Origin of the sequence: Arthrobacter sp. H-02-3 (assembly GCF_003097355.1) — a bacterium.
Taxonomy (GTDB): Bacteria; Actinomycetota; Actinomycetes; order Actinomycetales; family Micrococcaceae; genus Arthrobacter; species Arthrobacter humicola.
This window is the reverse complement of the sequence record NZ_PYUI01000009.1, coordinates 57,672-171,569: the sequence shown is the minus strand read 5'-3', so window position 1 is coordinate 171,569 and position 113,898 is coordinate 57,672. Positions and strand designations below refer to the sequence as shown.

The 113,898-nt window shown below is 66.4% G+C and carries 107 protein-coding genes, 1 tRNA gene, 1 other RNA gene, 1 pseudogene and 1 riboswitch (1 of these 111 cut by a window edge); of the genes and pseudogenes, 41 read left to right on the top strand and 69 right to left on the bottom strand.

Translation table 11 applies throughout. The annotated features are described in order from the left end of the window. The 13 genes from C9424_RS11210 to C9424_RS11150 form a co-directional block, all read right to left on the bottom strand. The coding region (locus C9424_RS11210; protein ID WP_237563407.1) for a bifunctional lysylphosphatidylglycerol flippase/synthetase MprF at positions 1-2,327 on the bottom strand (2,327 nt) is incomplete at its 3' end. A gap of 5 nt (positions 2,328-2,332) precedes the next feature. Then, a complete protein-coding gene (locus tag C9424_RS11205; protein ID WP_091253406.1) occupies positions 2,333-2,764 on the bottom strand; it encodes a DUF2550 domain-containing protein in 432 nt (143 codons plus the stop codon). Positions 2,765-2,774: 10 nt separating this feature from the next. Next, positions 2,775-3,059: a F0F1 ATP synthase subunit epsilon gene (locus C9424_RS11200; protein WP_091253404.1), complete on the bottom strand. Its 285-nt coding sequence runs from the start codon at positions 3,057-3,059 to the stop codon at positions 2,775-2,777. 1 nt (position 3,060) lies between these two features. Continuing rightward, positions 3,061-4,515: a F0F1 ATP synthase subunit beta gene (gene atpD / locus C9424_RS11195; RefSeq protein ID WP_091253402.1), complete on the bottom strand. Its 1,455-nt coding sequence runs from the start codon at positions 4,513-4,515 to the stop codon at positions 3,061-3,063. A gap of 81 nt (positions 4,516-4,596) precedes the next feature. Continuing rightward, positions 4,597-5,490 (bottom strand): F0F1 ATP synthase subunit gamma, encoded by an 894-nt coding sequence (locus C9424_RS11190; protein WP_091253400.1) that lies wholly within the window; start codon positions 5,488-5,490, stop codon positions 4,597-4,599. A 76-nt stretch (positions 5,491-5,566) separates the two neighbouring features. Beyond that, positions 5,567-7,204 (bottom strand): F0F1 ATP synthase subunit alpha, encoded by a 1,638-nt coding sequence (gene atpA / locus C9424_RS11185; RefSeq protein ID WP_091253590.1) that lies wholly within the window; start codon positions 7,202-7,204, stop codon positions 5,567-5,569. A gap of 87 nt (positions 7,205-7,291) precedes the next feature. Continuing rightward, positions 7,292-8,116, bottom strand: a complete 825-nt coding sequence (locus C9424_RS11180; protein WP_116766912.1) for a F0F1 ATP synthase subunit delta — start codon at positions 8,114-8,116, stop codon at positions 7,292-7,294. Further along, positions 8,116-8,667 carry a F0F1 ATP synthase subunit B gene (locus C9424_RS11175; protein WP_116766911.1) on the bottom strand — a complete coding sequence of 184 codons (552 nt, stop codon included), beginning with the start codon at positions 8,665-8,667 and terminating at the stop codon, positions 8,116-8,118. Before C9424_RS11175 ends, C9424_RS11180 begins: the two co-directional genes overlap by 1 nt. 49 nt (positions 8,668-8,716) lie before the next feature. After that, on the bottom strand, positions 8,717-8,935 hold the full coding sequence (atpE, locus tag C9424_RS11170; RefSeq protein WP_003804776.1) for an ATP synthase F0 subunit C: 219 nt from the start codon (positions 8,933-8,935) through the stop codon (positions 8,717-8,719). 122 nt (positions 8,936-9,057) lie between these two features. Continuing rightward, a complete protein-coding gene (atpB, locus tag C9424_RS11165; protein WP_116766910.1) occupies positions 9,058-9,858 on the bottom strand; it encodes a F0F1 ATP synthase subunit A in 801 nt (266 codons plus the stop codon). Positions 9,859-9,949: 91 nt separating this feature from the next. Beyond that, complete coding sequence (locus C9424_RS11160) at positions 9,950-10,300, bottom strand: hypothetical protein (protein WP_116766909.1); 351 nt, start codon at positions 10,298-10,300, stop codon at positions 9,950-9,952. After that, positions 10,293-10,778, bottom strand: a complete 486-nt coding sequence (locus C9424_RS11155) for a hypothetical protein (RefSeq protein WP_116766908.1) — start codon at positions 10,776-10,778, stop codon at positions 10,293-10,295. Before C9424_RS11155 ends, C9424_RS11160 begins: the two co-directional genes overlap by 8 nt. Positions 10,779-10,895: 117 nt before the next feature. Continuing rightward, positions 10,896-12,020 carry an MraY family glycosyltransferase gene (locus C9424_RS11150; protein ID WP_116766907.1) on the bottom strand — a complete coding sequence of 375 codons (1,125 nt, stop codon included), beginning with the start codon at positions 12,018-12,020 and terminating at the stop codon, positions 10,896-10,898. A 308-nt stretch (positions 12,021-12,328) separates the two neighbouring features. Between C9424_RS11150 and C9424_RS11145 the strand changes: the two genes are divergently transcribed. Continuing rightward, entirely contained in the window at positions 12,329-13,225 is an 897-nt protein-coding gene (locus C9424_RS11145) for a glycosyltransferase (RefSeq protein ID WP_116766906.1), read from the top strand. Between the two features lie 52 nt (positions 13,226-13,277). On the opposite strand, the gene C9424_RS11140 is transcribed toward C9424_RS11145, so the two are convergent. The 10 genes from C9424_RS11140 to argS all read right to left on the bottom strand — a co-directional run bounded on the left by C9424_RS11140 (position 13,278) and on the right by argS (position 26,137). After that, entirely contained in the window at positions 13,278-14,045 is a 768-nt protein-coding gene (locus tag C9424_RS11140) for a WecB/TagA/CpsF family glycosyltransferase (RefSeq protein ID WP_116766905.1), read from the bottom strand. After that, complete coding sequence (locus C9424_RS11135; RefSeq protein ID WP_116766904.1) at positions 14,042-14,833, bottom strand: L-threonylcarbamoyladenylate synthase; 792 nt, start codon at positions 14,831-14,833, stop codon at positions 14,042-14,044. The genes C9424_RS11140 and C9424_RS11135 overlap by 4 nt, the downstream gene beginning before the upstream one ends. 22 nt (positions 14,834-14,855) lie before the next feature. Beyond that, positions 14,856-15,752 carry a peptide chain release factor N(5)-glutamine methyltransferase gene (prmC, locus tag C9424_RS11130; RefSeq protein ID WP_116766903.1) on the bottom strand — a complete coding sequence of 299 codons (897 nt, stop codon included), beginning with the start codon at positions 15,750-15,752 and terminating at the stop codon, positions 14,856-14,858. Between the two features lie 18 nt (positions 15,753-15,770). Next, positions 15,771-16,844: a peptide chain release factor 1 gene (gene prfA / locus C9424_RS11125; protein WP_091256683.1), complete on the bottom strand. Its 1,074-nt coding sequence runs from the start codon at positions 16,842-16,844 to the stop codon at positions 15,771-15,773. 262 nt (positions 16,845-17,106) lie between these two features. After that, a complete protein-coding gene (gene rho / locus C9424_RS11120) occupies positions 17,107-19,266 on the bottom strand; it encodes a transcription termination factor Rho (protein WP_116766902.1) in 2,160 nt (719 codons plus the stop codon). A 321-nt stretch (positions 19,267-19,587) separates the two neighbouring features. Further along, positions 19,588-20,574: a homoserine kinase gene (thrB, locus tag C9424_RS11115; RefSeq protein WP_116766901.1), complete on the bottom strand. Its 987-nt coding sequence runs from the start codon at positions 20,572-20,574 to the stop codon at positions 19,588-19,590. Between the two features lie 2 nt (positions 20,575-20,576). Continuing rightward, positions 20,577-21,683: a threonine synthase gene (thrC, locus tag C9424_RS11110; protein ID WP_091256688.1), complete on the bottom strand. Its 1,107-nt coding sequence runs from the start codon at positions 21,681-21,683 to the stop codon at positions 20,577-20,579. Beyond that, positions 21,684-23,000, bottom strand: a complete 1,317-nt coding sequence (locus C9424_RS11105; protein ID WP_116766900.1) for a homoserine dehydrogenase — start codon at positions 22,998-23,000, stop codon at positions 21,684-21,686. Beyond that, positions 23,001-24,467 carry a diaminopimelate decarboxylase gene (lysA, locus tag C9424_RS11100; protein WP_116766899.1) on the bottom strand — a complete coding sequence of 489 codons (1,467 nt, stop codon included), beginning with the start codon at positions 24,465-24,467 and terminating at the stop codon, positions 23,001-23,003. It lies immediately after the preceding gene. Positions 24,468-24,472: 5 nt separating this feature from the next. Next, entirely contained in the window at positions 24,473-26,137 is a 1,665-nt protein-coding gene (argS, locus tag C9424_RS11095) for an arginine--tRNA ligase (protein WP_116766898.1), read from the bottom strand. Between the two features lie 239 nt (positions 26,138-26,376). Between argS and C9424_RS11090 the strand changes: the two genes are divergently transcribed. The 3 genes from C9424_RS11090 (at position 26,377) to C9424_RS11080 (ending at position 28,117) form a co-directional block, all read left to right on the top strand. Continuing rightward, a tRNA-Arg gene (locus C9424_RS11090) sits at positions 26,377-26,449 on the top strand. 218 nt (positions 26,450-26,667) lie between these two features. Beyond that, complete coding sequence (locus C9424_RS11085; protein ID WP_116766897.1) at positions 26,668-27,756, top strand: M4 family metallopeptidase; 1,089 nt, start codon at positions 26,668-26,670, stop codon at positions 27,754-27,756. A 64-nt stretch (positions 27,757-27,820) separates the two neighbouring features. After that, positions 27,821-28,117, top strand: coding sequence for a protealysin inhibitor emfourin (locus C9424_RS11080; RefSeq protein WP_116766896.1), 297 nt, complete (start codon positions 27,821-27,823; stop codon positions 28,115-28,117). Between the two features lie 47 nt (positions 28,118-28,164). Here the strand turns inward: C9424_RS11080 and C9424_RS11075 are convergent, their stop codons facing one another. Continuing rightward, complete coding sequence (locus C9424_RS11075; RefSeq protein ID WP_116766895.1) at positions 28,165-29,130, bottom strand: GlxA family transcriptional regulator; 966 nt, start codon at positions 29,128-29,130, stop codon at positions 28,165-28,167. Positions 29,131-29,211: 81 nt separating this feature from the next. On the opposite strand from C9424_RS11075, the gene C9424_RS21660 reads away from it, so the two are divergent. Both C9424_RS21660 and hrpA read left to right on the top strand, forming a co-directional pair. Next, positions 29,212-29,379: a hypothetical protein gene (locus C9424_RS21660; RefSeq protein ID WP_202615833.1), complete on the top strand. Its 168-nt coding sequence runs from the start codon at positions 29,212-29,214 to the stop codon at positions 29,377-29,379. 95 nt (positions 29,380-29,474) lie between these two features. Continuing rightward, a complete protein-coding gene (hrpA, locus tag C9424_RS11070) occupies positions 29,475-33,554 on the top strand; it encodes an ATP-dependent RNA helicase HrpA (RefSeq protein ID WP_116766894.1) in 4,080 nt (1,359 codons plus the stop codon). 76 nt (positions 33,555-33,630) lie between these two features. On the opposite strand, the gene C9424_RS11065 is transcribed toward hrpA, so the two are convergent. Together C9424_RS11065 and C9424_RS11060 are read right to left on the bottom strand one after the other, a co-directional pair. Then, a complete protein-coding gene (locus C9424_RS11065) occupies positions 33,631-34,059 on the bottom strand; it encodes an HIT family protein (protein WP_116766893.1) in 429 nt (142 codons plus the stop codon). Further along, on the bottom strand, positions 34,056-35,231 hold the full coding sequence (locus C9424_RS11060; protein WP_116766892.1) for an NAD(P)-dependent alcohol dehydrogenase: 1,176 nt from the start codon (positions 35,229-35,231) through the stop codon (positions 34,056-34,058). Before C9424_RS11060 ends, C9424_RS11065 begins: the two co-directional genes overlap by 4 nt. 271 nt (positions 35,232-35,502) lie before the next feature. Between C9424_RS11060 and C9424_RS11055 the strand changes: the two genes are divergently transcribed. Beyond that, positions 35,503-36,924, top strand: coding sequence for an HNH endonuclease (locus tag C9424_RS11055; RefSeq protein ID WP_116766891.1), 1,422 nt, complete (start codon positions 35,503-35,505; stop codon positions 36,922-36,924). Positions 36,925-36,941: 17 nt separating this feature from the next. On the opposite strand, the gene C9424_RS11050 is transcribed toward C9424_RS11055, so the two are convergent. After that, on the bottom strand, positions 36,942-37,814 hold the full coding sequence (locus C9424_RS11050; RefSeq protein ID WP_116766890.1) for a sulfurtransferase: 873 nt from the start codon (positions 37,812-37,814) through the stop codon (positions 36,942-36,944). Positions 37,815-37,862: 48 nt separating this feature from the next. On the opposite strand from C9424_RS11050, the gene C9424_RS11045 reads away from it, so the two are divergent. Further along, positions 37,863-38,984 (top strand): PLP-dependent cysteine synthase family protein, encoded by a 1,122-nt coding sequence (locus C9424_RS11045; RefSeq protein ID WP_116766889.1) that lies wholly within the window; start codon positions 37,863-37,865, stop codon positions 38,982-38,984. A 38-nt stretch (positions 38,985-39,022) separates the two neighbouring features. Here the strand turns inward: C9424_RS11045 and C9424_RS11040 are convergent, their stop codons facing one another. Continuing rightward, positions 39,023-39,679 carry an MBL fold metallo-hydrolase gene (locus C9424_RS11040; RefSeq protein WP_116766888.1) on the bottom strand — a complete coding sequence of 219 codons (657 nt, stop codon included), beginning with the start codon at positions 39,677-39,679 and terminating at the stop codon, positions 39,023-39,025. 135 nt (positions 39,680-39,814) lie between these two features. Here C9424_RS11040 and C9424_RS11035 point away from each other — a divergent pair, with 135 nt between their 5' ends. Beyond that, positions 39,815-40,306, top strand: coding sequence for a Fur family transcriptional regulator (locus tag C9424_RS11035; RefSeq protein WP_237563406.1), 492 nt, complete (start codon positions 39,815-39,817; stop codon positions 40,304-40,306). 145 nt (positions 40,307-40,451) lie between these two features. Here C9424_RS11035 and C9424_RS11030 read toward each other — a convergent pair whose 3' ends face one another. The 6 genes from C9424_RS11030 to C9424_RS11005 form a co-directional block, all read right to left on the bottom strand. Then, positions 40,452-41,351 (bottom strand): metal ABC transporter permease, encoded by a 900-nt coding sequence (locus C9424_RS11030; RefSeq protein WP_116766887.1) that lies wholly within the window; start codon positions 41,349-41,351, stop codon positions 40,452-40,454. Continuing rightward, entirely contained in the window at positions 41,352-42,167 is an 816-nt protein-coding gene (locus tag C9424_RS11025; RefSeq protein ID WP_116766886.1) for a metal ABC transporter ATP-binding protein, read from the bottom strand. 50 nt (positions 42,168-42,217) lie between these two features. Next, positions 42,218-43,177, bottom strand: coding sequence for a metal ABC transporter solute-binding protein, Zn/Mn family (locus tag C9424_RS11020; protein ID WP_202615832.1), 960 nt, complete (start codon positions 43,175-43,177; stop codon positions 42,218-42,220). A 131-nt stretch (positions 43,178-43,308) separates the two neighbouring features. Then, positions 43,309-44,373: a hemolysin family protein gene (locus tag C9424_RS11015; RefSeq protein WP_116766884.1), complete on the bottom strand. Its 1,065-nt coding sequence runs from the start codon at positions 44,371-44,373 to the stop codon at positions 43,309-43,311. Further along, a complete protein-coding gene (locus tag C9424_RS11010) occupies positions 44,370-45,707 on the bottom strand; it encodes a hemolysin family protein (protein ID WP_116766883.1) in 1,338 nt (445 codons plus the stop codon). The genes C9424_RS11015 and C9424_RS11010 overlap by 4 nt, the downstream gene beginning before the upstream one ends. A 302-nt stretch (positions 45,708-46,009) precedes the next feature. After that, positions 46,010-47,497 (bottom strand): GuaB1 family IMP dehydrogenase-related protein, encoded by a 1,488-nt coding sequence (locus C9424_RS11005; protein ID WP_116766882.1) that lies wholly within the window; start codon positions 47,495-47,497, stop codon positions 46,010-46,012. A 292-nt stretch (positions 47,498-47,789) separates the two neighbouring features. Between C9424_RS11005 and C9424_RS11000 the strand changes: the two genes are divergently transcribed. The 5 genes from C9424_RS11000 to C9424_RS22215 all read left to right on the top strand — a co-directional run bounded on the left by C9424_RS11000 (position 47,790) and on the right by C9424_RS22215 (position 54,087). After that, positions 47,790-51,590 carry a multifunctional oxoglutarate decarboxylase/oxoglutarate dehydrogenase thiamine pyrophosphate-binding subunit/dihydrolipoyllysine-residue succinyltransferase subunit gene (locus C9424_RS11000; RefSeq protein WP_116766881.1) on the top strand — a complete coding sequence of 1,267 codons (3,801 nt, stop codon included), beginning with the start codon at positions 47,790-47,792 and terminating at the stop codon, positions 51,588-51,590. Positions 51,591-51,701: 111 nt separating this feature from the next. Then, on the top strand, positions 51,702-52,301 hold the full coding sequence (locus C9424_RS10995; protein ID WP_091249367.1) for a GDSL-type esterase/lipase family protein: 600 nt from the start codon (positions 51,702-51,704) through the stop codon (positions 52,299-52,301). A 141-nt stretch (positions 52,302-52,442) separates the two neighbouring features. Next, a complete protein-coding gene (locus C9424_RS10990; RefSeq protein ID WP_116766880.1) occupies positions 52,443-53,270 on the top strand; it encodes a DUF4097 family beta strand repeat-containing protein in 828 nt (275 codons plus the stop codon). Next, positions 53,270-53,905, top strand: a complete 636-nt coding sequence (locus C9424_RS10985) for a PadR family transcriptional regulator (RefSeq protein WP_116766879.1) — start codon at positions 53,270-53,272, stop codon at positions 53,903-53,905. The genes C9424_RS10990 and C9424_RS10985 overlap by 1 nt, the downstream gene beginning before the upstream one ends. Positions 53,906-54,012: 107 nt before the next feature. Beyond that, positions 54,013-54,087 (top strand): 50S ribosomal protein bL37, encoded by a 75-nt coding sequence (locus tag C9424_RS22215; protein WP_369299106.1) that lies wholly within the window; start codon positions 54,013-54,015, stop codon positions 54,085-54,087. A gap of 90 nt (positions 54,088-54,177) precedes the next feature. On the opposite strand, the gene rsrA is transcribed toward C9424_RS22215, so the two are convergent. Beyond that, positions 54,178-54,438 (bottom strand): mycothiol system anti-sigma-R factor, encoded by a 261-nt coding sequence (rsrA, locus tag C9424_RS10980; protein WP_116766878.1) that lies wholly within the window; start codon positions 54,436-54,438, stop codon positions 54,178-54,180. Next, complete coding sequence (locus C9424_RS10975) at positions 54,435-55,187, bottom strand: sigma-70 family RNA polymerase sigma factor (protein ID WP_116766922.1); 753 nt, start codon at positions 55,185-55,187, stop codon at positions 54,435-54,437. Before C9424_RS10975 ends, rsrA begins: the two co-directional genes overlap by 4 nt. A 249-nt stretch (positions 55,188-55,436) precedes the next feature. Here C9424_RS10975 and C9424_RS10970 point away from each other — a divergent pair, with 249 nt between their 5' ends. The 8 genes from C9424_RS10970 (at position 55,437) to C9424_RS10935 (ending at position 64,256) form a co-directional block, all read left to right on the top strand. Further along, positions 55,437-55,985 carry a DoxX family protein gene (locus C9424_RS10970; protein ID WP_116766877.1) on the top strand — a complete coding sequence of 183 codons (549 nt, stop codon included), beginning with the start codon at positions 55,437-55,439 and terminating at the stop codon, positions 55,983-55,985. Between the two features lie 7 nt (positions 55,986-55,992). Next, the gene (gene aroA / locus C9424_RS10965) at positions 55,993-57,411 is read left to right on the top strand and encodes a 3-phosphoshikimate 1-carboxyvinyltransferase (protein WP_116766876.1); all 1,419 of its coding nucleotides are present in this window, start codon (positions 55,993-55,995) and stop codon (positions 57,409-57,411) included. Continuing rightward, the gene (gene rsgA, locus C9424_RS10960) at positions 57,395-58,510 is read left to right on the top strand and encodes a ribosome small subunit-dependent GTPase A (protein ID WP_116766875.1); all 1,116 of its coding nucleotides are present in this window, start codon (positions 57,395-57,397) and stop codon (positions 58,508-58,510) included. The genes aroA and rsgA overlap by 17 nt, the downstream gene beginning before the upstream one ends. A gap of 76 nt (positions 58,511-58,586) precedes the next feature. Then, positions 58,587-59,399 (top strand): histidinol-phosphatase, encoded by an 813-nt coding sequence (gene hisN, locus C9424_RS10955; RefSeq protein WP_091249348.1) that lies wholly within the window; start codon positions 58,587-58,589, stop codon positions 59,397-59,399. A 172-nt stretch (positions 59,400-59,571) separates the two neighbouring features. Further along, positions 59,572-59,685, top strand: a riboswitch (SAM riboswitch). A gap of 34 nt (positions 59,686-59,719) precedes the next feature. Beyond that, positions 59,720-61,165 (top strand): aminotransferase class V-fold PLP-dependent enzyme, encoded by a 1,446-nt coding sequence (locus C9424_RS10950; RefSeq protein WP_116766874.1) that lies wholly within the window; start codon positions 59,720-59,722, stop codon positions 61,163-61,165. Between the two features lie 146 nt (positions 61,166-61,311). After that, positions 61,312-62,085: a class I SAM-dependent methyltransferase gene (locus C9424_RS10945; protein WP_116766873.1), complete on the top strand. Its 774-nt coding sequence runs from the start codon at positions 61,312-61,314 to the stop codon at positions 62,083-62,085. A 154-nt stretch (positions 62,086-62,239) separates the two neighbouring features. Next, positions 62,240-63,526, top strand: coding sequence for an Nramp family divalent metal transporter (locus C9424_RS10940; protein ID WP_116766872.1), 1,287 nt, complete (start codon positions 62,240-62,242; stop codon positions 63,524-63,526). A gap of 16 nt (positions 63,527-63,542) precedes the next feature. Beyond that, positions 63,543-64,256: a metal-dependent transcriptional regulator gene (locus tag C9424_RS10935; protein WP_116766871.1), complete on the top strand. Its 714-nt coding sequence runs from the start codon at positions 63,543-63,545 to the stop codon at positions 64,254-64,256. Here C9424_RS10935 and C9424_RS10930 read toward each other — a convergent pair. Further along, a complete protein-coding gene (locus C9424_RS10930; RefSeq protein WP_116766921.1) occupies positions 64,253-65,569 on the bottom strand; it encodes an MFS transporter in 1,317 nt (438 codons plus the stop codon). The genes C9424_RS10935 and C9424_RS10930 overlap by 4 nt on opposite strands. A 162-nt stretch (positions 65,570-65,731) precedes the next feature. On the opposite strand from C9424_RS10930, the gene C9424_RS10925 reads away from it, so the two are divergent. The 4 genes from C9424_RS10925 (at position 65,732) to C9424_RS10915 (ending at position 67,275) form a co-directional block, all read left to right on the top strand. Continuing rightward, the gene (locus C9424_RS10925; RefSeq protein ID WP_116766870.1) at positions 65,732-66,103 is read left to right on the top strand and encodes a hypothetical protein; all 372 of its coding nucleotides are present in this window, start codon (positions 65,732-65,734) and stop codon (positions 66,101-66,103) included. 47 nt (positions 66,104-66,150) lie between these two features. Beyond that, positions 66,151-66,285, top strand: coding sequence for a hypothetical protein (locus C9424_RS22070; protein ID WP_018775274.1), 135 nt, complete (start codon positions 66,151-66,153; stop codon positions 66,283-66,285). 138 nt (positions 66,286-66,423) lie between these two features. Then, positions 66,424-66,894, top strand: coding sequence for a DUF6325 family protein (locus tag C9424_RS10920; RefSeq protein WP_116766869.1), 471 nt, complete (start codon positions 66,424-66,426; stop codon positions 66,892-66,894). 36 nt (positions 66,895-66,930) lie between these two features. After that, entirely contained in the window at positions 66,931-67,275 is a 345-nt protein-coding gene (locus C9424_RS10915) for an SHOCT domain-containing protein (RefSeq protein ID WP_237563405.1), read from the top strand. 99 nt (positions 67,276-67,374) lie between these two features. Here the strand turns inward: C9424_RS10915 and ssrA are convergent. The 13 genes and pseudogenes from ssrA to C9424_RS10850 all read right to left on the bottom strand — a co-directional run. After that, positions 67,375-67,743: a transfer-messenger RNA gene (gene ssrA, locus C9424_RS10910) on the bottom strand. 151 nt (positions 67,744-67,894) lie between these two features. After that, complete coding sequence (gene smpB / locus C9424_RS10905) at positions 67,895-68,365, bottom strand: SsrA-binding protein SmpB (protein ID WP_091249322.1); 471 nt, start codon at positions 68,363-68,365, stop codon at positions 67,895-67,897. 103 nt (positions 68,366-68,468) lie between these two features. Beyond that, positions 68,469-69,869 carry a peptidoglycan DD-metalloendopeptidase family protein gene (locus C9424_RS10900; protein WP_116766867.1) on the bottom strand — a complete coding sequence of 467 codons (1,401 nt, stop codon included), beginning with the start codon at positions 69,867-69,869 and terminating at the stop codon, positions 68,469-68,471. Positions 69,870-69,895: 26 nt separating this feature from the next. Next, the gene (gene ftsX, locus C9424_RS10895; RefSeq protein ID WP_091249317.1) at positions 69,896-70,810 is read right to left on the bottom strand and encodes a permease-like cell division protein FtsX; all 915 of its coding nucleotides are present in this window, start codon (positions 70,808-70,810) and stop codon (positions 69,896-69,898) included. After that, positions 70,807-71,622 (bottom strand): cell division ATP-binding protein FtsE, encoded by an 816-nt coding sequence (gene ftsE, locus C9424_RS10890; protein WP_116766866.1) that lies wholly within the window; start codon positions 71,620-71,622, stop codon positions 70,807-70,809. Before ftsE ends, ftsX begins: the two co-directional genes overlap by 4 nt. 194 nt (positions 71,623-71,816) lie before the next feature. Next, entirely contained in the window at positions 71,817-72,932 is a 1,116-nt protein-coding gene (gene prfB, locus C9424_RS10885; protein WP_091249311.1) for a peptide chain release factor 2, read from the bottom strand. Positions 72,933-73,103: 171 nt separating this feature from the next. Beyond that, the gene (locus C9424_RS10880) at positions 73,104-73,583 is read right to left on the bottom strand and encodes a pilus assembly protein TadG-related protein (protein WP_337189820.1); all 480 of its coding nucleotides are present in this window, start codon (positions 73,581-73,583) and stop codon (positions 73,104-73,106) included. After that, positions 73,580-74,080 (bottom strand): hypothetical protein, encoded by a 501-nt coding sequence (locus C9424_RS10875; RefSeq protein ID WP_237563404.1) that lies wholly within the window; start codon positions 74,078-74,080, stop codon positions 73,580-73,582. Before C9424_RS10875 ends, C9424_RS10880 begins: the two co-directional genes overlap by 4 nt. After that, positions 74,061-74,477 carry a TadE family protein gene (locus tag C9424_RS10870; RefSeq protein ID WP_116766864.1) on the bottom strand — a complete coding sequence of 139 codons (417 nt, stop codon included), beginning with the start codon at positions 74,475-74,477 and terminating at the stop codon, positions 74,061-74,063. The genes C9424_RS10875 and C9424_RS10870 overlap by 20 nt, the downstream gene beginning before the upstream one ends. 3 nt (positions 74,478-74,480) lie before the next feature. After that, entirely contained in the window at positions 74,481-74,726 is a 246-nt protein-coding gene (locus C9424_RS10865) for a hypothetical protein (RefSeq protein WP_116766863.1), read from the bottom strand. 317 nt (positions 74,727-75,043) lie between these two features. Next, positions 75,044-75,985, bottom strand: a complete 942-nt coding sequence (locus tag C9424_RS10860) for a type II secretion system F family protein (RefSeq protein ID WP_116766862.1) — start codon at positions 75,983-75,985, stop codon at positions 75,044-75,046. Further along, entirely contained in the window at positions 75,982-76,836 is an 855-nt protein-coding gene (locus tag C9424_RS10855; protein WP_116766861.1) for a type II secretion system F family protein, read from the bottom strand. The genes C9424_RS10860 and C9424_RS10855 overlap by 4 nt, the downstream gene beginning before the upstream one ends. Further along, positions 76,836-77,090 (bottom strand): annotated as a pseudogene (locus tag C9424_RS10850) (CpaF family protein); the annotation flags it as partial. The gene C9424_RS10855 and the pseudogene C9424_RS10850, both read right to left, overlap by 1 nt. Positions 77,091-77,140: 50 nt before the next feature. Between C9424_RS10850 and C9424_RS10845 the strand changes: the two are divergent. Both C9424_RS10845 and C9424_RS10840 read left to right on the top strand, forming a co-directional pair. Next, positions 77,141-77,380 (top strand): hypothetical protein, encoded by a 240-nt coding sequence (locus C9424_RS10845; protein WP_116766860.1) that lies wholly within the window; start codon positions 77,141-77,143, stop codon positions 77,378-77,380. Positions 77,381-77,462: 82 nt separating this feature from the next. Next, positions 77,463-79,259 carry an ATP-dependent nuclease gene (locus tag C9424_RS10840; RefSeq protein ID WP_116766859.1) on the top strand — a complete coding sequence of 599 codons (1,797 nt, stop codon included), beginning with the start codon at positions 77,463-77,465 and terminating at the stop codon, positions 79,257-79,259. Between the two features lie 1,043 nt (positions 79,260-80,302). Here the strand turns inward: C9424_RS10840 and C9424_RS10835 are convergent. The 9 genes from C9424_RS10835 to C9424_RS10800 form a co-directional block, all read right to left on the bottom strand. Beyond that, positions 80,303-80,695: a hypothetical protein gene (locus tag C9424_RS10835; RefSeq protein ID WP_133247513.1), complete on the bottom strand. Its 393-nt coding sequence runs from the start codon at positions 80,693-80,695 to the stop codon at positions 80,303-80,305. Continuing rightward, positions 80,692-81,987 (bottom strand): phage major capsid protein, encoded by a 1,296-nt coding sequence (locus tag C9424_RS10830; RefSeq protein ID WP_161958222.1) that lies wholly within the window; start codon positions 81,985-81,987, stop codon positions 80,692-80,694. The genes C9424_RS10835 and C9424_RS10830 overlap by 4 nt, the downstream gene beginning before the upstream one ends. 309 nt (positions 81,988-82,296) lie before the next feature. Then, on the bottom strand, positions 82,297-82,776 hold the full coding sequence (locus tag C9424_RS10825) for a hypothetical protein (RefSeq protein WP_116766856.1): 480 nt from the start codon (positions 82,774-82,776) through the stop codon (positions 82,297-82,299). Between the two features lie 555 nt (positions 82,777-83,331). Continuing rightward, on the bottom strand, positions 83,332-83,583 hold the full coding sequence (locus C9424_RS10820) for a hypothetical protein (RefSeq protein WP_133247512.1): 252 nt from the start codon (positions 83,581-83,583) through the stop codon (positions 83,332-83,334). Between the two features lie 147 nt (positions 83,584-83,730). Continuing rightward, entirely contained in the window at positions 83,731-84,468 is a 738-nt protein-coding gene (locus C9424_RS10815) for a hypothetical protein (RefSeq protein ID WP_116766854.1), read from the bottom strand. A gap of 120 nt (positions 84,469-84,588) precedes the next feature. Then, a complete protein-coding gene (locus C9424_RS22065; RefSeq protein WP_272914145.1) occupies positions 84,589-84,720 on the bottom strand; it encodes a hypothetical protein in 132 nt (43 codons plus the stop codon). 5 nt (positions 84,721-84,725) lie between these two features. Beyond that, complete coding sequence (locus C9424_RS10810) at positions 84,726-84,941, bottom strand: hypothetical protein (RefSeq protein ID WP_116766853.1); 216 nt, start codon at positions 84,939-84,941, stop codon at positions 84,726-84,728. Between the two features lie 208 nt (positions 84,942-85,149). Next, positions 85,150-86,484: a recombinase family protein gene (locus C9424_RS10805; protein WP_237563403.1), complete on the bottom strand. Its 1,335-nt coding sequence runs from the start codon at positions 86,482-86,484 to the stop codon at positions 85,150-85,152. Beyond that, on the bottom strand, positions 86,411-87,574 hold the full coding sequence (locus C9424_RS10800; protein ID WP_237563402.1) for a CpaF family protein: 1,164 nt from the start codon (positions 87,572-87,574) through the stop codon (positions 86,411-86,413). The genes C9424_RS10805 and C9424_RS10800 overlap by 74 nt, the downstream gene beginning before the upstream one ends. A gap of 366 nt (positions 87,575-87,940) precedes the next feature. On the opposite strand from C9424_RS10800, the gene C9424_RS10795 reads away from it, so the two are divergent. After that, complete coding sequence (locus C9424_RS10795) at positions 87,941-89,515, top strand: DUF2142 domain-containing protein (protein WP_116766851.1); 1,575 nt, start codon at positions 87,941-87,943, stop codon at positions 89,513-89,515. Here the strand turns inward: C9424_RS10795 and C9424_RS10790 are convergent. Beyond that, the gene (locus C9424_RS10790; protein WP_116766850.1) at positions 89,512-89,970 is read right to left on the bottom strand and encodes a GtrA family protein; all 459 of its coding nucleotides are present in this window, start codon (positions 89,968-89,970) and stop codon (positions 89,512-89,514) included. The two genes, C9424_RS10795 and C9424_RS10790, sit on opposite strands and share 4 nt — an antisense overlap. A gap of 283 nt (positions 89,971-90,253) precedes the next feature. On the opposite strand from C9424_RS10790, the gene C9424_RS10785 reads away from it, so the two are divergent. Both C9424_RS10785 and C9424_RS10780 read left to right on the top strand, forming a co-directional pair. After that, positions 90,254-91,258 (top strand): substrate-binding domain-containing protein, encoded by a 1,005-nt coding sequence (locus C9424_RS10785; protein WP_161958221.1) that lies wholly within the window; start codon positions 90,254-90,256, stop codon positions 91,256-91,258. Further along, a complete protein-coding gene (locus C9424_RS10780; RefSeq protein ID WP_133247511.1) occupies positions 91,255-92,925 on the top strand; it encodes a DUF2142 domain-containing protein in 1,671 nt (556 codons plus the stop codon). The genes C9424_RS10785 and C9424_RS10780 overlap by 4 nt, the downstream gene beginning before the upstream one ends. A 115-nt stretch (positions 92,926-93,040) precedes the next feature. Here C9424_RS10780 and C9424_RS10775 read toward each other — a convergent pair whose 3' ends face one another. Together C9424_RS10775 and rfbB are read right to left on the bottom strand one after the other, a co-directional pair. After that, positions 93,041-94,465, bottom strand: a complete 1,425-nt coding sequence (locus C9424_RS10775) for a sugar nucleotide-binding protein (RefSeq protein WP_116766847.1) — start codon at positions 94,463-94,465, stop codon at positions 93,041-93,043. A 3-nt stretch (positions 94,466-94,468) separates the two neighbouring features. Then, complete coding sequence (gene rfbB, locus C9424_RS10770; protein ID WP_116766846.1) at positions 94,469-95,467, bottom strand: dTDP-glucose 4,6-dehydratase; 999 nt, start codon at positions 95,465-95,467, stop codon at positions 94,469-94,471. 151 nt (positions 95,468-95,618) lie between these two features. Here rfbB and C9424_RS10765 point away from each other — a divergent pair, with 151 nt between their 5' ends. Beyond that, positions 95,619-97,391 (top strand): GH25 family lysozyme, encoded by a 1,773-nt coding sequence (locus C9424_RS10765; RefSeq protein WP_116766845.1) that lies wholly within the window; start codon positions 95,619-95,621, stop codon positions 97,389-97,391. Between the two features lie 107 nt (positions 97,392-97,498). On the opposite strand, the gene C9424_RS10760 is transcribed toward C9424_RS10765, so the two are convergent. Beyond that, positions 97,499-98,263 carry a glycosyltransferase gene (locus C9424_RS10760; RefSeq protein WP_116766844.1) on the bottom strand — a complete coding sequence of 255 codons (765 nt, stop codon included), beginning with the start codon at positions 98,261-98,263 and terminating at the stop codon, positions 97,499-97,501. Between the two features lie 87 nt (positions 98,264-98,350). Here C9424_RS10760 and C9424_RS10755 point away from each other — a divergent pair, with 87 nt between their 5' ends. From C9424_RS10755 to C9424_RS10725, 7 genes are all read left to right on the top strand, one after another. Continuing rightward, complete coding sequence (locus C9424_RS10755; RefSeq protein WP_116766843.1) at positions 98,351-99,586, top strand: polysaccharide biosynthesis protein; 1,236 nt, start codon at positions 98,351-98,353, stop codon at positions 99,584-99,586. Then, entirely contained in the window at positions 99,573-100,499 is a 927-nt protein-coding gene (locus tag C9424_RS10750) for a glycosyltransferase (RefSeq protein ID WP_116766842.1), read from the top strand. Before C9424_RS10755 ends, C9424_RS10750 begins: the two co-directional genes overlap by 14 nt. A gap of 77 nt (positions 100,500-100,576) precedes the next feature. Next, positions 100,577-101,326, top strand: a complete 750-nt coding sequence (locus tag C9424_RS10745) for a glycosyltransferase family 2 protein (RefSeq protein ID WP_116766841.1) — start codon at positions 100,577-100,579, stop codon at positions 101,324-101,326. Between the two features lie 3 nt (positions 101,327-101,329). Then, entirely contained in the window at positions 101,330-101,833 is a 504-nt protein-coding gene (locus C9424_RS21905; RefSeq protein ID WP_237563401.1) for a DUF2304 domain-containing protein, read from the top strand. 1 nt (position 101,834) lies between these two features. Continuing rightward, on the top strand, positions 101,835-102,722 hold the full coding sequence (locus tag C9424_RS10735; RefSeq protein ID WP_116766840.1) for a glycosyltransferase family 2 protein: 888 nt from the start codon (positions 101,835-101,837) through the stop codon (positions 102,720-102,722). Positions 102,723-102,746: 24 nt separating this feature from the next. After that, a complete protein-coding gene (locus tag C9424_RS10730; protein WP_116766839.1) occupies positions 102,747-103,841 on the top strand; it encodes an NAD-dependent epimerase/dehydratase family protein in 1,095 nt (364 codons plus the stop codon). A 17-nt stretch (positions 103,842-103,858) separates the two neighbouring features. Next, complete coding sequence (locus C9424_RS10725; protein ID WP_116766838.1) at positions 103,859-104,752, top strand: glycosyltransferase; 894 nt, start codon at positions 103,859-103,861, stop codon at positions 104,750-104,752. 62 nt (positions 104,753-104,814) lie between these two features. Here C9424_RS10725 and C9424_RS10720 read toward each other — a convergent pair whose 3' ends face one another. After that, positions 104,815-105,897 (bottom strand): acyltransferase family protein, encoded by a 1,083-nt coding sequence (locus tag C9424_RS10720; protein WP_161958220.1) that lies wholly within the window; start codon positions 105,895-105,897, stop codon positions 104,815-104,817. 163 nt (positions 105,898-106,060) lie between these two features. Between C9424_RS10720 and rfbA the strand changes: the two genes are divergently transcribed. Next, a complete protein-coding gene (gene rfbA, locus C9424_RS10715) occupies positions 106,061-106,930 on the top strand; it encodes a glucose-1-phosphate thymidylyltransferase RfbA (RefSeq protein ID WP_116766836.1) in 870 nt (289 codons plus the stop codon). 78 nt (positions 106,931-107,008) lie between these two features. Further along, entirely contained in the window at positions 107,009-109,120 is a 2,112-nt protein-coding gene (locus tag C9424_RS10710; protein WP_116766835.1) for a DUF6541 family protein, read from the top strand. A 61-nt stretch (positions 109,121-109,181) separates the two neighbouring features. On the opposite strand, the gene C9424_RS10705 is transcribed toward C9424_RS10710, so the two are convergent. The 5 genes from C9424_RS10705 to C9424_RS10685 form a co-directional block, all read right to left on the bottom strand. Then, positions 109,182-109,910 carry a hypothetical protein gene (locus C9424_RS10705; protein WP_116766834.1) on the bottom strand — a complete coding sequence of 243 codons (729 nt, stop codon included), beginning with the start codon at positions 109,908-109,910 and terminating at the stop codon, positions 109,182-109,184. Further along, entirely contained in the window at positions 109,894-111,684 is a 1,791-nt protein-coding gene (locus C9424_RS10700; protein WP_133247510.1) for a L,D-transpeptidase family protein, read from the bottom strand. The genes C9424_RS10705 and C9424_RS10700 overlap by 17 nt, the downstream gene beginning before the upstream one ends. 180 nt (positions 111,685-111,864) lie before the next feature. Next, the gene (locus tag C9424_RS10695; RefSeq protein WP_116766832.1) at positions 111,865-112,617 is read right to left on the bottom strand and encodes an ABC transporter ATP-binding protein; all 753 of its coding nucleotides are present in this window, start codon (positions 112,615-112,617) and stop codon (positions 111,865-111,867) included. 1 nt (position 112,618) lies between these two features. After that, positions 112,619-113,488 carry an ABC transporter permease gene (locus C9424_RS10690; RefSeq protein ID WP_116766831.1) on the bottom strand — a complete coding sequence of 290 codons (870 nt, stop codon included), beginning with the start codon at positions 113,486-113,488 and terminating at the stop codon, positions 112,619-112,621. Then, positions 113,489-113,898, bottom strand: partial view of a glycosyltransferase gene (locus C9424_RS10685; RefSeq protein ID WP_116766830.1) — the end only. Its footprint extends 1,582 nt past the window's final position; the window shows 410 of its 1,992 coding nt (coding positions 1,583-1,992); its start codon lies beyond the right edge, outside the window — the gene reads right to left on this strand; its stop codon occupies positions 113,489-113,491. It abuts the gene before it with no gap.

The window sequence follows — 113,898 nt, the reverse complement described above, 5'->3', positions numbered from 1 at the left end:
GGGCCACCGCCCAAGGCACCCCCGCCGTCGTCGCCTTCGCGCTCCCCCGCATCGTCTCCGGAGCGGTCCTTGGCCAGCGGTGAGCCGGACAGGGAGATGACCTCCACGGTGCGCTTGAGCTCCTGGACGGCGGAGGCGATGAGGAACTCCATGACGCCGGGGAAAGCGTCACCGCGCCGGCGCATGAAGTCCAGGGTCCAGCTCACGATCCGCCCGTCCTCGAACACCGGCAGCCAGCTGGTGACGCCGTGCACCCGTCCCGCGGCGTCCACGGCCAGGCAGCAGAGCACCTCGTCGTCGTCGAGCTCGTCCATGCTGCCGAGCGTGAAACCCATTTCGGGGACGTGCTTTTGAGCCGCCCATTCTTCGGAGACCTCGCTGAGCTGGGCGCGCAGCGGGGTCGGAAACCCGTTGTAGCGGCCCCAGACGGCCCGGACGCCGGTCTTCGCGGCACGGTTCAGGGCTGTGCGGACGTTTTGCCATTGCTTGCCCTTGAACTCGAGTTCGCGCACCGCAAGCCTGGTTTCCTGGGCCACGGCCACCCTGCGGAAGCCCCGCGCACTCAGCATCGGCCAGAGTCCGTCGGTGCAGGAGTAGAAGCACGGGATCAGGGCGTTCTCGGCGCAGTAACGCATGAAGCCGGCCGCGGTCTCCTGATGGAGCGCCGCGGGTCCGAACGGTCCGGCCAGCGTCAGGGCAACGTTGCCGTGCTGCTGATAGGCGATCCCGCCGCGACGGTCCGGCGTGAACCAGTATTTGTTCGGTTCCCAGAGCGCCATCCAGGACAGCGAGTCGCCGCCCTGGCGGATGAGCTCACGGGCCGTGTCCCGGTCCCAGGAACCGACGTCGGTACTGTTCATCCCGGTACCGTGAAGCCGCCGCCGCAGGACCAGCCAGACCGCGGCCAGGGCGACGCCCCAGAAGATGATGCCGGCATAGGCAAACAAGAAGGCCTCGACGGCATTGCGGTTCTGGAACAGCCGGCTGTAGGCGCCGGGAATGGGCAGCGGCAGGTACTGCCGGGCCAGTTCCGCCACCAGGCCCAGCGGTCCGCCGTCGCGGTCCATCCCGCCGGCCACCAGCCACGCCCCCGTGTAGGCGCCGGTGAGCGCCAGCCACGTGCCGCCGACCACAAGGGCCAGGGTCCGCCGCGCCTGCGGAGCCGTCTCCACCCTGAATTGCCGCCGGTTGAACCAGAGCAGCACCACGACCAGCAGCGGAACGGCCACGAGCGGGAGGACGTGGACGAAGCCTGAGCCCATCACGGCCGGGCGGGGCCGGTTGGGATAGTGCGGAATGCGGGCGAACAGGGCGAGGTACACGGCGGCCAGGGCCGTCACCCCCAGCTGGACAATGATGGCGATCCGCAGGGCAAGCCGGCGGCCCTGCCGCATGCCGTCCGCGCAGATCAGCAGGAGGACCACCGGGACAACCGCCAGCGCGAGCCCGAGCGGACCGGCGAAACCGGCACGGCCGGCCTCCAGGCAGTTGACGTCAACGGTACCGCCGCAGTTTTCCTCCAGCTGGCTCAGCGTGGGCAAAGGGTTCCGCACGACGTCGCGCAACAAGGCAAGGGGCCCGGTGGGACTGCTGACAACGGCAGTAAGGATCGGTCCCACCGCGAAGATGGTCACCGTGAGGGCCAGCAGGTTCCGCGTTTCCCGTCCCGTTGATCGGTGGCGGTGCAGGGTGCCCCGGTCGCCCTGGATCCACCAGCCCGCGGCCAGGCCGGCGAGTGCCCCGCAGAGCCCCACCACAGTCTCCGCATGGCCCACGTAAAGCACCAGTAGTAGGGAGACGGACACGACGGCGGTCCGCAGGCGTCGTTGCCATAGCGTCGGCAGAAGCGCGCTGGCCGCCAGGACGACGGCAAGGACGGCCGCGTAGGGGCCGATCAGCCGGGCGCTGACCATGAGGCCCAGCCAGCCGTCGCCGAGGTACCGGGCAAGCTGCGTGATCAGCAGGAACAGGGTCACAGCCGCGAACTGGCCCACGAAGAAGAACACGGCCGTCCGGAGCGTGCCCAGATGCCGCTCGGCGAGGCCCAGCAGCAGCAGGATCATGAGCGACGCAGCGAGGTAGGCCAGCAGATTGGTGGCGAAGAACAGGGAGGTGAACAGCGACCACCAGTGCCCTGCTTTCAGGCCCGGGGCGCTGACGGAAGCAATGGGCAGCAACGCGTGCGGCGGCCCGGACAGGAAACTGCCCGTGAACGCCCCGATGGCAAGGAAGGCCGTGAGGACTGTCAGAGTGAACGGTACAGCCCGGAAATGCGCCAGCGTCCGGCGCACGCCCTGCTTCCAGACGCCCAGCCATGATGCGTCCACAGGCGCTAGCGCCAGGTGCCGACGCCGATGACCGGTCCGGCCTCAAGCCAGGAAGACAATCCCGTGTAGGCGTCGAACCGCATCGCAAGAAGGACCTCCTGGCCTTCGTAGCGAAGCTCCACGATCACGGCGTCAGGCTGGACCTTGAGGAGCTCTGATTCGGTGGGCTTGCGCCGGCCCAGCAGCTCCAGGGAGCTGCGCCGGAAGGTGTGCTTGGGACGGACACTCAGTGAGACCAGCCGGAACCACTCGAGCTCGTTGTCCTGATAACGACAAACCCCCATCTGCCAGCTTTTTCCAGCCGTGCAGATGGAGGCGTCCACCGTGCCGAGGGCACGCCGCAGATTGAAGCGGCGCACCCCCGAAAGACACAGTGCAAAGACCAGCAACGCAAACGCAGTTGCCAGGACGATGAACGGCAAACCAATATCGTTCATCAAGGTCGTGCTAGCGGATCCCCGCAGTAGCCGCTTCGCCCATTTGGGCGTTGTCAGCAACAATGACCACCCTGTTGTTGTCGACGGAGAAGAACCCGCCGTCAACAACTACAGAGATGCGGTCACCGGACACCGGCTCGATTGCCAGCTCACCTTCGGCCAGAATCGCCAGCAGGGGCGAGTGGCCGGGCAGGATTCCGATTTCACCATCGCTGGTGCGGGCCTTGACCATCTTGGCCGCTCCGGACCACACGAAGTGGTCCGCTGCGACAATCTCAACCTCAAGCTCAGCCATATTACTTGGTCTGTTCCTGGATCTTGGCCCACTGGCGCTCGACGTCGTCCAGGCCGCCGACGTTGAAGAACGCCTGCTCTGCTACGTGGTCGAGGTCGCCGTCGCAGATTGCGGTGAAGCCTTCAACGGTGTCCTTGATGGACACGGTGGAGCCTTCGACGCCGGTGAACTGCTTGGCGGTGTAGGTGTTCTGTGAGAGGAACTGCTGGATGCGGCGTGCACGCGAGACAACAATCTTGTCTTCTTCAGAGAGTTCGTCAACGCCGAGGATGGCGATGATGTCCTGAAGTTCCTTGTTCTTCTGAAGGATCTGCTTGACGCGGACGGCCGTGTTGTAGTGGTCGTGGCCGATGTACTGCGGATCCAGGATGCGGGAGGTCGACGTCAGCGGGTCAACGGCCGGGTACAGACCACGGGAGGCGATTTCACGGGAAAGTTCCGTGGTCGCGTCGAGGTGTGCGAAGGTCGTGGCCGGAGCCGGGTCGGTGTAGTCATCTGCGGGAACGTAGATGGCCTGCATCGAGGTGATGGAGTGGCCCTTGGTGGACGTGATGCGCTCCTGGAGGAGACCCATCTCGTCAGCCAGGTTGGGCTGGTAGCCCACGGCCGAGGGCATGCGGCCGAGGAGGGTGGAGACCTCGGAACCTGCCTGGGTGAAGCGGAAGATGTTGTCGATGAAGAGCAGCACGTCCTGGTTCTGCACATCGCGGAAGTACTCCGCCATGGTCAGGGCGGACAGTGCCACGCGCAGACGCGTTCCCGGCGGCTCGTCCATCTGGCCGAATACAAGGGCGGTGTCCTTGAGGACGCCTGCCTCTTCCATTTCGACCCAGAGGTCGTTACCTTCACGGGTACGCTCGCCGACACCGGCGAACACCGAGGTGCCACCGAAGTTGCGGGCAACACGGGTGATCATTTCCTGGATCAGCACGGTCTTGCCGACGCCGGCGCCACCGAACAGACCGATCTTGCCACCCTTGATGTACGGGGTGAGGAGGTCGATCACCTTGATGCCGGTTTCCAGCATCTCCGTGGAGCCTTCCAGGGTCGCGAAGGCGGGAGCCTTGCGGTGGATCGGCCAACGTTCGGTGATCTGGAGTTCGGACTCGGCAACGTCGAGGGGCTGGCCCAGCACGTTGAAGATGTGTCCCTTGACGCCGTCGCCCACGGGCACGGAGATCGGGGCACCGGTGTCCACCACGCTGGTACCGCGGACAAGTCCGTCGGTGGCCTGGAGGGAGATGGCACGGATGAGGTTGTCGCCCAGGTGCAGGGCAACCTCAAAGGTGATGGTCTTGGTCTCACCGTTGAGAGTGATCTCGGTGGTGAGTGCGTGGTAAATCGAGGGGATTGCGTCAGCCGGGAATTCGACGTCGACAACCGGGCCAATAACACGTGCAATACGGCCGGTAGCACCGGACGTTGCGGCTACGTGTTCGGTAGCAGTGGCAGTCATCTCTCTCACTTCACTCAGTAGATGGCGTGGGGTTAAGTTTATCTTTTGGTGCAGGTACAGCTGGATCCGGACCCGGGCTGGCTAGGACGCGTTCAACGCGTCGGCACCGGCCACGATTTCGGAAAGCTCCTGCGTAATTTCAGCCTGGCGGGCAGTGTTGCGCAGACGCGTGTACTTCTTGATGAGGTCCGTCGCATTGTCGCCGGCAGACTTCATCGCCCGCTGGCGGGCTGCGAGCTCGGAAGCTGCTGCCTGCAACATGGCGGCGAAGATACGTGATTCGATGTAGCGCGGCAGCAGGGCATCGAGAACCTGCTCCGTTTCCGGCTCGAACTCGTAGAGGGGCAGCAGGTCCGATTCGGACGCGGCCGTCTCTTCGACAACTTCGAGCGGCAGCAGACGGACGACCGTCGGCTCCTGGGTCACCATCGACTTGAAGCGGGTGTAGACGACGTGGATTTCGTCGACGCCGCCCTCTTCGTAGGCGGCGGCGAAGTCAGCCAGCAGTGCTTCGCTGACTTCCCGAGCGGTCGCGAACTCCGGTGCATCCGTGTTGCCGGTCCATACGCGGTGGTACGGACGGTTCCGGAAGTCGAAGTACGCCTGCCCCTTGCGGCCGACCAGGAATGTCTTGACTTCCTTGCCTTCCTCGTGGAGCAGCTCGTTGAGGCCTTCGGCCTGCTTGAGGACGCTCGCCGAGTATGATCCTGCGAGGCCACGGTCCGAGGTAATAACCAGGACGGCGGCCCGGCGGATCTGCGCCGGCTCGGTGACCAGCGGGTGGTCAATTTCGCTCTGGCTTGCGACAGCAGAAACGGCACGCGTGATCGCGTTTGCGTAAGGCAGTGAAGCTGCTACGCGTGCGCGGGCCTTGCCGATGCGCGAGGTAGCGATCAGTTCCATCGCCTTGAAGATCTTGCGCATCGACGTCGTCGAGCTGATCTTCTGGCGGTAGACCCGGATCTGGGCTCCCATACTTATCCTTTCCTAAGATCCCGATGGCCGGGACTGCCGGAACCCGTGCGGGTCCCGGCAGTCCCTGCCAGCGAAACTAGCGCTTCTGCTTGACGATTTTTTCCTGGTCGACCTGATCCTCGCCGATGGGGGCGTGCTCCTCGTGCCCCGCACCGACCAGGAGGTTGTCTCCCTCGCCGAAGAAGCCCTTCTTGAAGTCCACGATCGCGGTCTTCAGTGCTTCTGCGGTGTCATCGTCCATGACGTTGGTCTGAGCCAGGGTCGTCAGGATGGAGGACTTGTGCTTGAGGTGCTCCAGGAACTCGGTCTCGAAGCGGTTGATGTCTTCAACCGGAACGTCGTCGAGGTAGCCGTTGGTGCCGGCCCAGATGGAGACGACCTGGTTCTCGACCGGGAACGGCGAGTACTGGCCCTGCTTGAGCAGTTCCATCAGGCGTGCACCGCGGGTCAGCTGCTGGCGCGATGCTGCGTCGAGGTCCGAGGCAAACATGGCGAAGGCCTGCATGTCGCGGTACTGGGCCAGTTCCAGCTTCAAGGTACCGGAGACCTTCTTCATGGACTTGACCTGGGCGGCGCCACCGACGCGGGAGACGGACACACCGACGTCGACAGCGGGGCGCTGGTTGGCGTTGAAGAGGTCCGACTGCAGGAAGATCTGGCCATCGGTGATGGAGATTACGTTGGTCGGGATGTAGGCGGAAACGTCGTTCGCCTTGGTCTCGATCAGCGGCAGGCCGGTCATCGAGCCTGCACCGAGCTCGTCGGAGAGCTTGGCACAACGCTCCAGCAGACGGGAGTGCAAGTAGAAGACGTCGCCCGGGTAGGCTTCGCGTCCCGGCGGGCGGCGCAGCAGCAGTGACACTGCACGGTAGGCCTCGGCCTGCTTGGACAGGTCATCGAACACGATGAGGACGTGCTTGCCGCCGTACATCCAGTGCTGGCCGATTGCCGAGCCGGCGTACGGTGCCAGGTACTTGAAGCCTGCGGGGTCGGACGCGGGGGAAGCCACGATCGTGGTGTATTCCAGGGCGCCGTTGTCCTCAAGGGTCTGACGGACGGCCGCGATCGTGGACGCCTTCTGACCGATGGCGACGTAGATGCAGCGGACCTGCTTGGTGACATCGCCGGAAGCCCAGTTGGCCTTCTGGTTGATGATCGTGTCGATCGCGATTGCCGACTTGCCGGTCTGGCGGTCACCGATGATGAGCTGACGCTGGCCGCGGCCAATCGGGATCATCGCGTCGATGGCCTTCAGGCCGGTCTGCATCGGCTCGTGAACCGACTTACGCTGGGTCACGCCGGGCGCCTGGAGTTCCAGGGCACGGGTGGTCTCGGCCTTGATCTCGCCGAGGTCATCGATGGGCTGGCCCAGCGGGTCAACCACGCGGCCGAGGAAGGCGTCGCCGACCGGCACAGACAGAACCTGTCCGGTGCGGTGCACTTCCTGGCCTTCTTCGATTCCGGTGAAGTCACCGAGGACGATGACGCCGATCTCGCGGACGTCGAGGTTCTGGGCCAGGCCCAGGGTGCCGTCTTCGAAGCGAAGCAGCTCGTTCGCCATGACCGAGGGAAGGCCCTCAACACGGGCGATGCCGTCACCTGCGGTTGTTACACGGCCGACCTCTACGCGCTCTGCGTTTCCGGGTTCGTAGGACGCCGCGAACTCGTTCAACGCAATACGGACGTCGTCGGCGTTGATGGTCAATTCGGCCATCTGCAGTCCCTGCTCTCCTGTTTTCGTGATCATCGTTGCTCACGATGACCGGGGTTTCTTGTCGTTAGGTTGTGCTTGTCCGGCTAGCTAAGCAAGCTGACGCTGGAGTTCACCCAATCGGCCGAGGACGGAAGCGTCAACCACTTCATCCCCCACCTGGATCCGGATCCCGCCGATGAGTGCCGGGTCAACGTTCATGTTGATCTTGAGCTCGCGCCCGTAGAGGGCGTTCAGCCCCACCTGCAGGCGACTGGTCTGGGTCTCCGTCAGCGGACGGGTGACGCTGACCGTTGCAATCCAGCGCTGCTGGCGCTTGGCGGCAAGCTCGGCGAAGCGGCCAACGAGCCTGGTGACCTTGAGACCACGCGGAGCCGTGACGGCCTGTCCGATCAGGACCTTCGCTTCCTTGCTCGCACCAGGTACGAGCTTCTCGGCGAGGGACACCTTGGCGGCCGGGCTGGCCTGCGGCTCGGACAGAGCGCGCTGGACCTCGTGGCTGGACTCGACGGATTGGTTGAAGGCGAACAGATCGTTCTCCAGCGATTCCAGTCCGGTGAGTCCGGAGGCAGAGACTGCCGACTTGTTCTCGGCAACAGCGATGACCACCGAAGCGGCAAGAGTCTCGAGTGCATCGCCGATATCCCGTGCCGATGCCCAGCGGGAGCTGGCCAGTCCGCCCGCGATCTCAACAGCGTCGGCGGAAACTTTCCCGCCGAAGAGCTGCTTGACCAGCGCCGACTTTTCGTCACCGCTGCGGGACGGGTCAGTCAGGGCGCGGCGCAAGCCAGCCGAGCTGTCCACCGTGCCCAGGATGCCGAAGAGTTCCTCTGCCAACTGCAGCGACGCGGAGGGAAGCTTGGCTTCCAGGGCCGCCAGCGCAGCGGCCAGCGATTCGCTCGATACACCTGCCATTACTTAGCTACACCCGCGTTCTGGTTCTCCAGATCTGCCAGGAAGCGGTCCACCACTCGGGCCGACCGTGCGTCGTCGCTCAGGGCCTCGCCGACGATGCGGCTCGCCAGCGTCGTGGCCAGCGTGCCGACCTCCGCGCGGAGGGACACAACGGCCGCCTGGCGCTCGGATTCGATCTGCGTGTGAGCCTGTGCGGTGATGCGGGCAGACTCGGCTGCCGCCTTCTCCTTCAGCTCGGCCAGGATCTGGGCACCCTCGGCGCGTGCTTCCTCACGGATGCGGTTGGCTTCGGTGCGGGCATCCGTGAGCTGCTGCTTGTACTCTTCGAGTGCTGCGGAGGCCTCGGCCTGGGCCTTTTCGGCCTTGGCGATGCCACCCTCGATGGCCTCGGCCCGCTCTGCAAAGGTCTTCTCGAACATCGGGACAACGTACTTGACCACGATGTACATGAGGACAGCAAAGCCGGCGAAGACGACAAGCATCTCCCAAGGATTGGGAACGAGGGGGTTCGTACCGCCTTCGGTGGCGGCTGAGATGATCGCTTGATGCATATTTCACCCGTCCTTATCTACTCGGTTCTGGATGTTCGGTTTGTTCTGTTTACTTGAGAACGAACGCGAAGACCAGGCCAAGGATGGCGAGGGCTTCAGTCAGCGCGAGGCCGAGGAACGCGATCGGCTGCAGGACGCGCTGGGCTTCCGGCTGACGTGCCACACCGTTGATGTAGGCGGCGAACACGAGACCCACACCGATACCACCGCCGATGGCGGAGAGGCCGTAGCCGATGAGGTTGAGGGAGCCGTTGATGGAGCCTTCCATTTTTCTTCCTTTCAAGATGCCACCCATGTGGCAGGTTGTTTGGGTTGCTTCATCCCCGTGAGGGGAAGTCTTTTTGTGCCGCTGGCGCTGCGCCTTTCGGCGTTTGCCCTGCGGCGCTGTGCCTAGTGGCTGTCGGCGTGCAGCGCGCCTTCGATGTAGATCGCGGTCAGCAGCGTGAAGACGTAGGCCTGCAGCACCATGATCAGCGCTTCGAGCATGTACATGGCGATGGCACCGCCAAGGACGAGTACGGACGCGCCCTTGAGGAGGACATTTTCCTGCATTACCAGGAACTCAATGCCCGCACCGGAGATCATCATGATCAAGTGGCCGGCCAGCATGGTGGCGAACAGACGGAGGCTGTGCGTGACCGGGCGGACCAGGAAGTTGGAGATGATCTCGATCGGGACGACGATCGGGAGGATGTACCACGGGACGCCGGACGGAACCGTGGCCAGCTTGAAGTACTTCAGGCCGCTCTTCTTGATGCCGACGGCGATCCAGGTGATGTACACGATCGCTGCCAGCACGTAGGCGCCGCCGACGTGCGAGAAGGTCGGAAGCTGGATCACGGGGATTGCGCCGTAGATGTTGTTGACGAGGATGAAGAAGAACAAGCTGAACAGCAGCGGGACATACTTCATGAAGTCCCTGCCGCCGATGATGTCCTTGGCGATGCCGTTGCGGACGAAGCTGTAGGCGGCCTCGCCTGCGAACTGCAGCTTGCCGGGAACGAGCTGCTGCTTCCGCGCAGCGATCACAAAGAATGTAGCGATAATGACAACCGACAGGATTACCAGCAGCATCTGCTTGGAAAATCCTTCGGCAGCACCCCACGGGATGATAGCCGGCAGGTGAAGTTCTTCAATTCCAGGAGGCGTGAAGGTTCCAGAATCTTGGGCCGGGAGCGCAAGCGCGATCAACGCGTTTCCTCTCTGCAGTGTCCATCATTGGGCGTTGGGCGGGGACCGGCGACATTGCTGCCCGCCTCTCCCCCTGTGAAATTATTTGGCATTACTGTTCCTCGTCCTGGGACGGGCCACGTGCAGCATTGCCGTCATCAGCTGAAGTTCTGTTACTGGTGAGGCCGTGCATATGAGAAAGATAGAACCCTCCCGCAGCTCCAAGCAGAGCGCCTGCGAGCACAATCCAGCGGGTTCCCCACAGATTATCCAGTCCCCACCCTATCAAACTCCAGACGATGATTCCGCCAACAATGTAGCTAAAGACGGCGATTCCGGCGTTGTATCCGCCGTCGCTGCCGTCCGTGGATACACCGGGGGCACCGGCCGTGGTTTTGGGTGTTTTGGCGACCTTATGAGAGGGTCCGGCAAGCGGCTTGCGGCCGGTTTTGCGGCTAAACATCGGTGCCGCCTTTTCGGGGTTCGGGATCGTTGTAAATCTGGAGCCTGGCCCTGCTGAAACCGTAGATCTCGGCCGCCTGCCAGAACACCACGGTCACGACGGCGCCGATCAGGAACCAGCGGCCGTGCAGCCAGGCCGGAGCTCCGATGACGAAGAGGACCACGGCAAAGCCGACGACCTTGACGAAATACGTCGCGACGAACAGTCCGATCGCTCCGGAGGGGTTGTTGCGGCCGACGAAGTGGCCTACCGCGAGGCTGATGGCGAAGAACGCCATCACCAGGGCTCCCCCGAAGAGGGAGGACCAGAATCCCACGGCGCCGTTGAAGAAGAAGGCGGTGACGCCGGTCAGCAGCAGGGCGGCGGCGGACGCAGCCGAACTCATGGCCAGCAGTCTCAGCCACAGGGATTTTGTGGGGCCGGAGACACCAACGGGTCCGTTGCCGGAAGCGGGTTCCGGTTCGGCGTTGGAGGTCATCAGATCCCAATCGTCGCGTGCGTAGTACAGGTCTTGGTGGGCGGCGAAGCACCGCCACTGAATTCTACATTAGATAGAAATTATTCTGAAAATTTCCTGTGAGCCAAGCGTCACAGTCTATTCCGGCGTGCCGGCGATCTGCCCCGGCCCCCGCTGCCGCAAGTACGGCCAGGCGGTCACCACGGCCAGGACGGCGGCGGCGGCCAGATCGACGGCGAGCACTATGTGCCACGGGAAGATCGCGAACGCGAGGCCGCCGAACGCCAGGATGCAGGTCCACAGGTACATCAGCACCACGGCGCTGCGGTGGGAGTAGCCGATGTCGAGAAGTTTGTGGTGCAGGTGCCCTCGGTCCGCCGACCACGGCGAGCGGCCCAGCGCGGTCCGCCGCACGACGGCCAGGCACAGGTCCAGGAGCGGCAGGAACAGCACGGCGAACGGCAGGAGGATCGGGATGATCGTGGGAATGCCGTTGGCCCGGTCGTAGAGCCCGGAGCTGATCTGACCGGTGGACACGACGCCTGCCGATGCCATGAGCAGGCCGATCAGCATGGCCCCGGAATCACCCATGAAGATCTTCGAGGGAAACCAGTTATGCGGCAGGAAGCCGACGCAGCTGCCCACCACAATGGCCGTCAGGAGGGTGGCCAGGTCCGAGCGGTCCAGCAGGACGGCCGTCCGGTGGACCCAGTAGGCCGTCAGGAAGAAGGCCGCTCCCCCGATGATCGCCACTCCCGCGGCGAGGCCGTCCAGTCCGTCGATGAAGTTGAACGCGTTCATGGTGGTCACTATCAGCCCGGCCGTCAGGACGATGCTCACGGCCTCGTTCTGAATCACGAACGGTTCCGGGATGAACGGGATGATCGTCATGCGGACTCCCCAGATGGCCACGACCAGCGCCGCGGCGCTTTGGCCGATCAGTTTGACCCACCATCGCAGATCCAGCAGATCATCCGCGACGCCGACCAGCACGATCACGGTGGCCCCGGCGAGGATCCCCCAGGGCGCCGTGTTGTTGCGGAAAATGTCCTTGACGAAGAACGATGTGCTCGCCGTGACCAGGGCCACCAGGACTCCTGCGAAGATGCCCAGGCCGCCGAGCCTGGAAATCGGCCTGGAGTGCATGTCGCGGCTGCGGATCGGTGAATACAGTTCCAGTTTGTTGCCCACAAGCCGGGCACCCCATGTGGCCGCGTAGCTCACGATCGCTGCCGTCAGCATCATGAGCAGATACATGATCACGGGAAGACCACCAGTCCTGAGCCATCGGCACAATCACAGGAGAAGGCATGACACGGCGGCATGCTCCGCAGCACCGGAGGCACCGGTGAGCTGCAGATATGGGGTGGATTCAATTGCCGTGGAACTGTCGTTCGAAAAATGAAACTTCTCCGTCGCCGTGCGCAGGGCAGGCAGTGCGTAGTGCCTGACAGGGCTGTATTACAGTGGACTCTAGTCAAGATACTAATGCCAACGGCCACCTGTCTTCGCGTCACACGGCCCTCCGCCGGCGGGAAAACCACTGACGGTCGTGCTGAAAGGACCCCGCGATGACCCCCTCGGTTGCAGTCGCTGCCGTGACGTTTGACCGTCCCAGGGAGCTGGCAGTCCTGCTGGATGCCATCAACAGCCAGACCGCCCCGGTGCGCTCCATTTGCCTCGTCGACAGCGGCACCGTGCCCTCGAAGGACGTCGCGGGCCGGCACGCCAACGTGGACTACGTCCGGTCCGAGGCGAACCTCGGCGGCGCCGGCGGTTTTTCGCTGGCCATCCTCAAGGCCGTGGCCAGCGGGGCTGACTGGATCTGGATGATGGACGACGACGCCGAGCCCGCGGACCCGGAATGCCTCGCCACGCTGCTCCGCGAAGCGCAGGCCCGGGACCTGGACGCCGTGGTGCCGCTCGTGGTGGCCCCCGGCCACCCGGACCGGCTGTCCTTCTTCTTCCGCCTCAACGGCAAGGTCACGCACGAGCGCGCGGAGGTGGAGAAGGTCGGGTTCCTGCCCGGCGACGGGCACTTCTTCAACGGCGCCCTGATCCGTTCCGATGTCTTCTTCAAGGTGGGCCTGCCGGACATGCGCCTGTTCATCCGCGGCGACGAGGTGGACTTCACGCTCAGGCTTCGGAAGGCCGGGATCCGCTTCGGCACGGTCACCACCGCCGCCATCACCCACCCGCACGCGTTCTCCGAAACCAAGCACGTCTTTGGTGCCCGGTGGCACGTGATCGTTCCGGACTCCGCCTTCAAGCGCTACTTCTACTACCGGAACCGCGGGTACATGATCCGCCGCCATTTCCGGGTCAAGTCCTTCATCGCCGACGTGGGCGGCTACCTCGGCTACTTCCTGCGCAGAGGCGACGTCCGCGGCCTCGCCGACTGGTTCCGCGCCTTTTCCACTGGGCTCCGTGGCAAGGGCTTCGGTCCGCTGGAGGACCAGAAGTTCTGACCGTTGCCGTTGCCGGGTCCGCCGGCGCTACGGCCGTGCTAAGGACGCCGGGCTAAGGATGCCGGCGCAGTCGCCGGCGCAGCAGCAGGCCGAGCAGCACCCAGGGTTCGCCGAACACCCGGTAGGCCACCCGCTGCGGGTGGAGCATGAGCCGCCAGGCCCATTCGAGCCCGAGCCGCCCGATCCAGCGCGGCGCCAGCTTCTGGACACCGGCAATCTGTTCAATGGCACCGCCGACGGCGCAGTAGACGGCCGGCGGAAGCATGGCACGCCGCCGGGCCAGGACTTGTTCCTGCAGCGGCATGCCCAGGCCCAGGAGCACAAGCTGCGGACGAAGCCGGGAGAGCCATTCAATGGCACTTTCCTCAAGGTCCCGATTCCAACCTTCGCCGGGCATGCCGTCGACGCGCGCGCCGGGAACGATTTCCCGCAGCCTGGCCACGGCGCCGGCGTTGGCCACGGCGCCTGCGCCGATCACGGCAATCCGCTCGAGGCCCGCGACGTTGCCGAGGGCGGGAATCCAGTCGGTGGACCCCAGACGGTAGTCCATCACCGGGCCCCGGCCGTCGTCGTCTTCGCCGGTCTTGGCCCAGAGCCACAACACCGGGGCGCCGTCGATCAGCACCACGTCGCTGCGCTGGTAGAACGACCGGAAGGCGGGATCGGAGTGCAGCAGCGTCACGCTGTGCAGGTTGTGTCCCACCACAATGCGGGTGCTGCCCTCGGCGACGTAAGAGCTCAGGACAGCGGTCAGCTCTGAGACCGTGAGGGGGGTCGCCTCGACGTCGAGGAAGGGGACGTGCTGGCGCTCCAGCGTCATGCGGAGCCGGATCCCGCGCCCGGCGCGTCGCCGGACTCAGGGACAGCTGCCTCGGCTGCAACGGCGTCGGCGTCCACAGGCGCCGCAGCCTCGGAGCCGTCCACCGGTGCAGCAGCTTCCGGGGCGTTGCCGTCGACGTCCACGAGGTCCGGAACCACGGCGCGCAGGCGTTCGAGGCTGATGGCTCCCTGGCGGACCACGCGCAAGGGCAGGGCGGTCGCGTCCACGATGGTCGAGGCGAGGGCCTCGGCGCCGCCGGCGGGCCGCGGGCCGCCCTCAAGGTAGACCTCCACGGATTCGGCCAGCTGGGCTTCGGCGTCCGCGGCGGTCTGCGCCGCCGCGTGCCCTGTGCGGTTGGCGGAGGACACGGCAAGGGGTCCGGTAAGCGTCAGGAGGTCCTGCGCGATCTCGTCAGCCGGGATCCGCAGGGCCACAGTCCCCTTGGTCTCGCCGAGATCCCAGTCCAGCGACGGCTGGGCATGCAGGATCAGGGTCAGGCCGCCGGGCCAGAAGGTCTCGGCCAACCGCCGCGCCTCAGCGGGAACTTCCGTGGCCAGACCGTCCAGGGCATTGAGCCTGGGGATCAGCACGGGCGGCGGCATCTTCCGGCTCCGGCCCTTGGACGCGAGCAGCAGGGTCACGGCCAGGGGTGAAAAGGCGTCGGCGGCAATGCCATAGACCGTGTCCGTGGGGAAGACCACGCACTTGTTCTCACGGATGGCCCGCTGGGCATGTTCGAGTCCTGCGGCGCGCTGCTCAGCTGCCGTGCAATCGTAGCTAGTCGTCACTGGCCTATTCTTTCATCACTTGTCACACGATTCGGACGGTGTCCGCCGACGCTGTCAGATCTGACACTGTCAGCACAGCACTGGTCGCACGGTCCTTGCCATTGAGGTCCCGGTGCGTCGTCACCTCGGACCATTTCCCGGTGCGGGTGAGCATCCCGGCGATCCATTCCGACTGCACTTCAGCGTGCTCCATCACGAAGTAGCCGCCGGGGACCAGCAGCCGGGCAGCCGAGGCGGCCGCCGCCGTCGGAAGTTCCATGCCGTCCGCTCCCCCGCCGTACAGCGCCTCGGGCGGGTCGTGCAGCGCCACTTCCGGTTCGTTCGGGATCGCTTCAGCGGGAATGTAGGGCGGGTTGGAGACAACGACGTCGAACGTGCCGTTGTGTTCCGGCAGCGCGTCGCGCAGGTCACCGCGGACGAGGTGGACACCAAGGGGAGCCAAGTTTTTCGCCGCCCAGGCGTGGGCGAAGACGCTGTATTCCACCGCATGGACCTCGGCGCCGGGGATCTCGTGCGCGATCGAGCCTGCGATCGCGCCGGATCCGGTGCCCAGGTCCACCACTTTGGGGTGCGCCACGCCCTGCAGCCGGTCAATCACCAGTTGCACCACGGATTCGGTTTCCGGCCGCGGAATGAAGACGCCGGGGCCGACGGCGAGTTCGAGGTAGCGGAAGTGCGCCACGCCGGTGATGTGCTGCAGCGGTATCCGTTGCGCCCGTTCGGCGACGAGGTCGGCATACCCCTCCGGTGCCGGGGCGTCGCCGAGCATCAGTGCGCGCAGGCGGCCGAGCCCGACGCCGAGCAGGTGCTCGGCCAGGAGCTCGGCGTCAACGCGCGGGCTGGGCACGCCGGCCGCGGCCAGGACCTCGGTCGCCTCGCGGACGGCCTCCGCAAGGCTGGGACCATTGCCTGCTGTCATCACGTGGTGGCCCGGGGCCTATTCGCCGATGGCGTCGAGCCTGGACTGCTCGTCCAGTTCGATGGCCGACTGAATGACCGGTTCCAGGTCACCGTTCATGACCTGATCCAGGTTGTAGGCCTTGTAGCCGGTGCGGTGGTCCGCGATCCGGTTTTCCGGGTAGTTATAGGTGCGGATGCGCTCGGAGCGGTCCATGGTGCGGATCTGCGACTTGCGCTGGGCCGAGTTCTCGGCGTCGATCAGCTCCTGCTGGTGCGCCAGGATGCGGGCGCGCAGCACGCGCATGCCGGCTTCGCGGTTTTGCAGCTGCGACTTCTCGTTCTGCATGGCCACGACGATGCCGGTGGGAAGGTGGGTGATGCGCACGGCCGAGTCGGTGGTGTTCACGGACTGCCCGCCGGGACCGGAGGACCGGTAGACGTCGATCTTGAGGTCGTTCTGGTTGATCTCGAGTTCCTCGGGCTCGTCCACTTCGGGGAGCACCAGCACGCCGGCGGCCGAGGTGTGGATGCGGCCCTGGGACTCGGTCACGGGGACGCGCTGGACCCGGTGGACGCCGCCTTCGAACTTTAGCCGCGCGTACACGCCCTCTGCGGGGTCGTTCGAGTTGCCCTTGACGGCCATCTGGACGTCCTTGTAGCCGCCAAGGTCCGATTCCGTGGCGGAGATGATCTCGGTCTTCCAGCCGCGGGATTCCGCATAGCGGCTGTACATCCGCAGGAGGTCCGCGGCGAACAGGGCAGCCTCGTCGCCGCCTTCGCCGCCCTTGACCTCAAGGATCACGTTGCGGGCATCGTCCGGGTCGCGCGGGATCAGCAGCCGGCGCAGTTTGGCCGCAGCCGTCTCCAGCGCAGCCTCCAGCTCGGGTACCTCAGCGGCGAACTCGGGGTCCTCGTCCGCCATTTCCTTGGCAGCGGCCAGGTCGTCGCGGATGCCCTCCCAGCGGTGGTAGGCCTCCACAATGCCGTTCAGCTGAGCAGAACGCCGCCCCAGTTTCCGGGCCAGCCGCTGGTCAGCATAGACAGCAGGATCCCCAAGCTGGGCCTGGATAGCGTCATGCTCATCCAACAGGCCCTGTACGGACTCAAACATTTTCAAAACCTCTTTCGACTCTCTCAAGTCTAGTAACGCGACAGCGAAGGTGGGCAAACAGCGAAGCCGTTCGGTTTTGCCGCCACAGTGAGCGGGCGCATCGGCCCCTGCGCCGCGCGGGTTTTCCGCCCCGGGAGTGGCATCGGGCCTGCCGAAGCGTGGAGGCTCAGATCCGCAGGATCGAGCCTCCACGCGAAGGGGCGGGGGCGGAAAACCCGCGCGGCGAACCACGCGAGGAATCCACTCCCCGCCCCTACGTCAACTACTTGTCGTTATCGGACTTCGCACCAAGCGTCGTCTTCTGCACCTGCATGAGGAACTCGACGTTGCTCTGGGTCTCCCGGATCTTGTTGGTCAGCAGCTCAAGGCTCTGCTGCGTTTCGAGTCCGGAGAGGACGCGGCGCAGCTTCCACATGATCTTGACTTCCTCGGGGGAAAGCAGGTTCTCTTCGCGGCGGGTACCGGACGCGTTGACGTCCACGGCCGGGAAGATGCGCTTGTCAGCCAGCTGGCGGGACAGGCGCAGTTCCATGTTGCCGGTGCCCTTGAACTCTTCGAAGATGACCTCGTCCATCTTGGAGCCGGTCTCGACGAGAGCGGTGGCCAGGATGGTGAGCGAGCCGCCGTTTTCGATGTTGCGGGCTGCACCGAAGAAACGCTTCGGCGGGTACAGCGCTGCGGAGTCCACGCCGCCGGACAGGATGCGGCCGGAGGCCGGTGCTGCCAGGTTGTAGGCGCGGCCCAGACGGGTCATGGAGTCCAGGAGCACCACGACGTCCATGCCCATTTCCACGAGGCGCTTGGCGCGTTCGATGGAGAGTTCGGCCACGGTGGTGTGGTCGTCGGCGGGACGGTCGAAGGTGGAGGCAATGACCTCACCCTTGACGGTGCGCTGCATGTCCGTGACTTCTTCGGGGCGTTCGTCAACGAGCACCATCATGAGGTGGACCTCAGGATTGTTGGTGGTGATCGCGTTGGCGATGGACTGCAGGATGAGCGTCTTGCCGGCCTTCGGCGGCGAAACGATCAGGCCGCGCTGGCCCTTGCCGATCGGGGCCACGAGGTCGATGACACGGGGGCCGATCTTCTTCGGGTCCGTCTCGAGGCGCAGGCGCTCGGAGGGGTACAGCGGGACGAGCTTCGCGAATTCGACGCGGTCCTTGAGTTCCTCGGGGGTCTTGCCGTTGACCGAGGTGACGCGGACCAGCGCGTTGAACTTCTGGCGGGCGGACTGCTGGCTGCGGTCCTCGCCTTCGCGCGGGGCACGGATGGCACCGACGACGGCGTCGCCCTTGCGCAGGTTGTACTTCTTGACCTGGGCGAGCGAGACGTACACGTCGTTCGGGCCCGGCAGGTAGCCGGACGTGCGGATGAACGCGTAGTTCTCGAGCACGTCGAGGATGCCGGCGACCGGCAGGAGGACGTCGTCCTCCGTGACCTCGACGTCGTCGACGTCCGGTCCCTGCGCACGCCCGCGGCGGCGGTCGTTGCGGTCGCGGAAGCGGTCGTTGCGCGAGGAGTTGTCGCGGCTGTCCTGCTGGCCCTGGCGGTCACCGCGGTCGTTGCGGTCACGTCGGTTGCGGCGGTTCCGGCGGCTTCCGCCGTCGGTTTCTTCGCTGTCGCGGGTGGTGTCGCGGGTGCCGGCGGCTTCGCCACGGGTGCGGGTGGTGTCGCGGCGCTGGCCGTCTTCACTGCCAGGCTCGGCCTGGCGCTGTTCACGCTGTTCAGTGCGCTGTTCACGCTGTTCAGTGCGCTGTTCACGCTGTTCACGCTGCTCGGCTGCGGGCTGTTCGGCCTGGACTTCGCCGGCGTTCTGGCCGGCGGCCTCGGTGACCTGGGCCGCGGCTTCGCCGCGGCGGCGGTTGCGGGTGCGCGGCTGCCGCGTGCGGTCGCTGCCTTCCGTTGCGGAAACGGTCGGGCCGGTTTCGGCTGCGCGAATTCCGGCAGTGGTGCTTTCGGCTGCGCCGGGTTCGGTGGAAACCGCAGGGGCTTCTGCCGGAGCCGCGGCGGGTGCCTCTGCGGCGGCCGTCGTGACGACGCCGTCGCTGCCTGCACGGCGGCTGCGGCCGCGGCGGGCCCGGGGGCTTTCCTGGGCCGGGCTTTCCTGGGCGGCGGCCTCGTTGCCGGCGGCGGGCACGGTTACCGGTGCAGCTGCCTGCGAAACGGTGCCGTTGTCGGTCGCCTTTTCAGCAGCACGGGCCGGAGCCTTGCTGACCGGGGTGCCTGCGCGGTGGGCGGAAATGGCCGTGACCAGATCGCCCTTGCGCATGCGGGATCCGCCGGAAATCCCCAGCTGGCTGGCGAGGGCCTGGAGCTGGGCGAGCTTAAGGCCTGCAAGGCCGCTGCTCTTGGCGGGTGCTGCCGTTGATCCGGCAGCAGAAGATGTATCCACAGCCGGAGACAGCTCAGTGGTTTCGGTCACGAAGGATCCTTCCCCCTCGACGGCGTCCAGGCTAAGAGCTGGACGCGGTGATTTGATCTGGGCTGCAGTTCAGATCTGCAGCCGTGATTTCGGCCTTGCCGGATGGATTTCGGCCAGCAGGGCCGGATACTGCTTCACCATGCACGATCCGAGAAATGAGGAACGGCGGGCTGACGATTTCAGGGGGCAGAGCAATTCTGCTGATTCCTGCGTCAGACCGAAAGCAGGTGGCACCGGAAAATATTGCGCAGTGAAAGATGAGAGAGGCTACGTGGCCAACATCGCGGTCTTAGAACGGTTACTAATTTACCGCCTGCGTATTTACCGCCGGTGCACTTCCACTTTAGCACCTTCAACGTCCACGGCCAGTTTCATCACCCGCCAGCCCACTTCCGGCGTGTTGTCCGCCGTGTGGGCGCCGATGAAGTCGACAACCTCGCGGGCTTCGGCTTCCCCGTTGGCCAGGACCAGCACGGTGGGCCCGGCACCGGAGACGACGGCGGCGTGCCCTGCCCGCCGCAGCACGGCAATCAGCTCGGCGCTGGGCCGCATGGCTTCGGCACGGTAGCTCTGGTGCAGGTAATCCTCGGTGCCCGGCAGCAGGAATTCCGGCTTGGCGGTCAGTGCGTGGATCAGCAGGGCGGCGCGGCCGGAGTTCATGGCCGCGGCGTGGTGGCCCACCGAGGCCGGCAGAAGCGCCCGCGCGGCTTCGGTGGAGAGCTCGTAGTCCGGAACGGCGACGACGGGAATCACCGAGGGGGCCACGGCAGCGCACGTGCTGCTGTACTGGTCACTGTCCTGCCATGACAGCGCCAGTCCGCCGAAAATGGCGGGTGCGACGTTGTCCGGGTGGCCTTCCATTTCGCTCGTAAGCTGCAGAATCCAGTCGCGGCCGCGCCGGGACGCCTCCGGAACCAGGGCATTCGCGGCACTGACGGCGGCCACGACGGCCGAGGCCGAGGACCCCAGGCCGCGCCCGTGCGGGTTGACGTTGTCCGCCGTGATCCGCAGGCCTTCGTGCCGGAAACCGAGGCGGTGCAGCGCCTCGGTGAGGGCCTTGACCACGAGGTGCGTGGCGTCGCGGGGCAGCGACTCGGCACCCTCTCCGCTGAGCTCGAATTCAAGTTCACCGCTGGCCAGGGTTTCCACGGTGAGCGTGTCATGCAGCGTCAGCGCCAGGCCGAGGCTGTCGTATCCCGGGCCCAGGTTGGCGCTGGTGGCAGGCACCCGCACGGTGACAAGCTGGCCTGCCGGAACGGCGGGAGTGCCTGCCGCTGATTCGGCCGGGACGGTGAGGGTGGTTTCCAACGCTATTTTTCTTCCAGTCCCAGAGCTGCGGCGACCGTGACGACGTCGTTGGAGACCTTGACCGGCTGCACATCGCTGCCGTCCTCGGTCCGCAGAGCCCATTGCGGGTCTTTGAGCCCGTGACCGGTCACCGTGATCACGATCGTCTTGCCGGCCGGAACCTCCCCGGCCGCGTGCTTCTTGATCAGGCCGGCGACGCCCGCAGCGGAGCCGGGCTCCACGAAGACGCCTTCCCGGGCGGAGAGCCAGCGGTGCGCGGAGAGGATTTCCTCGTCCGTGACGGCCTCGATCACGCCGCCGGATTCATCCCGGGCCGCCACGGCGGTGTCCCAGGAGGCCGGGTTGCCGATCCGGATGGCGGTGGCGATGGTATCGGGTTCGGTGATCGGGTGGCCGGCCACGAACGGGGCAGCCCCGGCAGCCTGGAAGCCCCACATGACCGGGGTCTTCGTGGCGACGGCGGGAAGCGAGCCGGCCGTCGGCGACTCGTACGCCGCGGCGTACTCCTTGTAGCCCTTCCAGTACGCGCTGATGTTGCCGGCGTTGCCCACCGGAAGCACGTGGTAGTCCGGGGCGTCGCCGAGGGAATCGACAACTTCAAAGGCGCCGGTCTTCTGGCCCTCGATCCGGGCCGGGTTGACGGAGTTGACCAGGAACACCGGGTAGGACTCGCCGAGCTTGCGGGCGATGTCGAGGCAGTTGTCGAAGTTGCCGTCCACCTGCAGCAGCGTGGCCCCGTGCGCGATCGCCTGGCTGAGCTTGCCCATCGAGATCTTGCCCTCCGGGACCAGCACCGCGCACTGCAGCCCGGCCGCCGTCGCGTAGGCCGCGGCGGAAGCTGAGGTGTTGCCGGTGGAGGCGCAGACCACGGCCTTGGCGCCGGCCGCCACGGCTGCCGTCATGGCCATGGTCATGCCGCGGTCCTTGAAGGAACCGGTCGGGTTCATGCCCTCGACCTTGAGGTAGACGGTGCTGCCGGTCAGCTCGGAGAGGTGGCGGGCGTGCACGAGCGGGGTGCCGCCCTCGCCCAGGGTGATGACCTTAGTGGCTTCCGTGACAGGAAGACGATCAGCGTATTCGCGGATAACACCGCGCCATTGGTGAGCCACTTAGACCCCTTCTACCCGCAGTACGGATGTGACGGAATTGATGACGTCCAGGCGCTTGACGGCCTCGACGGTTGCTGCAAGTGCGGCTTCGCGTGCACGGTGTGTCACGATCCGCAGCTCGGCAGACTCCACGTTGGAATCGGCGTCGCGGTGGATGGTCTGCCGCATGATTTCGATGGACACGCCGTGCTCCGCGAAGAGCTGGGCGATCCGGGCCAGGACGCCGGGCTGGTCCGCGACGTCGAGTCCGATGTAGTAGCTCGTGATGGCTGCATCGATGGGCAGTGCAGGCACGTGCCCGGTGGTGGTTTCGGTCCGGCCCGGGCCACCCAGGACAATGCGGCGGGCCGCGGAGACGAGGTCGCCCAGCACGGCGGACGCCGTCGGGGTTCCGCCGGCGCCCTGTCCGTAGAACATGAGTTCGCCGGCGTTCTCGGCTTCGATGAAGACGGCGTTGAACGCACCGCGGACAGCGGCCAGGGGGTGTTCGCGGGGCAACAGCGTCGGGTGCACGCGGACGGAGACGCCGGTCTTGCCGTCCTCGTCCGTCAGCTTCTCCGCAATCGCGAGCAGCTTGATGACAAAGCCGGCCTCCTTCGCGGCGGCGATGTCCGCCGCGCTGACGGCCGTGATGCCCTCGCAGGAGACGTCTTCCAGGGCGAACCGGGTGTGGAAGGACAGTGAGGCAAGGATCGCTGCCTTGGCGGCGGCGTCGTAGCCCTCGATGTCGGCGGTGGGGTCGGCTTCCGCGTAGCCCAGTCGCTGGGCTTCGGCCAGGGCGTCGGCGAACTGCGCGCCGGTGGAGTCCATCTGGTCGAGGATGAAGTTAGTGGTGCCGTTGACGATCCCGAGCACCCGGGTGATCCGGTCGCCGGACAGGCTGTCCCGGATGGGCCGCAGGATGGGAATGGCACCGGCGACGGCGGCCTCGTAGGAGAGCTGCACGCCGGCCTTGTCCGCTTCCTCGTAGAGCGTGGGACCGTCTTGGGCCAGGAGCGCCTTGTTGCCGGTGACCACGCAGGCCCCGTGCCGCATGGCCGTCAGGATCAGGGTCCGGGCCGGCTCAATCCCGCCCATGAGCTCGATCACGAGGTCGGCGTCCTTGACGAGGGTTTCGGCGTCGGTGGTGAACAGCTCCTGGGGCAGATCGACGTCGCGTTCGGCGTCGAGGTTGCGCACAGCGATGCCGCCCAGTTCGAGGCGGGCGCCTGTGCGCGCCGCGAGGGCGTCGGCGTCGTCAATGAGAATCCGCGCAACCTGAGCCCCGACGTTGCCACAGCCCAGCAGGGCCACTTTCAGGGTTCGCAATTCGGTCATTCAGACTCCCATGTCGCGGTTGAGCAGATCTTCTTCGGTTTCCCCGCGGACAATCAGCCGGGCAGATCCGTCGCTGACAGCGACAACGCCCGGCCGGGCCAGATAGTTGTAGTTGCTTGACAGGGCCCAGCAGTAGGCGCCGGTCCCCGGTACAGCAAGCAGATCACCGGCTGCCACGTCCTCGGGCAGATATACATCTCTAACAACTATGTCGCCGCTCTCGCAATGTTTGCCCACTACTCGGGACAGCTGCGGGGCCGCGTCGGAGCTCCGCGAGGCGAGAATTGCCGAATAATCCGCGTCATACAGCACCGGGCGAGGGTTGTCGCTCATCCCGCCGTCCACCGACACATACCGGCGGGGGTACGTAACGTCGTTGCCGACTCCCCCGGCTTCGGAACCCGGGGCGTCCACACGGACGGTCTTGAGCGTGCCGATCTCGTACAGCGTGAACGTCGTGCTGCCGACTATTGCCCGGCCCGGTTCGATCGAGATCCGGGGGGCGGAAATACCCAGCGCGGCGCACTTGGAACGGACGACGGCGGCCATCGCCTGCGCGATCTCAGCGGCCGGGCGGGGCGTGTCAACGGGGGTGTAAGCGATGCCGTAGCCGCCTCCGAGGTCCAGCTCGGGCAGCACGATGGAGTACTTGACCTGCATTGCGGCCAGGAAGTCCAGGAGCTTTTCGGCGGCGAGGGCGAAGCCGTCGGGTTCGAAGATCTGGGAGCCGATATGGCAGTGCAGGCCCAGCAGCTCGATGCTCTCGTGCCCAATGGCCGCGGCCACGGCTTCCTCAGCGGCGGACAGCCCGGCCTGGTCGGTGGAGTCCGGCGCCATGGAGAGACCGAATTTCTGGTCCTCGTGGGCGGTGGCGATGAATTCGTGCGTGTGGGCGTGCACTCCGGGGGTCAGCCGGAGCATGACCTTCGCGGTGTCGCCCCGGTTGGCCGCGATCGCCGCGACGCGTTCGAGCTCGTCGAGGCTGTCCACCACGATCCGGCCCAGTTGCATGTCCAGGGCCCGGTGGATTTCGCCGTCGGACTTGTTATTGCCGTGCAGGGCGACGTCGGCGCCCGGGATGCCGGCGCGGGCGGCGACGGCGAGTTCGCCGCCGGATGCGGTGTCCAGGCGCAGCCCTTCTTCCTCGACCCAGCGGACCACGGAGGTGCACAGGAAGGACTTGCCGGCGTAGTAGACGTCCACTCCCCCACAGATGTCCGCGAAGGCGTCGTTGAACGCGTCGCTGAACGCCCGGGCGCGGGCCCGGAAATCGGTCTCGCTCAGCACGAACAGCGGCGTCCCGTACTCGCGTTGCAGTTCGCTGACCGTCAGCCCCTCGATGGTGAGCTCGCCGGCGTCGTTCCGGGCGACGCCGCCGGCCCACAGCGGTTCGTGGAGGGCGTTGAGGTCGGCGGGGACCTCAAGCCAGCCGGGTGCGAGCGGGGACTGTCCTGTATTTGCGGTCATGACGATTACATCCGTTCCGGCGCCGAGACGCCCAGCAGTTCCAGTCCGTTGGCCAGCACCTGGCTCGTGGCGTCGTTGAGCCACAGCCGGGTCCGGTTGGTGTCGGTGATGGGTTCCTCGCCCTGGGGCGCCACCCGGCAGGCGTCATACCAGCGGTGGTAGGCGCCGGCGATGACTTCCAGGTGCCGGGCCACGCGGTGCGGTTCGCGCAGTTCGGCGGCCTTGGCCACCACCGAGGGGTAACTGCCCAGGTGCGAGAGCAGCTCGTTTTCGGTGGCGTGGTCCAGCAGTGCGGCGTCGAAGCAGTCTTTGCCGTCGACACGGCGCTCCACGCCGGCGGCCACGGCATTGCGGGCGGCGCCGCGGGAGCGGGCGTGGGCGTACTGGACGTAGAACACCGGGTTTTCGTTGCTGTGCTTCTTGAGCAGCTCGGGGTCCAGGGTCAGCGGCGAATCGGCCGGGAACCGGGCGAGCGAGTAGCGGACCGCGTCCTTGCCGAGCCAGTCGATGAGGTCCTTGAGCTCAATGATGTTGCCGGCACGCTTGGACAGCTTGGCGCCGTTGACGGAGACCAGCTGGCCGATCAGGACCTCGATGTTGACCTCGGGGTCGTCGCCGGCGGCGGCCGCGATGGCCTTGAGCCGGTTGATGTAGCCGTGGTGGTCGGCGCCGAGGAGGTAGATCTTCTCCGTGTAGCCGCGGTCCTTCTTGGACAGGTAGTAGGCGGCGTCGGCGGCGAAGTACGTCGGCTCGCCGTTCGCGCGGATCATCACGCGGTCCTTGTCATCGCCGAAGTCGGTGGTGCGCAGCCACACCGCGCCGCCGTCGTCGAAAACGTGACCCTGTTCGCGCAGGCGGGCGACGGCGTCCTCGATCGCGCCGGCGTCGTGGAGTTCCTGTTCGGAGAAGAAGACATCAAAGTCGACGCCAAACCCGGCCAGCGTCTGCTTGATGTCGTGCATCTGCGCCTTGTACGCGGCGCCACGGATCACCGGCAGGGCTGCGACTTCGGTGAGTTCACGGATCCCGGGGTGCTCGCTGAGCACCTCATGGCCGAGGTCGGCGATGTACTGGCCAGGGTAACCGCCTTCGGGCACGTCCCGGCCGTGCAGCCTCGCGAACACCGAGTTGGCGAACACGTTCATCTGGGAGCCGGCGTCGTTGATGTAGTACTCGGCCGTGACGTCGGCACCGGAGGCGCGGAGGACGCGGGCGATCGCGTCGCCGAGGGCCGCCCAGCGGGTGTGGCCGATGTGCAGCGGACCGGTCGGGTTGGCCGAGACGAACTCCATGTTGACCACGTGCCCGGCGAGCGCGGTGTTGGTGCCGTAGTCCGCGCCGGCCTCGACGATCGCCTTGGCGAGGGCGCCGGCGGCCGCGGCGTCCACGGTGATGTTCAGGAAGCCCGGGCCGGCGATGTCCACGGCGGAAACGCCGTCGATCGATTTCAGCCGGGCGCTCAGGACGGACGCGAATTCCCGCGGGTTGGTGCCTGCCGTCTTGGCCAGCTGGAGCGCGACGTTGGTGGCCCAGTCCCCGTGGTCCCTGTTCTTCGGGCGCTCGACGCGCACCTCGTCCGGGATGTCGGCTGCGGAAAGGGCAATCTCGCCTGCCGCGACGGCGTCCTTCAGGCAGGCGGATATGGCGAGGGAGAGTTCTTCTGGGGTCACAGTTCTAGCCTACCGGTGGGCCCGAGGTGTGGCGGAATCTGGCGCCCGGCATGACGGGCGGGCGGGCAGCTAGTCCGTCCTCCCGCCCCGCGCGTGACCGCGTTCATTGCCTACTCGGCACGGGCTCGGCACGCGCTCTGCACGCGCCCCATGCGCCAGATGGGCGCCGATTTTCCGTTGGAGGCCACCTTCCTGCTAAGCTCTAGGACGTCCCGCCGGAAACGGCAGGATCCCTGACTGCCCTCGTAGCTCAGGGGATAGAGCGTCTGCCTCCGGAGCAGAAGGTCGTAGGTTCGAATCCTATCGAGGGCACAGAAGATAGGCAGTACAGCAGTCAGACAGTACAGACAAACCCCGTCGTTTCATTGAAACGGCGGGGTTTTTTGTGCCGGGTCTTTTGCACGGAATCCGGCGGAAAGAACGCGCAAAACCAGCGGCTCTCCCCCTGCCGATTGTCGGTGCCGGCTCGTAGGCTGTGTTCATCGGTGGCGGGCTACCGGGCACGCCCCGAAGCATGAAGGGGGTCTCACATGTTCCGTTCCGTCGCTTACCGTTCCGCCGCTTACCGTTCCGGTGGTTACTGTTCCATCGTTCCGCCCTACTTGCTCCGCCGCTTGGCCGCCCAGCAGGAACCGGGGTTCTCCGGCGCTGCAGAGGCGGCACAGAAGGCGCTGCTGCACGTCAAGAGTTTCCAGGCGGCCCGCGCTGAGCTGACCCTGCTGGCGGTCCCCGCCGCACGGGGGCTCAAGCCCGGGGCACCGGAACGCACCATCTATGACGCCCGGTCCCTGGAGCAGTTGCCCGGCAGCCTGGTCCGCAACGAAGGCAAGCCACCCAGCGGGGATCCGGCCGCGGACGAAGCTTACGACGGACTGGGCCACACCCACCGTCTCTACGCGGACGCTTTTGGCCGCGACTCCATTGACGGGAAGGGCCTTCCCCTCGAGGCCACAGTCCATTACGGCAAACGCTACGACAACGCGTTCTGGGACGGCCGGCAGATGGTGTTCGGCGACGGCGACGGCGTTGTCTTCGAACGGTTCACGAAGTCGCTCAGCGTGATCGGCCATGAACTCGCCCACGGCGTTACGCAGTTTTCAGGCGGCCTGAACTACCGCAACCAGGCCGGCGCGCTCAACGAATCCCTGTCCGACGTCTTCGGCGCCCTCGTGGAACAGTACGCCAAGCAGCAGTCCACCGCGGAGGCGAGCTGGCTGATCGGCGAAGGACTCTTTACAGACCAGGTTCAGGGTGCCGCCCTGCGGTCCATGAAGGCGCCCGGTACCGCGTACGACGACGACGTCCTCGGCAAGGATCCCCAGCCGGACTCGATGGATTCCTACGTACGGACGAGCGCGGACAACGGCGGGGTGCACATCAACTCCGGCATCCCGAACCGTGCCTTCTGCCTCGTTGCCACGGCCCTCGGCGGCAACGCCTGGGACGCCCCCGCGCAGATCTGGTACGACACCCTGACCGGCGGCACACTGGCGCCGAATGCCACGTTCGGCGCCTTCGCCAAGGCCACTGTCGCCTCTGCCAAGGAGCTTTTCGGGGCGGATTCCAAGGAGCATGACGCCGTGCGGTCCGCGTGGGAAACTGTGAAGGTGAAGCTGTAGCGCAGCGCAATCTAACCGCCGCAGCATCCCAACCCAGCCACCAGGTCGTGAGGATCGCAGACTCATGAAGATAATCGTCCAGCGCAGCGGCGGCGTGGCCGGCATGAAAAGGACATGGACCGTCCGGCCCGAGCCGCCTGAGGACACCGACCGGTGGCAGCCGCTCATTGAGGCATGCCCGTGGGACGACGTCGCCGGGCCCGGCGAGGCCACCGGCCAGCCGGACCGGTTCATGTACAGCATCCGGGCCGATCAGCGCCGGGCGGTCCTGCCGGAGCGTGAGCTGACGGGACCTTGGCGGGACCTTGTCGAGTGTGCCCGGGCTGCGGCCGAGGAGGCCGGCCCGGCGGAAATCGGGTAGCCGTCGGCAGCCCGGGCTGCCTATGCCGTTGTCCCTGGCGGTGCCGCTTATGCCGTTGCCAGGTGCCCCCGGAACGTGCGCCGGTAGGACTGCGGGCTGGTGTCCAGCGCTTTTGCGAAGTGGTGCCGCAGCAGGACCGAATGCCCGAAGCCGGCTTCCCGCGCGATTTCGTCAATGTTGAGTTCCGTGGTCTCCAGCAGTTCCTGGGCGCGCAGGACCCGCTGGGAGTTGAGCCACGCCGCCGGGGTCGCCCCCGTTTCCGAGCGGAACCGCCGCGCGAAGGTCCGCGGCGACATGTGGACCCGGGCGGCCAGCTCGTTGACCGGGTGTTCCTCGTCCAGGTGCCGGACCATCCATTGCAGCAGCTGTTCCATCGGTTCCGAACCGCATTGCGGGATGGGCCGGTCGATGTACTGGGCCTGGCCGCCGTCGCGGTGCGGCGGGACCACCATGTCACGGGCGATGCCGGCGGCCACCTTGGCACCAAATTCAGTGCGGATCAGGTGCAGGCAGGCATCGATCCCCGCGGCCGTCCCGGCACTGGTGATGATCCTGTCGTCTTCGACGTAGAGGACGTTTTCATCCACCAGGACGGCAGGGTACCGGCTGGCGAGTTCCTGGGAGTAGTGCCAGTGCGTGGTGCAGCGGCGGCCGTCGAGCAGCCCCGCCCGGGCCAGGGCAAAGGCGCCGGAACAGATGGACATCACCCAGGCACCGCGCGCATGGGCGGCGCGCAGCGCGTCCAGGACGGACTCCGGGACATCCTCGTCCCGGCCGTAGGGCGCCATCACCACCAGGTCCGCGTCGGCAGCGGCTTCCAGCCCGAAGTTGACGTGCATGGACAGTCCGGACTTGAGCGGGACGTCACCGGGCTCCGGGGTACAGACCCGGAAATCGAAAACGGGCACGCCGCTTCCGCGCTCTGAGCGGTCAATCCCGAAGACCTCGAATGCGGTCGCAAACTCGAAGATGGAGAAGTTGGGGACGACGATCATTGCCACTGATTTGATCATGATTCCAGTGTGGCAGAAATTATAGCTTTTTGGTCATTTCTGCCACTTCTTTTCATCTATGGGCGGGAGAACCATGGAGGTATGGAACTCCTCGGAATCGCCCTCATCATCCTGATCATCGCCATCATCACAGCCACCATCGGCGCCCTGCGCAAGGATGGCCTCGGCCACAACCCGCCCGTCCGCTCGGAAGAGTTCTGGATGGCCCGGGATCTCCCCAGCGTCAACTACACCCTGCGGATCTTCTGAGTCCGCACACCCGCACTGGGCCCGGCTCCACCAGCCGGGCCCTCACTATGCGCAGGGCCCGGCGGACAGTCCGTCCCAGTAGACTGTCTCCAGCCATGACATTGCATATTTCCTACCCCGCCGAACTGCCGGTTTCCGAGCGCCGCGAAGATCTGATGGCCGCCATCGCGGCCAACCAGGTGACCATCATCGCCGGCGAGACCGGTTCGGGTAAGACCACCCAGATCCCGAAGATGTGCCTGGAACTCGGCCTGGGCGAGAACGGGCTGATCGGGCACACCCAGCCCCGCCGGCTCGCGGCCCGCACCGTTGCCGAACGCATCGCGGAGGAACTCGGCGTCGAGATCGGCCAGGAGGTCGGCTTCCAGGTCCGGTTCACGGGCGAGGTCAGCCGCTCCACCAAGGTCAAGCTCATGACCGACGGCATCCTGCTGGCAGAAATCCAGCGCGACAAGCTGCTGCGCAAGTACAACGCCATCATCATTGACGAGGCCCACGAGCGCAGCCTCAACATCGACTTCATCCTCGGCTACCTCAAGCGGATCCTGCCGCAGCGCCCGGACCTGAAGATCATCATCACCTCGGCCACCATCGATCCGGAGCGCTTCGCCAAGCACTTCGGCAGCGAGGAAGAGCCCTCCCCCATCATCGAGGTCTCGGGCCGGACCTACCCGGTGGAGATCCGCTACCGGCCCCTCTCCCAGCCCGCCGGCGGCGCCGGTGCCGGCGCCGAAGACGGAGCCGGGGAGGGCTCAGGCTCGGACGACGAACTCGAAGAGGACCGCGACCCGCTCGACGCGGTGTGCGACGCCGTCGACGAGCTCGCCCTGGAAGCCCCCGGCGATATCCTCATTTTCTTCTCCGGGGAACGCGAAATCCGGGACGCGGCGGAGGCCCTCAACGCCCGCATCCAGTCCAACAAGCGGCTGGCCGGCACCGAGGTCCTGCCCCTCTTCGCCCGGCTGAGCCTGCAGGAGCAGCACAAGGTCTTCCACCCCGGCAGCAAACGGCGGATCGTGCTGGCCACCAACGTCGCCGAAACCTCGCTCACCGTCCCCGGCATCAAGTACGTGATCGACACCGGTACAGCCCGCATCTCGCGCTACTCGCACCGCACCAAGGTCCAGCGCCTGCCGATCGAGCGCGTCTCCCAGGCCTCGGCCAACCAGCGCTCGGGCCGCTGCGGCCGTGTTTCGGACGGCATCGCCATCCGGCTGTACTCCGAGGAGGACTTCGAGTCCCGGCCATTGTTCACGGACCCGGAGATCCTGCGCACCAACCTCGCGGCCGTCATCCTGCAGATGACCGCCATGGGGGTGGCCCGCGGACCGAAGGACGTGGAGAACTTCCCCTTCGTCGAACCGCCGGATTCACGCGCCATCAACGACGGCGTCAGCCTCCTGCGCGAACTCGGCGCCCTCAGCCCCGTGCGGACCCAGGAACAAAGGAGCGGGGAGCCGAGGGGCGAGGAGCAAACGGGCGACGGCGGCGGACGCCCGGGCCGCCGACAGGCTGCCGGCCGCGGCGGCGGCAGGAACGGTGGCGGGCTGACCGCCGTCGGGCAGCAACTGGCCCAACTGCCGGTGGACCCCCGTCTGGGCCGGATGATCGTCGAATCCGGCAAGCGCGGCTGCGTCCGCGAAGTCATGATCCTGGCGGCCGCCCTGACGATTCAGGACCCGCGGGAGCGTCCGACCGATAAGCAGCAGCTCGCCGCGGAGAAGCACGCCCGCTTCCGGGACGAAAACTCGGACTTTACCGGCTACCTGAACCTCTGGAACTACCTGCAGGAGAAGCAGCAGGAACTCTCCTCCACCGCGTTCCGCCGGCTCTGCCGGACCGAGTTCATCAACTACCTGCGGGTCCGCGAATGGCAGGACCTCTTCGCCCAGCTGCGCCAGCTCGCCCGGCCGCTGGGCATCAGCCTGGACAACAAGCGTTTGGCCGATCCCGTGGGCAACCATGACGGCGTCCACATCAGCCTGCTTTCCGGGCTGCTGAGCCACATCGGAATTCTGGATGAGCGCAAGCGCGAGTATGCCGGCGCCCGCGGCAGCCGATTCGCGATCTTCCCGGGTTCGGCGCTGTTCAAGAAGTCCCCCACCTTCGTCATGGCCGCGGAGCTCGTGGAGACGAGCCGGCTCTGGGCCCGCGTCGCGGCGAAGTTCGATCCGCTGTGGGCCGAGCAGGTGGCGCCGGACCTGGTCAAGCGCAGCTACAGCGAACCGCACTGGTCGAAGAAGATGGGCGCGGTGATGGCCCACGAAAAGGTCACTCTTTACGGCGTGCCCATCATCCCGAGCCGGCGGGTCAACTATGGCAACGTGGATCCCGAGCTCTGCCGCGAGCTCTTCATCCGGCACGCGCTGGTTGAGGGCGACTGGCAGACCCATCACAAGTTCTTCCACCGCAACCGCGCCCTGCTCCACGAGGTCGAGGAGCTCGAGGCCCGGATGCGGCGCCGGGACATCCTGGTGGATGACGAGACGTTGTTCGAGTTCTACGACGCCCGGATCGGCAAGGAGGTGGTCTCCGAGCGGCATTTCGACAAGTGGTGGAAGGACGCGCGGCAGCGGGACCCCGAGCTGCTCGACTTCGACCAGTCCCTGCTGATCAGCGAGGACGCCGCGGCCCTGGACGATTCGGCCTACCCCAAGACCTTGCTCCACAAAGGTTTTGAGCTGCCGCTGAGCTACGAGTTCCACCCCGTGGCGCCCGGCTCGCCGCCGAATCCTTCCGACGGCGTCACCGCCGAAGTCCCGGTGCTGTTCCTGAACCAGCTCGACGACGCCGCTTTCCGCTGGCTGATCCCCGGGCAGCGCGTGGAACTTGTCACCGCGCTCATCAAGTCGCTGCCCAAGCAGGTCCGCAAGAACTTCGTGCCCGCGCCGGACGTGGCACGCCAGGCCGTCGCGGCGCTGGAAGCCGACTTCCATCCCGCGGAGGACGAACTCGAGCCGTCGCTCGAACTCGTGCTGCGCCGGATCCGCGGCCAGGTCATCCCGCCGGGATCCTGGAACTGGGACGCCGTGCCGGCGCATTTGCGGGTCAGTTTCCGGGTGGTGGATTCCCGCGGCAAGGTACTGGATGAGGGTAAGGACCTCACTGCGCTGCAGGAGCGGCTGGCACCGGCCACCCGCCGGGCGATCGCGGAATCCCTCGGTGCCACCCCGGCCACGACGGCGCCCGCGGCCAGGGGGAAGGCCGCACCTAAGGGGACGGGCACGTCGTCGGGCGCCTCACGGGCTGCAGTGCCGGGATCGGCCGCACCGGCGGCCGCCGCCTCCGCCGCCCCGGGCGGGTTCCGCGAAGTGTCCGGCCTCAAGGACTGGACTTTCGGAACCGTGCAGCGCCAGGTCCAGGGCAACGTCGGCGGGCACACCGTCACCGGTTACCCGGCCGTGGTGGACGAGGGAACATCCGTGGCACTGCGGCTTTTTCAAACCGCGTCCGAACAGCAGGAGGCCATGCGGGCCGGCGTCATCCGGCTCCTGGCCCTGAAGGTGCCGCCGCCGGACCGCTACGTCCTGGAACACCTGAACAACACCGAGAAACTGACGTTCAGCCAGAATCCGCACGGCTCCGTGACCGCGTTGATTGCGGACTGTGCCCTGGCCGCCATTGATAAGCTCACCCCGGCCGAGCTGCCGTGGGATGAGGCCTCGTTCAAGGCACTGTACGAGACCGTGCGGGCCGAGCTGATCGACACCGTCTTCACGGTCACCGCCGTCGTCGAACGCATCCTGGCCAGCACGCGCCGGATCGAAAAGCAGCTCAAAGGCACCACCAGCCTTGCCTTGATCAGCGCGCTGAACGACGTCAAGAGCCAGCTTGAGCAGCTTGTCTATCCGGGCTTCGTGGCACGCACGGGCTACGCCCAGCTCAGCCAGCTGCCCCGCTACCTGGCGGCGATCGAGAAGCGCCTCGAGAAGCTGCCGGGCAATGTCCAGCGGGACGCCCAGCACATGGCCGCGGTCCAGGCCCTCGAGGACGACTACGACGACGCCGTCTCCGCGCTGCTGCCCGGACGGCGGGCCGGCGCGGAGTTAACACACGTGCGCTGGATGATCGAAGAATTCAGGGTGAGCCTCTTCGCCGTCGAGCTCGGAACCGCCTACTCGGTGTCCGAAAAGCGCATCCGGGCGGCGCTTAACAAAGTACTGGCACCGGCGTAGACCCCTTGGGGAGTGCTGCGCCGGCGCCAGTCCGGGATGCGTCGGGTGCGCCGAGGTGCCCCCGGCGTGTCTGAACCTAGGCGTCCGGGACGTGCTCCGAATGCCCGGCTTTGCGGAGGCCTTCGCGGAGCTTTTCGGCGTTGGCGTCCAGCTTTGCCGGATCCGGATGCTGCTCCACCGAGCCGAAATCAAAGTCCGCCATGGAGTTCGAGGGCCACACGTGGACGTGCATGTGGTTGATTTCGTAACCCGCGACGATCAGGCCGGCCCGGGCGGCATCGAAGACGTCCACCTGCACAGCGCCGATTTTACGGGCGACCTCCATGACACGGCCGAGGACCTCGGGTGAGGCGTCCGTCCAGCGGTCCACTTCCTCGACCGGCACCACGAGGGTATGGCCGTCGGCCAGCGGGCCCACGGTCAGGAAGGCCACGACGTCGTCCTCGCGCCAGACGAAGCGGCCCGGGATCTCGCCGTTGATGATTTTCGTGAAGAGAGTGCTCATGCGTCCGCCTTTTCCGCCGGGGACCCCAGGGTGCTGACGTCCAGGACAAAACGGTACTTCACATCTCCAGCCACCATGCGGTCGAAGGCCTCGTTGAGCTGGTCCGCCCCGACCACCTCGACGTCGGACACCACACCGTGCTCGGCGCAGAAGTCCAGCATCTCCTGGGTCTCGGCGATGCCGCCGATCATCGATCCCGCGTACGCGATCCTGCGCCGGATCAGTGCGCCGGGGTTGACGGGCGGCATCGCTTCCGAGGGGAGGCCCAGCTGGAACAGCGCGCCGTCCACGCGCAGGGTGCGGAAGTACGGGTTGAGGTCGTGCGGTGCAGCGACGGTATCGATGATGACATCGATGCTGCGGTCCGCGGCCTCCATCGCGGCCGGGTCCGTGGAAAGGATGACGTGGTCGGCGCCCAGTTCGCGGGCCGCCTCGAACTTTTGCTCCGACGTCGTGAACACCGTCACCTCGGCGCCCATGGCCTTGGCGATCTTGACGGCCATGTGTCCGAGGCCGCCGAGCCCGACAACGCCCACGACGTCACCTTCCTCAACCTCGAAGTGGTTCAGTGGGGAATAAGTGGTGATGCCCGCGCAGAGCAAGGGAGCGGCGGCGGCCGGGTCCATGCCCTCCGGAACCCGCAGGACGTAGTTGCGGTCCACGACGATCGACGTCGAGTAGCCGCCCTGGGTGATCGCGCCTCCGTTGCGGGGATCCTTGGATCCGTACGTTCCCGTTATGCCGTTTTCGCAGTACTGCTCGAGGCCGTCCAGGCAGCTGTCGCATTCGCGGCAGGAATCGACCATGCAGCCCACGCCCACGCGCTCGCCGACCGTGAAATCGTCGACGGCGGAACCGACCCGGGTGACCCGGCCGACAATCTCGTGGCCCGGGATCAGCGGATACGTGTCGCCGCCCCATTCGCCGCGCGTGGCGTGCACGTCCGAGTGGCACAGTCCGCAAAATTCGATGGCGATCTCAACGTCGTCCGCCTTCGGCTCCCGGCGGGACACCGTCAAGGGAACGAGTCCGCTGTCCGGCGCCGTGGCGCCATAGGCGGCGACCAGCGTGGCGCCGTCGGCGTGTGCGGCGTTGATCGCGGTGGTGTCAGAGGTCTCGGAGTTCGGCAGCGGCTTGGCAAGGGGCGGGGGTACAGGACGTCCAGGTGTCATGTGTCGACGCTACCCCCGGTCCCGGCGACTATTCCACTTTGGAGCGCCAGGCCACTCCGCGGGCCGGCTCCTCCGGGAGAACTTCACGGGGTTCAGTCATAGCCACAATGATTCTCCAATCAATCAGCGACTACAGCCCTCCTACACAAACAAGCTGACACCCCCAGGGCTTCGCTGCTGCGGACGAGCGAGGGCCGCGCACAACTCCCGTGGCTTGTCTACCCGCCTCGGCTCTCCCCTAATTGTCAGTGGTCGACGGGACACTGGATTCATGGACGGCAAGCAGGGGCCCGAGACGGGGCCGGCAGACACGGCACGGGCAGGTGCTGTGACGGTCGCTGACCTGGCCCGGATCCTGGCCTTCCTCCCGGTCCCGGACAGTGCCGCCGCACTGATCGACGAGATCCGGGATCTGGAGGACCTGAAGTCCGCCGCGGCCGCACAACAGGCCCGCCTGAGCGTGGCCTTCGATGCGCTGCAGCGCCGCGAGCAGGCTGCCGCGGGGGTCCCGGCCGACAAGCTCGGCGCCGGTGTCGGCGCGCAGATCGCCCTGGCCCGGCGCGAATCCCCCGCCAAAGGCAGCCGCCTCCTGGGCCTGGCCAAAGCCCTCGTGACCGAAATGCCGCACACCCTCACCGCCCTGGAAACCGGGAACCTCAACGAATGGCGCGCCACCTTGCTCGTGCGCGAAACCGCCTGCCTGACCGCCGCCGACCGGGCCGGGGTCGATGAGGAAATGGCCGCCGACACCGGCGCCCTCGCCGGGGCCGGGGACCGGGGCCTGATCGCCGCGGCCCGCACCGCCGCCTACCGGCGCGACCCGCGCTCCGTCACCGACCGCGCCGCGCACGCCGCCACCGACCGGCACGTCAGCCTCCGCCCGGCCCCGGACACCATGACCTGCCTCACCGCCCTGCTCCCCGTCGCCCAGGGCGTGGCCGTCTACAACGCCCTGACCCGGCACGCCGACTCTTGCCGCTCCGCCGGCGATCCCCGCACCCGCGGCCAGGCCATGGCCGACACCCTCGTCGAACGCATCACCGGCACCCCCGGCGGGATCGCCGGCATCGAACTCCAGCTCATCATGACCGACCGCACCCTCCTCCAGGCCGGCTCCGAACCCGCCCGCCTCCCCGGCTACGGCACCGTCCCCGCCGGCTGGGCCCGCAAAATCCTGACACGGGACGAGAACCCAGCCCCGGACATCCGGCTCCGCCGCCTCTACACCCGCCCCGGCACCGGGGACCTCGTCGGGATGGACTCCCGGGCCCGGATCTTCCCCGCCGGGCTCCGCCGCTTCATCCAAACCCGCGACGACACCTGCCGCACCCCCTACTGCGACGCCCCGATCCGGCACCTGGACCACATCATCCCCTGGCATAACGGCGGACCCACCACCGGCACCAACGGCGCCGGGCTCTGCGAAGCCTGCAACCACACCAAAGAAACCCCCGGCTGGAACGCCCAGCCCCGTCCCGGCCCCAGACACACCATCCAGCTCACCACCCCCACCGGCCACACCTACCAGTCCACGGCCCCGCCGCTGCCGGGCACGCCGCTCAGGACGGAAGCGGCAGAACGGCCACGAACAACTCACCGGCCGCGGCATCGCGCCAAGATCTTCAAGCCCGCACGGCTGGTCGGCAGCTTGTCGGGGGTGACAAAAGTGAGGACAGATGCACTCAGTGCGTGAACCGGCAAGAAGGAGCCCTAGTTTGAAGCCGCGTCCTCGCCATACGGGGCGGCCCCGGTGATGACCTCGTTCGAGGCGCTGTGGCACCACTCGGAGAACGAACCGGGGTACAAAGCAGCGGGAAAGCCGGCGATCTCAAGGGCGGCGATTTCGTGGGCCGCCGTCACCCCGGAACCGCAATACACGGCGGTGGGGACGGCTGCACGGTAGCCGAGCCGTTCGAAGCGTTCCCGCAGCTCGGCCGGGGGCAGAAACCGCCCGTCGGGCTGCAGATTCCCGGTGGTGGGGGCACTCACGGCGCCCGGAATATGACCGGCGCGGGGATCCACGGGTTCGACTTCCCCGCGGTACCGCTCCCCCGCCCTGGCATCGAGAAGCAGCCCGCGCCGACCCCAGGAAGCCGCCTGGCCGGCGTCGATCGCGGGCATGGCGCCCCCGGACAGAGTGACAGTCCCCGGTGCAGGCTGCTCGGCTCCGGCTGCCAGTTCGAACCCGGCAGCGCGCCAGGCGGCCAGGCCGCCGTCGAGCAGCTGGACGGAACGGAAGCCGGCGTTGCGCAGCATCCACCACAGCCGGGCGGCGGCCATGTTGCCGCTGTCGTCGTAGGCCACGACGGCGTCGCCGTCATTGATGCCCCAGCGGCGCGCTGACTCCTGGAACTGCTGCGGCGTCGGCAACGGATGCCGCCCGCGGCTCGGTTCCGCGGGGCCGGCGAGTTCGGTGGCCAGATCCACGAAGATAGCCCCGCGGATGTGTTCGCGCAGGTAGTGGTCGTGGCCGTGAGGGTCACCCAACGCCCATCGAACATCCAGGAGCACTGTGCGGCGGCCCGTTTCTCGGGCACTGTCCAACCGGTCTTTGAGGGCAACTGCATCGATGAGGGTGTCCATGCGCCCACTCTATCTTCGGCGTCCCGTCCCCTTCGGTAGGCTGTAGCGGTGAACACCGCGCACCGACACGACCGGGCCTGGGCCGACGAAGCCGTCCGCCGGATCAACGCCGAGAACAACCGATCTGCCGACACCCACCTGTATTCCGTCCCGCTCCCCGAGCACTGGGGCGTGCAGCTGTACCTGAAGGACGAATCCACCCACCGCACGGGCAGCCTCAAGCACCGGCTGGCACGGTCGCTGTTCCTGTTCGGCCTCGTCAACGGCTGGATCCGCGAAGGCACCACGATCGTCGAGGCCTCCAGCGGCAGCACCGCCGTCTCCGAAGCCTATTTTGCGCAGCTGCTCGGACTGCCCTTCATCGCGGTCATGACCCGGACCACCAGCCGGGAGAAGATCGCCCTGATCGAGCAGTTTGGCGGCTCGTGCCATTTGGTGGACCATGCCTCGGAGGTCTACGATGCCGCCGCCGGCCTCGCCAGCAGCACCGGGGGGCACTATATGGACCAATTCACATACGCCGAACGGGCCACGGACTGGCGCGGGAACAACAACATCGCCGAGTCGATCTTCGGCCAGCTGGCCCTGGAGGAGCATCCGGTCCCCCGCTGGGTGGTGGTCGGGGCAGGCACCGGCGGCACCAGCGCCACGATCGGCCGCTACCTGCGCTATCAGCGCCATGAGACGAAACTCGCCGTCGTCGATCCGGAAAATTCCGCGTTCTATCCGGGCTGGCGGGACAGCCAGTCCGACGGCGGGACCCCCGCCGCCCGCGGCACGTCTGCTGCCGGGACGGCGACGGGCCTGCCGTCCCGCATCGAGGGCATCGGCCGGCCGCGGATGGAACCGAGTTTTGTGCCGGCCGTGATCGACCACATGATCCAGGTTCCCGACGCCGCGTCCGTGGCGGCCATGCGCCACCTCAGGGAGCACGCAGGGCTACATGCCGGGCCGTCCACCGGCACCAATCTCTGGGGCGCGTGGCAGCTCATCGCCGGGATGATCGCCGAGGGCCGCCGGGGCAGTGTCGTCACGCTCATGTGCGACGCCGGCGACCGCTATGCCGGGAACTACTACAACGCGGAGTGGCTGGCTGCCCACGATCTGGACCCCGAACCCCACGAGGCCGTGCTGCGCGGCTTCTTCGAGAGCGGTGTGTGGCCGGACTGAACCGCCGCGGCGCCCGCGGTGGCTAACCCTCCAACGGGCTAGACCTCCACCGAGTCTCCGCTGGAGAGGTGCCGGTACTCGGTGCCGTATTTCGCTCCGATCCAGGTCACATGCCCCTCAATCAGGCCCCGGCCGGTGTCGTTCAGGAGCGCGTCGTGGACCGGGAACGCCAGCGGCGCGCGGACGCCGATCACAAAGTCCACTACTTCGCCCACCTTGTTCCACGGGGCGTGAATGGGGACCAGCAGCGTCCGGACCTCGACGCCGTCGGGAATCGCGAACGAGTCCCCCGGGTGGTAGACGTTGGCATCCACGAGGTAGCCCACGTTGGCCACGACGGGAATCTGCGGATGGATGAGGGCATGCTGACCCCCGAAGGTCCGGACCGCGAAGCCTGCCGTCTCAAAGTCCTCGCCGACGACCGCCGCGTGGATGCGGCTCCCGGCGTCGGGCGCCTTGCTGCGGAGCGTAGCGGCCACAGCCTCCGGGGCGAACAGCTCAAGGGCGGTGTTGCCCTGCAGCGCCGCGGCGACGGCGTCGACGTCAACATGGTCCGCGTGCTCGTGCGTGATCAGCACGGCATCCGCCCCGGCCAGCGCCTGGTCCGTCTCAGAGAACGTACCCGGGTCGAGCACCAGCACCCGGCCGTCCTTCTCGAGTCGGACACAGGCGTGGGTGAATTTGGTCAGCTTCATCCGGCCAGCCTAGGCAACACCCGTCATGGTGTCCACGGAGCGCTGCCGGCAATCTTGGACGCTGGTAATCTTGGACATTGCCACCACCCCTCAGCGGGTCCCCCGCGAAACCCCCGAAGCGAAGCGAGTTCCACGATGTCCCAGGGCGCCACCGCCGGCAACAGCCGGATTCCGGCCCCGGCGTCAGCGCCGAGACCCGTCTCGTCAGCGGCACCCGCGCAGGGCAAGGAGCAGCGCGTCACCAAACAGCGTCTCGCTGTCAGTGCCGCCCTGGACGATCTGGCGGACTTCGTCAGCACGCAGGAGCTGCACCGCATTCTCCAGGAGCGCGGGAGCACGGTGTCCCTCGCGACGTCCTACCGCATCTTGCAGTCCCTCGCCGACGACGGGCTGGTGGACGTCCTGCGCAACGCCGACGGTGAAGCCGTGTATCGGCGCTGCGCCGTCACCGGGCACCACCATCACCTGCTGTGCCGCAACTGCGGCAAGGCCGTGGAAGTTGAAGCACCCGCGGTCGAAGCCTGGGCCGCGAGGATCGCGAAAGAGCACGGATTCACGGCTGTGGAGCACACCGTGGAAATCTTCGGGCTATGCCCCGAGTGCACGGCGCTGAAGACCGCAAAGTAGCCTCGCCGTCGAAGTTCCCTGCAGCACGACGGCCGAATTTCCCCGCCTTTGACGTGGATCCGCGGCAATCAACCAGCGGGTCGCGGCGCCACGCGGTCGATCCTGCGCAAAGCTGGGGAAAATCGGACGCGGCAGGCGCACGCGCTCAAGCCACCGGCGTCGAGGTAGGGGTCGGCGTGCGGACCACCCGGCCGTTAAGTCCCCGCTTCGCCCGCGCACCGCCGATCACCCGGCAGGTCACGTAGATCAGGAACGACAGCGTGGTGACGTAGGGGCTGATGGGCAGCCGGCCGCCGAGGGCTAGCAGGATGCCGCCGACGGTCGCCGTCATGGCGAAGACAATGCTCAAGGTGACCACCAGCCGGGGCGAGGACGTGACCCGCATGGCCGCCGCCGCCGGCGTGATCAGCAGGGCCAGCACCAGCAAGGCGCCCACAATCTGGATCGACAACGCCACGCTGATGCCCAGCAGCACCATGAAGGCCAGGGACAGGGCCCGCACCGGCACGCCGCGGGCGGTGGCGACGTCGGGGTCCACGCTGGCAAAGGTCAGGGGCCGCCAGATGGCGACCAGCGCCAGCATCACCACGACGGCGGCGGCCGCCAGGACCTGCAGCTGGACCGTTCCGACAGACACAATCTGCCCTGTGAGCAGGCCGAACTTATTGGCAGCCCTGCCCTCATACAGGGACAGGAACAGGATGCCCAGGCCCAGCCCGAACGGCATGATGACGCCGATGATCGAGTTCTTGTCCCGCGCACGGACGCCCATGAGGCCCAGCACCACGGCCGCCAGCACCGATCCTGCCAGCGAGCCGAGAATGATGTCCGCGCCGATCAGCAGCGCGAACGCCGCACCGGCGAAGGAGAGTTCGGAGATGCCGTGGACCGCGAAGGCGAGGTCGCGTTTCATCACGAAGGTGCCCATGAGGCCGCCCAGCAGCCCGAGGACGGCGCCGGCCCAGATTGAGTTCTGCACCAGGACGAGCAGCTCGCCGTAGTTTTCGAAGTTGAAGATTGAATGCAGCAGGTTGCCCAGATCCATCTAGCCCACCTCTCCCGCGACTGAATGCGCGTCGTGGTGGTGGTGCGTCGTGGCATCGGGCAGCCCCACCACGATCAGCCGGCCGTTGGCCTGAATGACTTCCACCGGGCTGCCATAGAGATCGGAGAGCACCTCGGTGGTCATGACCTCGGCAGGAGTGCCTACCCGGAACCGTCCGCCGGCCAGGTACAGGACGCGGTCCACGTAGTCCATGATCGGGTTGATCTCGTGCGTCACGAACACCACGGCGCTGTCGGCATCGCGGCATTGCTTGTTGATCAAGGCGCTGACGGCCTGCTGGTGCTGAAGATCCAGGGACAGCAGCGGCTCGTCGCACAAGAGCACCTTGGGATCGGTGGCGAGGGCCTGGGCCACGCGCAGGCGCTGCTGCTCACCGCCGGACAGCTGCCCGACCGGCACCTTGGCGTAGTCGCTGGCGCCGACGAGGTCCAGGAGTTCGTCCACCTTCCGGTTCACTTTTGCGCCGCCAAGGCGAATGCCCCAGCGGTGGCCGTCGACGCCGAGGGCCACGAGGTCGCGGGCGCGCAGCGGCGTATCGGGGTCGAAAGATTTCTGCTGCGGCACATAGCCGATCCGGCGGCTTCCCCGTTCGACGGGCCGGCCGTCAAGCACGGCCGTGCCCGTGCTCAGCTCCTGCAGCCCGAGCAGGACCTTGAGGAAAGTGGTCTTGCCGCTGCCGTTGGGGCCGAGTACGGCAAAGAATTCACCCGGGTTGATGTCCAGGTCCAGGTCCTCCCACAGTGTCCGCTGGCCGAACGACAGGGAGGCGCCGCGGAGGCTCACTACCGGTGTCAAATGAGGTTTCCTCGATTTCCCTGCGGAGACAGACGCTTCCGTTGTTGCGATCATCCTAGGGCCTTGCTGATGCTCTCCACATTTGCGGTCATCCATTGCAGGAAGGTCTGGCCCTCGGGAAGGGTTTCGCTGAAGTTCACCACCGGGACACCGGCGGACGCGGCGGCCTTCTTCAGCGCCAGCGTCTGCGGCCCCTCAGTCTGGGTATTGTAGGCCAGCAGCCGGACGCTCCCCGATCCCACGAGATCGACGGCGGCCTTGAGGACGGCCGGCGGGACATCGGCGCCTTCCTCGATCGCCGCCGTGTACTCGGCCGGGGTCTTGTTCTCAAGTCCTGCATCTTCCAGCAGGTACAACGGCACCGGTTCGGTGACGGCCACGGGCACGTGATCCTTCGCGGACTTCATCGCGGCGAGCTTGGTTTCCAGGCCGCCGAGCGAGTCCTTGAATGCGGCCGCGTTAGTCCGGAACGTCTCCGCCGAGGCGGGTTCCAGCGTGCCGAGTTTGTCCGCAATGGCGTCCGTAAGGCGGGACATGGCCGGCAGGCTGTACCAGACGTGCTCGTTCAGCCCGGTGGCCGCATGGGTGTGGCCGGAGGCCTCGGGGCTCGCCGCTGCCGGGCTTTCGGAGGCAAGGCCGGAGACGTCCACGGCGCTGATCACATTGCCGCGCTCCAGCCCGGTGTCCGTTGCGAGCGTGTCGATGAAGGAGTCGTATCCCCCGCCGTTCTCCACCACGAGTTCGGCCTTGGAGACAGCCAGTTTGTCCTGGGTGGTGGCCTCGTAGGAGTGCGGGTCCTGGCTGGTGCGGCTGATGATCGAGCTGACCCGGACCTTGTCGCCGCCGATGCTGGAGACGATGTCGCCATAGACACTCGTAGAGGCTACGACGTCGACGACGCCGTCGCCCGCGGTCCCCCGGGCGCTTCCCGCCGTCGGAGCGCACGCGGTCAGCAGGAGGCCTAAGCCGGCAAAACCAGCCAGCACGGCTCGGGCAGCGGGACGGCGCACGGGAAACCTCGGATCTGTTATTGAGAATCAGGAGCAATAGCAACAGCCCGAGTGTATCCCTAAATAGGAATCATTCCTATTTAGGGATACCCGGCGCGGCGCCGTGCCGCCCGTCCGCCACTGGCAATGCGCTACTGGTCCTGGCCGAGCCTCCGGTAGCCGGTGGCCTGCGTCGCGTCGCGGATCTCGCCGACCAGCTGCTCGATCACGTCTTCCAGGAACAGCACGCCCTGGGTCAGCCCGTCGGGACCGATCACGCGGGCCAGGTGCGAGCCCGTGCGCTGCATGACGGACATAGCTTTCTCAATTTCGTCGTCCATGGCGAGGTTCGCCAGCGACCGGATGCGGCTTTCCGCAATCGCCTGGTGGTATCCGGCGTCGGGGATGGACAGCACGTCCTTGATGTGGAGGTACCCGGACAGCATGCCGTCGTCGTCGAGCATCGGGAAGCGCGAAAAACCGGTCCGGCTGACTGCCTTTTCGAATTCCGCCGGCGTGGTGGCCGCTTTGAGCATGACGAGCTTGTGCAGCGGGACCATCACGTGGGACGCCGTGTGCTCCGAGAACTCCAGCGCTCCGGTGATGAGCCCGGCGTCGTCATCCACGAGCCCGTGGCGGGTGGATTCCTGCACGATCGACTGTACTTCTTCAAGGGTGAAGGAGGACGTGACCTCATCCTTCGGCTCAATCCGCATCAGCTTCAGGATGTGGTTGGCGGACCAGTTGAGGGCCGCAATGACGGGCTTGACCACGCGGGCAATGAACATCAGCGGCGGAGCCAGCAGCAGCGCCGCTTTGTCCGCGACGGACACCGAGATGTTCTTCGGCACCATTTCGCCAAACGTGACGTGCAGGAACGTCACCACCAGCAGGGCGACGGCGAAGGCCACGAGGTCCGCGGCCTCCATCGGGATGCCCGCCGCTTCCAGCGGCACCGCCAGGAGGTGGTGGATCGCGGGTTCGGCCACCTGCAGGATCAGCAGCGAACAGACAGTGATGCCGAGCTGGGCGCACGCGAGCATGAGGGAGACGTTTTCCATGGCCCGCAGGGTGGTCTGCGCGCGCTTCGAGCCGGCCTCGGCCAGCGGCTCGATCTGGCTCCGGCGGGCGGACATGATGGCGAATTCAGCCGCCACGAAGAAGGCGTTGCCGACCAGCAGGACGGCAAGCCACAGGATTCCTGCCCAGTCGCTCATGCGGCACCTGCCTGGCTGGCGGGCTGGCCGCCGCCCGGAACCCGGGCGGGCCGGAAGCAGATCCGGTCGATCCGGCGACCGTCCATCCGGGTCACGCTGAGCGTTCCGCCGACGACGTCGACTGTGTCGCCGACTGCCGCGATGCGGCCAAGCTGGCTCATGACGTAGCCTCCCACCGTTTCGTAGGCAGCTTCGTCGGGCACGGTCAGGCCCGGGATCTGTTCTGAGAGTTCATCGGGCCGGAGCAGCCCGGGGAAGTACCAGTCGCCCGAGGCGCTCTGAAGCAGCCCCGGCCGGACTTTGTCATGTTCATCGGCCACTTCCCCGACAATTTCCTCCACGAGGTCCTCCAGCGTGGCGACGCCGGCCGTTCCGCCGTACTCGTCGAGGACGACGGCCAGTTGCAGGTTGCCCTCACGCAGTTCGGCGAGGAGGGCATCCAGGTGGATGGTTTCGGGCACCCGGAGAACATCGGTCATGATGGCGCCGGCCTGCAGTTTGGCGCGGCGGTCCGCTGGAACGGCGATTGCCTTCTTGATATGGACCACGCCGCGGATGTCATCGGAGGACTCGCCGATCACCGGGAAACGGGAGTAGCCGGTGCGCTTGGCGGCCTCGACGATGTCCGACACAGGCTGGTCGGCGTCGATGGTCTCCACCCGGATGCGGGGGGTCATGACGTCCGCGGCGGTCCGGCCGGAGAACTTCAGGGTCCGGGCAATGAAGTTGGCCGTTCCGGCGTCGAGCGTGCCCATGGCCGCGGAGCGGCGGACGAGGGAGGCGAGTTCTGCCGGCGTGCGCGCGCCGGAGATTTCCTCCTTGGCCTCCAGGCCGAAGACGTTCAGGACCTTGTTGGAGAAACCGTTCAGGACCACGATTGCGGGCTTGAAGATCGCGGTGAACACCAGCTGGGGCCGGGCAACGGCCTTGCCGATCGGGAAGGACAGGGCGATCGCCATGTTCTTGGGCACCAGTTCGCCGATCACCATGGAGAGCAAGGTGGCGAGGGCCATCGCCAGGATCAGGGAGACGGAGGCGACCGCCGCTGCCGGGACTCCGATGGCCGCGAGCGGGCCTTCGAGCAGCTTGCCGACGGACGGTTCCATGACGTAGCCGGTCAGCAGCGTGGTCATCGTGATGCCGAGCTGGCAACTGGAGAGCTGGGTGGAGAGGGACTTGAGGCATTTGAGCAGAGGCTCGGCGGCGGCGTCTCCGCCGTCGACCGCGCGCTGCACTGTCGTCTGATCAAGGGCGACCAGGGAAAATTCCACGGCAACGAAGAAACCGGTGCCGAGGATGAGCAGGAGCCCTGCTACGAGGAGAAGCCATTCCATTTAATGGCCTGCTTCCGGAGCGGCGGCGCGCAGCCGGTGCCGTTGCGGGGTGCGGAGTGGCTGGAGTCGGCGGGCCGGCGGAGGATGGTCGGCGGCAGCCGACCCTGTGTCCTGGAAGGCTCCGGAGTGGCGAATGGCCAGAGAGTGATGGGCGCGTGAACGGGGTTTGCCGGCTCTGCGGGTGGACTGCGCGGGAACGGTTTCCGTTCTTCGCTGACAGCCCCCAGGCCGGCACCTAGATTTACTGTCCATAAGAATTTCAGTCTACAGGAGCAGCCGCCGCCAGCCCCCGAGCTGCGGCGTCACCAGCTTTGCGGGACGGGGCGGCCTTCCTCGTACCCGGCCGCGGACTGAATGCCGGCCACGGCACGTTCGCGGAAGGCGGCGAGATCGGCGGCCCCGGCATAGCTCATGGAGCTGCGCAGGCCGGCGGTGATCATGTCCAGCAGGTCCTCGACGCCGGGCCGCACCGGATCCACGTACATCCGGGACGTGGAGATGCCCTCCTCGAAGAGGGCCTTGCGGTCCTTCTCAAAGGCGCCCTCGCGCTGGTTGCGGTTCTGCACGGCGCGGGCGGACGCCATGCCGAAGCTCTCCTTGTACTGCCGGCCGCCCGCGTCCAGCTGCAGGTCTCCCGGGCTTTCGTGAGTACCGGCAAACCAGGACCCGATCATGACCTGGCTCGCCCCGGCGGCCAGGGCCAGGGCGACGTCGCGCGGGTAGCGCACACCGCCGTCGGCCCACACCCGGCCCCCGGCGTCCCGCGCTGCCGCGGAACATTCCAGGACGGCGCTGAACTGGGGGCGGCCCACGGCCGTCATCATGCGGGTGGTGCACATGGCGCCCGGACCCACGCCGACCTTGACGATGTCCGCTCCGGCCTCGATGAGCTCCCGGGTGGCCTCGCCGGTGACCACGTTGCCGGCCACGACGGGCACGCCGGGGTTGAGTCCCTTCACGGCGGCCAGGGCGTCGAACATCTTCTGCTGGTGGCCATGCGCGGTATCGAGGACCAGCACGTTGACGCCGGCAGCCAGGAGTTCGGCCGCCCGCCCGGCCACGTCACCGTTAATCCCGACGGCGGCAGCCACCTTGAGTTTGCCGTCCTCGTCCAGGGACGGGCGGTAGATGGTGGAGCGAAGGGCGCCCTTGCGGGTGAGCACACCGGCCAGGACACCGTCCTGCTGCACCGGCGCATAGTCCGTCCCGGCGGCGTCCATCGCTTCAAAGGCGCGGCGGAGCGACTGGGCAGCGCCGGCAGCATCCGCGGCCGGTCCGCCCGCCAGCGTTCCGGCACCGAGCATCCCGGCATCCAGCACGAGCGGCTGGTGGCGCAGGACGGAGGCCAGCGACGCGAAACGGTCCTGGCCCTCGCAGTCGGCGGCACGGACCACTCCGGTGACGGCGCCCGCCGAGTCCACCACCACTACGGCCCCGTGCGGCCGCTTGCCCATCAAGTGCAGGGCATCGATCACGGTGTCCGTGGGCGCCAGCGTGACGGGGGTCTCGAGGACCGGGTGGCGGCCCTTGATCCAGGCTGCAACGTCCCGGATGACATCGAGCGGGACGTCCTGCGGCAGGACGCCCAGGCCGCCGCGGCGGGCCATCGTCTCTGCCATCCGCTTTCCCGTCACCGCCGTCATATTCGCCGCCACCAGCGGAATTGCCGAGCCGGTCCCGTCGTCGGCCGCGAGATCCACGTCCAGGCGCGAGGTGACATCGGAACGGGACGGAACGAGGAAGAGGTCGGAGTAGGTCAGATCGGTGGTGGGTTCATTCAGGAAACGCACGGCTGCTCCTTAGCTGGCACCTTCGGCACCAAACGGTTCTCCCTCGATTCTAGGGGCGATTTCCGGTGCGGCAGCCGCTGCATCCTCGCCGGTTCCGCACGACATCTTCACGCCAATTCGGCGGCCGCCTGGGCAGATCATGATTTGAGTCACGCTTATTGGCGGTTTGGCAAGAATCGTCACTAGACTGGCATGGGTCTGGGTTCACTGGACGCAGAGACTGGCTCGATCGTTGTGCCGAAGCACCGTGGAAGCCAGAGGGAATCAAACTCATGGAAGAGGCGTATTTCAAGTGCCAGAGCAGCCTAGCCACCGTCTACCAGAGGAATTTGGCGGAAACGAGTGGCTCGTTGACGAACTGTACGAGCGTTACCAGCAGGACAAGAACACGGTCGACGCCAAGTGGTGGCCCCTGTTCGAATCCTTTGCAGCTAGTGACGCCTCTTCCGCCAACGGAACGTCCGGCACAGCAGTCGCTGTGCATCCTGCCACCCGTGAACTTCCCGTTGTAGCGACTGCTGCCGCAGCGCCGGCAGCAGCTGCGCCCTCCGCACCTGCGCCCGCCGCGCCCGCAGCCCCCGCTCCGGCCCCCGCAGCCAAGAAAGTCCCGGCCACCGTCGCCCGGGACGGCTCCAAGACCTCCGACGCCGGCCCCGGCACCGCACCGATCCCGGCACAGCTGCCCAAGAACGTCAAAGCCCCGACGGCGCCGGAAGAGGACGTCGTCTCCGTCCTGCGCGGCCCGGCCAAGGCCATCGCGTCGAACATGGTCACCAGCCTGGAAGTGCCGACCGCCACGAGCGTCCGTGCCATCCCGGCCAAGCTGCTGATCGACAACCGCGTGGTCATCAACTCCAACCTGGCCCGCGCCCGCGGCGGCAAGGTCTCCTTCACGCACCTGATCGGCTACGCCGTCATCCGTGCCCTGTCCCAGTTCCCCTCGATGAACGTCTACTACGACGAGATCGACGGCAAGCCGGTGGCTGTCCAGCCGGCGCACGTGAACTTCGGCATCGCGATCGACATGCCCAAGCCTGACGGCACCCGCCTGCTCATGGTGCCGAACATCAAGAAGGCGGAGACCCTCAACTTCTCCGAGTTCTGGCACACCTACGAGGACCTGATCAAGCGCGCCCGCAACGGCAAGCTGACCGCGGACGACCACTCCGGCACCACCGTGTCGCTGACCAACCCCGGCGGCATCGGCACCGTGCACTCGGTGCCCCGCCTCTCCAAGGGCCAGGCCGCCATCATCGGCGTCGGCGCGCTGGACTACCCGGCCGAGTTCCAGGGTGCCAGCGAGAAGATCATCGCGCAGAACGCCATCAGCAAGGTCCTCACCCTGACCTCCACCTATGACCACCGCGTCATCCAGGGTGCCGGCAGCGGCGAGTTCCTCAAGCTTGTGCACCAGCTCCTGCTGGGTGCGCAGAACTTCTACGACGAAATCTTCGAGTCCCTGCGCATCCCGTACGAGCCCGTGCGCTGGAGCCCGGACCTGCAGGTGGACCCTGCCGACGAGATCAACAAGGTCGCCCGGATCCAGCAGCTGATCCACGCCTACCGCGTGCGCGGCCACCTCATGGCGGATACCGATCCGCTTGAGTACGTCCAGCGCAAGCACCCGGACCTCGACGTCCTGACCTACGGCCTGACCCTGTGGGACCTGGACCGCGAATGGCCCACGGGCGGCTTCGGCGGCAAGCCGATGCTGAAGTTCCGCGACATCCTCGGCGTCCTCCGAGACGCTTACTGCCGCACCGCCGGCATCGAGTACATGCACATCCAGGACCCGGCCGAGCGCAAGTGGTTCCAGGACCAGATCGAGCACCCGTACTCGAAGCCGAGCCGCGACGAGCAGCTGCGCATCGTCTCCAAACTCAACGCCGCCGAGGCCTTTGAGACGTTCCTGCAGACGAAGTTCGTCGGCCAGAAGCGCTTCTCGCTGGAAGGCGGTGAGTCCCTGATTCCGCTGCTGGACGCCATCATCTCCGACGCCGCCGACGACGAACTCGACGAAGTGGCGATCGGCATGGCCCACCGCGGCCGGCTCAACGTGCTCACCAACATCGCCGGCAAGACCTACGCCCAGGTCTTCCGTGAATTCGAAGGCACGCAGGACCCCCGCTCGGTCCAGGGCTCCGGGGACGTGAAGTACCACCTCGGCACCGAGGGCACCTTCACCTCGGACAACGGCAAGGAGACCAAGGTCTACCTCGCCGCGAACCCCTCGCACCTCGAGGCCGTCGACTCGGTCCTTGAAGGCATCGTCCGCGCCAAGCAGGACCGCCTGGACCAGGGCGAGGCATTCCCCGTGCTTCCGATCATGGTCCACGGTGACGCCGCTTTCGCCGGCCAGGGCGTGGTGGCCGAAACCCTGAACCTCTCCCAGCTGCGCGGCTACCGCACCGGCGGAACCATCCACATCGTGGTCAACAACCAGGTCGGCTTCACCACCGCCCCGTCGTCCTCGCGGTCCTCCACCTACTCCACGGACGTCGCCAAGATGATCCAGGCGCCGGTGTTCCACGTGAACGGCGATGACCCCGAAGCCGTTGTCCGCATCGGCCAGCTCGCCTACGAGTTCCGCCAGCGGTTCCACAAGGACGTTGTCATCGACATGGTGTGCTACCGCCGCCGCGGCCACAACGAGGGCGACGACCCCTCGATGACCCAGCCGCTGATGTACAACCTGATCGAAGCCAAGCGTTCGGTCCGCAAGCTGTACACCGAATCGCTGATCGGCCGCGGTGACATCACCGAGGAAGAAGCCGAGCAGCTGCTGCGCGACTACCAGGAACGCCTGGAACGCGTCTTCGCAGAGACCCACGCCGCCCAGACGTCCCCGATCCCGATCATCACGGCCGATTCCGCCGCGGTGTCCGATCTCGAACGCCCCATGGCCCAGCAGTCCGATTCCGGCGTGAGCACCCCGACGTCCACCGCGATCTCCGCGCATACCCTGGCCCGCATCGGCAAGGCCCACACCGAGATCCCGGAGGGCTTCACCGTCCACGCCAAGCTCAAGCAGCTGCTGGAGAAGCGCGAGGCCATGTCCCGTGAAGGCGGCATCGACTGGGGCTTCGGCGAGCTCGCCGCGTTCGGCTCGCTCATCATGGAAGGCGTCCCGGTCCGGCTTGCCGGCCAGGACTCGCGCCGCGGCACCTTCGTGCAGCGTCACGCCGTGTTCCACGATCGCGCCAACGGCGACGAGTGGCTGCCCCTGGCCCACCTGTCCGAGGACCAGGCCAAGCTGTGGATCTACGACTCCCTGCTCTCCGAATATGCCGCCATGGGCTTCGAATACGGCTACTCCGTGGAGCGCCCGGATGCCCTGGTGCTCTGGGAGGCCCAGTTCGGTGACTTCGTCAACGGTGCGCAGACCATCATCGATGAGTTCATCTCCTCCGCCGAGCAGAAGTGGGGCCAGCGGTCCTCGCTGGTTCTGATGCTGCCGCACGGCTACGAGGGCCAGGGCCCGGACCACTCCTCGGCCCGGATCGAGCGCTTCCTCCAGATGTGCGCGGAAGAGAACATGATCGTGGCCAACCCCACGACGTCGGCCTCGCACTTCCACCTGCTGCGCCGCCAGGCGTACAGCAGGCCCCGCAAGCCGCTGATCATCTTCACGCCGAAGCAGCTGCTGCGCCTCAAGGCGGCGGCGTCCTCCGTGGAGGACTTCACCACCGGCTCGTTCCGTCCGGTCATCCCGGAGCACGAGCAGCTGCAGGCGGACGCCGTCGAACGCGTCCTGCTGGTCTCCGGACGCCTGTACTACGATCTGCTGTCCACCCGGCAGAAGACCGAGAACAAGACCACGGCAATCGTGCGCGTCGAGCAGCTTTACCCGCTGCCGGCCGCCGAGATCGCCGCGGAGCTGGCCAAGTACCCCAACGCCGAAGTGGTCTGGGCCCAGGACGAACCCGCGAACCAGGGTCCGTGGCCGTTCATCGGCCTGAACCTGCCGGACGCCCTGGACCGCCGGGTCCGCCTCATTTCGCGCCCCGCCTCGGCTTCCACCGCCGCAGGGTCGATGAAGCGCCACGCGGCCGAGCAGGACACCCTGCTCAAGCAGGCATTCGCGCGTAAATAGCGTCATTGCTGCCCGGCCGGAGACTGAAACACAACACTCCGGCCGGGCAGCTCTGTTTAATGGACTGTTAGTGGTCAGCTTGATGGACAGCGTTGAAGTGAAGAGGTAGTCGTGGAAGATCGGAAGCTGCGGATCGCAGCCGTTGGGGACGAGCTGTTGGCCGGGCTCGGTGATCCGCGGGCTCTGGGCTGGTTGGGCCGGGTGCTGGCCCGGACCCCGCAGGACAGCGTCGCCCTGGAGTGCTACCCCCTGCCGTGCCCGGAAGAGGGCACCGAGGGAATTGCCGCGCGCTGGCTCGAGGAGGCGGGCCGCCGCTTCGGCAACCACCACGAAAACCGCCTGGTGATCGGCCTATCCGGGCGCGACATCGAATTCGGCCTGTCCACGGCCCGCAGCCGGCTGAACCTCGCCAACATCCTGGACTCCGCCTCGCAGAACAAGATCGAGGTCTTCGTCGTGGGGCCGCCGCCCACCCTCGACCCCGCGCAGAACCGCCGGCTCGGTGAACTCAACACGGCGTTCGCCGACGTCACCACGCGCCGCAAGCACCTCTACGTGGATACCTTCTCGCCGCTCCTGAACCACGAACAATGGCGCCAGGACCTCGCAGCCAACGGCGGCACGCCCGGCCAGGCCGGCTACGGCCTCATGGCGTGGCTGGTGCTGCACCGTGGCTGGTTCCAATGGCTCGGCATCGAGGCGCCGGAGTAGCCCGGCCAGCCCGCAGCCGGCCGGCCCTCCCGGGAATTTCGCGATATATCTTGACCCGCCGGAAAGCGCGATATATCGTGACTTCATAGTCGCGATATATCGTTAGTTGTCCAGCCGCTTTTCGCATTTTCCGGAGGAACCATGTCAGAGAACACGTGGACCGTGACAGGCCCGCAGACCATCGACGTCGACGGCGTCCGCTCGCTCAAGCTCGGCATCGTTCGCGGCCGCTTCGACATCGTCACCCATGACGAAGACGTGGCCAGGATCGAAGTCTCCGAAATCACCGGCGACCCGCTCGCCGTCTCCGTCATAGACGGCCGCCTGGAAGTCCGCCACCAGCTCCACGGCCCGCAGGGCTGGTTCAAAAACCTCATGGGGACCGTCAATAACCACAGCAGCAACTCGGTGGTCATCAGCATCGCCCTGCCCGCCGGCGTCGAGGTGGAGGCCGGAACGGTCAGCGGCGACGGCATGGTCTCCGGGACCAGCGGGCACGCGCGGCTCAACACGGTCTCGGGGTCCGTGCTGGCCGACGGCACGTCCGGGGACCTCTCCGTCAATACGGTCAGCGGCGAAGTGATCGCCCGCAACCACCGCGGCGTCCTGACCGCCAAGAGCGTCTCCGGCGAGGTAACGGCCTCGGGCCATTTCAGCCACATCCGCGCGAATACCGTCAGCGGCGACCTGAGCTTCGATCTCCACGGTTTCACCCAGGATTTCGGCGCCAATTCGGTCTCCGGTGACGTCACCATCCGGCTGCCGCACGACGTCGGCGTGGACATCATCGCCAAATCCGCCAGCGGAGCAGTGGTCATTAACGACCTGAGGTATTCCCAGCCCAACGGCACGGTGCAGACCATTGCGGGCCCGGACGCCAAGCTGATGCTGGTCCGCACCAACTCGGTCTCGGGAAAGACATCGATTTTCCACGGCCACCCGACCGCGGACACCGAACCGGTGCTCTGATGCCTCCCGTCTTCGCCCACGGAGCACTGCGGCTGTACCTGCTCGCCCTGCTCGAATCAGGGCCCAAGCACGGCTACGAGCTCATCAAGGCCCTCAGCGAGCGGTTCGGCGGCACCTACTCCCCCAGCGCCGGAACCATCTACCCGCGCCTGGGCAAGCTCGAGGAGGAAGGGCTCGTGGCCACCCACACGGAAGGCCGCCGCACCAACTACAGCATCACCCCGGCGGGGCTCAGGGAACTGAACAGCCGCCGGGACGAGCTCGCCGGCGTCGAAAACGACATCTCGGCCTCGGTCCGCCGGCTCGCCGACAACCTGCGCCAGGACATCCGCGTCAACATGCGCGGCCTCCGGGCCGACCTCGCGGCAAAGGCGGAGGCGGCGCGCACCTCGGCCCGTGCCGCAGGGACGGCGGCCGGGACGGGCTCTGCCGGCGTCGCGGGCACGCGGTACTCACCGGAGGGGGAACGGCGGCTGAAGGAGGCCGAACTGCTCGTCCAGGCCTTCCGCGACGACATGCGGGTGGAACTGCGGCGCCACGCCGGGAGCCGCCCCGTCACCGCCGTCACGCTCGAAACCGTCAGGACAGTGCTGGATCAGGCCCGGATCTCGATCCGCAACTCACTCGAGGCATGAGCCCGGTCGCTGAGGTCGCCATGCGGGGCCGCCGGTTCGCGGCGGGTGCCGTGATGTGGGAGACTTGAGGGCAGCTCTTTTGAGTACCAAGATTAAGGAGGCCAGCTATGAGCAAGCGTGCACGTAAACGTCGTGACCGTAAGCGTGGCGGCGCGAACCACGGTAAGCGCCCCAACACCTAAGCCACGGCTAGGATTGACTGCTTTAAGTGAAAGACCCCGGAAACCTCACGGTTCCGGGGTCTTTCGCTTTGGGGTCTTTGGCTGTGCGGCTTAGGCTTCCACGGTCCGGATGGAGTGGATCCGGTCCAGGATGGAGTTCTTGAGGTTCTCCGGAGCCGCTTCGGTGCACGAACGCTTGACCATCACGCGGATGACACATTCGAGGTCGTACTGCTCCAGGCACTCCGGGCAACTGTCCAGGTGGTCCTTGATCTCTGCGATGTCTTTATGCGTGAGCGCACCATCCAGATATTCATAGATACGTTGCATCCGGGCGTCGTCGCAATCGCCCAGTCCCTGGCAGTCGCTCATTTCCTGTTCTCCTGTTTGTTGCTGTCGGCCGCGCTGGTTGACTCGGTGGCGGCCCTGAATCCCCGCTCGGCGGCATAGTCCGCAAGCATGTCCCGCAGCATCTTCCGGCCGCGGTGCAGCCGGGACATGACGGTCCCGATGGGGGTGTTCATGATGTCTGAAATTTCCTTGTACGCGAAGCCCTCGACGTCGGCGAAGTACACGGCCAGCCGGAATTCCTCGGGAATCGACTGGAGGGCGCGCTTCACATCGGAATCGGGCAGGTGATCAAGCGCCTCGGCTTCCGCCGAACGCAGTCCCGAGGACGTATGCGACTCTGCGCGGGCCAGCTGCCAGTCCTCGATCGTGTCCGAATTCGACTGCAGGGGCTCGCGCTGACGCTTCCGGTACAGGTTGATGTAGGTGTTGGTGAGGATGCGGTACAGCCAGGCTTTCAGGTTGGTGCCGGGCTTGTACTGGTGGAAGGCCGAGAACGCCTTCGTGTACGCCTCCTGGACCAGGTCCTCGGCGTCCGAGGGATTCCGGGCCATCCTCATGGCCGCGGAATACAACTGGTCCACGTACTGCATGGCGTCGCGTTCAAAGCGCGCCCGGCGCTCTTCCGCGGACTCGGTGGAGACGTCCAGCGGCTTGCCGTCCACCTCGGTTTCCAGGGCGGCGGCCGCACTGGCATCAGGTGTGGGGGTGGGCGTGGCGTCGTTTCCGGCAACCTCGTGCATGGCCGTAACGGCCGGGTCCATGGTGCTCATTGCGTCCAAGTCTACTGTCACCTTCCGCCGGGCACCCGGAACTCCCGGAAGAGCGACGGTCCACGGCTGCCCGGAACCGGCTTCCAGGTCCGTTCTGTCCAACACTTGCGTCAAATCTCCGCCTTCCTGAGCCGTGCTTAAACCTGCCTTTCACAACCACGTCCGGCAGGCAAATATTCCGCAAAAGTGCAAGACTAGAACCGGTTCTCCCGCAGTGAATCCGCAGTTCGTCCATCCAGGAGGAAATTCATGTCGATTGTCCGCTTTCTCGCCCGGCCCATGCTCGCCTCCAGTTTCGTCCTCGCCGGCGTGCACAAGCTCAAGAATGCGGATGACACTGCGGCTCAGCTGTCTCCCCTGCTGCGGCGCACCGCCGACGCACTGCCGTTCCAGGTCAATGAGAAGGTCCTGGCGCGCGCGATTGGCGGAACCCAGGTCGGCGCCGGCGTCTGCTTCGCCCTCGGCAAGTCCGCCCGGCTGGCAGCCACCGTCTTGGCCGTCATTTCGGCCCTCAACAGCTACGTGGAATGGCGCAGCGCGGACATCTCCTCCAAGGAAGCCCGCGACGCCCGCCGCAAGCAGCTCCTGAAAAACGTTTCCCTGACCGGCGGCGCGCTGCTCGCTGCCGTCGACACCGCCGGCAAGCCCAGCCTGGCGTGGCGCGCCGGCACCTTCGCCGCGGACGCGAAGAAGAACGCGAGCCACTTCGCGGCCGATGCCAAGAAGACCACCAACAAGCGGCTGAAGAAGGCCGACAAAGCGGTCCGCAAGGCCGTCGACCACAAGGCCGGAGCCTAAGACGGTAATGACTGGCACCACCCCCTCTGCAGCTACCCCGTCCCGCTCAGCCGGCCGCCATGCTGCCGACGCCGCTCCGCCCTGGCCCGCGCCGTTCGCGGCACGGCCGGTCGACGCTACCGTCACCGTTCCCGGTTCCAAGTCCCTGACCAACCGGTACCTCGTGCTCGCGGCCCTCGCGGACGGGCCGTCCCGCCTGCGGGCGCCCCTGCACTCCCGGGATTCGGCGCTGATGATTGCGGCCCTGCGGCAACTGGGGGCCACCGTGACGGAAGTTCCCGGCGACGGCGCCTTCGGCCCCGACCTGGAAATCATCCCGATCAGCCTGGACGCCGCCGCGGCGGACACGGCGATCGACTGCGGCCTGGCCGGCACGGTCATGCGCTTTGTGCCGCCGGTGGCCGCGCTGCGCCGCGGAGAGTCACATTTCGACGGAGACCCGCACGCCCGCAAACGGCCGATGGGCACCATCATCGAGGCACTGGCCGGCTTAGGCGTGGCGGTCAGCGCGCCCGACGGCGGTCCGGCGTCGTCGCTGCCCTTCACCGTGCACGGCACGGGTGAAGTGCGCGGCGGCCACCTCGTCATCGACGCCAGTGCATCGTCCCAGTTCGTCTCCGCCTTGCTGCTGGCTGGCGCCCGCTTCACCGAGGGGCTCCACCTGGAACACCAAAGCAGGGAAGATGCAGGCAGGCCCGTGCCGAGCCTGGACCACATCAACATGACGGTGGCCGTGCTGCGCGGAGTGGGCGTCACGGTCGATGACTCGATACCGAACCACTGGGTGGTCTCCCCCGGCCCGATCCGCGCGTTCGACCAGCGGATCGAGCAGGACCTCTCCAACGCCGGCCCGTTCCTCGCGGCGGCCCTCGCCACCGGCGGCACCGTGCGGATCCCCAACTGGCCCGCCGGGACCACGCAGGTCGGTGACCTCTGGCGCGGCATCCTGGCCGCCATGGGCGCGACCGTGACGCTCGACGCCGGCACCCTGACCGTCACCGGCGGACGCGAAATCAAGGGCGGCGACTTCGACGAAACCAGCGAACTCGCCCCCACCGTCGCCGCGCTCTGCGCCCTCGCCACCGGCCCCTCCCGGCTGAGCGGCATCGCGCACCTCCGCGGTCACGAAACAGACCGGCTCGCCGCCCTCGTCGCCGAGATCAGCCGCCTCGGGGGCGATGCCGAGGAAACAACGGATGGGCTCATCATCCGGCCCGCCAAGCTGCACGGCGGCGTCGTGCACAGCTACGCGGACCACCGGATGGCCACGGCCGGCGCCATCCTCGGCCTGGCCGTGCCAGGCGTCGAGGTCGAGGACATCGCGACCACGGCCAAGACGATGCCCGACTTCCCACGGCTCTGGGAAGCCATGCTGGCGCAGGGACCCACCGCAGACGAGGACGGCGCCGGTGGCACGCAGCACTGATTCCTGGGACGAGTCCGATGTCCGGATCCGTCCGAACAAGAAGGGCTCCCGGCCCCGCACCAAGGACCGGCCCAGCTACGACGACGCCGTCACGGGCCGCATCATCACCGTTGACCGCGGCCGCTACACCGCCGTCGTCGGCGAAGGCACCCCCGGGGAACGCAAGATCATCGCGGCGCGGGCCCGGGAACTGCGCCGCAATCCCGTGGTGGCCGGCGACTTCGTTTCCCTCGTCGGGGACGTTACCGGTGAACCTGACACCCTCGCCCGGCTGGTGAAGATCCTGGACCGCAAGACGCTGCTGCGCCGCAGTGCCGATGACACGGACCCGATCGAACGGGCCGTTGTGGCCAACGCCGACCAGCTCGTGGTGGTGGTGGCGGCGGCCAATCCCGAGCCCCGGACCGGTTTCATCGACCGCGCGCTCGTGGCCGCGTACGACGCCGGCATTGAGCCGCTCCTGCTCGTCACCAAGGCCGACGTCAAGGATCCCGCCGAGCTGTTGTCCAATTACACGCACCTCGACTTCCCCGTCATCATCTCCAAGACGGCGGACTCCGCCGCATCAGGCATCGACGCCCGCTCCGACGACGGCCTTTCGGCCCGGCTCGACAAGGACGCCGTCTCCCAGCTCCGCGGCTACCTCGACGGCAAGGTCACCGTCATGCTGGGCCATTCCGGCGTCGGCAAATCCACCATGGTCAACGCACTGACCGGGGCCGAACGTGCCACCGGAGGCGTCAACGCGGTGACCGGCCGCGGCCGCCATACGTCTTCCTCCGCGCTGGCGCTCAAAGTCAACGATGCCCCGGCCGGCAGCTGGATCATCGACACCCCCGGCATCCGGTCCTTCGGGCTGGCCCACGTGGATCCGGACCGGATCCTGAGGTCCTTCCCGGACCTGGAACCGGGCACGGACGATTGCGAACGCGGCTGCAAGCACGACTCCACCGCCGTCAACTGCGGCGTCGATGCATGGGTTGCGGCCGGGCATGCGGGTCCCTCCGGGCCGGCACGGCTGGCCTCCCTGCGCCGGCTGCTGGGCACAGACCCGCGGATGGAAGCGCAGGACACCAAGGAACTCGGCACTGTGTCCTAATCCGGCCCCTCACCGGCCCGCGGCGCAGCACCGCGGCCTCCCGGCGGCCCGCCCGCTTAGACGGTAGTTTGGAACCATGAGCCAAACCGATTCGAGCTACAACGATGACCTGCGCCTTGCCCATGTCCTGGCAGATTCCGTCGATTCCCAGACCATGAGCCGCTTCAAGGCGCTGGACCTTCGGATCGAGACGAAGCCCGACCTCACCCCGGTCACCGACGCCGACAAATCCGCCGAAGAGGCCATCCGCGGCCAGCTCTCCCGCTCCCGGCCGCGCGACGCGGTCCTGGGCGAGGAATTCGGCAGCTCGGGCCACGGCTCCCGGCGCTGGATCATTGACCCGATCGACGGCACCAAGAACTTCGTCCGCGGCGTCCCGGTCTGGGCCACCCTGATCGCCCTCGTTGACGAGGGCGAACCGGTGGTCGGCGTCGTCAGCGCGCCGGCCCTGGGCAAGCGCTGGTGGGCGGCCAAGGGCGCGGGCGCCTACACCGGCCGCTCCCTGGCCTCCGCCACCCGGCTGAAGGTGTCCAACGTTTCCAAGCTTGAGGACGCGTCGCTGTCCTACTCCAGCCTCGGCGGCTGGAAGGAACGCGGAAACCTGGACGAGTTCCTGGGCCTCACCGAGGAAGTGTGGCGCACCCGCGCCTATGGTGATTTCTGGTCCTACTGCCTCGTGGCCGAGGGTGCGGTGGATATCGCCTGCGAACCCGAACTGAACCTCTACGACATGGCCGCCCTCGTGCCGATCGTCACCGAAGCCGGCGGCCGCTTCACCTCGCTCGAGGGCGAGGACGGCCCCTTCGGTGGCAACGCCCTGGCCACCAACTCGATCCTCCACTCGGAAGTGCTCAAGCGGCTCAACCCCGGACTCGACGACCTCCTCTAGGATCGTCCGACCTTTCTCAACAACCGAACAAACGACGGCGGCGGCCCCCATTCCGGGGCCGCCGCCGTCGTTTCTTCGGCCGACATGCGCATTGCGGCGCGCACGTAACAAAACGCTTCACATTCGGAGGCTGCCTTTTCCCCGGCTGCACCGATGTCCTACGCTCGATGCAGGTCACGAGTGCCAGCGCTAAACCCCGGTTTGCTGGCCGGCAACCCTCCAGTCGCGGTGGGGTGCCCCGGGTGACGACCTGGCCGGTCCGGAACGGACCCGGCAAGCGCGGATTCCCACGATGTGGGGTCCTGTTCGAGTGAGGTCCCATGACAACTGCCATTTTCCCCGCCGCCCGCGAAGTCGACGCACGGTTTGCCGCCGCCGCACGCCCACTCGCCGCCGTCACGGGAGCCGAGATCCAGTCCCCGCTGATCAAGGGCGGCCACGCCCGCTACGCCAACCTCGATTACGGCGCCTCCGCCCCGGCCCTGTCCGTTGTCTCGGCCTACCTGAACGAAATCCTGCCGTACTACGCCAGCGTCCACCGCGGCGCCGGCTACGCCTCCCAGATCAGCACCTCGGTCTACGAGAACGCCCGGGACATCGTGCGGGACTTCGTGGGCGGCCGGCCGGACGATTCCGTCATCTTCACCCGCAACACCACCGATTCCCTGAACCTGCTGGCCGGGTGCCTGCCGTTGCAGGACGGCCGGCCCGCCGGGGAGGTCATCTACCTCGACATCGAACACCACGCGAACCTCCTGCCCTGGCAGAACGTCCCGCACCGCAGCGTCGTGGCCGCGCCCACCCTCGCGGCCACCATCGACCGCCTGCGGGACGAGCTCGCACGCGGCGGTGTGAGCCTGCTGGCCGTTACCGGCGCCTCCAATGTCACCGGCGAGATCCTGCCGATCCGCGCCCTCGCCGCGCTGGCGCACGAGTACGGCGCCAGGATCGTCGTCGACGCAGCGCAGCTGGCGCCGCACCGGCGGATCGATATCGCCGCCGACGACGTCGACTACCTCGCTTTCTCGGGTCACAAGCTCTACGCCCCGTTCGGCACGGGCGTGCTGGTGGGGCGCACGGACTGGCTCGACGCCGGCACCCCGCACCTGGCCGGCGGCGGCGCCGTCCGCGACGCCCGGCTCGACTCCGTCAGCTGGACCACCGGACCGGCCCGGCACGAGGGCGGCTCGCCGAACGTCCTGGGCGCGGCCGCGCTGGCCCGCGCCACCCAAGTGATCGCAGAGCTGGACCCGGCACAGTGGTACGCCCACGAGGACGCCATCCGGTCCTTCCTGGTCGAAGGCCTCCAGCGCATCGAGGGCGTGACCGTACACCAGATCTTCGCCGACTCGTCGTCTGCCGACTCGTCGTCTGCCGACTCGTCGCTTGCCGACGGTCAGCCGGGCGCCGGCACCATCGGCGTCGTGAACTTCTCCGTGGAGGGCTACGACGCCGGGCTGGTGGCCGCCTACCTGTCGGCCGAACACGGGATCGGCCTGCGCGACGGCCGCTTCTGCGCCCACCCGCTGCTCAAGCGGCTCGGCCTGCCCGCCGGCTCCCTGCGGGCCAGCTTTGGCCTGGGCTCCCGGCTGGAGGATGCCGAGCGCCTGCTGGCCGGCCTGCGGCAACTGCGGCAAACAGGGCTCGGCTGGGATTACGTGGTGGATGCCGGCCGCTGGGTGCCGGCCAATGACACCCGCAGCTACCCGCACTGGGCGCCGAACACGCCGGGCACCGCCGGCGCCGCGCCCTGCACCCTGGACTAGGCACTGCTTGGACTGGGCACTGCTGACCGGGCACTACTGACCAGGCGCTGGGGATCAGGCACTGCGCCGGTGCGGTAAATTCGAAAGGTACCTGAACCGGCAGGACCTTCCCCGAAGGAGATCGCACGTTGCACAGCGTGCCCAAAATGCACGGCAGGCCCAAACTGCATGCCGGGCCCAAGCTGCACAGTCAGCGCCGCCAGGAACTCGGACAGAGCTTCCAGGACGGCGGAGAGCACTACGACCGCGTCCGCCCGGGCTATCCGCAGGAATCGGCCGACTGGCTGATCCCTGCGGGGGCCAAGGACGCCGCGGACATTGGCGCCGGCACCGGCAAGTTCACCGCCCTCCTGGCCGCACGGGGACTGCACACGGTGGCGGTGGACCCCTCCGCCGACATGCTCGAGCAGCTGCGCCGGGCCCTGCCGGAGGTTACGGCCGTCGAGGGTACCGCGGAGCACACGGGCCTCGAGCCGGGAGCCTTTGATCTCGTCACCGTCGCCCAGGCCTGGCACTGGTGCGATCCCCGCCTGGCCAGCACCGAGATCGCCCGGATCCTCCGGCCGCACGGCGTCCTGGGCCTGGTCTGGAACCAGCTGGACACCGCTGTGCCGTGGGTACACCGGCTGTCCCGCATCATGCACGCCGGGGATGTCCACAAACCGCACTTCCGGCCACCCGTGGGCCCTGAGTTCACCGCGTTGGAGAGCCACCTGACCCGCTGGGAAGACTCTGTCACCGCGGAGGACATCAAGGAGCTGGCGAAGTCCCGCAGCTACTATCTCGCAGCGTCGGAGGCCACCCGGGCCAAGGTCATGGCCAACCTCGACTGGTACCTGAACGAGCACCTGGGCCATGCCCCCGGCGAGATCCTCCGGCTGCCCTACCTGACGCAGACGTGGCGTGCCATCCGGGCCTGACCCCCGGGCCGGATTGCAGGGGAAGGCCATCGGGGCTTATTGTTTCGGTACGCCTAATAATTTCTTGTAGGCAGACAAAACTTTGACGCCGGCCATTTTCCCGCCGGCGCCGGCCACCGCGTCAACGAGGACGCGCCAATCACGGGAGCTGTCAGTGTTGGACGTAAAGGGACACGAACAACCGCCGCAGGGCGCCCGCACCTATAAACATCCGGGTGCCCACAAGGCGCTGATCGGCCTACTGGGCCCGGCGTTCGTGGCGTCGATCGCCTACGTCGACCCCGGAAACGTGGCCGCCAACTTGACCGCAGGCGCGAAGTACGGCTACCTGCTGGTGTGGGTCCTGGTGGTCGCCAACATCATGGCCGTCCTGGTCCAGTACCAATCCGCCAAGCTCGGGGTTGTCACCGGCAAGAGCCTGCCGGAGATCCTGGGCGAGCGGCTCAAGCCGTTCTGGCGCCGCGCCTTCTGGCTGCAGGCCGAAATCGTGGCCGCCGCCACCGACCTCGCTGAGGTGGTGGGCGGCGCAATCGCGCTGTACCTGCTGTTCGGCCTCCCCCTCCCCCTGGGCGCCGTGATTGTCGGCGCGGTGTCGATGCTCCTGCTCGCCGTGCAGGCCCGGGAGAAGCAGCGGCCCTTCGAATTCATCATCATGTTCCTGCTCGGCATCATCACCATCGGCTTCCTGGCCGGGCTGATCATCAGCCCGCCCGATCCGAGGGCCGCCCTGGCCGGGCTGATTCCAGGCTTCCAGGGCCCGGACACCGTCCTGCTCGCTGCCAGCATGCTCGGCGCCACCGTCATGCCGCACGCCATCTACGTCCACTCGGCCCTGTCCCGGGACCGGCACCGGCCCGACGAGCACCAGCATGTCCCGCCGTCGGCTGTCGCCCGCCTGGTCCGGGCCACCCGGTTCGACGTCGTGGCCGCGCTGGCCATCGCCGGCATCGTCAACATCGGGATGCTCCTCCTGGCTGCCTCCACTCTCGGCGGCGAGGACGGCACGGACACCATCCAAGGCGCGCACGCCGCCATCTCGGCCAACCTCGGCCCCGTCGTCGGCGTGGTCTTCGCGGTCGGGCTCCTCGCATCGGGCCTGGCATCCACCTCGGTGGGCTGCTATGCCGGCGGAACCATCATGCAGGGCCTGCTCAAAATCCGGATTCCTGTCATGGCCCGCCGTGTGGTCACCCTGATTCCGGCCGTTGTGCTGCTGGCGGTCGGGTTCGATCCCACGTGGGCACTCATCCTGAGCCAGGTGGTCCTCAGCTTCGGGATTCCCTTTGTCCTGGTCCCTCTGGTGGTCCTGACCAGCAACAAGGCCCTGATGGGCAGGTTTGCCGACGGGTTGGCCCTCCGGATCGCCGCCATCATCAGCGTGGTGCTCGTCGTGGCACTCAACCTGGTCCTGCTCTGGCTCACGTTCTCCGCCCGCGGCTGACGGTAGGCTTGGGTTTGTGAAGACCAGTACGCCCTCCTCCTCGATCGAGGACTACGTCAAGGTCATCTACTCGTTCACCGAATGGCAGCAGAAGCCCATCACCTCCACCCAGCTGGCGCAGCGCCTGGGGGTCGCCAATTCCTCGGTGTCGGAGATGGTCCGCAAGCTCAAGGACCAAGGCCTCGTAGACCACAAGCCTTACAGCGCGGTCACCCTCACCAGCGACGGGGTCCGGCTGGCCCTGTCCATGGTCCGGCGGCACCGGCTGATCGAGACGTTCCTCGTCCAGGAACTCGGGTACCGCTGGGACGAGGTCCACGACGAAGCCGAGCTCCTGGAGCATGCCGTTTCCGACACCTTCATTGATCGGATGGCGGCGAAACTGGGGAACCCTTCCCGGGACCCGCACGGCGATCCCATCCCGGCCGCGGACGGCACCGTGCTGATGCCCGCCGCGTTCCGCCTGAGCGAACTCGACGACGGCCACACCGGCCGCATCACCCGGATCAGCGACGAAAACCCGGAACTCCTGCGCTACCTCGCCGCCGAGGACATCGACCTCGACGCCGAAGTGGAGGTTGTGGGGCGGAGGCCGTTCGGCGGCCCGCTCGTGGTCCGGATCGGTTCCGCCGCGGCGCCCCGTGAATTCGATTTCGCCGAGGAAGTCGCCTCGGCACTCTGGGTCCACAGCGACGCCGAGCACGCGGGCTGCAGCGTCCCGGAGCGCTAAGCCGGCTGCCCGTCCGTCACGGGCGGGTTCCGGATCCCGACGGCGGAAATCAGCGCGCCGGCCAGGAACAGCGCCGCTGTCACGGCCATGGTTCGCTGCAGGCCCGCCGTCGTGACCTCCGGTCCCGTGATGACGCCGGCGAACGCGATGGTCAGCAGGCCCGCGATGCGGGCCACCGCGTTGTTCACGGCGGAGCCGATCCCGGCCTCTTCCGGCTCGACGGCGCCCAGGATGGCTGCTGTCAGCGGTGCGACGGTGAGCGACAGGCCGAAGCCGAAGACCAGTAATCCGGCCAGGATCTGGCCGGCATAGTCCAGCGGGATCTCCACGCCCATCATCAGGACGAAGCCGGCGCCGCAGAGCAGGGGTCCTCCCGCCATGAACCAGCGGGAACCGAAGCGTCCGGCGAGGGCGCCCACCCGTGAGGACAGCAGCAGGAGCATCAGCGTCGGCGGCAGCAGGGCGAACCCGGCGGCCGTGGCGCCTAGGCCCGCCACCTGCTGGAGGTAGAGGCCCAGCACAAAGAAGCCCAGCGAGAGCGCGCCGTATATGGCCGTCGTTGCGAGATTGCCCCAACCAAAATTGCGCACGGCGAAGAGCCTCAGCGGCATCATCGGGTACGGGGTCCTTGCCTCGTGCACAAGGAACGCGGCCAGGCCAAGCACCCCGGCAGCCAGCGGCACCCAGACCTGCGGAGCAGCCCAGTCCTTGCTGCCGGATTCAATGAGGGCGTACACCGTGCCGCCCAGCCCTATCACCGCCAGGACGGTTCCGAGCAGATCGATCCGGCTGCCGGGAATCCGCCCGTGGTCAAGTCCTCGAAGGGGCCGGAGCACCGGCCACACGGCGATGGCCGGAACCACATTGATGAAGAAAATGACACGCCAGGTGAGCACATCGACCGAAAGGCCGCCTAAGAGAGGCGCGGCAACGATCGCGCCGCTGGTCCAGGCGGACCACCGGCCGATCGCCAGGGCTTGCGCCGGACCGGTGAAGACCGTGACGATCAGGGCGAGCGAGCTCGGCACCAGGAGCGCACCGGCGATGCCCTGCAGTCCGCGGGCGACGATGAGCACCTCGGCGCTCCAAGCGAAGCCGCACAGGACGGACGTGGCGGTGAACCCCGCCAGGCCCCACTGCAGCACCCGGACGCGGCCGAACTGGTCCGACAGCGAACCGGCCACCAGGATCAACGCCCCCAGCGTCAGCAGGTAGGCATCCACCACCCACTGCTGGACGACCAGGCCGCCGCCGAGGTCCCTGCTGATGGCCGGGAGGGCGAGATTGACGACGGACCCGTCCAGGAAGGCCATGAAGGAAGCCACGATGGCGACGTAGAGAACGCGCTGCTGTTGGGACACGGCTGCCGCCTTCCTCGCCGTCGGGCCGGGACCGCGACCGCCGGCGGTGTGTCGAGCCTAACACCGGGCCCCTTCGGTGGCTGGTGGCCGCCGTCGTTCCCGTATCGTTGAAGAATGGTTACCCGACGTGAAGCAGCCCAGATCCTCGACATTCCCTTGGAGATGGCGCACCGTCACGGCATCCCGTCCCGCTTGTCCGAGGCCGAGCTCGGTGAGCTGCTGGACAATCCCCCGGCGTGGCTGCTCCAGTCCAAAGCGAACCGGACCGGGAAGCGCCCTGTATGGGTCCAGCTCACGTGTGCGGTTTGCGGATTCTCTGAGGCGGCCCGGCCCAAGAAATGGTGGCCGGAGTTCACCTACGTCTGTTGCGCCCACCATGAGGCCCGTGACATCCCGGTCCTCGGGCCCGGGCTCGTGCGCAGCGTGTACGACGGCGTCGGCAGCCGCTTCGCAGGCATCGTGGACGCCGAGGTTCCCGAGGCGTAGCTTAGAAAGAGGGGCTACTCCGGGCCCCTGCCGTGAGGGAGAGCACCATGCCTGACAAGACGCCGCACCAGAGCGTGTCGAAAAAGTCGGTTAAGACGATCAAGGAAAAACGGGCCGAGAAAAAGGCCAAGCATATCGTTGACGCCCACACCGACCCGGTGGCGCACATCAAGAAGCGCTGAACAATGCTCAAGGCCGGAAGCTGTTGCTTCCGGCCTTCAGCATCTCACCCGGCGCGGGTGGTGACGCCGCGGCGGCGGACGGCCACACTAGGACCAGCGCGCCGGACAGCGCGCTCGAACCAGACCGGAGGAATGCCAGTGACAACCACACCGGAGACCGAGGCCCACGGGCCGGTCGACTTCGTACTCCTTGAGTTCCCCATGGCGGGACTGACGGGACGGGCCAGTGAGGAACTCGTCAAACTCGTCGAGCAGGGCGTGATCCGCCTCTTCGATCTCCTCGTCGTCATGAAGAACGAGGACGGCACTGTGGAAGTGCTCGAACTTACCGACCCGGGCGGGCCGGCGGCGGGGTTCTCCTACTTCGAGGGCGCACAGACAGGGCTTCTGGGCGACGACGATATCGCGGAGGCGTCGGCCGCGCTTCTCCCGGGGACGGTCGCCGCGCTGATTGTCTACGAGAACACTTGGGCAGCGCCGTTCGTAGCGGCCGTTCGCGAAAGCGGTGGCGAGCTCGTCGGGAGTACACGGATTCCCGCGCCGGACGTCATGGAGGCGCTCGACGCCCTCGAGGCCCGCGACGCCGCGACGCCGGCAGCCGACGCATAGGCCCTGACGCAGAAGAAATGTGAGAGGAGAGCAATTATGGGACTTCTTAGGGGTATGGCCCGGACTGCCGTGGTTGCCGGGACGGCAACCGCGGTCAGCGGCCGGGTCCAGCGCCGCCAGGCTAACAAGTTTGCCGAGAAGGATGCCGCGACCGCGGCCAAGCAGCAAGAGGCCTACGACGCGCAGATGGCGGAGCAGCAACCGCCGCCCGAGTACCAGCAACCTGTCTACCAACAGCCACCGCCCCCGCCCCCGCCTCCGTCAGGCGGCATTACGGACGACGCCATCCAGCAGCTCAAGGAGCTCGGAGCTCTGAAGGAGCAAGGGATTCTCACCGAAGAAGAGTTCGTGGCCCAGAAGGCGAAGATCCTCGGGACCTGAACGGTTCTTCGGGCAATGCTCCGGCCAAGTTCTCCCGGGCAGCAAAAAGGTGGGGGAAGTGTCAGTAGACACTTCCCCCACCTTTTTTCGGGGTGATGCTTGTGGAGATGGGGGGAATTGAACCCCCGTCCGATGTCGTGTTGTCAGGGCTTCTCCGGGCGCAGTTTGCGTTGGATTTTCTCGGCCCCAGCCATGCTGCAAACAGCTGGCTGATCCGGGCCCAGTCATCTAAGAGTCCCGTTTACCCCGATGACGGAGGTAAACAGCAGTGGCTATCTAAATGACGCCAGGATCCGGGGCAATAGCAACCTCGGGCTGACGGACTGTCTTACTGCTTAGGCAGCGAGAGCGAAGTCAGTGCGTTTTGATTCGGCACTTATTGGTTTGCAGACAGCGTTTACGAGATAATTCTGCATCCTCGGCCCGCTTCACCTGTCGCGACTAACATCGTCGAAACCGATCATCCCCGTATTTTTTTATCAAACCGGACTGGCCTGATGCTGAACCGCTTCGCGGTCCTGCTTCGTTCCTTCCCGGACAATCAATCATAACGCACGACCCCTGGGAAACATTCCCGGCAACGTTCCAGGGGCCCGCCGGCCAGACGGTAGATCGCCCGCTAGCGCCGGTTGCGTTCGCGCATGACCCGCTGGGCCTCGCGCTTGTCCTGCTGTTCGCGCAGCGTCTGGCGCTTGTCGTATTCCTTCTTACCGCGGGCGACGCCGATTTCCACCTTCGCGCGGCCGTCCACGAAATACAACTGCAGCGGCACGATCGTGAAACCCGATTCCCGGATCTTGTGCGAGATCTTCGTGAGCTCCTCGCGGTGCAGCAGCAGCTTACGGCGGCGGCGTGCGGCGTGGTTGGTCCAGCTCCCCTGGTGGTATTCGGGGATGTGGATGCCCTCCATCCACAGCTCATCGTTATAGAACGTGCAGAAGCCGTCGACCATTGAGGCATGGCCTTCGCGCAGGGACTTTACTTCAGTGCCCATCAGCGCGATGCCGGCCTCGTATGTGTCAAGGATGTGGTAGTCGTGCCGGGCCTTGCGGTTGGTGGCCACTACCTTACGGCCACTTTCTTTGGGCACGGTAGGACTCCTTGGTTGTGGTGGTGATTCACTCCGGCCGGGTGGCGCGGAACCTTTCCAGTTTACGGCAGGGCGGCCGCCGCAGCGGATGGCCCGGGACGGGCTACAGCAGGGTCATGGGGTCCACGGCCCGGCCGTTGAGCCAGGTCTCGAAGTGCGCGTGGCACCCGGTGGAGTTGCCGGTGGTTCCCGAGTAGGCGATCAGCTGCCCCTGTTCAACGTGCTGGCCGACCGAGACCGTCACAGAGGTGTTGTGGTAGTAGATCGTGGTCAGCGAGTTGCCCTGGATAACGCCGTGCGAAATCTTCACCCGGTTGCCGCCGCCGTCGTTGCCCCAGCCGGCCGAGAAGACGGTGCCGGCCGCCGCGGCGTAAACGGGGGTGCCGCACGTGGCGCCGAAGTCGATGCCGGTGTGCATGTAGCCGCCGGTGCCGTAGAAGTCGATGGTGCCGGGCGGCGTCGCGCGCCAGCCGAATCCGGACGTGATCGGGATGTTGGAAGAGAACGGGTGCCGGAGGCCGAAGGCCGACGGCGGTCCCTGGACCGGAACGTAGGGCTGGACCGCCTGTCCCTGGGCACGGGCGGCCGCGGCCGCGGCCTCGGCGATGCGGCGCTGCTCGGCTTCCCAGGCCTCACGCAGTTTCCGGTCGCGTTCGGCGATATCGGCGGCGACGGCGTCCTGCTGGGCCTTGACCTGGGCGAGCTGGTTCTGGATGCCGGGCTTGGCAGCCTGGAGTTCGGCGTCGATCCTGGTGGTATCGGCGATGAGCTTGTCCACCTGCGCCTTCTTGGCTTCGGCCTCGTCCCGGGCAGCCTTCTCCCGTGCCAGTGCTGCGTCGGCTTTGGCCTTGAGGTCCGTGATTTCGGCCTCGACGGCTGCCAGCCGGGCCTGCGCGTTGACGTTGGTGGCACTCTGCTGCGTGAGCTTGTCCATCGCGGAGTTCTGGCTGCGCAGGGCCTGGTCCGCGAGGTCGATGGTGTCGGTCAGGCTGCCGCCCTGGTTCGAGCCGAAGAACAATGACAGGTTGGACGGGACGCCGCCGGACTTGTAGGCCTGCGTGGCTATCTGGCCGATCAGCTTGCGGGTGTCGGCGATCTTCTGCTTATCGCTCTCGAGCTGCGCGGTGATTTTAGCCTTGTTCTGCTGCGCGAGGTCCACGCGGGCAGCGAGGGCGTCCACCTCCTGGACTGCTCCGGCCACCCGTCCCTGGGCGTCCATGAGGGCCTGCTGGGCGGCGGGGAGCTGGCCCTGGTACAGGACCAGGTCTGCCGCGGCCTGGGCGATCCTGGCATCCACGAACTCCAGGGAGTCCTGGACCTGCGCCGCCTGATCCTTCAGTGCGGCCTGCTGGTCGTCCAGGTTGTCGGCAAATGCCACCGGCGCCGAGGCGCCCAGGCTTCCCGCGAGGACCAAGGCCAGGGTGGCGCTGATCATCCGGCTGCGGCGTCCCACCAGGCGAAGCCGGAGGGGGTGCCGGAGGGGGCGGGGGGCCATCGGTGTCATAAGCATTCCCTTTTCTTTGCGCAAAGCTAGACCCGCAAGTACCGGCGGAGGGTCAGCAGGGAGGAAATTCCGGCCAGGACGACGCCCAGGCCAATCAGGGCAGGTGCCAGCATCAGGGTCTGCCCCGGCGAGATGAAGGCGGTGTCCGGGTACTGCTTGGACAGGACCTCGCCGAGGAAGAAGTGGGCCACCGCCCACAGGGTGCCGGAGGCCAGGGCGGCGCCGATCACCGCGGCGATGACGCCTTCGAGGATGAACGGCAGCTGGATCACCATCTTGGACGCTCCCACCAGCCGCATGATGCCCGTCTCGCGGCGTCGGCTGAACGCGGAGAGCCGGATGGTGGTCGCAATCAGCAGGATGGCGCAAATGATCATGACGCCGGCGATGCTCACCGCCACGAGGGACGCCGCGTTCATGGCCGAGAACAGGCGCTCCAGCAGCTGACGCTGGTCGATCACGGTCTCCACGCCGGCCTGCGAGGAAAAGGTCTCGCTGATGATCTCGTACTTCTCCGGGTCCTTCATGTTGATCCGGAACGAGGCCGGAAGCTGGTCCGGGGTCACGGAGTCGACGATCGGGGAATTGGAGAACTGTTCCTTGAAGTGCTTGTAGGCGTCGTCTTTGGACTCGTACTGGAAGTCGTTGACGTACTGGGCGACCGCGGGCGACTGCAGGAGCTTGCGCAAGTTGTCTTCCTGCTCCGGGGTGGCAGGCCCAGTGGCGCAGCCGGGCGCCGTCGAACCGTCGCTGCACAGGAAGATGGCCACCTGGACTTTGTCGTACCAGTAGCCCTTCATCTGGTTGATCTGCAACTGGAGCATGCCGGCGGCGCCGACGAAGGTCAGGGACACGAAGGTCACCAGGATGACGGAGATCACCATGGACAGGTTGCGGCGCAGGCCGCTGCCGATCTCGCTCAGGACGAATGCAAGCCTCACGCCTGGCCCTCCCCTGCGGTGCGGAGCCCGCGCGCTTCGGCGCGTGTTTCAGCACGGGGGGATGCAGCGGGCGGCTCGTCCCGGCCGCTGGCGTCGCGCAGGCGGCGCGACTGGCCCACCACCGGAATCATGGACGTGTACAGGGCCCTGGCCTCGTCACGGATCACGACGCCGTTCTTGAGTTCCACGACCCGTTTGCGCATCTCATTGACGATGTCGTCGTCGTGCGTGGCCATCACCACGGTGGTGCCGTTCTGGTTGATCTTGTCCAGCACGCCCATGATGCCCATCGAGGTGGTGGGGTCCAGGTTGCCGGTGGGTTCGTCGGCCAGCAGGATGCCGGGCCGGTTCACGACGGCGCGGGCGATCGCCACGCGCTGCTGCTCACCGCCGGAGAGTTCGTGCGGGAGCCGGTTTTCCTTGCCTTCCAGGCCCACGGTCTTGAGGACCTCGGGGACGGTGTCGCGGATGACGCTGCGGCTCTTGCCGATGACCTGCATGGCGAAGGCGACGTTGGCGAAGACGGTCTTTTGCGGCAGCAGGCGGAAGTCCTGGAAGACGACGCCGATGCCGCGACGGAGGCGCGGCACGCGCCAGCTGGAGATGTTGGCGACGTTCTGGCCGGCGACGTACACGGCCCCGGAGGAGGCGCGGTCCTCTTTGAGGACCAGGCGCAGGAAGGTCGACTTGCCGGAGCCGGAGGCCCCGACGAGGAAGGCGAATTCGCCGCGGTCGATCTCAAGGTTGATCGAATCCAGCGCCGGCCGCGCCTTCTGGTCATAGACCTTGGTGACATTTTCGAAACGGATCATGGCCCTTAGTACCCTGCAGGACATGGCCGCGGGGACCCGGTTCTGCTGCCGGCGCAAGGGCTTTCGTGTGGGGGAAGTAGAGCTCCGGCCCCTCGACTATACGCACGGGTAACGGCGGATCGGCCGGAACGGCGGGGCGTGTCGCACGATTGTCAGCGACCTCCCAGTCGAGGTGACCGGCCGGGGTGGGGGGCCTACTTCTCGGCGTTGCGGTTGTCGGTCCGCCAGCGGATCCCGGCGTCGATGAAGTCGTCGATTTCGCCGTCGAACACCGCCGAGGTGTTGCCGACCTCGTGCTCGGTGCGCAGGTCCTTGACCATCTGGTACGGGTTCAGGACGTAGGAGCGCATCTGGTCGCCCCACGAGGCTTTGACGTCGCCGGCGAACGCCTTCTTCTCGGCGTCCTCCTGTTCCTTCTTCAGCAGCAGCAGGCGGGACTGCAGCACCCTCAGGGCGGCGGCGCGGTTCTGCAGCTGCGATTTCTCGTTCTGCATGGACACCACGGTCCCGGTGGGGATGTGGGTCAGGCGCACGGCGGAGTCGGTGGTGTTGACCGACTGGCCGCCGGGGCCGGAGGACCGGAAGACGTCGACGCGGATCTCGTTGTCGGGGATGTCGATGGAGTCCGTCTGCTCGATCAGCGGGATCACTTCCACGGCTGCGAAGGAGGTCTGGCGGCGGCCCTGGTTGTCGAACGGGCTGATCCGGACCAGGCGGTGGGTACCGGCCTCGACGCTGAGCGTGCCGTAGGCGTAGGGCGCCTTGACCTCGAACGTCGCGGACTTAAGCCCGGCTTCTTCGGCGTAGGAGGTGTCCATGATGGTGGTCGGGTAGCCGTGGCGTTCGGCCCAGCGCAGGTACATGCGCAGCAGCATTTCGGCGAAGTCCGCCGCGTCCACGCCGCCAGCGCCGGCCCGGATGGTCACCACGGCTTCGCGCTCGTCGAACTCGCCGGAGAGCAGCGTGACCACTTCGAGCTCGCCCAGCGCCTTGCGGACCGATTCCAGCTCCGCGGCGGCGTCGGCCATGGAGTCGGCGTCGTCCTCGTCCTGGCCGAGCTCCACGAGGACCTCGAGGTCGTCGATCCGGGCCGCCAGCTTGTTGAGGCGCTCGAGCTCGGACTGCTTGTGCGAGAGCTTCGAGGTGATGACCTGCGCCGCGGCGGGGTCGTCCCACAGGTTGGGTTCACCGGCCCGCTCGCTGAGCTCGGCGATGTCTTCCTTGAGCGCCTCGACGTTCGAGACGTTCTCGATGGACGCATAGGTGGCCCGCAGCGCGCGGATTTCAGCGGGAAAATCAATGTTTGCCATGGTTTTTTAAGCCTACGCTATGTGTCCTAGCCCCCTGACCCTCACCGTGGCCCCCTTCCCCTCCCGGATGCCCTGTCACTTGGGGCTGCTATCGGCCCCGGTTGGCAGCATCTACTGATAGGGCAACCGGGATGTTGAGGATGCGGGTCAGCGCTGCAGCGGGTTGGCAGGTCAGCGGCTGAGGCGGGACCGCGCTGTCGACGTCGCCTCGATCCGGATGCCGTCGGGCACCAGGAAGTTCACCACTGGCGGGTGGACCGCAGCGCTGAGCACCACGACGGCGGTGGCACCGTCCGGGCTGCCCGTGGACGGCGCCACACTGAGGCCGCTGACGCGGCCGAAGGCGCCGTTGCGGCTCAGATAGTCGACGGCGGCGCTGCGCACCCGGGTACCGCTCAATACGGCGGATGGCGTGCCGCCGGCGTTGCCGAGCTGCCCGAGCGTGAAGCTGTCCGCTGCGGCCACCGAGGCGCCGTCCGCGAGCGAGAGCAGTTTCTTGTGTTCGAGGTAGACGCTGGAAGCGGCAATGACGACGGTCGCGACAAGCAGCGCAATCACGACGAACCCGATGCTCAGCACCAGCACCTGGCCCTCCTGCGGGCGGGACGGGTTCCTGGCTGGATGCTGGAATGCACCGACGTGGATTTTCACCGGAACCTTCCCACCAGCTGGGTTGCCGAGGCGCTGAGCTGGCTCGCGTTGAGATGAAGCACATCGCTGAAGGGCATAAAGGGCAGCGGCACGGCGAGGTGGACTGTGACCGTCACGGCCGAGCCGGGAGCCAGACAGTCCGCGGGCACGCAGCGTGTGTCGATGCTGGCGTTCTCCGGCGGCTGCCCGTAGTCGGCGAGCGCCAGCAGCACGGCCTGCTCGGCAGCGGCCCGGCCGCTTGCCGCGTCCGGCTGGGCGACATAGACCTTGGCGGCCTGGTCCGCGGCGCCAACCACAGCGAACGAGCCGCCCTGGATCTGGCCCACGGTGATGATGAAGTACACGAGGGGCACCATCAGCAGCATGGACAGGAAGACGAACTCGATCACGGCACTCCCCTGTTCCGGCCCGGCGCTGAGGTCCCGAGAGACGCCGTCTCCCCCGGGGACGCCCCGGACTGGGCGGGGCGCTGCGAGGTTACGGCTGGATGGCCGCATGGCCCTTCACCTCCAGGAGCGCCCTTGGACCGATAAAGCCGATGACCGGCAAGGGCGCACGGACAGTGACTTCCAGCGTGCGGATGCCCTGGTACGTGGACTCGCTGGTGGCCACGTCCCGGGCGAAATCGGGGTTCAGCGCCGCCGTGATCAGCTGGACCGTGCGGTCCCGAGCGTCCCCGGAGTTGCGGTCCGCCAGCGTGCCATATCTGGCCCCCGAGGCGGCGGCGTCTATCAGCGTGTTCCGCACATGGAGGACCAAGGTGAGCTGGACGATCGCGAGGAAGAACAACGTGAGCAGCGCGCCGATCAGCACGAAGTCCACCACGGCGGCCCCACGCTCACGGTCTGTGATGCGGCGGAGCCCGGTGCCGTGCCCCGCGCCTTGTGCCGCCACCTGTTACTGTCCGACCTTATCCATGGCCTGGTTGAAGAGCCCCTCCAGCGCCGGACCGGCGAGGGCCAGAAGGGCTGCCACGAGGACGGCGGACATAAGGGTGATCATCACCCAGCCGGGCACATCCCCTCGCTCCGGGTGGTCTGCTACCCGGGCACGGTGGTCCCCCGGCCGCAGCCGCGACGCGACAGACCGCCACGTCACCATGCTCAGCGCCATCAATGCCATCCGGGTTCCGAAGTTCTTCACGGTGTCCTCTTTCCTCGTTTTTCTCGTGCCTGATCTCTCTTGTTTCGTGCTTCTGTCTCTTCGGTGCTTCTGTCTTCCTGCTGCTTCTGTCTTTCCGGTGCTGTTGTGGATCTGGTGCATCTGGTTTCCTGCGCTTCGTGCCCGAATCCTGGTGATGCTTCGGTGCAGATCCTGGCGCCGCATCCGGGCCGGCAAGTCCAGGACCGCGGGACATTCTTCGTATCCTCTTCCGTCGTCGTATGGCTTTTCTTGAATTCCGTCCTTGCGGCCTGCAAGGCCTCGCCGTCTGCGCCGCGTCCAGGCTGGGCTGGCGGCTCCTAGAGTCCGAGACTGATGGCGGCCAGGCCGGGGAACACGGCGAAGATGACTGTTAGCGGAAGCACCCCGAAGACGAGCGGCACCATCATCCCGATCTCCTTCTTGCCGGCGGACTCCATGAGCTCCCTTTTGGCTGTGTCCCGGACATCCTGTGCCTGCGCGCGTAGGACGTCGGCCAGGGGTGTTCCGCGCTCCACGGCCACGATCATTCCGTCGACGAAACGGAGAAGGGGTCCCTGATCCGTCCTGGCCGAGAACTCCCGCAGGGCCTCCACGAGGGGCTTCCCGGCCCGGGTCTCGGAGAGGACGCGGCTGAATTCGTGCGAGAGCTCGCCCCGGGCGCTGCGGCAGACCCTGTCCAGCGCACCGGTGGCGCTTTCCCCGGCACTGACAGCGAGGGCCATGAGTTCGGCGATGCTGGGAAACTCCGCCATCATCAGCGCCTCCCGTTTCTTGATGTGCGCTCCCAGCAGGTAGTCCCGGAGCAGGAACCCGCCCACGGCGCTCCCCACGACGGCCACCACCGCGACGAACGGGCTGAAGCGGCCAAGACTGCCGGCGAGCGCCACGATGCCGACGGCGAGGACAAAGCCGCCGGCCGCCCACACGAGCTGTTCGGCCCGGAAGTCCACCGCCGTCTTGGCGCTCCCGGCGCGGGCAAGCCGGCGGTTCAAGGCCGTCGCACCAAGGTTGATTCGGCCTAGTGATCTGACGCCGTCGCGGATCGCCGGGCGGAGAATCCTTTCCAGCGGCCCGAACGGCGTGACATTGCGCGGGGCGGTCCGCAGGAGCCGGGATTCCAGGTTGTGGGTTCTCAATTGCGGACCGATACGTTCGACGAACGTCGTCGGACGCATGAAGGGAAGCCGCACGAGGAACAGCCAGAGTCCGGCCCCGAGGACTGAGCCGCATACCGTGGCACCCGCCATCAGCCCGGTCATCGGAGCACCCGCTGCTCTTCCGGCAGCGCCCCGATCCGCAGCATGATGGCGTAGGAAATCAATGAGACAGCCAGGCCGCCCAGTAGGACCGCTGCCCCGGCCGCGGTGTTGTAGGCCATCACGGCCTCGGGCCTGCTGGCCAGCAGCACCAGCACAATCCAGGGCGCCGCGACGGCCAGCCGGGCGGCGTTGACGGTCCAGGACTGTCTGGCCTCCAACTCACTCCGGGTCCGGGCGCTCTCACGCAAGAACTCGGCGAGGGTGCCGAGGAGTCGCCCGAGATCAGAGCCGCCCACCTCCCGGGTGAGCCGGAGCGCCTCGACAATCCGGTCCGCCACGGGATCGGCCAGGCGTTCTTTGAGCCGGGTGAGCGAGGGATCGAACTGGCCTCCGGAACGGTAGTCGGAGCCGAAGTCCACGAACACGTGGCGAAGCTCCACGGGGCCTTTCTCGCCAAGTTGGATCAGGGCCTCGGGCAGTGACAGGCCGGCCCTGATGGCTGACCGGAGGTGGTCTACGACGTCGGGCCAGAGTTGGCGGAGGACGGCCGTGCGCTTCCTTGCACGCCACCGGACGATCGCCATCGGCAGCCAGCCGCCAAACAGGCCAAAGCATCCCGAGATCGGCCACGACGCTGTCACTGCGAAGAAGGCCAGGGTTGTAAATACGCCGACCCCGAGGCACGAGGCGAGCAGGCCTGCCGCGCTGACCTTTTCGATGCCCGCCGTCCGCAGCAGATCCTCAACCCTGCTGGTCCGGGACTTGCGCCGGGAGCTCCCGGGCTGCTCCCACGCGGACCACCAGATCAAGAGAAGTCCGGCCCCGCCCAGCATCCCCAGGAGCGGCGCCATTAGCGCGGCTCCAAGAGCGCCGCGACGTCATAGCCGGAGCGGGCGAACTTTTCCGCGGCGGGCATCGAGTTGGCCTTCGGAAGAAGCTGCCCGTCCGACATCCTGAACACCATGGAGGATTCGATGATTCCGTTTTCCACGCGGCGGCCCAGCGACAGGATCTCGGTGACCTGTCGGCGCCCGTTGGCGTGCCGGCTGCAGTGGACCACCAGGTCGATGCAGGACGCCACCGTGGGAACCACGAAGGCACTTGCGCATAATCTCAAACCACTACCAAATTGCGCGAACCTCCCTGGAGATCACCATGAACATGGACTCGAAATTTTCTCTGGACGTCTTAGCCTCAGCTGATCTTGGCCTGGACACCTACGAGGGGCCGTACCAAGACCGGTCAGACGTCAGCGTTTCCAGCTTTCTGCGCACCGACGAGGGTGTGACGGTATTAGTAGACATTGTGTCGACCGAACCGGTAGAGCTCCCGTTAGGCGTGGCACGGCAACTGGCGGAAGCCTTATTAGCCCTCCTAGACGACCTGGACGCCTAACACTGGTGAGCGCTCAGTCACTAGCGTCTCGCTACTAGTAACTTGCTCTACTTGGGGCGAGAACTGCAGGTAGGCTCTCGCTATGCATCAAAACAGCGACCTGAAACCTTGGCTAACAGACATCTCGCCCGAGCACGCCGAGGGCGATGCCGACGCATTCGGGTTCTATGTTTCCGAGATTGACCTTTCCGGGTCTTCCGTGACGATCAACCGAACCGGCGTAACGGCTATCGTCGGCGGGAACAACGTCGGGAAATCGACCACACTGCGAGAAATTCACGAAGCCTTGACGCTCTCACCTGGTCAGGCACGCACGCCGTCGCACATTCTCGCAAAGGTGACAGTGGGCTGGGAAGGAACTACAGCCGACTTCCTCGAATGGGCTGGATCAACGAGTGCGTTCGTTAACAACTTTTCAGGTCAGACCGGACTTGTGTCCGCTGGAGGCATTGTCCCCGCGGATCATATTGTCCACTTCCGAAATCAGGCTCAGTCGGGTGGCCCCTTGGGCCCTATCGCGTCCTTCATCACTCACTTTGCCACCGCAAAGCAAAGATTCGACCACGTCCAGCCGGTTCTCCGACGCGGCGATCTAAACGACCCGCCAACCCATCCACTTCACCGCATCGAACAAGCTGCGGGCTTGCTTGAAGAGTTCAAGACCGCAGCGAAGGATATATTCGACGTCGATCTAACGCTGGATCGCCTAAGCGGAAATCTATTCTTCAGGGTTGGAAAACCCGCCGCTGACGCTCCGCCAATCGACAACGTTTCTGGCGAATATCTCCAGCAGCTGCAACGCCTCCCCGGACTCCATACGCAAGGCGATGGCATGCAAAGTGCTCTCGCACTCCTGTTGCCGGTAATTACTGCGACTTACCCACTGATCCTCGTAGATGAGCCGGAGGCATTCCTTCACCCTCCTCAGTCGCGGAAACTTGGTTCGACATTGGCGCGCCTCGCCCATTCTCGCGGTATTCAGCTGATCGTGGCCACCCATGATCGACACTTTCTGACAGGCTTGCTTGATGCTGAAGAGGTGGCTGTCTCGGTGATCCGATTGAGCCGTGACAATGAAGTGACGGATGCAAAGCATCTTGATTCAAATACTCTTAGACGCGCGTGGGGAACAGCTTCCCTGCGTCACTCGAATCTTCTCGACGGACTCTTCCACAAACTGGTCGTCATAGCCGAGAACGAACGGGACTGCCGCTTCTACGCTGCAGCGCTGGAAGCCCTCGACGTTGGAGAAAAGCTCCAGATTCGCCCGCATGATGTTCTATTTGTGCCATCGGCAGGAAAGGGCAACATACCTGCTTTGGCGCGAGTTCTCTTGGCTTCGGGCGTGCCCGTGGTCGCGTCACCCGACCTGGATATCGTCAACAGCGAATCGAGTATCCAGAAACTGTACGAGACCTTCGGCGGACATTGGGCAGATGTCAAGGAAACGTATCTGGCAGCAACGGCGGAATTCCGGACCCCGCGTACCCGCCGCAAGAACCGGCAAGTGCTGGAAGCTATCGCTGGTGTGCTGAGCGCTGAGCCGGATGCAATCTACGAAAGCAGGACGAAGGATGACGTTACCGCGGCGCTCAGCGTCGCGAGTGAATGGAAGCGGGTAAAAGATTACGGAATGACGGCATTTATGGCCGAGTACGGGAAAGCCCAGGAATTCATGAATGACCTTGCAAAGTTCCAGATCGTTCCCGTCCAGGTGGGTGAACTAGAGAGGTTCGCGCCCCAGGTGAACCTCCGCAAGGGTGACGCCTGGCTTGACGAGGCGCTGGCATCGGACGTACATAAGGCGCACGCCGTGCAGGAACACATGCGCCGGATTCTCGCGGCCGGCGGCTTCTGGCAGGACCCCGAGAGCCAATGACGAGGCGATGTTGCTGACTGAGACTCTGGAGGACTAAGCACAATGCCAACTTCTGGAGCAGGAAGTAAATTCAGCTCCGACTACCACTGGCCTGTGGATTAATGGAGATTTCGCCCTAAATCTAGCTGGTTTTGCCTGTGGACAGACACGGACAAGTAAGACGAATAAGGAGCGGCAGCGACTTCTCAGTAGACTGGATTCTGACGGAGAAACAAATCGACCCCGCCGTACTGATCTGAACTACGAATTCAGAACTGCGGCGAGGTCGGATTGCCGTCAATGTTCAAGTACCCACATGTCCGACTGACCGGCTGCGAATCCATGGAACCCTAACGGGAGTTTGTTGTAGCTCTTCAAACTTACTTGGTACGCAGTTCAGTAGCAAGACGTGGCAGGACGTAGCGGGACGTAGCAGAACGTGGAAACACGTAGAAGCTCATCGCGCACTGCCCCGTCTGGTTCGCTACGCACCCGGTGGTCGGACACCTAATTTGAAAGGTCGTCCCTTTGACCACGTTTGAACCGAACCACATGGACCGACCCCCGGGCACCCGCCTCAAACACCTTTGCATGGTTGTTTCGACACTTGCAGGAGTCGCCACCCCGGTGATCGCCTGGCTGGGTTACCTCCACACGACAACGCACTAAACAAGCAGAAAGACCCTTCCCCAGAGCTTCGGGGGAGGGTCTTTCCGTGTTGGACGCTGGCAGGTCGACGGATCAAGCTCTAAGGAAAAATCCTCGAAACCATCGTTTCCGCTATCGGACTGGCCTGCAAATCTCAAAAAGTTAGACCCGGTAGTGGTGACGTTGACGTCCAAGATTGTGGGCGTGGCCGGAGGCAACAATCGGGGAGGTAAACCGTCCCAAAACCCTTCCCGAGGGCCGGTACACTCGGCCCCTCCGACCATTGGCTCGCGCTTCCGGTTTGGAATGCGTACGGGGCGAATACTCCCGCACGCCCTTCGGCGGTCACGCCCAACGCATTTGAGTTTTCGGGGTAGTGGCCGGAAGTGGCGCTACGCTTCCGGCCACACATCTATCTATTCTGTTTTGTCCGTGCCAGACAAAGGCGGTTTTACCTGTGTCCGGATCGCCCTTTTCGGGGCCTGGACAGCGTCATACCTGGACCCGTAGAGCATTTCATCTTCGAGGTTCGGCATGTCCATGCGTTGCGCCTGCAGCTCGCGCGCCCACCCCGGGAGAGCTTCCCCTGGCGTGAAAACGACGTCGGTTCCGTTGTCCGGATTCGTCAGATGCAGGAAATCCTGGGCCACGCGGTTGGCATTGCTGTCGGTGCGCATGCCCACGGCCGGGTTGGCTGAGGACAGTTCCCCGAACGGATCCGCTACCGGCTCCGGGTCGCCTGACTGGCTGACCACGGGCCGGGCGCTGTGCTTATCGTTAATGCGGCTCCGGACTGTCACCAGGCTCACGCGCCCTTGAGTGCGCGGAATACCGAGAATGCAGCCGGACGGGCGGGCTGGACGTCGCCCCGCCAGTGCGCCACGATTCCGATCTCGCCGGTATCCGCGTAGCGCTCCGTCAGAACCTGGATCGTGATTCCGAGACGCTGCCCGATCAGGAGCTGGGACCAATCAGCAACGAACAGATCCGTCGCCGTGTTGGTCATGGTGCCCTGCGTGTAGCTGGGGATCTGGTTAGTGACGAACTTTTCCAGTCCCTCGACGTCCGCCGGCGCCCGCAGCGGCTGGTTGGTCGTATCCGCTGCGCCAGCGTATAGCCGCGCAAGCTTCGCGTTCCAAAGCATCGCGTTGGGTTCCTCGTTGCCCGCCCGGACCTTGTAAATCGTATCCAGGACTTCGCCGTAGAACGTCGCGGCGGTCTGCGCAGTGCCGTTGGCTGCTGCGCCCGACGACGGCAGCACGTTGGCCGGAAGGACTGCCAGCAGGGCAGCAAGCACGCCTCGCGGGTTCGGCGGCGTAGCAAGGCTGATAGCACCGGATCCGGTAGTAATACCGCCGTAGAGTGCCACCTGGTCAAGCTTGACGGCCATTGCCTTGGCAATCGCCTGCTTCACGATGGTGTCCGCGTTGTCGGCGTCCTGGAACCACTCCAGCGAGCCCTTAACGAGGCAGCTCATGGTCTGCGCGGTCAGCGTCACGTTGTCGAACGTCGGGTCTGAGGGAGTGATGACGCTACCTTCAGTGCGGAACGCCGCCGTGGGGTCGCCGGTCAGCCGGCCGATCTTAACCACGCCCGCGTCCATCGGCACGAGTGTTGCGCCGGCCTGCATTACGGCCGAGTTCACCCGGGCCAGGTCGATTAGCTGCGCAGCCCAGACAGACGGGACTACTGCGGATCCGCCCGAGGTGGTCAGCGAGCGCACGAGCTGGCCGAGGTTGCCGTATTGCGCCAGCGCGAAATCCTCGTTGGATTCCCGGTATTCGGCCACGACGTCATGCGAGCGGAAGGACTCGCCCGGGCGGACAGCGGCGCGCTTGCCGGTCGCCTCATAGACGAAATCGCCGCCCCGAGCGTCAGTGCGCGCCAGTCCGCCGACGTTGCGCAGCACGCTATTGGCGTTCGTGAGGTCATCGTTGAATTTCACGAGTTCGTCAATCCGCCCACGGACAGAGTCGAAGTCCTTTTCGAGGGCATCGAACTGGTGGTATTCCGGTGTGGTCAGGTCGCGATTTTCCCCCTGAGCCTTGTCCAGAATCGCTTCCATCTGCGCGCGCAGCTTGTCGCGCTGCTCAATCAGCATGGCTCCCATGCTGTGGTTGGTCTGTGCCATTGGATCGGCCTTTCAGGAATTGCGCCCACTTGTGGCGCAGAAATGAGTGTGTTGAAGCGGAAACTACTTCGACGCCCGCGCTGTATCTGCGCTGGTAGCGGGTGGCTGTCGGCCTGCCTGCTGGCGGATTCGTTGTCCGTTGTGCTGCTGTCCTGCTGGCCCGGTGCGGTGCGCGCTGCCGGAGAAAATCTTTTGTCCGCAGGGTGGTTTTCGACCTGCCCTGCTAAATCAATTCTACGGCGTCTGGGCAGACAAACTACAGCCGTGTAACTCTGACACTTACGTGTCACTAGCGGCGCGTGCTGCTGCAAGAGCTTCCGCGTTCTCGCGCTCGTACTGCTCGCGCGCTGCCTCCGCGCGGTCGGATCCCGCGTCCCAGCGGATCCCTGGTCCGGCGTCGGACTCCGGAGCCTCTACCCCATCCGGCAGTCTGCCGTCCGCAGGGTTGGCGTGCGGATCCCAAACGTCGCCCTCTTTCCAGCCCCGCCGGTACTCTGGAGCGCGCAAGCTCGGATGCCCCAGCGGCGTCAGGAAATCCAAACCGCTGCCGTCGTCGTCGGCCGCTACCGGCGCCGCCGGGGCAGCCGGTGCGGCCTGCAGCGGGAACTTCCGGCGCAGCTGCGCGATAGCGTCATTCAGCAGCCGCCACTGAGCGGGTGTCTGGTGCGTCTTGCCGCTCCATGTAGCCGAGTCAATCGCCCGGGCTGCCTGCATTGCCTGGTCCTCGATAGCTTCCGCTTCCGCGTCCCACGCCCCCATGCCCGCAGACTTCCAAATCGCCTCGATCCTAGCCTCCGTCTTGGCCTCAGTATCGCCTGTGCCCCCTGTGTGCCCTGTGCCCCCGAATGTGCCTCCGCCGCCTGCGCCACCGGAAACCGCTACATGCTCCCCAAACGGCCCCGACGTGCTTTCAAGCACTGGGACAGCCGGAGCCTTCACGGGCTTGCTGGGAGCCGGATTCTGCCGCAACGGGCCGCCGTTCTTGAGCGCGCGTCTCCGGTCAGCCACACGCTTAGCGTTCGCCTGCCTGCAAACGTCGCAACGGCAACCGCCCTTGTACCCTGCCAGTCCATGCACTAATTCGGCCATTACACCAGATTATCGAACAAGGGTCACACATAGGGGCACATCTTGGGGCACATCGGTTTTCTCACTAAAAATCGGGGAAATATAAATCGGTAGACGGCGAGGTCTTCCGCGCTCTGTCTGTGTTAAAAAACCGGGGCTTGTGGCGGCTGCGTTCCGGCTAGCTGCCCTTGGCATGGCTGCGGCCGGGGTGCGTGTCGCTCCCCCGGCCGCTGCAGGTGCCTGCTGCTACTCGGTGCCGTTCCTCTGTGGTACGTCCCCGCCTGCAGCTCGGGCCTCCTCGACTATCTTGTCGAACAGTGCGTCTTGGTGCTCGCCCTCTGTGATCGAGTACAAGATCCTCGTGGCCACTTCGAGCATGATCTGTGCGTCGTCCAGCCTGGTCGGCATAAGCGCGACGAAGGCCTGCTTGTCCTCGCGGCTGGCAGCGCGCGCCAGTCCGATGACGTCCTGAATCATTCCGCTGTTTGTCCGTGTCATGGTGTTGTCCTCCTGATTGCTGCACGGTCCTGGCATTCGCCGGCGGCGTCCCGATCCTCGTGCGGCAGATCCTGGATCCATACTCTGGCCCACTTCACCGTTCCCACGGTTGTTCCTCTCGTCGTCCGTTGTTCTGACACGTAGGTGTCAAGGTTTGCCCTGCCTAGCCAGCTGATAAGTGCACTCCGCGCAGATGCTCGCGCCCATATTTACTTGAGCCTGATTCAGACGCCCGTCACACCCAGGCGTCACACACGGGTCATTCAGTTTCAAGGCGGCGGCAGCGGTGACGGGCACCTGCGCTGACTTACCCTCCAGCCATTCCCTGTCACGCCGTTCTGAATCATTACTGCTGGTTAGTTCTTCTTTTCCTTGCCTTGCCTTTCCTTGCCTTTCCTTGCCTATGTCGTCAGAGCTTTCGTCAGCCAATTCGTCAGCTGACGCGTCAGATGATTCAGTGCCTGACGCGTCAAATGATGTCCTGTGCTTTTGCCTCTCACGGTAGGACTTGGAGTTCTGGCGGTCTTGTTGACGCTTCCGCTCCAGCGCTTCGAGTTGGTCTTTCGATGTCTGATGTTTCGGGAATTCCGGCATGAACCATCCGGCCTTGGTGACTTCCCACAATCCGGCCTGGACTAATTCATTGGCTGCTTCGATCCGCGCGCGGGGAATCAGCGCGAGGTCGTCCGTGTTGAGAAATCCATCCGTCATGTTGGTGACGCTAAAAGCCGTCGCCTGCATCATGAGAACGTGAGCCTCATGGCTGAGGTTCAGAATCCGGCGGTCATTCAGGTACTTGGTCGGGTATCGTGCATCCACGGCGGTCAGGCCTCCCGCTTCCTGCACTTTGGGCCCAGCTTGGCGCTGACGCTCCGCGATGCCCACAACGGCGCTCCACAACGGGCACAACGCGCCGTCAGCACAAGGCCCACCGACTGGGCGTATTTCTGGAGCTCCGCGACTACGGCGGCTGCTGGCATGTTCACAGCGGAGCCCTGTGTGTGCTCAGTCATTGGGGTCAGGGTGGTTGCTGGCGCGCGTTGGCCTCAGCAGCAGCGCGATACGGTCCGTCGTCTCATCGGACAGCGGCGGCGCGTCTGCTACGACGCGTGCAACATACTCCGGAACGGTTGTCATGACGCCTACTCACCCGGCGCGACGTGTGCGGTAAGCAACCCAACAAGACGCTCAATTTGTTCCCTGTGCAGTGGTGGCGAGTCGGCCAGAATTTTCTCAATCGCGGCCGCGAGCTTGGCTGTTTTCATCGCCTGGCGAGTTTCGAGAATCGCAGCGGTGTCGTTGGGGCGGTGACGGTAGTGTCCCGCTAAGACATTCCGGTAATGCAGTGCCTCGGACATAGTGCTCATCCTTTGCTGGTGGTTCCCTATACATAAAGCCTAGGAGAACCGGGACTGACATTGTGGACTGTAGAGCAGGAATATTTCCGTCCGACAATTGACAAACGTATGTCAATGCTTGGCCTCGGACAATGCAACAATCGGGCATAAAAAGAGGGTGAGATCTCACACCTCACCCTCCGATTAGGTAAAACCTTTATCGCTTATGTCATGAAATCTTCCAATTGATGCGCACACGGTCAGGATCGAACTTTCGAGGGGCGGACTTGCCCACGGGATCAACAAACGGCGTCAGCACCGCGTCAATGACCGCACGCTGGCGCTCCGTTCCGGCGGCCTCCCACCACGCTCTGAGGTTGTCGGCGGCGGACGACGGGATCACGGACGCCCGCCCGGCGACTGCGAGTTCCTGCCCTATCGCCTCCAGCCGCGCCTGCACACGATGATTGATCGCTTCCAGCTGCTTCCGCGTAATTAGCCCCTCGGCGAACGATTCCGCAGCCTCGTCCATCCGGCCCCGCAGCGTTGCCGCCTCACTCTGCATGCCGTGCTGCCGCTCCTGGTCCTGCGGACCATTCAGGCGTGCCAGTACTCCGGGCTGGTCCAGCCTGGCGAGCACCACTTCCGAAATCAGGTGCTCGATTGGTTCGGCCTTCTGGAAGGCGTGCCCGCCGCCGCGCGCCGGGCACTTGTAGTAGAACTTGGCAGCCCCTCCTCCGGCACGGGATGAGGTTTTCATTGCCGCCCCGCACGTTCCGCAGCGCAGCAGCCCCGCCAGTAGATGCCGCACGCGTGCGCCCCCATTGGAACGTCTGGCCGGATCACTGATGATCGAGCAGACAGTCCGCCATTCATCCTCGCTGATAATCGCCGGGAACGTCGAAGCGCCCACGATTTCGCCCCGATATGCGCTTAGCCCGGCATTCGTCGGGCGCAGCAGCAGGTTACGGACGGACGTTGAAGTCCATGCACCCCCGCGCCGTGTGAGCACACCGCGGCCGTTCAGATCCCGGACTATGCTGCCGATACTCTCCCCAGCGATGGTCGCCGCAATAGCCTTGCGGATCTCTGCCGCGTCGGCCAGTACGATCCGCGGCGTCGTATCTCCGTCCAGCGTCCAGCCGAACGGGACCGGACCACCGCTAAATGAACCCGACTGGGCCAGCTGCAATTTCTTGCGCGTGATGCGCTCCGACTTGTGCTCCGATTCGTATCTGGCCCATGCGCCGAGCGTCCGCGCCACTGCACGGCCGGACGGCGTGCTGAGGTCGATCTCGCCGGCCTTGACGGTCTGTGTGGTGACGCCGCGCCGTTCTGAAATGTCGATGTATTCCTCAAGCTCTCGGGGGCTGCGGTGGAGCCGATCTGTGTGCCAGCAGATGACACCCTGGACCGCCCCGGCATCCATCGCTTCAAGGAGCGCTCTGTACTGGGGACGGGGCTTGCCGCTGAACGCGGAGAGGTCGTTATCAGTGAATACTGCGGCGACGGTCCAGCCGAGCGCTGCGGCCAGTTCCCGCGCGTCCTGTTCCTGGCGCTGCACGCCGAGGCCGGCACCCTCGCGGTCTTTGGAGATTCGGCAGTAGATAGCTGCCCGTACGAGCTGAGCTTCCATGACTCTCATTGTAATTCTTTGGTAGTGCATTGACATAGTAAGCACTGGAAATGTTGTCGCCGGCGAGCAACGGCAGCGTGCAAATCTTCGTCACGGCGTCATGCGCGGAGTTTGCATGGACGGTGCACATCCCGGGAAGTCCCGCATTCAAGGCTATGAGCATGTCAAGGCTCTCAGCCTCCCTGACCTCCCCCACCACGAGCCGGTCGGGCCGCATGCGCAAGGCCTCCTTGACGAGCCGCCGCAGCGGAATTTCCCCCTGCCCCTCCAAGTTCGGCTGCCGGCACTGCAGCCCCACGACGTCGCGGAGCGGAAACTGCAGTTCGAAGATCTCCTCCACCGTGATGACCCGCTCACGGGTGCCGATGCTCGCCGCGAGGCAGTTCAGCATGGTGGTTTTGCCGGCCTGGGTGGCGCCCGAGACCAGGATGTTGAGGCCGCTGGCGACGGCCGCACCGAGGAACCTGGCCGCCTGCGGGGTCAGCGTTCCCAGCTCCACCAGGTGCTCCAGCCGGCTGGCCTTGACCACGAACTTGCGGATATTGATGGCCCAGTGCCGCCGGGTGACATCCGGGATGACCACATGCAGACGTGAGCCGTCCGGGAGCGCCGCATCCACGAACGGGGAGGACATGTCCAGCCGACGGCCGGAGCTCTTCAGCATCCGTTCCACGAGGTCCCGGACCTGCTGTTCCGTCAACGACACAGAAGTCAGCTCCGATTCGCCGTTGCGCGCCACATAGATCTCGCTGGGCGCATTGAGCCAGATTTCCTCGATGCCCGGATCGTCCAGGAGGGGCTGCAGCGCGCCGAAGCCGGCCACGGCGTCGTAGACGAATCTCCGCGCCGACTCCAACGGCCCCAGTGGCGGCAGCGGCGCCAGCAAGGCCCGCTCGTCGTAGTCGCTGACCGCCGCTTCGACCAGGCGCCGGACCTCCCCGGACTGCCGCAGGGGGTCCAGGCCGCGCCGGCGGATCAGCTCGCGGACCTCGTCCTCGACAATGCGCACAGCCTCCATGCAGCCCCCAATATGACTGACGCCCCACTGCCGAGGCGATGAAAGTGGCTTAAACCTAGGCGGCACTGCCCGGCCGGACAAGGGGTGCGGCGGCCTTATGTGGATAACCGCCACCGTCGCGGAACAACATCTTTCTCACCGGTCACAACAGGCTCATTGGCCTCACCGCCGGACCGAGCCGGAGCGGCCGGTCGGGCGGACAGCGCTTTTGTACCCGGTGCCTGGTGGCCCTACGATCGACGGGGGACAGACGGGCCCCGGCGTCCCGACGCGGTGTTCTGCGCGAATCTTCATGAGCAGTTTTCCGGCGGGGCGCTTCAAGGGCGCTGGACGCGTCTCATCACTGTGAAACGGTGCACTGAATCCATGAGTCTTCCCTTGCGCAAGGCGCAGCGGCCCCGCCAGGCGAATCCGGCGCAGTCCAAGCCCCCCGCACCGGTCCTGCGCTTCGGCATGATCTTCCTGATCCTGTCGATGTTCAGCACGTTGTGGAGCCTTGCCTCTCCCCTGATGTCGGTCCCCGACGAACCGGCCCACACGATCAAGGCTGCCGCCGTGGCCCGGGGGCAGTTCCTCGGCACGTCCGGACAGACCCAGGGCGAACAGCTTCAGGTGGTGGTGCCCAAGTACATCGCCGACACCCAGTCCCTAACCTGCTTCGCCTTCAAAGTGATCGTCACCGCGGACTGCTCCCCCGGGCTGGATGCCGCGGACAGGCAGCCGACGACGGCCGGCACGTCCGCCGGCAACTACAACCCCCTGTACTACCTGGTGGTGGGCCTGCCCTCCACCATCCTGAGCGGCGAGCCGGCCATCTACGCCATGCGGATCCTCAGCGGATTGCTGTGCTCTTTGTTCCTCGCTGCCACGCTCCTCGCCACCACCCAGTTCGCCAACCGGCGCTGGCCCGTCGCGGCCGCGGGGATCGCCGTCACGCCCATGGTTCTCTTCCTCTGCGGGTCCATCAACCCGAATGCCCTGGAGATCGTCACCACCTCAGCAGTGTTCGTCAACCTGTGCCTCGTGCTTGAGAACGTGCGGGAGCTGTCCCGGTTCCGGTTCAACGTCGTTGTTGTGGGGGTCGCTGCCGCCGTCCTGGCCAACACCCGGGCGTTGTCACTGCTGTGGCTTGCCCTGGCTGTCATTGCCGCCCTGCTCATGTTCCCGCCCCGGGATCTACTGCTCCTGATGAAGAACAAGCTCGTCCTGGCCATGGCCGCCCTGATTGCCGTCGCGGCGGCCCTCGGCCTCCTGTGGCTCAAGACAGCCAACACCCTTGCCAGCCTGCTGGGCACCCCCGGTACCGTCACCCCGGAGCAAGCCTTCGGCACCATGGTTGAGCGGACATTCGACATCGCGGCCTCGTACGTGGCCCAGCTCGGCTGGCTGGACACCAACGGTCCCACCGGCGTCTACTTTTGGTGGTCCTGCCTCACCGGGGCACTCATGGTCGCCGCGGTGTCCGTCAGGCCGTGGCGCCCCCGGCTCGGATTCATCGTGCTGCTCGCCGCGGCGATCGCCATCCCGCCAATCCTTCAGGCTCAGGTGGTCACGGAGTTGGGCTACATCTGGCAAGGCCGCTACCTTCTGCCCGTGATTGTCCCGATGCTCCTGGCCGCGGGACTGGCCCTGCGCTTCCTCCGGTTCCCCGACTCGCTCTTCGCGCGGAGAATCACGATGTGGGCGATCGGGCTCACGGCGGCCGCGCACACCGCGGTGTTCGCCAATGCCTTGCGCAGGTACGGCGTCGGAATATCCACGGAAGCCAACTGGGCGGACATGTTCGGGGCAACCAAGTGGGAGCCGCCGCTGGGCTGGCTTCCCCTGGCTCTTGCCTATCTGGCCGTGACAGCCGTGGCGGGTGTCCTGCTGTACCGCCAATTGTCGCCCGGCCAGGCCCCGGCCGGGGAGCCCATCAACGACGGAAGCAGCCGTAGCTAATCCCGATGATGGGGGCCGCTGGCAGGGGTCGCGGAGGCGTCGAGGTCGACGATGTCGCCGTCGTGCTCCGGCGCGGGCTTGAAGATCCAGTGCTTGTAGAGCAGGAAGTTCCAGGCGGTCGTGGCGATGGTCGCGATGACCTTGCCGAGCGCGTAGGACTGGCCGGCCCCTGCGGCGAGATTGACGATCACGTCTGTTGCCACGACATTGAACGCCACAAGTGCCCCGTATTTGATGAAGCTGACGTGGGCCCGGGCGCCGGACTGGAACGTGAAGTTCTTTTGGACGAAGAAGTTGAAGACCAGGCTGGTCAGGAAGGCGATCGGGGTGGCAATCCACAGATCGACGTTGCCCACCTCATGAAGGAGGGCCAGGAGTCCGAGGTCGATGGCGAAGGAAAGCCCTCCCACCACGAGGAACTTGACCAGGAAGCCGTCGCGCACAAGGGTCTTCATGCGGTGAGCAAGGCTCACAATTCAATCCCCATTGTTCGAACATACCGCCTGTAATCGTTGATGTGTCGGGGCGCTTTCATCCACCGGGACATCCGGCAAGTCTAGACCAGCACCGCGTGCCGTGCAGACTCCGGTGACGTGTTCCGGCAACCCCTCGACACCACGGGACCGGCTAGGGTAATAAGGAACGGTTTCGGAGGCATTCCGGAACGGGAAGGGAAATTCTTTGCGCAATCGGTCCACAGGTGGAGTTCTCGCCTGCATTCTGCTGCTGGGAATCGGAGTGACCGGTTGCTCCGGAGGAACGCCCGTCAGCGACGTCCGGGGATCCCTCACCGCGATCGGAACGCCCGTGCAGAAGGGGCCGATCGAGGCCTGGAGCAACGCCTGGAGCAAGGAACTCACCGCCACGTCGCTCAACTACTCCCCGGACGGATCCGACGTCGGACTGAGGGCCCTGGCCACGCGCCAAGCCTACTTCGCCGCACTGGACGGTCCCCTGACACCGGAACAGCAGAACCAGACCAAGGACGTGTGCGGGCCGGCGGGCGCATTCTCCGTTCCCGTTTCCGTGACCTCCATCGGCGTCGCGCTCAACAATCCGAGCCTTCGGAACGTCAAGCTGACCCGCGAAGTCCTGGCCGGGATCTTCTCCGGCTCCATCACCCGCTGGGACGCGCGTGAGATCGCGGACATCAACCCCGACATCACCCTCCCCTCGGACGACATCGCCCCCATCGTGGCCACGGAGCCCAGCGTGGAAACGGAAGCGGCCACAAAGTACCTCAGCGCCGACCCCGTCTGGACCTCGGGCGTATCCGCCACCTGGCCGAAAACCGGCAACGCCGTCACCGTCAAGAAGCACTCCGACCTTGCCGACAAGGTCGACAAGACCCCCGGCGGCATCGCGTTCATGGACCTCGGCTCGATCGGCAGCCGCTTCGAAACCGCCTTGCTCTCATTCGGCGGAGGTTACGTCCGCATGTCCAAGGACTCCGCCGCGGTGGCCGCCCAGGAAGGCACCACCCGGACACTGCCCACCGGGGTGGAATTCACTCTGCCCGAGACAAGCAACCAGGGCTACGCCCTCGGCGTCGTCGGCTACCAGGCCTTCTGCGGTAAGTATTCAAACCACCAACTGAGCACGCTCGTAAAGTCCTGGGGCACCTTTGTCCTCAGTTCCGACGGCCAGGTGTCCTCAACGTACTTCGCCAGTGTCGCCTCTCCCAGCGAAGAGGCCATTCGGGAATCCAAAAAGCTGATTGACACGATCGGGGACGCACAGTGATTCACGCAACCGAGGCGGCCCGCACGTCACCAGCAGGCTCCGTGCCCGGCGCCCGGCCCGGCAAGGCTCGGCGGTTCGCGCTGTCGGCAACCACCCGCGGTGGCATGGGCTTCTTCCTTCCCGTCTTCGCCCTTCTGTCCCTCCTCATCACCCTGTGGATCCTGGCCACCCCCCTCATGGCCTATCCGGACGAACCCTCGCACACCATCAAGGCGGCCGCAGTATCCCGGGGCCAGTTCTTCCCGGGCCCCGGCGAATCGTACGGCCACGGCGTCCATGTGCAGGTTCCGTCCTACATCGCCAACGTGCAGGCGCAGATGTGCTTCCCCTTCCAGGTGACGAAACCGGCAGGCTGCGCCCCGGCGATCCCCCTCGATGACAACGACCTCACCATCGGTGTGACGTCGGCCGGACTGTACAACCCCTTCTACTACTGGCTTGTCGGGCTGCCCAGCCTCGTCATGTCCGGGGCCCCGGCGATCTACGCCATGCGCATCGTCAGCGGCCTGCTGTCCGCAGCCTTCTACGCCGCCGGTTTCACGGCCCTGCACCGGCTGCGCCACCCCAAGTGGCCGCTCGTCGCGGCCGCCATTTCGACGACGCCGATGGTCCTGTTCCTGGGCAGCGGCATCAATCCGAATTCGCTGGAAATCGCGGCCTCCATGGCGGCCTTCTGCGGGCTGGTGTCCGTGTTGGAGAACTCGCGGCACCTGGAGCGGGCCCGCCCGGGCATCCTGACGGTCGGCATCGCGGCCGCGACTCTCGCGAACACCCGCAACATATCCCTGTTGTGGCTCCTGTGCGGCGCGATCGTTGCCTGCCTCTTCTTCCGGCGCGCTGACATCGTCGCCATCTTCAGGAATCGGGTGGTGCTGGCAGTAACCGCACTGGCCACGGTGGGCATCGTCCTGGGCGTGGCGTGGAATTTCCTGATGCTCCGGGCACCGGCTTCGGCCGGCGAAGCCCCGGCCGGGATCTCCAACGTCGCCGGCGAGGTGCGGCCGTACAACGCGTTCCTGACGATGATGGACAAGTCCTTCGACTTTGTCGGCCAGTACATCGGCGTTGCGGGGTGGCTGGACGCACCGGTTCCGCAGGCCGTCCAGATGTTCTGGAGCATGTTGCTCATCGGGCTCATGCTCACGGTCATGCTGGTCCGGCCCTACCGGCTGCAGGCTGCCTTCTGGGTGGCGGTCGCGTTGCTGGCGGTGGTCCCTGCCGTGGTGCAGGCGGCCCTCATCAACACCACGGGCTTCATCTGGCAGGGCCGGTACAGCCTGCCGCTGTTCACGATCGCGGTCATCTCAGCCGGGCTCGCCATGCGGTTCCGGCCGTTCGGACAGCGGCCGCAGAGCATGACCATCGCCCGGATCCTGCTGGTGGCCGGCTGCGTCGCACAGGCCTATGCCTTTGTGAACGTGCTCCGGCGCTATGTTGTGGGCATCCAGGAAACGGCCAACTGGCAGACCATGTTCACCGTGCCGGGCTGGCAGCCGCCGCTGACCTGGGAGGTTCTCACGCTGGCCTTCACCGCGGCAGTCCTGCTCTGCGCTTCGAAGCTGTTCAGCTACCTGTTCCCGGGCCATACTCTGCTCCCGAAGCGGCCGTGGCCGTCCAGGACCAGGCGCGCCCGCAAGCGTCCCGCTGCCGAGGCCGCGGCCGGCTGAGCCCGCCCGCTCCCGCGGCTCCCGCGGCGCCCGCACCAAAAAGACCCGTCCACGACATGCGCGTGAACGGGTCTTTTTCGCGTGCTGCTCCTTAGCTGAACCGCACGGCCAAGGATCAGTGCTGGGGAACTGTTGCCCCCATGTACGCCCTGAGCCGGGCCGAGGACAGCGGCGGGACGAACCCGGCGGCCTTGATCTTGTCCAGCTCGAGGGCACTGTTCAACGGGCGCGGCGAGACGGCCTTGCCCTTGAAGTACTCCTCCGTGCTGACACCCGTCACGGCCTCCCGCGGCTTGCCGGCGAGCTCGTAGACGTCCGCGGCGATGTCCGCCCAGGACTGCGGCTCGCCGTCGTTGCTGAGGTTGTAGACGCCGTACGCGGCGCCCGACTCCAGCAGGTGCCGGATGCCGGCGGCGATGTCCTCCGTGAAGCTCAGCCGCCCGATCTGGTCGTCCACCACCGACGGCTCTATGCCGCGTTCCGCCAGCGAGGCCATGGTGCGGACGAAGTTGTTGCCTTCGCCGATCACCCAGCTCGTGCGCACGATGTAGTGCCGGGGCACCACGCTGACGACGGCGTCGCCCGCGGCCTTGGTCTGGCCGTAGACGCCCAGCGGCGCCAGGGGCTCCGACTCGTCGTGTGTGGCGCGCGTGCCGTCGAAGACATAGTCCGAGGACACGTGGACCAGTGTGAGGTCGTGTTCGACGGCGGTGCGGGCCAGCCGCGCCACGGCCGTGACGTTGACCGCCCAGGCCGCCGCACGGCCTTCGGCCGACTCGGCGGCATCCACCGCCGTGTAGGCCGCGGCGTTGATGATCGCGGAATAGTTTTTCCAGTTGCGCCCGGTGAAGGCGTCCTCGCTGCCGAGGTCGAACTCGCCGCGGCCGGCGAATTCAACGGACGCGTCGCCGTCGTACTGTTTGCGCAGGGCCTTGCCGAGCTGGCCGTCGGCACCGACCACGAGGACCTTCTTCGGCGGCATCGGCGTGACGTCCGCCAGCCGCGGGTGTGCCTTGTCCTTGTCCGAGAGCTCGGCCTGCTCCAGCGGCACAGGCCAGCTGATGGCCGCGGTTTCGTCGGCGAGGTTCAGGAAGGTGTACTGGCCCTGGGCGTCGGCGGACCAGTGGTCGTTGACGAGGTAGGTGTAGGCGGTGTTGTCTTCCAGCGTCTGGAAGGCATTCCCCACTCCGCGGGGAATGAAGATGGCCTGGCTGGGATCCATTTCGGCAGTGAACACGGCGCCGAACGTCGGGCCTTCGCGCAGGTCCACCCAGGCGCCGAAGATCCGGCCGGTGGCCACGGAAATGAACTTGTCCCACGGCTCGGCGTGGATCCCGCGGGTGGTGCCCGCCGACTCGTTGAAGGAGATGTTGTTCTGCACCGGGCGGAAGTCCGGCAGGCCGAGCGCCACCATCTTTTCCCGCTGCCAGTTCTCCTTGAACCAGCCCCGGTTGTCGCCGTGGACCGGAAGGTCGTACAGGACGACGCCGGGAATCGGGGTTTCGTGTGCTGTGAGCTTCTTCGAGAACTCGATCGACATGATCTACTGGCCCTGTTCCTTGTACTTGGCTTCGGTCGCGGCCTTCTGCGGACGCCACCAGTCCTCGTTGTTGCGGTACCAGGCGATGGTGTCTTCGATGCCGGCGTCGAAGTTGGAGAACTTCGGCTCCCAGCCCAATTCGTCGCGCAGCTTGGAGGAGTCGATCGCGTAGCGCATGTCGTGGCCGGGCCGGTCCACGACGTGGTCGTAGGCATCCGGCGCCTGGCCCATGTGCTTGAGGATCAGCTCGACGACGTCCTTGTTGTTCTTCTCGCCGTCAGCGCCGATCAGGTAGGTCTCGCCGATCCGGCCCTTGGCGATGATCGCCAGGACAGCGGACGAGTGGTCGTTGGCGTGGATCCAGTCCCGGACGTTCTCGCCCTTGCCGTACAGCTTGGGGCGGATGCCGTCGATCACGTTGGTGATCTGGCGGGGAATGAACTTCTCCACGTGCTGGTACGGGCCGTAGTTGTTCGAGCAGTTGCTGATGGTCGCCTGCAGGCCGAAGGACCGCACCCAGGCCCGGACCAGCAGATCCGAGCCCGCCTTGGTGGAGGAATACGGGCTCGAGGGGTTGTAGGGCGTGTTCTCGGTGAACCGCTCCGGATCGTCGAGCTCGAGGTCGCCGTACACCTCGTCCGTGGAGATGTGGTGGAAGCGCTTGTTGTGCTTCCGTGCCGCCTCGATCAGGGTGTACGTCCCGATGATGTTCGTGTCCAGGAACGGGCGGGGATCGTGCAGCGAGTTGTCGTTGTGGGATTCCGCCGCGTAGTGAACCACGACGTCCGTCCCGGCGACCAGGCCGTCAACCACTGCGGCGTCGCAGATGTCCCCCTGCACCAGCGTGAAGCGGTCTGCCGGAAGGCCCGCCAGCGACTCCACATTGCCCGCGTAGGTGAGCTTGTCGAGGACCGTGACGTGGTGGTCGGTGTTCTCCAGTACGTAGTGGACAAAATTGGAACCGATGAAACCGGCACCGCCGGTGACGAGGAGTTTCTGCATTAGGCCAGCTTACCGGCTGACGATTTTCTCCCGTCCCGACGCGGGACACACCAAAAGCAACATTGGCCACAGTGGTAACACTGAGGGCAATTGGTTACTCTTTACGCACATACGGGGGTGATCTTGGCCTCTGTCCAGATCCTCCGGAGTAATGGTGACGACTATCAAAATCCACAAACTACGGACCGCGGCGGCACTCTGCCTTCCCTTCGCGCTGGCGCTGACCTGGGCTAACCCTGCATCTGCGGCACCCGCTCCCAGCCCCTCCCCGACCGCCACCGCCGCCGCGCCCACAGCGACCCCCAAACCGACGGCGACAACCAGCGCGGCTGCCCCCGCGAAGGCCAGCGCCCCGGCCACCACCCCTCAAGCCACGGCGCAGGCGGCGACGGCAGTGGCGGCGCCGTCGTCCGCTCCGGCCACGGCGGAAGCCGCGGCCGCCCCGCAACAGGGCCAGGCGACAATGGGGCGGGCCGGACTGAATCCGGCGTCGGCCTCGGCGGCGATGGCCAAGACGCAGCAGGCCGCCGTGACCCAAGCGACCGAGCCGTGGGTGGCGGAGCAGCCGCTGGACACCCGCGGGCAGCCTCTGGGACTGGATGTGAGTTCGTGGCAGGGCAGCGTCAACTGGTCCTCCGTTAAGGCCAACGGCGCCCGCTTCGCCTACGTCAAGGCCACGGAGGGCACCAGCTACGTGAACAGCCAATTCGGGGCCCAGTACACGGGCGCGAGTTCCGTCGGCCTGCTCCGCGGGGCATATCACTTCGGCCGGCCGGATGTCTCCGGGGGCGCCGCCCAGGCCCAGTTCTTCGTCAACAACGGCGGCGGCTGGTCCGCCGACGGCGTCACGATGCCCCCGGTCCTGGACATCGAGGACAACCCCTACGCCGGCCTCAACCGCTGCTACGGTGCCACGCCGGGGCAGCTGGCCACCTGGGTCCGGGACTTCACCCAGACCGTGTACCGCATGACCAACAAACAGGCCATGATCTACACGAGCTACTACTTCTGGCGCGACTGCCTGGGCAACACCAGCGAATTCAGCCAGACCAACCCGCTGTGGCTGGCCTCCTACTACACCAATGCACCGGCCGTTCCCGGCGGATGGCCCACCTACACCGTCTGGCAGTATGCCAACGCCTACGCCGACGCTTCCCAGACCGTCAAGGCCACGTTCCCCGGCGATCAGAACGTCTTCAACGGCTCGCTGGACCAGCTGCGCAAACTCGCCTCCACGCCTGACACCTACCCGATCGGCCTCATACCCGGCGCCACGCTGCTCAGCGGCAAGTGGGCCGGCGACGGCAAGTCCTACACCGGCTGGTTCAAGGACGGGTTCTGGTGTCTGCAGATGCCCTCCGCCCCGCGGCGCTGCTTCAGTTACGGCATGCCGGGCGACAAGCCCGTGGTCGGCGACTGGAACGGTGACGGCCGGGCCGGGATAGGGATCTTCCGGAACGGCATGTGGTGGCTCGTCGATGACCTCAACACCATGGCCATCACGAAGGTGGTGGGCTTCGGCGTCGGCTCCGACACCCCGATCGTTGGCGACTGGAGCGGCGCCGGCCGCGACGGAATCGGCATCTGGCGCAACTCCAGTTTCCAGGTCAGCTATAACGTCAACAATCCGGTGGTCAATGAGTACACCGGCTTCGGGATTCCCTCCGATACGCCGATCGTCGGTGACTGGGACGGCGACGGAAAGACCAGCATCGGCGTGTGGCGCAACGGCGAATGGTGGCTCAGCAACCGGATCAAGTCCCCCGTGGTCTCCAACTTCATCGCCTTCGGGGTCAGCACCGACCGTCCCATCACGGGCGATTGGAACGGTGACAAACTGACCACTGTGGGCATCGTGCGCGGCAACAGCTGGCAGCTGACCAACAGCCTCGCCACGCGGACGGTGGATGTCTCCTACTTCTAGGGGCGACCGACTTTTAGGGACGAACGACGTTCAGGGACACCTGACGCACGAAGGCCCGGGACCGCATAGGTCCCGGGCCTTCGTGGTCCACGGCTGGACTCTTGAAGCTACGTCCGCGCCGACGCGGCGCGGAGCCTCCGGCGGGCCTCGACCATGAGGCGCAGGAGCACCACCCGTGCGGCCAGGATGACACGCAGCGAACGCCAGCCGCGCGGGGTGGCATTGCTCTCGTGCAGCCTCCGTAGCAGGGTCGAGTCGTCCAGGTGACGGATGGAGCCCGCGGTATTGCCGAGGATTGCGAGCCAGAGGTCGTGGGACTCGTGCAGGTACGCGGGCACCGGGACAAAGCTGGGCAGCACTTCGCGACGGAAGGCCATCCCGCAGCCGTAGTAGGCACGGTAGCCGACCATGATGCCCCAGAGGTTGGCCCGGTGGCGGCCGCTGTCGGCCGCGCGGAGCCGGGGAATCGGGGGCCGGTCGCCCCCGCCGAGCACATCGAAGTTACTGGCCACGACGGCGTGCGTGGCCAAGGCTTCCAGCATGGCGTCCAGCCGGCCCCCGATCCAGACGTCATCCTGGTCGGCCAGGAAGATCGCTCCGCCGCGGCTGGCCCGCACGGCCTGCTCGAAGGAGCGGACGTACCCCTGGTTGGCGGCGGCCTCGATTAGACGGATCCTGGGATCAGCGAGCTGCCGGATCCGCGCCACGGTGTCATCCGTGGACGCGTCGTCCACGATCACGATCTCGTCGTCGGGGCCCAGCTGGGCCAGGATCGAGGCGAGCTGCTCCTCCACGAACTCCGCGCCGTTGTACGTTGCCATGCAGATGCTGGCCCGGAGCGGAACGTCGGGCAACCGGTTCTGATCGTTCATCTGCACCATCCTAGGGGACCGCGGGCAGCGGCCGGGCATCCCGTAGGATCGAGGGACGATGTCTAAGAAACAAGGATTCCGGCTCGAATGAGAACCGTACTGCTACGACTTTCAGGGTTCACCATTCTGCCCCTGCTGTCCTTGATCACCCCGCTCTTGCTGCTCCCGGTCATCTCCGGCTTCGTGGGCGGCGAAGGAATCTCCAGCGTCATCTCGGGGCAGGCAATCGGCACCTTCGCCGCCACCATCTTGATGTGGGGCTGGAACGTGGACGGGCCCGTCGCCGTCGCCCGGGCGGCCAGCAGCGCCGACCGGGCCCGGGTCTACCTGCGCAGCATCCGGACCCGGCTGCTGCTGCTCGTCCTCACTTTGCCCGCCGCCGCCGCCGTCGCCGCGCTCGTGGCCGTTCCCGCATTCCGCTGGGAAGCCGTGGCCATGGCGTGGGCGGTCGCGTTCGCGGGGATGTCGCCGTCGTGGTTCTGCATCGGGCTGGGCCAGCCGCGGCTGCTGGCTGTCTACGACACCGTTCCGCGTTTCATCGCCACCGCCCTGGCCGTCCCCGTGCTGCTGATCAGCCACCAGCTCTGGTACTACACGGCCCTGGTCGCCGCCATGAGCCTGGCCTCCCTCATCGTGTTCCACCGGACCTACTCCCCCGGAGGAAACTGGTGGCCCCGCGATCTCCGCGGCGCCCTCCGCGAGCTCGGGGCCCAGGGCCGGACGGCGGGCATCAGCCTCGCCGGCAACGCCTACGCCTCCACGCCCACCCCGATTGCCACCGCCACGACCGCCCCGGCGGCGTCCGGCAGCCTGGCCACGGCCGACACGCTGTACCGCTTCGGCCTCTTCACCGTGGTGGCCCTGGGCAATGCCTTCCAGGGCTGGACCCTCGAACGCGGGGCGTCCGGCCGCAAACGGCGCCACCTGGCAGCCATCTGGTCCCACATCGGACTCGGCGTAATCGGCGCGGCGGTCCTGACCGTCGCCGGACCGTTTGTCAGCAGCCTCCTTTTCGCCGGACAGGCCCAGGCAACCACCGAACTGTGCTTCTACTACGGTCTCGCCTTCCTCTTCCTCAGTGCCAGCACCCCGTTCATCCGGAACCTGCTCATTCCGGCCGGCCAGCAGAGCCTCGTGCTGCGCTGGACGCTGATCTCCGCCGTGTTCGGGGTCGCGGCCATGATCTACGCCGGGTCCATCGGGAACGCCCCCGGCATCGCGCTGGGCATGGCCTTGAGCGAAGCTATCCTGTTCGTGACCCTGCTGATCCCGGGGTCACGACTGCTCGCCAAAGAAAGCATGGAGCCCGTTGTCGCCGAATGATCCGTCCCCCAGCGTCGTCGCCGTCGTCGCCGCCTACCGCCCCGATCCGTCCCTGACCGACACCGTGCGGGCCCTGCAGCAGCAGGTGGCGCACGTCGTCGTCGTGGACGACGGATCGCCCGACGGCTCCGAAGCCGTGCTGGCCGGCCTCGCGGACGCCGGCGCCCTGGTGGTCCGGCAACCGCAAAACTCCGGGATCGCGGCAGCCCTGAACGCCGGCGTCGCGGCGGCGCGGACACACTGGAACCCGGACTTCTTCCTCACGCTGGACCAGGACTCGCGCCCCGTCGGCGAGTACGTCCGGCGGGGCCTGGCCACCTACGCCCGCGCCACCGCCGCCGGCATGGGCGTCGGATTCGTGACGGCCGCCTCCTACAGCGGCCACCCCATCCCCGTCCTCCACACCGACGGCCGGTTCGTGCACGCCTTCGATCCGATGCAGTCCGGTTTCCTCATCCCGCGCTCCACCGTGGACCGGCTGGGCCCCTTCGAGGAGGCCCTGTTCATCGACGGCGTCGACTCCGAATTCACCATGCGCACCCGTGCCGCAGGGCTCAGCGTCCTGGTGGGTGAGGGCTGTGACATCGCCCACGACCTCGGACAGCGCGAGCCCGGCCGGCTCTTCGGCCGGCCGGTGCGGGTCCTCGGCCGGGAAATTTCGTATAACTACCACTCGCCCAGCCGGGTCTACTACATCTGCCGGAACGGGACGCTGTTGACCCTGCGCTACCTGCGCAAGTATCCGGGCTGGGTGCTGCGGCGCCTCGTGGAGGAACTGAAGGCGCATATCCTGCGCTTCACCTTCAGCCCGGGCCGCGCCAAGCTTTTACGCGCCGCCGTCGCAGGGTTCACGGACGCAGTTCGGGGCTCGACAGGGCGGATCCCGGCGGAGTTGGAACGGCGCCTGCGCTGAAGCAGGCAGCGCCCGACGCCGCCCGGGCGGCCGCCGCCAGCGAGGACCCTGCACGCAATTGATATAGTTTGGACGATATGGAAGCCCTACCCTCCCCGCGCGTCTTGGTGATCATGCCTGCCTGGAATGAAGGCGCCGTGGTTGGCAGCACCGTGCGGGAAGTCCTCCGCACGAATGCCCGCTACGACGTGCTCGTCGTCAACGACGGCTCCACAGACTCGACGGCGCAGGAGGCGGCAGCGGCCGGTGCAACCGTCCTAAACCTGCCGTTCAACCTCGGCGTCGGGGGCGCCATGCGGGCCGGCTTCAAGTACGCCCAACGCCTCGGCTACGTCCAGGTCATCCAGGTCGACTCGGACGGCCAACACGACCCCCGGAACATTGACGAAGTCCTCGCCGGCCTCCAGCACGCGGACATCTCCATCGGCGCCCGCTTCGCCGACCGCGGCGAATACAAGGTCACCGGCCCCCGGAAGTGGGCCATGCAGCTGCTGGCCAAGGTCATTTCCGGCCTCGCCAAGACCCGCCTGACGGACGTCACCAGCGGCTTCCGGGCCGCCAACGAGCGCGCCGTCGCCCAATACCTCGACCACTATCCCGCCGAATACCTGGGCGACACGATCGACTCGCTCGTCGTGGCCATCCGCTCGGGCTGCACGGTCACGCAGGTGCCCGTGGAGATGCGGGCACGCCAGGGCGGCAAGCCAAGCCACAACCCCGTCAAGGCAGCCATTTACCTCGGAAGGTCCGTGTTCGCCCTGCTCTTCGCCCTTACCCGGAAACCCACACGACTGGCCACCCGGGCCGCTGAACCCGCAGGAGCCTAGGACATGGGAAACATCGCAGCCTTCCTGCTGGCGCTTGCCATCGTGGCCCTGGTCATCGAGATGCTTCGGCGCAAAAAGCTCCGGGAGAAGTACGCCGTCCTCTGGCTGGTGGTCGGCGTCGCCACCCTGGTCCTGGCCGCGTTCCCCCGGCTGCTGAACATCGTTGCCGAATTCGTCGGCGTCCAGATTCCCTCCAACCTGCTGTTCGCCATGAGCATTCTCATGCTGTTGGGCGTCTGCCTGCACTTGTCGTGGGAAATCTCTGTCGTGGAGGACGAAACCCGGACCCTGGCGGAGGAGGTGGCCATCCTGCGCACCCAGCTCGAGTCCCTGGAGCAGCACCGCCACCTGTCCGCGCTGGATGCGGGCCGCCCGGATCCGGTCCCGAATCCCCTCCCGGACTCCCGCAAGAATCCCCTTGCAAATCCGCTCGCGGGTGAGGCCGCGCCGGCGGCCCAGGCCCGCGCGCACGCCACCGACCGTCCCGCCGAAAGCACGGAATCCTAAGATGCCCCTCGATATTTTCATTCCCTACTGGGGCGACCCCGGCTACATGAAGGAAACCGTCCGCAGCGTCCTGGCCCAGGACAACGGCGACTGGCTCCTGACCGTCGTCGACGACGCCTACCCCGGGACGGACATTGCCGAGTACATGGCCGGGATCCAGGATGAGCGAGTCCGCTACATCCGCAAAGACGTCAATGCCGGCATCACCGAGAACTACCGCACGTGCGTCGGGATGGCCACCCAGGAGGTCATGGTCATCCTGGGCTGCGACGACGTCCTGCTGCCGAACTACGTTGATGTGATCCTGGCCGCCCACCGGCGCTTCCCCGACGCGGCGATCATCCAGCCAGGGGTCCAGGTCATCGATGAACAGAGCCAGGTGGTGGCCACGCTGGCGGACTCCGTGAAGCAGAAGATCGTCCGTCCCCGGGGACAAGGCAAGCAGCTCATCGCCGGTGAGGCCATTGCCAGCAACCTCATGCACGGGGACTGGCTGTACTGGCCCTCCCTCGCGTTCCGGACCGACAAGATCCGCGAAGTGGACTTCCGGGACGGGTTCCCGATCATCCAGGACCTCGCCCTCATCATGGACATGATCTACAAGGGCGATCAGCTGCTGATCGAGCCCACGGTGTGCTTCCAGTACCGCCGGCACTCCAACAGCGCCTCCTCGACCAAGCTCGTTGACGGTTCACGATTCGCCGGCGAACGCGAATACTTCGCCCTGTCCGCGGAGCAGGCCGACGCTCTCGGCTGGCGCCGGGCCAAGCGCGCCGCCAAGCTCAGGCTCACGTCCCGGGCGCATGCCCTCTCCCTGCTTCCCCAAGCCGTCCTGGACCGCAACTCCACAGCCGTCAGCGCGCTCGTGCGCCACTCCTTCGGCAAGTAAACGCCCCGCAACGAAAGGTCCGCTGTGACTTCTTCCGAAACCTCCGCACGCCCAGGCGGAACCGTCCTTGTCACCGGCGGCGCCGGTTTCATTGGCTGCGCCATTTCCGCCGCCCTCGCCGACGCTTTCGACCGCGTAGTCGTGGTGGACAGCCTCCACCCGCAGATCCATGCCACGGGCGAGCGTCCGGCGGAGCTTGACGCTCGGGCGGAACTGATCGTTGCCGACGTCGCCGAGGCCCAGACGTGGGACACGGTCCTGGCGCAGCACTCCCCCGACGTCGTCATCCACCTGGCTGCTGAGACCGGAACGGGCCAGTCGCTCGAAGAGTCCACCCGGCACACGCACGTCAACGTGGTGGGCACGTCGCAGCTGCTGGACGGGCTCAACCGCCACGGCAAACTTCCGCGCAGGATCGTGCTGTCCTCCAGCCGCGCCGTGTACGGCGAGGGTGCCTGGAGCGACGCCGACGGCAAGGCCTTCTACCCGGGGCAGCGCACCAGCGCCACCCTGGACCAGGCCCAATGGGACTTCCCCGGCGCCACCCCGCTGCCGATGAAGGCCTCCGTGACGTTCCCGGCTCCCGTGAGCGTCTACGGCGCCACGAAACTGGCCCAGGAGCATGTCCTGCAGGCCTGGGCCAAGTCCTATGGTGTTGAGACCGTCATCCTGCGGCTGCAGAACGTCTACGGTCCCGGCCAGTCCCTGATCAACCCGTACACCGGCATCATGAGCCTGTTCTGCCGCATGGCGATGGGCGGGAAGTCCATTCCGCTGTACGAGGACGGCGAAGTGCGCCGCGACTTCATCCTGATCGACGACGTTGCCTCCGCGATTGTCGCCGGCGCCGTCTCCCCCACGGTCCAGGGCGAGCCCATGGACATCGGATCCGGCGAGTTCCAGACCATCGGCACCGCCGCGAAGCTCATCGCACAGCACTACAACGCGCCCGCGCCGCATGTCACCGGCCAGTACCGGCAGGGCGACGTCCGGCACGCGTGGGCGGACATCACGGCGGCGAAGGACGTGCTCGGGTGGACCCCGCAGTACAACCTCGCCCAGGGCATCGACCGACTCGCCACCTGGATCGACGCCCAGCCCGACGTCCAGCCCGCCTGACCCGAACGGACGCTCCCGTGCCCCGGACTACCGCCGTCGTTTCCCTGTTCAACCCCGACGACGGCGTGCTGGCGAACGCCGCCGCGCTGCTCGCCCAGGCTGACGCGGTGGTGGTCGTCGACGACGGCAGTCCCCGGGCCCCCGCCCGGATCCTGGCCGCGCTGGAAAGCCTGGGCTGCGGTGTGGTGCGGCTCGCCGAGAATTCCGGCATCGCCGCTGCGCTCAACGCGGGAATCACCGCAGCCCTCGCGGCCGCCCCGAAGCCCGACTACATCCTGACCATGGACCAGGACTCGCTGCTGGACCCCGGCTACGTCGACGCTCTTCTCACCGCCGCCGCGGCCGCAGCAGGGGCCGGCGTCCCGGTCGGCATGGTCGCCCCGGCGTCGGTCCGCGGCCTGCCGGTGCGCCGCGGCCCGGTCCTGAACGGCATCCAGCTCGGCGGGGAACCCATCCAGTCAGGACTGCTGGTGCCGGTGCCGGTCCTCGAACAGCTGGGCCTCTTCCAGGGCCCGCTGTTCATCGACGGCGTGGACAGCGAGTTCCACCTCCGGTGCGAGGCTGCGGGTCTCCGCACCGTGCTAGCCCCCAACGCCGCGCTCAACCATGCCCTGGGCAGCCCGGCCACAGCCAACGTCTTTGGCCGCGACGTGTCCGTCGCGGGCCGCCCCGTGAAGATCAGGACGGCCGCGGACTGGCGCTACTACTACCTCTTCCGGAACCGGATCCTGCTCGCACGCCAGTACGGCCGGCGCTTTCCGCTGTGGACGCTCAAGGGCCTGCTGGCGGACTACCGCCACCTGGCGATCGTCACGCTGCTGGCCCCAGGCCGCGGGATCCGCCTGGCCAACGCCTTCCGTGGCATGGCGGACGGTGTGCGCGGAGTCTCCGGGCGACGCGCCCGGCACTAGGTGCCCGGCACTAGCCGCCCGGGGTCCGCTCATGGGATGCGGGCCCGGGACGTGGCTTCCGGTCAGCCGGCGTTTTTGGCCCGCCGCATGACCGGGCGCTCAACGAAGAACCAGCTGGCCGCGGCGAACGGGATCGTGCACAGTGTGGCCGCCACGGTGAACCACGCGACGCCCCAGTGGTACGCCCCGAACACCGCCAGCAGCTGCTGGACGGGAAACGCGTAGATGTAGGCGCCGTAGGAGATGTCGTGACGGCCCACAATGGCGGGCTGCGGCAGCCACGTGGAAATCCAGAGAAGCCCGTAAGCAATGAAGGGCGCGGCGAGCTGACCGCCGAAGCCGTCGACGAAGAAGATCGACAGGGCAGCCAGCACGATCGAGACCGGGCCGGCCACCTTGTGGATGCCGATCTTGTTGCTGAGCACCTGCACCACGGCGCCGCCGAGGAAGTACGGGATCAGGCGTGCCGCGAGTTCAAAGTCCAGGTTCGACTGCAGGTAGGGCTTGAGGACGCCGACGTTGGCCCACAGGGCCACGCTGGCAATGAACGCGGCCACCACCGGCCACGGGGACTTGCGGACCAGGGGAATGAACGCCATCACGGCGACCAACAGGTAGCACATGAACTCGAAGTACAACGTCCACAGCGAGCCGTTCCATGCCTCCGGATACGGCACGCCCGCCGGGGTGCCGGCAATGTCGTAGCTGACAATCCGCAGGGACAGGTTAGCGAAGATGGAATTCAAAGGCGTAGTGGGCGTCTGCATGAAGCCGTGCAGGGAGCCGTGCTGGATCACGTAGGCGATCGGGGCGAAGCCGAAGGCCATGACGATCAGGCAGACAATGAACCCCGGGAAGATCCGGGCGACACGGTGCACCAGGTACCGGCCGATCCCGCTGCCAAAGCGGCTGGCCGTAATCAGGTAACCACTGATGCCGAAGAACCCGGCCACCGCCCAGCCGCCAAGGTTTTCGCCGCGGAACCCCCAGCCGTTGCCGGCGCCGACGATGTGCCAGCTATGGGCAAGCAGGACCATGAAGGCGAGAACCAGCCTGATGAGGTTCAAGCTGTTCTTCCGCGGGTCCAGCCGGCTCCCCACTGCCGGGGCCGGCTTTGCCTTGGGTGTCAGTACAGCTGCGCTCAATTCCGGCATCCTTCATCACGTAGTCCAGACCCACAATTCTACCTTGCAGGGCCCCGCACCCCGGGCGCCGGTTGCCCAAGGCACGCTCTTGAGCACGCGTTGCGCGCGCCGGAACGGGCACCTGGTTTGCTGTCACCGGCCAAGGTACGGAAGGATTGGGCCTATGCGTGGAATAATCCTGGCCGGCGGTACCGGCTCCCGGCTTCACCCCATCACCCTGGGCATCAGCAAGCAGCTCGTCCCCGTCTATGACAAGCCGATGATCTACTACCCCTTGTCCACGCTGATCCTTGCGGGCATCCGGGACATCCTCATTATCACCACGCCCCATGACGCAGAGCAGTTCCAGCGGCTCCTGGGCGACGGTTCCCAGTTCGGCGTCAACCTCACGTACATCCAGCAGCCTTCGCCGGACGGCCTGGCCCAGGCGTTTGTGCTGGGTGCCGAGCACATCGGCAACGAAACCGTGGCGCTGGTCCTCGGTGACAACATCTTCTACGGCCAGGGCATGGGCACGCAACTGCGCCGGCACGCCGACATCGACGGCGGCGCCGTGTTCGGCTACTGGGTCCGCGATCCCAAGGCCTACGGCGTTGTGGAATTCGACGACGACGGCAAGGCCCTCTCGCTGGAAGAGAAGCCCGAAAAGCCGCGCAGCCACTACGCCGTGCCGGGGCTGTACTTCTACGACAACGACGTCATCGAAATCGCCAAGAACCTCAAGCCCTCGGCCCGCGGTGAACTCGAGATCACCGACGTCAATCGGACCTACCTTGAGCGCGGCAAGCTGCACGTGGAGATCCTCCCCCGCGGCACAGCCTGGCTGGACACCGGAACCTTCGATGACCTCAGCGACGCCTCCAACTTCATCCGCACGGTGGAAAACCGCCAGGGACTGAAGATCGGCGCCCCGGAAGAGATCGCCTGGCGGCTGGGCTTCCTGACCGACGACGAACTTCGCCAGCGCGCGGAGCCCCTGGTCAAGAGCGGCTACGGCGCCTATCTGCTGGGACTGCTGGACCAGACCATCTGACGTGCCAGCCTGTCCTGACGCGCCCGCCTGCGGCGGGCCGGTACCTGCCGGTGCCCGCATTTCTTCGAAGCTGATACGTTGACCTGGTTCCAGACGCTGCCGTACCTGCTCGAGGCAGCGCTGTTCCTGCTGCTGCCCGGCGGCCTGGTGACACTGAGCCTGGGCCTGCGGCGGCTGTCCGCGGCCGCCCTGGCAGGACCGGTCACAATTTCCATTGCGGCGGTCCTCGCCGTGGTCCTGCCGTTCGCGCACATCCCCTGGACGCCCGCTGCCGTGCTGGCCGGGGGCATCCTGCTCGCCGCCCTGCTCTTCGGGATCCGATTCTTCGCGCTCCGGCGCCTGCACCCGGGCAGCAGCCTGCGGCACACCCTGACCACCGCCTCCCTCGGGGCATCCCCCGCGGGAACTTCCCCCGCCGACGCGCAGCAGCCGAAGGCAGGCCGGCCCCGCAGCGACGTCTGGGTTGCAGCGGCCTTCGTCGCGGGGGCGGCGCTGATCCTGCTTGAACTCGCAGTCGTTTTCGGCACTCCGGAAAGCTTTTCCCAGACATTCGACAACGTGTTCCACCTCAACGGGGTGCGATACATTCTCGATACCGGCAACGCGTCCTCGCTGTCGATGTCGAAGATGACCAGCGGCGACGCGGCGCCCTACTTCTATCCCGCCGCCTGGCACGGCCTGGCCGCGGCCCTCGTCCAGCTGACAGGCCTGCCGATTACGGCGGCCGTGAACGTGCTGAACATGGCGGTGGCCGCAGTGGTGTGGCCGCTGGGCTGCATGATGCTGACACGGACGGTGGCGGGCAACCGGCCGGTGTCCGTCGGCGCTGCCGCGATCCTATCCGCACTGTTCGCGCCGTTCCCGCTCCTGCTGCTGGATTTCGGCGTGCTGTACCCGAATTTCCTGGCCATCAGCATGCTCCCGGCCGTCCTGGCCAGCATTGCCCTGTTGTTCGGGGTCGCGCGCGATCTTCGGTGGCCGCCGATGCCGCGGTTCACGCTGCCGCTGCTGATCCTTCCGGGACTTGCCCTGGCCCATCCGAACGGCTTCATGTCGCTCCTGGCGCTCTCGGTTCCGATCGTCCTGCAGGCCTACGCCCGTTTGGCCGCCGACCACGGCTACCGGGCCCGCCATCGGAGCGCCTGGCTCCTTGCCAGCCTGGGCCTGGGCGCCGGTGCCGTGGCCCTCTATCTGCTGTGGAGCAATATCCGGCCGCCGGAAGATGCCGCATTCTGGGAACCCGTGCAAACGCCCCGGGGTGCCGTGTGGGACGTTGTCGCCAACGCCGCGATCGACCGCCCGGCTGCGATCGGCGTCAGCGTGCTCATGCTGATCGGACTCTACGTGTGCTGGCGGCGCGGCGGCAGGACATGGATGATCGCGGCCTTTGTCATCACCGGCGTGCTGTACGTGGTCGTCTCCGGCACCCTGAAGGGCGATCTGCGCAGCGCCCTGACCGGCGTCTGGTACAACGACAGCAACAGGCTCGCGGCGCTCCTGCCGCTGACGGCCCTGCCGTTTGCCGCCGTCGGCGTCGATTCCTTCGCCGTCTGGCTGCGCCGCCGGCTTGACCGGCTGGCAGCGTCGCGCCCTGCAGCGAAGGACGGTGCAGCGAAGGACGGTGCTGGCAAGGAAAGTACGGGCAAGGAAAATGCAGGGGCCGGCCGCGGCAGCAGGATTGCCTTCACCGCCATCTGCGGCGTACTGGCGCTTGCCGCGCTTGCGTCCCAGGTCCCCTCGATGAGGGCCGCCATCGGTTCGGCCCGGATGAACTACCTCGAAACCGACCATTCGCTGCTCATCTCCACGGACGAACAGAAAATCATTGACCGGCTGGACGGGATTGTTCCCGAGGGCGACGCCATCGCCGTGAACCCGTGGACCGGCGGTGCCCTGGCCTATGCCCTGGCCCACCGCGAGACCACCGCCAAACACATTCTGACGGCCAACACGGCCGCCGTCGACATCCTCAACCGGAACCTCCGCAACGCCGACACCGATCCTGACGTTTGCGCCGCGCTGAAGGCGACGGGCGTCCGCTACGTCCTGGACTTTGGCGCCAATGAAGTCCACTTCGGCGATCATCCCTTCCCGGGACTGGAGAACCTCAACAACTCGCTGGCCGTCCGGCTCGTACTGGCAGAAGGCGGCGCACGGCTTTACGAAGTGACAGCCTGCAGGGGCACATGAGTCCCGGGAAAGTGGGTCCGGACACGAGTCCCTGGAATGCGGCCCACGAAATGAGTGCCGCCTAGCTGAGCTTGGCGAGTTCGGCGAGTTCGGCTTTGAGGTTCTCCGGCTCGGCAGCATCGGCCGGGAGGGCAAGGGTTACCCGCACCACGGTCAAACCGTTCGCTGCCTCAAGGACATATTCCGTAGTCCCGCTGAGGCGGTTGACCGAGTACCACGCCTTGGCCCCCAAATCCGGGACGGGCTCGGGAGACATCATCAGCCGGGGCAGTCCGAGTCCGTCCAGCGCAGCCTGGTCCGGCGCGGTGGTCCTGGCCACAAGAAGCGCATTCCCCACGTCGGCGGCCTCTCCGGCACCGACGGGGGCCAGAGCGAACGTACAGACGACGTCGGCAACGCCGTCCTTCGAGGACGCCTGGGCTTCCGCCGGCTGAACGTTGGCGGCCACAGCCCCCAGCACGCGCCGGACATCGGGCAGCGCCGGCTGCGCGCAGCGGTCGCCCGTCGACGGTGCCACCGTGCGGCCGTCGTGCGTCAACGGCTCGTCCCCGGGGGCGACGCCGGAGGTTGCGGTCGGAGTGGGGGCCGACGTCGGGACGGCGGCGGACTGTTCCGGGGCAGGGGCCGGAGCGGCGGTGCAGCCGGCCAGGGCCAGGCTTGCGGCGAGGGCAAGCAGGCCGGTATAGCGCAGGCCGGAGCGCCGCGCCGGGCACTGGGCCGGGTGTCGTCGGCCCGCTGCCTCACCCTCCCGGGGAACGGCCTGGCTGGCTGAGCTAGTTGAAGATGTCATACGCGACCCCCATCACAAACCGGTCTCCCGAATGCGCCGTCCTCAGGTATTGCAGGAGGTCTCCGTCGTTGAGGGAGATGCAACCCCAGGTGGGCAGGTTGTTGCCGTGGAGGAAAATCGCAAATCCCGCATTCATGGTGATGGGCGCATCCGGCGGCCGGTTGTAGTTGATGACGACGCCCTGGCGGTAATCATGGGACGGCCGGGTTGCGAAGTACCACATGTTCTCGTCCGGGAAGACGTCCGAGCTCGACTCGAAGTACTTATTGTAGTTCGCATTGAGCCTGCCGCCCCAGCGCGAATAGGGATTGAGGGTGCGGTACGGCAGGGCCGTGCCGGGATTGCCCAGGCCGAAGGCCTGGGTGACGGTGAAGGACCCCGTCGGTGAGAACGCCTGCCAGGTGGGTCCGGTCGCGACGCCAGGCGCCGCGAAGCCGGACTCGCCGGCGTGCCCGAGCGCGCCCCATTCTTTGGCGTAGCTTCCGTCCGGCTGGCGGACGCAGGTAATGAAGGTGATGCGGGTGGACCTGTAGTCGTCGGCGATCGCGAAGGACACCCGCGAGGCGCCGGCAGTGCGGTACTTCACGGCTCCGGAGTTGAGGGCCGGGCAGTAAGCTGCCGAGGTCAGCCTGTAACGGACGCCGGATCCCGGGACCCACTGGAGGACGCCGTACTGGAAGGACTGGCTGCAGAAACCGCTCCGGTCGCAGGCCTCGGCCGTGACCGGGTACCCGAGGGCGCCGTCCTGGGCCTTGCGGGCCGCGTAGAACTGTCCGAGACCACCCCACACCGCCTGGGTCCCGGCGCCGGCCGCATAGTAGATCCGTCCGCGCTGGAAGGACTGGGCGCAGCCACCGCCGCGGAGCCCGCAGCTTTCGGCGCCCGTCGGGTAGCCCAGGTAGCCCCGGCTGCCGCCCAGGGCAAGGTAACGGGCGTTGATGGCGCCCCACACCGGGAAGGTCCCGGCACCGGGGGCAAAGTACACGGCGCCGCGCTGGAAGCGCTGCGTGCAGGCTCCGCCGGGCAGGCCGCAGGTCTCGGCGTCCAGCGGATAGCCGAGATACCCGTTCAGTCCGCCGAGGGATTCATAGGTGGCATTGATGGCGCCCCAGACTGGAAAGGTCCCCTTCCCGGTCACGTTGTAGAGGCTGCCGCGTTGGAATGCCTGCTGGCACACCCGGGGATCGCCCCCGCAGCGGGCGTCCCCGGTCGGGTAGCCGAGATAGCTTGTGACGCCGCCGCCCTTGAGCCAGGCGTCCTCCAGCGCCCCGGTCAGCAGGTGGGCGCCGGTGGCTTTGCTCCAGGCGATCGTTCCGTGTTTGAAGGTCTGCAGGCAGCCTCCGCCGGCCAGGCCGCATCGCTGCACGGCCGTCGCGGGGCCCACGGCTCCAGTGGCGCCGCCGAGGCGCTCGTATTCGACGCCGATGGCACCGGGGACGCGGATGGCCGCCTCCGCGGCAGCTGCCGTGGGCGCCGCCGTCGCCGCCTTTGCGGCAGGCGTCGGTTTTGGCGTCGCGCGTGACGACGCAGTCGGCGTCGGTTGTGGCGTCGCCGTCGGCGTCGGTTGTGGTGCGGCCGTCGCCGTCGGCGTCGGTTGCGGTGTTGCCGTGGCCGGTGCCGCCGGCGACGCCGTGGGCGAGCTGGCGGTGGCGGCGTTGCCTGCGGTGGCCAATGGTGCGGGCTGCGGTGGCGGGGAGCTGTCCGCGGAGGCTCCCTGGGCGAGGCTGGCCGCCACGATGCCGGTCACGGCCGCGACTGCCACGGCCCTCGTCATGATTCGCAGCCGACCCGGCCACGAAGGCCCCGGTCCCCTGCCGCGTCGCTCGCTGGACCCCACAGCTGTCATCGTTGCTCCCGCATCCCCCGGTACGGGGCTGAGCCCCCGTTTCGGGCCTATCCTAACGGACAGCCTGCGGGGAGCCGGCCGGGCACGCCGCTAAACAGCGGGGACCTGCTACATGGCGAGGGACCTGCGCCGGAGTTCGCCGACGACGTCGTGCACTTCTCCGTCCATGACGATTTGGCCGTGTTCGAGCAGGACGCCGCGCTCACAGACGGTGGCCACGAGGTCCAGGTCATGGCTCACGACAAACAGGGTCTTCCCCATGTCCGAGAGTTCCTTGATCTTCGCGATGCACTTGCGCTGGAAGGGCTCGTCACCCACGGCGAGGATCTCGTCGATCAGGAAGACTTCCGGGTCCGTGTGCACAGCGATGCTGAACGCCAGCCGCAGGTACATGCCGGAGGAATAGAACTTCACCTCGGTGTCGATGAACTCGCCGATTTCGGAGAATTCCACGATCGAGTCGAACTTCTCGTCGATCTGTTTTTCGGTCATGCCGAGGATGGCGCCGTTGAGGTAGACGTTGTCCCGGCCGCTGAGGTCGTGGTGGAAGCCTGCGCCGACCTCGATGAGGCCGGCGACGCGGCCGCGCGTGCGCACCGTGCCGCCGTCGGGCTGCAGGACCCCGGAGATGAGCTTCAGGAGCGTTGACTTTCCGGAGCCGTTGAGCCCCATGAGCGCGACCGTCTCGCCTTGCTTCACTTCGAGCGAGACGTGGTTGAGGGCCAGGAACTTCTTGGACAGGTCACCCTTGCGCCCCTTCACGAGCCAGACGAGGGCTTCCTTCAGGGAACGGGTGTGGCGGAGCACGAACTGTTTCCGGACGTCGGTGCAGATGATGGCCACGTGGCCTTGCGGCGTCATGTCAGAGCTCCTGTGCGAAGTGGACGGCGAGCCGGCGGAACGTCAGCTGCCCGACGAACAGCACGGCCAGCGTGATCAGCATGGCGATGGGCAGCCACAGCGTCAGCATGCCGGGGGGCGTTGCGTCGTTGACCAGCTGGTCCGGCTTCAGCGTCGGTTCCCAGAAGGCCCAGTGGAAGACCTCGACGGCGACCGTCATCGGGTTCAGCTGGTAGATCCAGAACCAGTCACCCATCACCTTTTGGACCATCGTCCAGAGGTAGAGGACCGGGGAGGCCCACGTGACGACCATGACGATCATGTCGACGATGTTTTCGGAGTCCCGGAAATACACGTTCATGGCGCCGAACAGCAGGCCAAGGCCCGTGCCCAGGACGGCAACCATGAAGAAGATCAGGACCACCGCGGCGAGCTGCAGCAGCGTCGGCGCCCACCCGACCACCAGGCAGGCACCGACCAGCACCACCAGCTGGGGCAGGAAATGCGCTGCCGACACCCAAACCGTGGCAACTGGGAAGAGCTCCCGGGGCAGGTAGATCTTCCGGATCAGGTCCCGGTTGTCCACGATCGAGCGGGTGGCGTTGGACAGCGATTCCGTGAAGAAGTTCACCAGGACAATGCCGGAGAACAGGTAGATCGCATAGTTTGGCGTTCCCCGCTGAAGGTTCAGAAAGATGCCCAGCGCCACGAAGTAGATCAGGAACTGCACGAGCGGCTTCACATAGGACCACAGCAGGCCCAGCACGGAGCCGCGGTAGCGCACCTTGATTTCCTTGCGCACCAGCAGCTTCAGGAGGAAGCGGTCGCCGTAGACGTCCAGGAGCCCGTGCCCGGATCCGGGCTTGATCAGTTGGTCGGTTTGACCAGCCATCTACCTGCCGTCCTCGGAGTTCGCTTCGAACGTCTTCTTCCACGCATCGATGGAGCTGATCTCGGTGACGGCGCGGCGGTACTGTGCGGCAAGACTGTCCCATTCCCGGAACAGTTTTGCGTGCAGCATGGTCGCTTCGGTCAGCATCGATTTGAGCTTCTTCGGGTCGCGCTGGTACCACGAGGCGCCCGTGCCCTCCGCGTTGGAGACCACCACACTGTCATAGTGCGCCACCCGGTACCACCGGTTGTCGCGGTGGGCCAGGTAGCCCTGGGGCCGTTCGGCGCTTTCTGGTCCCGGCGCCTTGATGAGCTGGCGCGCCACCGTTTTGATGCCCCACGGGATCAGCTGCTTCTTGCTGGGAAGGCCCACGACGGTCCCGCCCATCGGCCCGCGGCCGATCTTGGGCG

Coding starts and splice junctions, on each gene's coding strand:
- atpA (WP_091253590.1), bottom strand. CDS start 7,204: ATGGCCGAATTGACCATCAACGCCGACGACGTCCGTATTGCGTTGAAC.
- C9424_RS10875 (WP_237563404.1), bottom strand. CDS start 74,080: ATGCGGCCATCCAGCCGTAACCTCGCAGCGCCCCGCCCAGTCCGGGGC.
- C9424_RS11050 (WP_116766890.1), bottom strand. CDS start 37,814: ATGGACACCCTCATCGATGCAGTTGCCCTCAAAGACCGGTTGGACAGT.
- C9424_RS10695 (WP_116766832.1), bottom strand. CDS start 112,617: ATGACGCCGCAAGGCCACGTGGCCATCATCTGCACCGACGTCCGGAAA.
- C9424_RS11030 (WP_116766887.1), bottom strand. CDS start 41,351: ATGGATCTGGGCAACCTGCTGCATTCAATCTTCAACTTCGAAAACTAC.
- C9424_RS11065 (WP_116766893.1), bottom strand. CDS start 34,059: ATGAGCACTCTCTTCACGAAAATCATCAACGGCGAGATCCCGGGCCGC.
- C9424_RS11160 (WP_116766909.1), bottom strand. CDS start 10,300: ATGTTTAGCCGCAAAACCGGCCGCAAGCCGCTTGCCGGACCCTCTCAT.
- rfbA (WP_116766836.1), top strand. CDS start 106,061: ATGCGTGGAATAATCCTGGCCGGCGGTACCGGCTCCCGGCTTCACCCC.
- C9424_RS11155 (WP_116766908.1), bottom strand. CDS start 10,778: ATGACCTCCAACGCCGAACCGGAACCCGCTTCCGGCAACGGACCCGTT.
- C9424_RS21660 (WP_202615833.1), top strand. CDS start 29,212: ATGGAACTCCTCGGAATCGCCCTCATCATCCTGATCATCGCCATCATC.
- C9424_RS10845 (WP_116766860.1), top strand. CDS start 77,141: ATGAACATGGACTCGAAATTTTCTCTGGACGTCTTAGCCTCAGCTGAT.
- C9424_RS10800 (WP_237563402.1), bottom strand. CDS start 87,574: ATGGAGGCTGTGCGCATTGTCGAGGACGAGGTCCGCGAGCTGATCCGC.
- atpE (WP_003804776.1), bottom strand. CDS start 8,935: ATGGAAGGCTCCATCAACGGCTCCCTCAACCTCATCGGCTACGGCCTC.
- C9424_RS11180 (WP_116766912.1), bottom strand. CDS start 8,116: ATGGCAGGTGTATCGAGCGAATCGCTGGCCGCTGCGCTGGCGGCCCTG.
- C9424_RS10700 (WP_133247510.1), bottom strand. CDS start 111,684: ATGACGAGGGCCGTGGCAGTCGCGGCCGTGACCGGCATCGTGGCGGCC.
- C9424_RS10950 (WP_116766874.1), top strand. CDS start 59,720: ATGACAACTGCCATTTTCCCCGCCGCCCGCGAAGTCGACGCACGGTTT.
- C9424_RS22070 (WP_018775274.1), top strand. CDS start 66,151: ATGCCTGACAAGACGCCGCACCAGAGCGTGTCGAAAAAGTCGGTTAAG.
- C9424_RS10810 (WP_116766853.1), bottom strand. CDS start 84,941: ATGTCCGAGGCACTGCATTACCGGAATGTCTTAGCGGGACACTACCGT.
- C9424_RS10860 (WP_116766862.1), bottom strand. CDS start 75,985: ATGACCGGGCTGATGGCGGGTGCCACGGTATGCGGCTCAGTCCTCGGG.
- C9424_RS11040 (WP_116766888.1), bottom strand. CDS start 39,679: ATGAAGCTGACCAAATTCACCCACGCCTGTGTCCGACTCGAGAAGGAC.
- rfbB (WP_116766846.1), bottom strand. CDS start 95,467: ATGCAGAAACTCCTCGTCACCGGCGGTGCCGGTTTCATCGGTTCCAAT.
- C9424_RS10855 (WP_116766861.1), bottom strand. CDS start 76,836: ATGGCGCCGCTCCTGGGGATGCTGGGCGGGGCCGGACTTCTCTTGATC.
- C9424_RS11060 (WP_116766892.1), bottom strand. CDS start 35,231: ATGACACCTGGACGTCCTGTACCCCCGCCCCTTGCCAAGCCGCTGCCG.
- rsrA (WP_116766878.1), bottom strand. CDS start 54,438: ATGAGCGACTGCCAGGGACTGGGCGATTGCGACGACGCCCGGATGCAA.
- C9424_RS11055 (WP_116766891.1), top strand. CDS start 35,503: ATGGACGGCAAGCAGGGGCCCGAGACGGGGCCGGCAGACACGGCACGG.
- lysA (WP_116766899.1), bottom strand. CDS start 24,467: ATGACCGCAAATACAGGACAGTCCCCGCTCGCACCCGGCTGGCTTGAG.
- C9424_RS11015 (WP_116766884.1), bottom strand. CDS start 44,373: ATGAGCGACTGGGCAGGAATCCTGTGGCTTGCCGTCCTGCTGGTCGGC.
- C9424_RS11200 (WP_091253404.1), bottom strand. CDS start 3,059: ATGGCTGAGCTTGAGGTTGAGATTGTCGCAGCGGACCACTTCGTGTGG.
- C9424_RS10765 (WP_116766845.1), top strand. CDS start 95,619: ATGGTGACGACTATCAAAATCCACAAACTACGGACCGCGGCGGCACTC.
- C9424_RS22065 (WP_272914145.1), bottom strand. CDS start 84,720: ATGACAACCGTTCCGGAGTATGTTGCACGCGTCGTAGCAGACGCGCCG.
- C9424_RS10975 (WP_116766922.1), bottom strand. CDS start 55,187: ATGAGCACCATGGACCCGGCCGTTACGGCCATGCACGAGGTTGCCGGA.
- C9424_RS11085 (WP_116766897.1), top strand. CDS start 26,668: ATGTTCCGTTCCGTCGCTTACCGTTCCGCCGCTTACCGTTCCGGTGGT.
- prmC (WP_116766903.1), bottom strand. CDS start 15,752: ATGACAGCAGGCAATGGTCCCAGCCTTGCGGAGGCCGTCCGCGAGGCG.
- C9424_RS10775 (WP_116766847.1), bottom strand. CDS start 94,465: ATGTCGATCGAGTTCTCGAAGAAGCTCACAGCACACGAAACCCCGATT.
- C9424_RS10970 (WP_116766877.1), top strand. CDS start 55,437: ATGTCGATTGTCCGCTTTCTCGCCCGGCCCATGCTCGCCTCCAGTTTC.
- C9424_RS10795 (WP_116766851.1), top strand. CDS start 87,941: ATGAGTCTTCCCTTGCGCAAGGCGCAGCGGCCCCGCCAGGCGAATCCG.
- C9424_RS10830 (WP_161958222.1), bottom strand. CDS start 81,987: ATGCTGATTGAGCAGCGCGACAAGCTGCGCGCGCAGATGGAAGCGATT.
- C9424_RS21905 (WP_237563401.1), top strand. CDS start 101,330: ATGGGAAACATCGCAGCCTTCCTGCTGGCGCTTGCCATCGTGGCCCTG.
- hrpA (WP_116766894.1), top strand. CDS start 29,475: ATGACATTGCATATTTCCTACCCCGCCGAACTGCCGGTTTCCGAGCGC.
- C9424_RS10745 (WP_116766841.1), top strand. CDS start 100,577: ATGGAAGCCCTACCCTCCCCGCGCGTCTTGGTGATCATGCCTGCCTGG.
- C9424_RS11175 (WP_116766911.1), bottom strand. CDS start 8,667: ATGCATCAAGCGATCATCTCAGCCGCCACCGAAGGCGGTACGAACCCC.
- C9424_RS10705 (WP_116766834.1), bottom strand. CDS start 109,910: ATGACATCTTCAACTAGCTCAGCCAGCCAGGCCGTTCCCCGGGAGGGT.
- C9424_RS11205 (WP_091253406.1), bottom strand. CDS start 2,764: ATGAACGATATTGGTTTGCCGTTCATCGTCCTGGCAACTGCGTTTGCG.
- C9424_RS11080 (WP_116766896.1), top strand. CDS start 27,821: ATGAAGATAATCGTCCAGCGCAGCGGCGGCGTGGCCGGCATGAAAAGG.
- C9424_RS10930 (WP_116766921.1), bottom strand. CDS start 65,569: ATGGCCTTCCTGGACGGGTCCGTCGTCAATCTCGCCCTCCCGGCCATC.
- C9424_RS11035 (WP_237563406.1), top strand. CDS start 39,815: ATGTCCCAGGGCGCCACCGCCGGCAACAGCCGGATTCCGGCCCCGGCG.
- C9424_RS10825 (WP_116766856.1), bottom strand. CDS start 82,776: ATGGGGGCGTGGGACGCGGAAGCGGAAGCTATCGAGGACCAGGCAATG.
- C9424_RS11190 (WP_091253400.1), bottom strand. CDS start 5,490: ATGGGAGCCCAGATCCGGGTCTACCGCCAGAAGATCAGCTCGACGACG.
- C9424_RS11010 (WP_116766883.1), bottom strand. CDS start 45,707: ATGGAATGGCTTCTCCTCGTAGCAGGGCTCCTGCTCATCCTCGGCACC.
- hisN (WP_091249348.1), top strand. CDS start 58,587: ATGAGCCAAACCGATTCGAGCTACAACGATGACCTGCGCCTTGCCCAT.
- atpD (WP_091253402.1), bottom strand. CDS start 4,515: ATGACTGCCACTGCTACCGAACACGTAGCCGCAACGTCCGGTGCTACC.
- C9424_RS10690 (WP_116766831.1), bottom strand. CDS start 113,488: ATGGCTGGTCAAACCGACCAACTGATCAAGCCCGGATCCGGGCACGGG.
- C9424_RS10755 (WP_116766843.1), top strand. CDS start 98,351: ATGAGAACCGTACTGCTACGACTTTCAGGGTTCACCATTCTGCCCCTG.
- C9424_RS10925 (WP_116766870.1), top strand. CDS start 65,732: ATGGTTACCCGACGTGAAGCAGCCCAGATCCTCGACATTCCCTTGGAG.
- C9424_RS10945 (WP_116766873.1), top strand. CDS start 61,312: ATGCACGGCAGGCCCAAACTGCATGCCGGGCCCAAGCTGCACAGTCAG.
- C9424_RS10735 (WP_116766840.1), top strand. CDS start 101,835: ATGCCCCTCGATATTTTCATTCCCTACTGGGGCGACCCCGGCTACATG.
- C9424_RS11105 (WP_116766900.1), bottom strand. CDS start 23,000: ATGACCGAATTGCGAACCCTGAAAGTGGCCCTGCTGGGCTGTGGCAAC.
- C9424_RS10990 (WP_116766880.1), top strand. CDS start 52,443: ATGTCAGAGAACACGTGGACCGTGACAGGCCCGCAGACCATCGACGTC.
- C9424_RS10915 (WP_237563405.1), top strand. CDS start 66,931: ATGGGACTTCTTAGGGGTATGGCCCGGACTGCCGTGGTTGCCGGGACG.
- C9424_RS10820 (WP_133247512.1), bottom strand. CDS start 83,583: ATGACACGGACAAACAGCGGAATGATTCAGGACGTCATCGGACTGGCG.
- C9424_RS11145 (WP_116766906.1), top strand. CDS start 12,329: ATGACCCCCTCGGTTGCAGTCGCTGCCGTGACGTTTGACCGTCCCAGG.
- C9424_RS10840 (WP_116766859.1), top strand. CDS start 77,463: ATGCATCAAAACAGCGACCTGAAACCTTGGCTAACAGACATCTCGCCC.
- C9424_RS11075 (WP_116766895.1), bottom strand. CDS start 29,130: ATGATCAAATCAGTGGCAATGATCGTCGTCCCCAACTTCTCCATCTTC.
- prfA (WP_091256683.1), bottom strand. CDS start 16,844: ATGTTTGAGTCCGTACAGGGCCTGTTGGATGAGCATGACGCTATCCAG.
- C9424_RS11140 (WP_116766905.1), bottom strand. CDS start 14,045: ATGACGCTGGAGCGCCAGCACGTCCCCTTCCTCGACGTCGAGGCGACC.
- C9424_RS10900 (WP_116766867.1), bottom strand. CDS start 69,869: ATGACACCGATGGCCCCCCGCCCCCTCCGGCACCCCCTCCGGCTTCGC.
- aroA (WP_116766876.1), top strand. CDS start 55,993: ATGACTGGCACCACCCCCTCTGCAGCTACCCCGTCCCGCTCAGCCGGC.
- ftsE (WP_116766866.1), bottom strand. CDS start 71,622: ATGATCCGTTTCGAAAATGTCACCAAGGTCTATGACCAGAAGGCGCGG.
- C9424_RS10790 (WP_116766850.1), bottom strand. CDS start 89,970: ATGAAGACCCTTGTGCGCGACGGCTTCCTGGTCAAGTTCCTCGTGGTG.
- prfB (WP_091249311.1), bottom strand. CDS start 72,932: ATGGCAAACATTGATTTTCCCGCTGAAATCCGCGCGCTGCGGGCCACC.
- C9424_RS10985 (WP_116766879.1), top strand. CDS start 53,270: ATGCCTCCCGTCTTCGCCCACGGAGCACTGCGGCTGTACCTGCTCGCC.
- C9424_RS10760 (WP_116766844.1), bottom strand. CDS start 98,263: ATGAACGATCAGAACCGGTTGCCCGACGTTCCGCTCCGGGCCAGCATC.